This window comes from Pseudomonas sp. FP2335 (genome assembly GCF_030687535.1).
In the GTDB taxonomy this organism is placed as follows: Bacteria; Pseudomonadota; Gammaproteobacteria; order Pseudomonadales; family Pseudomonadaceae; genus Aquipseudomonas.
Genome location: NZ_CP117437.1, coordinates 1,571,228 through 1,681,449, shown reverse-complemented (window position 1 = coordinate 1,681,449; position 110,222 = coordinate 1,571,228). Strand labels below are relative to the sequence as shown.

Sequence of the window (110,222 nt, the reverse complement as noted above, 5' to 3'; positions counted from 1 at the left end):
GCGGGGGAACCGTTAGCCGTGGCCTTGGGCGCGACCGGCGGGGTGACCTGCGGATACAACGTCGGCGTGGGCGTGCCCGGTGCGCCTGGGGTTGGCGCCGGCGCAACCGGTACGGTTTGCAACTCCTGAGCCTGCGCCGCACCCAATGTGAGCGCGCTCAACACAATGACCGTTAGAATGCTGCACTTCATCGATGGCTCCATGGCCTGACCGGAATGTCGTAAGGCTACTCCCAACCGCGCAAGAATGCCCTTCCCAATGAGATTTCCATGAAACGTTTCGTTCTGCTGGACACCACCCCGATCCCCGACAACGGCGGTGCCTTGTGCCTGTTCGAATACGGCGAGGATTTTGTGATCAAGATCCAGGGCGGTGACGGCGGCCAACTGATGAACACGCGCATGCATGGCTCCGAAGACGCGCTGGCGGAGATTCCTTGCCGCAAGGTCGCCGGGCGCCCGGATTCACGGGTGCTGATCGGCGGCCTGGGCATGGGCTTTACCCTGGCCTCGGCGCTCAAGCATTTGGGCAAGACCGCCGAGGTGGTGGTCGCTGAATTGGTGCCCGGCGTGGTGGAGTGGAACCGTGGCCCACTGGGGGAGAAATCCGGCCGGCCGTTGCTGGACCCGCGCACGGTGATCCGCATGGAAGACGTGGCCAAGGTGCTGCAGGCCGAGCCGCAGGGCTTTGACGCGATCATGCTCGACGTCGACAACGGCCCCGAAGGCCTCACCCAACGCGCCAACAGCTGGCTGTACTCCGCCGGCGGCCTGGCGGCCTGCGCCAAGGCCCTGCGGCCCAAGGGCGTACTGGCGGTGTGGTCGGCAAGTGCCGACAAGCTGTTCAGCGATAAACTGCGCAAGGCCGGCTTCAAGGCCGAAGAGGTGCAGGTGTTCGCCCACGGCAACAAAGGCACGCGGCACACCATCTGGATCGCCGAAAAGCTCAAGGGCTAAACGCGCCGTGAACGGCTAGAATCAAGCCTTACCGTGACCACCAAAATATAGGAGCCATGATGAGCTCAACCAACCCGCCCTCCCACACCGCCAAGCTGGACCGCATCCTCGCCGATGCCCAGCGCGACCGGGAAATGGGCTATCGCGACAAAGCGTTGAAGATGTACCCCCACGTGTGCGGCCGCTGCGCCCGTGAATTCGCCGGCAAGCGCCTGAGCGAACTGACCGTGCATCACCGTAACCATAACCATGATGACAACCCCCAGGATGGCTCCAACTGGGAATTGCTGTGCCTGTATTGCCACGACAATGAACACTCGCGGTACACCGACCAGCAGTATTTCGGCGAAGGCTCCACCAGCAGCCCGACGATTGCCAAGGCGACGCACAACCCGTTTGCGGCGTTGGCGGGGCTGATGAAGAAGGACGACTGATAGTCCTGTGTTGTCGGTACTGGCCGCTTCGCGAGCAAGCCCGCTCCCACATTTGACTGTATTCACAGATAGACATCTGTGAACCCAATCCAATGTGGGAGCGGGCTTGCTCGCGAAAGCAATGGCCCAAGCACCACAGCCCTCAGCACCGTATAATCGCGTTTTTTTCCGCCAAGGCACCCTTCCCCGTGGGCAATAAACGCTACAGCTGCATCGGTCTGTATAACCCCAAATCCCCCGAAAACGTCGGCTCGGTCATGCGCGCCGCCGGCTGCTACGGCGTGGCCTCGGTGTTCTACACCGGCGTGCGTTACGAGCGCGCGCGGGACTTCATCACCGACACCAAGAAGGTCCACCACGACATTCCGCTGATCGGCATCGATGACCTGAAAAAGATCCTGCCCCTGGGCTGCATCCCGGTCGCCGTAGAGCTGGTGGACGGCGCCCGCCCGCTGCCCGAATACACCCACCCCGACCGTGCGCTGTACATCTTCGGCCCCGAGGACGGTTCTCTCGACAAAGAGATCCGCGACTGGTGTGAAGACGTGGTCTACATCCCGACCACCGGCTGCATGAACCTCGCCGCCACCGTCAATGTGGTGCTTTACGACCGCCTGGCCAAGGGCAACAACACCCGCTCGGGCCCCAAATACTGATTTTGCGGGAACATCCGGCGCCTGCCGGCAGTCAGCTACGTATCACTCGCCTTGTTGGAGACAGATCATGAACGACAGCAAAAACGTGCACGGCTTGGAACGCATCGGCTCCGTGGCCGGTGGCATGATGATGGTAGGCAAAGGCCTGCGCCGTGGCGGGATTTTTGGCCTGATCCAGGTGGCGATTGGCGGCGTTGTGCTGGCCCGTGGGGTAACTGGGCACAGTTCGCTCAAGGACAAGCTGGAGCAGGGCCGGCAGGAGATGAACACCATTCGTACAAAGATCGAACGCGTGGGAACCGAGTTGAAAAACCTCAAGACCCCGGCTGAAGTGGCTGCGGAAAAACCCACTGTCTGAACACGATCTATCAGATGTTGGAGATCCAATTGTGGGAGCGGGCTTGCCCGCGAAAGCGGTGGTTCAGCCAATACAACTGGCACAGATAGACCGCTATCGCAGGCAAGCCAGCTCCCACATTGATCGTTGCCACATTGGGTTCAGCGTCAACGCAGTAATTTGCTGTCCAGCACTACCGACCCTTCGCCGATCACGCTTTCAGCCAGCTGCACAAACTCCGCTGTGGTAATGCTGTTGGCCCGCATCACCGCCTGGGCCAGGTCATCCAGCGAGCGCTTGTTGTGGGTCTTCACCCGAATCTCGCGATCCAGCTCCTGCAACACCACCACCGCCCGCGACACCGTCGCCCCGCTGACATGCTCGCCGCGCAGCGACGTCACGTCCTTGCCCTCCTTCACCAACCGCGCCTGGATCGCCTGATAACGCTCATCGGTAATCCCCCCGGCACGCCGTACCAGTTCGATGGCGTAGTACTCCGCCAACCCTTCGCTGATCCAGTCGCTGGTGTCGTGATCATTGAAGCGCCCAATCGCCTGCACCACTTCGCGGATCAACGGGCTGCTGCCGCTCTCGCTGACCAGCGGCGTGCGGCTGTTGAGGTAGATCGAATCGCGCGCGGCAAACGCGCCGCGGCGCATCGGGTCGCTGGCGCCGACCACCAGCAGCTTGGCTGGATGGCGTGGGAACGCCGCTTCCACTTGCGGCCAGACGAACGTCAGCAACGTCAGCACATCCATGCGGCGCATGGCCTGGCCCTTGGGCGAAGCCACGGTGACCTCGGTTTCGCCCAGGCGCACGCGGCGGCTGCCAAGGGTGCCGGCAAGCATCCAGCCGGTGGGCCGGTCGAACAGGCGCGAGACGTTGTCGATGCGGAATTTGTTTTTGCCGATACGCGGCCAGGCGGTCTCGACGCTTTTCCAGCCGGCGGGCAATTCGAAGGTCAGGCGCGAGACCAACTCGACGCCGTCCTGCTGGTCGAGCCGCGCAGTGGGCACCAGGTCTTCGCCACGAAACAGCGCCCAGCCTGGGGTCATGCGCGCTTCGTAGATCCCGGCCTTGCGTGCATGGCTCAGGCGTACGCGGTAGGTCAGGCTGACTTTGTCGGCGCCGGGCTGCCACACACCCCGCTGGCCTTTGACGCGCCATTGGCCGTCGGCCTTGAAGTCGCTGTAGTCGCCGTCACGGCCCAGGTCAAAGTCCAGGCTGCGCACCGCCGAACCCTGGGACAGGCTCACCCGCACTTCGGCCTGATCGCTCTGGGGCAGCAACTTGACGTGATAATCCAGATCGACTTTCTTCGCGCACCACCCCGGCCCGCTCAGCGCCAGCAACACCAGGGTGGTGGCCAGCTTGGCTGCGATCGTCATAGCGACTCCTTTATCAGCCTGCGCGGAAGATCAGGTAATCCTCCCAGTCGTCTTCGGGCACGCTGCCTTCGGCGAGCATGCGCCCGGACTGGGAAATACGTTCGTGGTGCACCGCGTCACGGTCGCCGCAGACCAGGTGGTGCCACAGCGGCAGATCCTTGCGCTCGCTGACCAGGCGGTAGCCGCAGGTCGGCGGCAGCCATTTGAACTGGTCGGCCTGCCCGGGCGTGAGCTGGATGCAATCGGGCACCGAGTCGCGGCGGTTGGGGTAGTCGGTGCACTGGCAGGTTTTCAGGTCGAGCAGTTTGCAGGCGATGCGCGTGTAATAGACGCTGTTGTCGTCTTCGTCCTCAAGCTTTTGCAGGCAGCACAGGCCACAGCCGTCGCACAACGACTCCCACTCCTCCTGATCGAGGTGTTCAAGGGTTTTGCGTATCCAGAAAGGTTCGACTTTGGCGGCCATGGCTCTACATCAGTATCGGTAGGTGAAAAGGCCGCCAGTCTAGTGCCCAAGCCCTCGGGAACCAAGCGCTTACGACTGGCGGTGTAACAACACTTGTCAGTCTAGTGACCGCGCAGTAGCTTTGAACGCCGAATTGACCCTCAGGAACCGCCCATGACACGTGTTGCCGATTACCCGATCCACCCCCAGTTCACCGACCGCTGGTCGCCCCGCGCCTTTACCGGCGAGAGCATCCCACAGGAAACCCTGCTGAGCTTTTTCGAAGCTGCGCGCTGGGCGCCATCGGCCTATAACTCGCAGCCATGGCGTTTTCTCTACGCACGCCGCGATACGCCGGACTGGGAACGTTTCCTCGGCCTGCTGAATGAGTTCAACCGTGGTTGGGCGCAACACGCCTCGGCGCTGGTGATCATTGCCTCGAAGACCGACTTCACCGCCCCCGGCGCCAGCGAAGAAACCCCAGCGCTGTGGCACACCTTCGACACCGGTTCGGCCTGGGGCCACCTGGCGTTGCAAGCCAGCCTCAGCGGCTGGCACACCCACGGTATGGCCGGTTTCGATCAGGAGCTGACGCGCAAAGAGCTGAAGATTCCAGAAGGTTATGCGCTGCATGCCGCCGTGGCGGTGGGCAAGTTGGGCGACAAATCGACCTTGCCGGAATACCTGCAAGGCCGTGAAGTGCCGAGCCCACGTCGACCGTTGAGCGAGCTGGTTTCCGAAGGCGATTTCAGCCTCTGAAGCTGACGCAATAAGCAGGCTTGTGTGGGAGCGGGCTTGCTCGCGAAGGCGGTGGGTCAGCCAACTCATCAGGCGACTGACACACCGCATTCGCGAGCAAGCCCGCTCCCACATTTTTTACTGCGTGGTGTCAGTAGCCGCGGGCGAAATCCACTTCGCCGCGCAACGCTTGCTTGGCTTGATACGCCCGCACGTTCTGCAAGAACAACTCCACCATCAACTGCGGTGACGTCGGCGCCGAGCTGTGCCCGGTCAGCAACAGCCCCCAGGCGGTCCAGAACGGGTGGCGTTGCGGCAATGGTTCCTGGCGGCACACGTCGATCACCGCGCCAGCCAAGTGCCCTTCCTTCAGCGCTTCGACCAAGTCGGCATCGACCACGGCCACACCGCGCCCAACGTTGATAAACAAACCTGTCGGCTTGAATTGCTTGAACAGCGCCGCGTCGTACAAATCATGGGTGCTCGGCGTGTTCGGCAGCAGGTTGATCACATAGTCCACCTCGCCCACCAAGCGGCCCAACTGATCAAGACCGGCCACTTCGATAAACGGCGCCTGCTCGCGCGCAGTGCTGGCAATGCCGTACAGCTTGACGCCAAACGGCACCAGGAACTGCGCAACGCTCTGGCCGATGTCGCCGGTACCGACGATCAGCACCTTGCGCCCCGCCAGGCTCTGGCCCGTGCGACTGTCCCACTTGCGTTCCACTTGGCTGACCAAGCGCGCCAGTACTTCGCGCTCATGGCCGAGCATGTAGGTGAGGACAAACTCAGCCATGACCTGGCCATAAATGCCCACTGCGCGGGTCAGGCGATAGTCGCGGGTCAGGCCGTCGGCCAGCAGCGGCGTGATGCCGGCCCAGGTCGATTGCAGCCACTGCGGTTGATGGCCTTGGCGCAACAGGGTGGCCAGTAGATCGGGCTGGCCCAGCCATACCGGGCAATCGGCGGCCAGGCGGGACAATTCGGCCGAGTCGCCGCTGGTCAACACCTCAAGGTCCGGTGCCGCTTCGCCCAGCAATTGGGCGTAGAGCGGGTGATCCTGTTCAGCAATCAGAACACGCATGCTTAAAACCTTTCAAAAACAGTGCAGACGGCCGCCCGCATCCTTACGGCCACCGCCCACCAATACGATTGCATTGAAAAATGTGCCCGGAAGGGGGCACTGACCGATCACATCGGGTCGTTACGGCGCAGCAGTTCTTCGGGCAAGTGCTCGATGTACTCGTCCTCGGGCGGCGGCATTTGCAGGTGGTAGCCCTGCTTGTCGAGGTTTTCCAGGACCTGGGCGATGTCTTCCTGTTGCAGCTTGCGCTCGGGCGTCAGCACCAGGTTGAACGCGTGCACCGGCTTGCCGAACACCGCGAGCAGGCCTTCGGGCACACGTTCCAGCACATCGCTTTTAAGCACGTAAAGGTACATGCCGGCGCGTTTGGGGCTGCGGTAGATGGAGCAAATACGTTTCAAGGCTGTTCTCCGGCAGTGGCCAGGCTGTCGAGCAGCGCCTGGCCCATCAACTCGCGGCGCCAGCCACGCAGCGAGTCTGGCAATTGGTAAGGCCCATCGGGGTAGCCACTTTTGACCAGGGCTTCGAGGGTTTTCTTGCGCAGCATCAGTTCCGGCGCCATGTTCAGGCGTTCGGCTTCGGCCTGGCCCAGGGCACGCAGTTGCTTGATCAGCGCGGCGGCGTCCACCGGCAAGGGCTCGGCGACGGCGGGCGGCCACTGGTCAGCGGGCACACTGCCGGCACGTTTGATCAGGTCCAGCAGGAACTGGCCATCCTGACGCACGGTGCGCGGGTGCATGTCTTCGATCTTGCCCAGGGCGGCGAGGTTATCCGGCTGGGTCTTGGCCAGGGGCCACAGCGAGTGTTCGCGAATAATGCGGTTGCGCGGCAGGTCGCGGGCACGCGCCTGCTGTTCGCGCCAGGCGCACAGCTCACGTAATACCGCGAGTTGCGCGCGGGACAGTTTCCACGCCAGCTTGGCGTCGCGGTACACCTCGTAGGGGTCGACTTCGCGGCGCAGGTTGGCCACCAGCTCGGCGCCGTCGTCCAATACCCAGGCGTATTTGTCGTCGGACAGCTGCGGACGCAGGCGGATGTAGACCTGCGCCAAGTGCAACGCGTCTTCGGCGGCGTAGCTGATCTGCGTCTCGGACAACGGCCGCTGCAGCCAGTCCGAGCGGGTTTCGCCCTTGGGCAGCTCAATGTCCAGCACGGCCTGCACCAGGCGCGAATAGCCCATGGAGAAACCGAGGTTCAGGTAAGCGGCCGCCAATTGCGTATCGAACAACGGCACCGGCAGGCTGCCGGTCAGGCGCAGCAGCACTTCGAGGTCTTCGCTGCACGCGTGCACCACCTTGATCACCGCCGGGTTTTCCAGCAAGGCGGCCAAGGGTTGCCAGTTGTCGATGGTCAGGGGATCGATCAGGTAAGCGCGTACGCCATCACCAATCTGGATCAGCCCGGCGATGGGATAAAAGGTGTCGACCCGCATGAATTCGGTGTCGAGGGCGACGAATGGCAACTGCTGCCATTCGGCGCAATGCTGGCCGAGGCTATCGTTGTCGCAGATCCAGTGAATATCGATGGCCACACGGCTCTCCCTTGAAGAATGGCGCGCAGTATATATCGCGAAAGGGCATTGCGAGCATCCGCAGTGCGTGCGCCACACGAAAACTCCCACAAGAGATAAAGAATAGTCCGATGAACGGGAGTTATCCTGCCTTACGCAGCACGTAGACCCGCCACAGCTTGGAGCCCGGCACGAATTCCTGGTGGTTGAGCACCTCGAAACCGGCCTGGCGAAACTCCGGCTCCACCGCCACCGCCGAATTGACCGAAACAATCACCGTGTCGCGACTGACCCGGTAAAACTCGCGCAGCAGCGCCAGGCGCCCGTCACTGCCGGGGACATGCCGAAACAGCTCCAGGCAGAAAATGCAGTCCACCGCGTTCGCGGACAGGCCGATGGAAAACGCCGAGCCCTGGAACGTCTTGATCCGCTTGAGCAATGCCGGGTGATGACCGCGGGCGTGGTCGAGCATGTCCTGGGAATTATCCGAGGCCAGGATCACGCGGTTGACGTGCTCGGCCAACACCGGCCAGAAGCGCCCCGAACCACACGCCAGATCCAGAATCAGCCCCGGCTCGCCCGCCGCGTTCAGTGCATGGCGCACCAGCCGCTGCACACGCCAGGCCGCCAGGCGCTGCAGCAGCCCGGGCGGACGCGTATCGCCGCAGACCCGCGCGTGCTCACGGCCACAGCGCTCGGCGAATTCGATCTCGATGGAGGATGGAGGTTGTGGCGACATCGCGAGCTCATGTAAGTGAAACGGGAGTGAACGACCTTGATTCGCAGCTTAACCACTGCAACGTGAAAAAAAGGTTGAAACCATCACTACCGTCGACTTGTTCAGGCCTGATGCAGATACCAGCGCCAATCCTGCGCGCCGACCTCGCCCATGAACTGGCGGTATTCCGCACGTTTTACCGCCAGGTACACGCCGAGGAACTCACGGCCAAACGCTTCTCGCGCCCAGCTTGAGCCTTCCAGCGCACGCAGGGTGGTCAGCCAGTCAGTGGGCAGCAACTCCTTGGCCTGGGCATAGCCATTGCCTTCCACCGGCGCGCCGGGGTCGCGTTGTTCGCGGATACCTCGATGGATGCCGGCCAGGATCGCAGCAGCAGCCAGGTAGGGGTTGGCGTCGGCACCGCAGATGCGGTGTTCGATGTGCCGGGATGGGGCCGGGCCACCAGGTACACGCAGGCTGACGGTGCGGTTGTCGACCCCCCAGGTGGCGGCCAGTGGCGCATAGCTGTTGCTCTGGAAACGCCGGTAGGAGTTGGCGTTGGGGCAAAACAGCAGCAGCGAATCGAGCAAAGTACTGAGCATGCCGCCCACCGCCTGGCGCAGCAGCGGCGTGCCGTCGGCAGCCTCACTGGCGAACAGGTTGTTGCCCGCTGCGTCTGCCAGGCTGACGTGCATGTGCATGCCGGTGCCGGCGAGGTCGTCGAACGGCTTGGCCATGAAGCAGGCGGTCATCCCGTGCTTGTGCGCCACGCCCTTGACCAGGCGCTTGTAGCGCACCGCCTCATCCATCGCTTGCAGGGCGTCGGCGCGGTGCTCCAGGGTGATCTCGACTTGGCCCGGGGCGTATTCGGAGATCGCCGTACGTGCCGGGATGCCTTGCAATTTGCAGGCGCTATAGAGGTCGGCGAGAAACGGTTCGATCTGTTCCAGCTCGCGCAGGCCGTAGACATGGGTCGAACGTGGGCGGCCGCCGTCCATGTCCCGTGCCGGTTGCGGGCGGCCATGGCTGTCGGGTTGCTGGTCCAGCAGGTAGAACTCCAGCTCCGCCGCCATCACCGGGTAATAACCGTCGGCCTTGAGCCCGTCGATCACCCTGGCCAGCAAGTGCCGGGGATCGGCCACCGTGGCGGGCAGGCCTTCGCTTGGGTGCATGCTGACTTGCACCGCCGCCGTCGGGATCAACCGCCATGGCATGCGCTGCAGGCTGCCGCTGAGGGGGTAGGCGCGACAGTCAATATCGCCCACGTCCCAGACCAGCCCGGAGTCCTCTACGTCGTCGCCATTGATGGTCAGGCCGAGGATGGTGCTGGGCAGCGGCCGGCCGCTGGCGTACACCGCCAGCAGTTCATCGCGGTGCAGGAGCTTGCCACGTGGCACGCCATTGTTGTCGAGGATAAACAGTTCGAACATCTCGATGTCCGGGTGCTGGTCCAGAAAGGTCTGGGCTTCGTGCAGGCAGGCGAAATCGCTCATGGGCATTCTCATACGTTTGTGTCGGACAGGCGCGCAGGAGCACGCCCTACAGGGGGTGGATCAACGTAGAAGAAAGGCGTCTGGTGGGCGTGCGTGCCGGCAGTGGAACAGTGCCCAGAAAGCCAGCTCGGGGAGCGTATCGGCGGAACCGTCCATGGGCGATCACAGTGAGGTCGATGCCCGGCAGCGTCACACGCCGGCATAGGTGAATAAATTCAGGCTTGGCGGAGTTTGGGTGCAACTTGGCTAAACATTCGACGCCTTGGACTACAGCCGTCTACGCTCTTGGCACATCAACAAGAACGAGGAACGGACCATGAATGCACTGCGCCACATCACCTGGCTGCTGTTGTTGTGTTTCAGCCAGGTGCACGCTGCAACGACTCAGGACGAGGACGCTCAAGCCGCCAAGGCACTGCTGGAAAAAGCCTTGGCGTATTACCAGAGCAACGGTGACAAGGCCTTCGCCGCGTTCAGCCGCCAAGGCGAATTCATCGACAAGGACCGCTACGTGTTCGTGCTCGACACCAAAGGCGTGCTGCTGGCCAGCGGCGGCCCCTCCTCCGCCTTGATCGGCCGTGATGTCAGTGAGGTGCTTGGGCCCGAGCTGCGCCAATCGTTCAAGGACGCCCTCAACGTGCCCGAAAGCCAAGGCATCCAGCAGGCCGACTATCGCTGGCAGAACTGGAACGACGGCAAAGTGGAACACAAGCATGTGTTCTATCAGCGCGTCGGCGAGCGCATCCTCGCGGTCGGCTACTACCTGCCACGGGCCACTCCGGAACAGGCGCGTGCCCTGCGCAACAAGGCCGTGAACGCACTGGTCAAGGACGAAGCCGGCACACTGAAAGCGATCAATTCGTTGCAAGGCGGCTTCCTGCAGGATGACCTGTACGTGTTTGTGGTCGACCTCAATACCGAGCGCTACGTGGCCCACGGCACCACCCTGCGGTTGATCAACACCGACTTCGGCAAGATCAAGGACCCGGACGGCAAGCCGGTGGGCGAGCCGATCCTCAAGCTGATGGCCGAGCAGGACCAGGGTGAGTACAAGTACCGCTGGAAAAACCCGGTGACCGGCAAGGTCGAGAACAAGCATGCGTACTTGCGCAAGAGCGGGCATTACATGGTCGCAGTGGGTTACTACAGCCCCTGAAACCACCTACAGGCGTTGCAGGGGGGTTAGTCGATGGTTTCGTAGGGTAGGCCTACGTAGTTTTCGGCAATGGTCCTACGCCCCGCTTCGGAGTGGATGAAGTAATCAAGCTCACTCTCGGCAATCCGCTGGCTGAAGCCATCCGCCTCTGGAAACTGGTGCAGCATCGAGGTCATCCACCAGGAAAACCGCTCGGCCTTCCACACCCGGCGCAGGCAGATCGCCGAGTAGTTTTCCAATAGGTCCACACGTCCTTCGCGGTACACCTTGAGCAAGATCCGCAACAGCGTGTTCACATCGCTGGCCGCCAGGTTCAAGCCCTTGGCGCCGGTGGGCGGCACGATGTGCGCGGCATCGCCGAGCAGGAACAGGCGCCCGTATTGCATCGGCTCGACCACGAAGCTGCGCAGCGGCGCGATGCTTTTCTCGATGGACGGCCCGGTCACCAACTGCGCGGCCAGGTCGCCTGGCAGGCGGGTCTTCAGTTCATCCCAGAAGCGTGCGTCCGACCATTCATCCAACGGCTCTTGCACCGGCACTTGCAAGTAATAACGACTGCGCGTGGGCGAGCGCATGCTGCACAGGGCAAAGCCACGCGGGTGCTTGGCGTACACCAGCTCGGCGTGTACCGGCGGCGTGTCGGCGAGGATGCCGAGCCAGCCGAAGGGATACACACGTTCGAAGATTTTCAGCGACTCTTGCGGAATCGACTGACGGGCAACACCGTGGAATCCATCGCAACCGGCGATGTAGTCGCACTCCAGGCGATAGGGTTCGCCCTGGTGTTCGAAGGTCAGCCAGGGTTGATCACTTTTCAGCGCGTGCGGCTGCACATGGCTGGCTTCGTAGAAGGTGGTGGCGCCGGCAGCGACGCGGGCGGCCATGAGGTCGCGGGTCACTTCGGTCTGGCCGTAGACCATCACCGACTGGCCGCCGGTCAAACCCTTGAGGTCGATGTGGCTGAGCTTGCCGTTCAGCGCCAGTTCGAAGCCGTCATGCACCAACCCTTCGGCGTCCATGCGCTGGCTCACGCCCGCCTCGCGCAGCAGGTCGACCATGCCTTGTTCCAGCACCCCGGCACGGATGCGGCCACGCACATAGTCGGCGCTCTGGCGCTCTACGATCAGGGTCTGGATACCGGCGTTGTGCAACAGTTGGCCGAGCAACAGCCCGGAAGGTCCGGCGCCGATGATGGCGACTTGGGTTTTCAGGATTTTCATTATTTTTATCGCCTGCGTATTCCACTCGAACGGATAGAGTGAAAGAGTTGTCATTGATCTTGTTGCTGGCATTTTTAACTTGAGTGGCTGGCATAAGAAGGTGAAAACTGAGCCAAAACCTGCGTTTTTCGCCAATCGGGGCGATTACCGCACCACTGTCCTGAGTGTCGGATTGAAACCATGACCAAAACCGCGATTCCGGTCTTCAAGCTTTACGGGGAAAACCAGCAATGGCCGACCCCCGATTTGTTGCACTGCGAAACCATTTCCCGACGCAGCCGGGAATACCAGTGGGAAATCCAGCCCCACCGGCACGCGGATCTGTGCCAATTGCTGTACGTGCACAAAGGCCAGGCACAACTGGAAATCGAAGGCCTGCGCAGTACCCTCAACGAAGCGACATTGCAGGTGCTGCCGCCGCTGTGTGTGCACGGGTTCCGGTTTGCCGAGGATGTCGAGGGTTATGTGGTGACACTGGCGGCGCCACTGGTCAATCACTTGCAGACGCAACTGGGCGGCACGATGGACGGTTTGCAGGCGCTGGGCAGTTACCCGGCGGGCAAGGACAGTGGCTATCTCAACAGCCAGTTCGCCCGCCTGCAGGACGAATACGCCGACGAACAACCGTCACGGGACATGATGATGCACGCCCTGGTCAGCGTGCTGCTGGTGTGGATCAGCCGCCAGGCGATTCAGCGTCGCCATCCGCGCGCGCCGCGCGGGCGCGAGTACTTTCGGCGCTTTACCCAACTGGTCGAGCAGCATTACCGCGAACATCCAAAGATTGAGGACTTGGCCCACAAGTTGGGTATCTCGGTCTCACACCTGAATGGGACGTGTCGGGAACTGGGCGGGCAACCGGCATTGCAGATCATGCATGACCGCCAGTTGCTGGAGGCCAAACGCCTGCTGACCTACACCAGCATGACCATCAATGAAATGTCGGAAGTGCTGGGTTTTTCCGACCCGACCAACTTCTCCCGACTGTTTCGCCGACGGGTCGGGTTTTCACCCAAGGCGTTTCGCGAGCAGCTCAAGGCTGAGACAACACCGAACTAAACAGTGGGAACAGGTCTATGTGAGAGCGGGCTTGCCCGCTCCCACATGGAATCTCCAGCGGACGGGTTCTAGCGCAAGGCGCTGAAACTGCCGGTGTGGGGGACACATTGGTCCTGATGGCAACTGATCGCAAAGCTCGGTTGCATACGGGTTTGCTCGACGCGGTAGGCGGCAGTCCCGTACAGCGCGCTGGCCAATGCGCTAAGGGTGAAAATCATCAGGTACTTTCTGGTTTTGATGCTCATGGCACAGACCTCTGAGCGGATCTACACAGTGCTGTTTAAAGCATAGGCCAGCCCGGGCAAGTTGCCATTATTGGCGCCTATTCAGTCTGTTTATATCGACTCAGAGCCCCTCGTCCCAAACAGGTGTTTGGGGAAACCTCGACACCAGGAAATCCAACAGGCTGCGCAGCGCCGACGGCATGTGCTTGCGTGACGCGTATACCGCATAGATGTGCATTTGCCGGGGCTCGGCCGCGGGCAGCAGACGCACCAGTTCGCCACGGCGGATGTAATCGCCGGCCTGGTAGCTGGGCAACATGCCCACCCCCGCCCCGGCCAGGGTCACGCGCAATAAGGTACTGGCCTCGTTGGCCGTGATGTTGCCGTGCACCGGCACCGAAACGTGTTCGCCGCCCTCTTCGAAATGCCACAGGCTTTTGCCGAAATAGGAATGGGTGAGGCAGTTGTGCCGCGCCAGGTCCTCGACTTTCTGCGGCGCCGGATGCTCCAGCAGGTACGCCGGGGTGGCACACACCACCGAGCGGCAAACCGTCAGGCGTCGGGCGATCAGGTTGGGGTCCAGGTCGGTGCTGGTGCGGATGGCCAGGTCGATGCGCTCATCCACCAGGTTCACCGTGCGGTCGAGCATTTGCAGGTCCACCGTCACCAGCGGGTAGCGCTTGACGTACTCGGCGATCGCCTCGGCCAATTGCGCCTGGCCGAACGAGGTGCTCACGCTCAGGCGCAGCAGGCCACGGGGCGCATCATCGGGTTCACTGACGGCGGCTTGCATGTCGCAGCTCAGCTCCAGCAACTGCCGGCAACGGGGCAGGGTTTCGCTGCCGGCCGCCGTCAGGCTGAGTTTGCGCGTGGTGCGGTGCAGCAGGCGCGCGCCGACCCAATCTTCCAGCTCGGCCAGATAACGCGAGACCACCGGGCGTGACAGGTCCAGGTGGTCGGCGGCGGCAGACTGGCTACCCAGGTCCACCACCGTGACAAACACGCGCATTGCTTGAAGCCGATCCATGATTTGCCCGCTTTTAGAAACAAACTATGTCCCAGCATCGCATTTTTAGTTGGGTTTGGTGCAACTAAGCTCTGTGCATCCTTTGAATCGACTGCTGGAGCTGCCCGATGTTGTCCACCCTCAAACGCTTGACCCTGGCGACCGCCGCCCTGGCCTTCGCCGCGCACGCCGCCGCAGCCGACCTGACCCTTGAGGTGTACAACCCAGGCGAAGCCGCGATCTTCCCGGTCAGCTCGGTGCTGGTCAGCGGCGCCAAGGACGCGATCCTGGTGGACGCGCAATTCGGCAAGGCCCAGGCCGAGCAGCTTGTGCAGAAGATTCGCGCCAGCGGCAAGCACTTGACCACCATCTACATCAGCCACGGCGACCCGGACTACTACTTCGGCCTCGACACCCTCACCACTGCATTCCCCGATGCCAAGGTGCTCGCGCCGCAACCAGTGGTCGACCACATCAAGGCCACCGTGGCCGGCAAGCTGGAATTCTGGGGCCCGAAAATGGGCGCCGACAAGCCGGCTAAAACCATCGTGCCGGACGTGCTGCCAGGTCATAGCCTGAGCCTCGAAGGCCAGCAACTGGAAGTCATCGGCCTGGACGGCGCGCAGCCGGACCGCAGCTTTGTGTGGATCCCTTCAATCAAGGCCGTGGTCGGTGGCGTGGTGGTCGCCGAGAACATTCACCTGTGGATGGCCGACACCCAGAGTGCCCAGTCCCACAAAGACTGGCTGGCGACCCTGCAGCGCATCCAACAGCTCAAGCCACGCAGCGTGATCCCGGGCCACTACCTCGGTACACCGACCCTGAAATCGGTGGCGTTCACTGCCGACTACATCAAGGCCTTCGACATCGAAACCGCCAAGGCCAAAGACTCCGCCGCGCTGATCGCGGCCATGAAAAAGCGTTACCCGACCCTCGCCGACGAAAGCTCGCTGGAACTGAGCGCCAAAGTCGCCAAGGGCGAAATGAAGTGGTGAATGGTTTTAACCCCCTGACTGACTGGAGAAGATCATGAGCAAGATTGCAATCATTGGTGCTACCGGCCGTGCGGGTAGCCAACTGCTGGAAGAAGCGTTGCGTCGTGGGCACAGTGTCACCGCCATCGCGCGTAATACCGACAAGATCGCCGCGCGCCCTGGCGTCACGGTCAAGCAGGCCGATGCGCTGGACGCCCAGGCCCTGCAGGCAGCGGTCAGCGGCAACGATGTGGTGATCAGCGCGGCACACTTCGCCACCCTGCCCGCCAGTGCGGTGATCGGGCCGGTGAAAAAAGCCGGGGTCAAACGCCTGCTGGTGGTGGGCGGCGCGGGTTCGTTGTTGCTGCCGGATGGCAGCCGTGTGATTGACAGCCCGGGCTTTCCGGCCGAGTACAAGGCTGAGGCCAGTGCCGGCGCTGAATTTCTGGCGGCGCTGCGTCAGGAGCAGGAACTGGATTGGACCTTCCTGTCGCCGTCGGCGGAGTTCGTGGAGACCGAGCGCACCGGCCAGTTCCGTGTGGGTCAGGATGATTTGCTGGTGAGCAGTGAAGGTCGTAGCTGGATCAGTTTTGCGGACTATGCGATTGCGTTGATCGATGAAGTTGAATCGCCAAAACACTCGCGCCAACGTTTCACTGTGGGCTACTGACACAACGCGGTAAAACCTGTGGACGCTGGTTTATGTGGGAGCGGGCTTGCCCGCGATGGCGGTGGGTCAGCGACATCTGTGTTGACTGACAGGCCGCCTTCGCGGGCAAGCCCGCTCCCACAATTGGATCTGCGGTGTCAGGACGATTGTGCCTGGCTGACCAACCAATCCATTAACGCTTCAAGCCCTTGCGACGGCACCGTCCCAGGCGGATACACCAGGTAATACCCCATCCCCGTCGGCACCCTCAGCGCAAACGGCATCGCCAATCGTCCCGCCTTCACATCCTCGCCAATCAACGCGCTGTCGCCAATCGCCACGCCCGAGCCTTGGGACGCCACGGTCATCGCCAGATCCAGCGTTTCGAAATGATGCCCCTGGGCCAGGTTGCTCAAGCGGGTGTTTGCCGCGCTCAACCACAACGCCCAATCCCGTTCGTCCCGCGTGGGGTGCAGCAGCACCTGTCGCTGCAGATCCGCCGGGCTGTGCAAGTCGCCGAGCAGCGTGGGCGCGCAGACCGGGGTGAGTTGTTCATCGAACAAATGCCGCGCCTCGGCCGGCTGCTCGGCGATGGGCGCATAGATCAGCGCCGCGTCGAACTGCTCGCGGCGAAAGTCCACGGTGTAGGCCACGGTGGTGGTGAGCTCCACCGGAACCTGCGGGCGCTCCTTTTGCCATTGCATCAGGCGCGGCAGCAACCAACGCATCACACAGGTGGAGGCCTTGAGTTGCAGGGTCTGGCGACGGCCGCCGATCTGCTCCACCGCTTCACCGATCAGGCCGAATACCTGTTGCACCCGCAGTGACCATTCGCGGCCCTCGTCGGTAAGGCTCAAGCCACGCGCCTGGCGCTGGAACAGCGTGTAGCCCAGATGACTTTCCAGCCCGGCGATCTGTCGGCTGACAGCGCCTTGGGTGATGTGCAATTGCTCGGCGGCGCGGGTGAAGTTGCAGCACTGGGCGGTGACCCAGAAGGTGTGCAACGCGGGCAACGGCGGAAGGCGTTTCATTGGAGGCGCAGCCATGACGTGGAGACATGGCTAGTATGACTTTTTATCGATTGTTGCCGCTACCGGCCAGCCGCTCCAATACCGCCTCGAATCCATAACAAGAGCGACCTCAATGGCGACCTGCGGCGAAGTATTGGTCAACCTCCTCGAAGGCTATGGCGTGGACCAGGTGTTCGGCATCCCCGGCGTGCACACCGTGGAGTTGTATCGCGGCCTGGCCCGTTCCAGCATCCGCCACGTCACCCCGCGCCATGAACAGGGCGCCGGTTTCATGGCCGACGGCTATGCACGCACCAGCGGCAAGCCCGGCGTGTGTTTCATCATCACCGGCCCCGGCATGACCAACATCACCACTGCGATGGGCCAGGCGTATGCCGACTCGATCCCGATGCTGGTGATTTCCAGCGTGCAATCGCGCAGCCAGCTGGGCGGCGGGCGCGGCAAGTTGCACGAGTTGCCGAACCAGGGCGCGATGATGGCCGGCGTGGCGGCGTTCTCCCATACCTTGATGTCGGCAGCCGAGTTGCCCGGCGTATTGGCGCGGGCGTTCGCGCTGTTCCAGGCCGGGCGACCGCGGCCGGTACACATCGAGATTCCGCTGGATGTGTTGGTGGAAAACGCCGACGCCCTGCTCGGCAGCGAGCCGGTCAGCGTGGCGCGTGCCGGGGCGGCGCCGGCGGCGGTCAAGCAGATGAGCCAGTTGCTGGCGGCGGCCAAGCGCCCGTTGATCCTGGCCGGTGGCGGTGCCATCGATGCGGCCCCCGAACTGACCCGGTTGGCAGACGCGCTGGGCGCGCCGGTGGCCTTGACCATCAACGCCAAAGGCATGCTGCCTTCGACTCACCCACTGCTGATCGGCTCGACCCAGACCCTGCTCGCCACCCGCGCCCTGGTCGCCGAAGCGGATGTGGTGCTGGCCATCGGCACCGAGCTGGCCGAGACCGACTACGACGTCACCTTCGCCGGCGGTTTCAAGATTCCCGGCGCCCTGCTGCGCATCGACATCGACGCCGACCAGACGGTGCGCAACTACCCGCCGCAAGTGGCGCTGGTGGCCGACGCACAGATCGCCGCCGAGGCGCTGCTGAGCGAGCTGAACCGCCAACCACTGCCCCCACGCGAGGCCCACTGGGGCGCACCACGCGTTGCCCGGTTGCGGGCCGAACTGGCGCCCACCTGGGACGCCGCCACCCGCGCGCAAACCCTATTCCTCGACACCGTCCTGCAAGAACTGCCCGATGCCGTCATCGTCGGCGACTCCACCCAACCGGTGTACAGCGCCAACCTCACCTTGAACCTCGACTACCCGCGCCGTTGGTTCAATTCGTCCACCGGCTACGGCACCCTGGGCTACGCCCTGCCCGCCGCGATCGGCGCCTGGCTGGGACGTGGCACCGGGCAACCGGTGGTGTGCCTGATCGGTGACGGCGGCGTGCAATTCACCCTGCCGGAACTGGCCAGTGCGGTGGAGGCACGCACGCCGATCATCGTGCTGCTGTGGAATAACCAGGGCTACGAAGAGATCAAGAAATACATGCTCAACCGCGCCATCGAACCCGTCGGCGTAGACATCTACACCCCCGACTTCATCGGCGTGGCCAAGGCACTGGGCTGCGCCGCCGAGAGCATCCAGGGCATCACGCAATTGCGCGCCGCCTTGCGCGCGGCCGTTGATCGCCAGGGGCCGACGCTGATTGAAATCGACCAGGGACTTTGGATGCAGGAGGTGGCGGTATGAACGGCGTGTTTATCAATGGTGAATGGCTGGCCGGTGGCGAGATGCTGGAGGTGATCAACCCGGCCACCGAGGCGGTGTTGGCGCACGTCAGCGTGGGCAATGCCGCGGCGGTAACGCGGGCGGTGGACGCGGCCAGTGCGGCATTCGGCGACTGGTCGAAAAGCACTGGCAGGGATCGCGGCGCACTGTTGCGCAAGGTCGCCAAAGGCGTGGCCGAGCAGCGCGAACCGCTGATGCAGTTGCAATCGAGCAACAACGGCAAACCGCTGTTTGAGGCGGGTATCGATGTGGACGACGTGATCGCCACCTTCGAGTACTACGCCACGATTGCCGAGGACATGGACGCCGGGCAGGACCGTCCGGTCGAGTTGCCCACCACGGATTTCAGCGCACGCTTGCGCCGCGAACCGTGCGGCGTGGTGGGGCTGATAGTGCCGTGGAATTTTCCGATGGTGACCACCGCCTGGAAACTCGCGCCGGCCCTAGCCGCCGGCTGCTGCGTGGTGCTCAAACCGTCGGAGGTCACGCCGTTGGCCGAGCTGCAACTGGCGCGGATCATCGCCGCTGCGGGCTTCCCGGCGGGCGTGTTCAACCTGGTCTGCGGCACCGGCCTGGCGGTGGGTGCGCCACTGGCAGCGGACCGGCGCGTGGCGAAGATTTCCTTCACCGGCAGCAATGCCGTGGGGGTGCAGGTGATGCAGCGCGCGGCCGAAACCATCAAGGGCGTAAGCCTGGAATTGGGCGGCAAATCTTCGCTGCTGGTACTGGCCGATGCCGACCTCGACCTCGCCGTGGAGTTGGCGTGCGGCGGTGGCTTTTTCAACGCGGGACAGATCTGTTCGGCGACCAGCCGCGTGCTGGTGGCCGACAATTTGGCCGACGAATTCCTACGCCGTTTGCAGCTGCGCGCTGAAGGCATCCGCGTGGCAGATCCGTTTGCCGACGAGGTGGAAATGGGTGCGCTGATCAACCGTGCGCAATACCAGCGCGTACTCGGGCACATCAGACGCGGTATCGAGGACGGCGCGCGGTTAGTGTGCGGCGGTGAGCGTCCGGCGCAACTGACCCAGGGCTTTTTCATCCGGCCGACGGTGTTTACCGATGTGCCCTTGGATAGCGCGTTGTGGAACGAAGAGATCTTCGGCCCGGTGCTGTGTGTCAGACGCTTTGCCACTGAAGCCGAGGCAATCGCCTTGGCCAACGACAGCGATTTCGGGCTGGTGGCCAGTGTGGTCAGCAGTGATGCCGAAGCCGCCGCGCGCGTGGCCAATGCGTTGCAGGCTGGGCTGGTGTGGATCAATGCACCGCAGGTGATCTTCCCGCAGACGGCGTGGGGCGGTTACAAGCAGAGCAGCATCGGCCGCGAGCTGGGGCCGTGGGGGTTGGCGGCGTTTCAGGAGATCAAGCATGTGATCAGGCCCACCTGACACTGAAGTTCGCCTGTCGGCGCGAGATTGTGTGGGAGCGGGCTTGCTCGCGAATGCAGTGTGTCAGTCGCTGAAGGTATTGACTGATACACCGCTTTCGCGAGCAAGCCCGCTCCCACACAAGCCAGTTTCCGCATTTAGAGAGGTGGTGTGTCAGCGACCTGCATTTTTTCAATAGCGCCTGCGACTTTCTGATTTGCCCCCCTGCCCCGCCCGTGGCCTGATTCGCCCTTGTTCACTCAAGGCAGGCCCATGGAAAACGTTCACGCAAAACCCACCACCGCCGTTTGGCTGATGATCAGCGTGGTGCTGGTCGCCCTTAACCTGCGCCCCTCAATGGCGGCGGTCGGCCCGTTGTTGTCGTCGATACGCGGCGAGGTGCCGTTGAGTTTCAGCAGTGCCGCCTTGCTGACCATGTTGCCGGTGATGGCCATGGGGCTGGCGATGTTTTTTGGCATGGGCGTGGCCAAGCGCATTGGCGAGCACCGCAGCATTGTGTGGTCGCTGCTGGTGATTGGGGTGGCGACGCTGTCGCGGTTGTTTTTGGACTCGGCGCTGGAGTTGATCGTCAGCGCGATTGCCGCCGGGGTCGGGATCGCCTTGATCCAGGCGCTGATGCCGGCGCTGATCAAGTCGCGCTTCAGCGATAACGTCTCGCTGTTCATGGGCTTATACGTCACTGCGATCATGGGCGGCGCGGCATTGGCGGCGTCGTTCGCGCCGTTCGTGCAGGTGCAGACCGGCAGTTGGCGCATCGGCCTGGCCGTGTGGGCGCTGCTCTCGCTGCTGGCCCTGGTGTGCTGGTACAAACAGCACGCAGCATTGCCGCCGTTACCCCACGCCGCTGCCGGCTCGCAGGAGTCGTTTTTCGGCAACCGCCGCGCCTGGCTGCTGGCGGTATTTTTTGGGCTCGGTACAGCGTCCTACACCTGTGTACTGGCGTGGCTGGCGCCGTACTACGTGGAGCAAGGCTGGAGTGAACAGAACGCCGGTTTGCTCCTGGGTTTTCTGACGGCGATGGAAGTGGTTTCCGGCTTGGTCACCCCGGCTATCGCCAACCGTCGCCAGGATAAACGCGGTGTGGTCGCCGTGTTGCTGGTGCTGATCATCCTGGGTTTCTGCGGCCTGATCCTCAGCCCCCAACACCTGAGCCTGCTGTGGCCGTGCCTGCTCGGCCTGGGCATCGGCGGGCTGTTCCCGATGAGCCTGATCCTGTCGCTAGACCATCTGCACAACCCGCGCCGCGCCGGCGGCCTGACTGCGTTTGTGCAAGGCGTGGGCTACCTGATTGCGGGCTTGTCGCCGCTGATCGCCGGGATGATCCGCGACCAGTTGGGCAGCTTCGAATGGGCTTGGTGGTCGCTGACAGCGGTAGTGGTGGTGATGCTGCTGATCGTCACGCGCTTCGACCCCAGGCATTACGCCCGCCATATCCGCTGACGTCGTGTTGCCAACAGTATTTGTCTCACGCCAAACATAGAAACGCCCTACAGAGCTTTCTAATGGTACGGCCGTTCCGTTAAGCTTTTGCGCTGTCTTGTACTGAGTTCGGTACAACGGGTTTACGGACGAAACCGATGTTAAACAGTAACTTGCTCAGAAAGCTCGATATGCAGGACTTGATGGTGTTTATCGCCGTCTACGACCAGAGCAGCGTTACCGACGTGTCCGAAACACTGTTCGTCAGCCAGTCCACCGTGAGCTACAGCCTGAAGAAACTGCGCACCAGTTTTGAAGATGAGCTGTTTATCAACACGCGGGCGGGCATGCGTCCGACGTACAAGGCCACCAGCATGTATGGCCATGTGCAGAAGATCCTTGAAAGCATCAACCTGTGCCACGCCGGTGGCCAGGCGTTTGATCCGACGCAAAAGGCGGTGACCTTCAATGTGTGCGCTCCGGAGTATTTCGAGCAGTTGATCCTGCCGCGCCTGCTGAAGAACTTCGACCGCGCCGACCTGCCGGTGATCGTCAATGTGCAGAAACTGGAAACCGACATCCCGGCCGACGACCTGCGCGAAGGCCGCCTGGATCTGGTGATCTGCTTCGGCCCGCACTTTCACCGCGCCCACAAAGACTTCAAGACCCAGATGCTGCTGGAAGACGACCTGGTGTGCGTATTCGACAAGCGCTCGGCGCCGAAAGAGCCGGCGTTCAGCCTGCAATCCTTCATCGAACGGCGCCATGTGTTCCCCACGCCGTGGACCTCCGACACCAACATGATCGACGGCTGGCTCGCGCGCCAGGCCCACAAGCGCCAAGTGATTGCCCGCGCCAACAGCTATAGCGCCGCGCTGAAGATGATCACCGGCACTGACTTTATCGTCACCCTGCCGCGCCGCGTGCAGAAACTGCTGGCCCCCGCCACTGTGTTTGGCCACTGCGAGGCGCCCAACGGGTTGCCGGGGTTCACCCTGGATATGCAATGGAACGAAACCAGTGAGCAGGACAGTGCCAATACGTGGTTTCGTGAGCAGGTGGTGAAAGTCTGCGCTGACCAGGGCTTGCTATAACGCTTTGCGGTGAGGGAGCTTGCTCCCTCGCCACAAGGGGTTGTGGGTCAGCCGATGGCGACTTTGCTGTAGGAATCGCGATCTATATCCAGCAGTTCGACGCTCAATTGAACCTGCACGCCTTCAGGCCACACGCTGAGCTCCTGCAACACAGCCAGCAGGCTTTCCGAGAGTTGCTTCTTGGCCTGCGGCGAACGCCCACTGAGCAATGCCAGGCGCACCGCAACAAACCCACGCTCGTTCAGGCCGGTGCCGACACGGAAATTCTCGACCTTGCATGCACGGCTTTTGATGTCGAACTCAGCGCCGAACTGACCGGAGGCCACCAACGCATGGTTCAGGCGCAACAAGGCCTTGTCGGTGTCCAGTTGCGTCAGGTTGGCGGTGTATTCCAGGTGCAGGTGCGGCATGGGTGTCTCCGAGGCTAACGTAGGAAGATTTCTAGATATATCACGGATAAACGCCTCAGGCTTGGGTTGCCAGGCCGCGGTCACTCATAAACGCTTCCAGTCGTGAACGCACCCAGCGCTCGGCCGGGTCGGTGTCCACGTGGCTGAGCCAGACCATGGACAAATCCAGGGTTGGCGTCTCGAACGGAAACGGCTCGCAGAACAGGTTGCCCGACACGGCCATGGCCTCGGCGGTGTAGTCCGGCAGGCTGGCGATCAGGTCGGTGCCGGCCAGCAGCGCCGGCAATGCGCTGTATTGCGGCACCGATAACACCACCTGGCGCTTGCGGCCGATCTCTGCCAGCCACTCATCGGCAAACCCGGAGACATTGGCGGTGTGGGACACCAGCACATGGGGCCGTGAGCAATATTCATCGAGGGTCAGCGGTGTGTCGGACGCGTCGGCGCGCAGGATACGCGGGCGGATATGGCGCAGCAGTTTGCGCTTGGCATTGGCCGGCAGGCCACGGGTCTGGGTGATGCCCACGGTGATATCGCCAGACGCGAGCAGATCGGGGATGCGCCAGTAGTCGACGTGCTGCACCACGAACACCACCTTCGGCGCTTCGCTGCGCAGGCTGCGTAGCAAAGGCGGCAGCAGGCCGAACTCGACATCGTCGGACAGGCCGATACGAAAGGTCATGGAACTGATCGAGGGGTCGAAATCGTGGGTCAGGCTCAAGGCTGACGACAGCGAATCCAACGCCGGCGACAAGTGCTGGATGATTTCCTCGGCGCGCGCGGTGGGCTCCATGCGATGACCGACGCGAATGAACAGCGGATCGTTGAACAATGTGCGCAGACGGTTGAGCGCCGAACTGATGGTGGGCTGGCCAAGAAACAACTTCTCCGCGACCCGCGTGACGTTGCGCTCCAGCATCAGTGCTTCGAAGACCACCATCAGGTTGATGTCGGCCTTGCGTAATTCATTGCGATTCATCGGCGCCTGCCCTTTCCCCACGACAAGCCGCAGTGTAGGAAGCCCGCGGGGCTGCGTCTATGTGCACACTGTTCATCCGGCGGCTTTGGGACTATAAATCAGCGTTTGAAGGTCGCGGGAACACCATCGTGTGGGTCATTATCGCCTTGGCCATTGTCGTGGCCGGGCTCTGTATCTGGGTTGTTCAGTTCATCGCCTCCCCCACCGTGAGGACGCTACTGCGCGTGTTCATCGGTTTGTGCCTGGCGGCGGTGATCGCCTTTGTGGTGCTGGCGGCGGGGTTTCCGACGTCGTTGCTGGTGTAGTGCCCTTTTTGTCTGCTTGTGGAATGGATGCCCTGCTGTGATAAAACCAACCCTCTGCCTCGCCTCACTGCTGTTGATCGCCAGCTACCGCCCAGGGCTGCTACCTCTGCCCACTACCGACAAGGACCGCCAACCATGAAATTTGCCTACACCATCATCTACGTGCCCGACGTGGCCGCCTCCCTGGAATTTTTCGAAAAAGCCTTCGGCTTCAGTCGCCGTTTCCTGCATGAATCCGGCACGTATGGCGAGCTGGAAACTGGCGAGACCACGCTCTCGTTCGCTGCCCATGAACTGGGGGAGATGAATTTCCCGGGCGGCCATGTGCAGGCGCATGCCTCCAAGCAGCCCTTGGGCATGGAGGTGGGGTTTGTGACTGAAGACGTGCTCGTCGCCCATGCCAAGGCCCTTGAACACGGCGCGACCGAACTGTCGGGGCCGAGCGCCAAGCCGTGGGGGCAAGTGGTGTCGTATGTGCGTTGTCCGGATGGGACGCTAGTGGAGTTGTGCACACCTATCCAAGGCTGAACATAGAAACCCTGTGGGAGCGGGCTTGCTCGCGAAGGCGGTGGGTCAGTTGAAGTATCTGTAACTGACACACCGCCTTCGCGAGCAAGCCCGCTCCCACACAAGCCCGCTCCCACATTTGATCTTCACCGCCGAGGGATCAGGGTTTGAGCGGACGCTCCTGATCCCGTTCGGAAAGCTCTGTACCGTCGTCTGGATGCTTCCAGGTCTGTGGCTTTTCTTCCTCACGTCGCCGGGGTTGCTCACCCTGTGGCACTTCCCGTGGTTTCTGTTTGTCAGTCATGTCCATCTCCGGTCCTTAAAAATGGGTCGCACCTTCAAGCATAGAACAGCGTCGGCATTTGCGGCGGGGCCGGCCATTGACAACCAACGCGCATCAATCCATCCAAATTTGTCACTTTTCATTTCTAAATGTGTCAGCCACTATTCTAGGTCTTAAGCGAAACAAGCACTTTTAAAAGAACGCTGGAGACACAAAACCATGACTAGTCCGACCCGGCCCGACGCTGCCCACTCTAAAGTTGGCGCGGTATTTCGCGTGACTTCGGGTAACTTCCTTGAACAGTTCGACTTTTTTCTGTTCGGTTTCTACGCCACCTACATTGCTGCCGCGTTCTTCCCCGCCGCTAATGAGTTTGCATCATTAATGATGACCTTCGCCGTGTTCGGCGCAGGGTTCCTGATGCGTCCGTTGGGCGCGATCATCTTGGGCGCCTACATCGATGACGTCGGCCGCCGCAAAGGGTTGATCGTGACCCTGTCGATCATGGCAAGCGGCACGCTGTTGATCGTGCTGGTGCCGGGTTATCACAGCATTGGCCTCTGGGCGCCGTTGCTGGTGCTGCTGGGGCGCCTGCTGCAAGGCTTCTCGGCCGGCGCAGAGCTGGGCGGTGTGTCGGTGTACCTGGCCGAAATGGCCACCCCGGGCCGCAAAGGCTTCTACACCAGCTGGCAGTCGGGCAGCCAACAGATCTCCATCGTGGTCGCCGCCGCACTCGGTTACGGCCTGAACGTGTGGATGGAGCCCTCCGTGGTCGCCGATTGGGGCTGGCGCATTCCGTTTGCCGTCGGTTGCGTGATCATTCCGTTCATCTTTGTGCTGCGGCGCAACCTGCAGGAAACCGAAGAGTTCGCCAACCGCAAGCATCGCCCGACCATGCGCGAAGTGCTGGCCACCCTGGTGAAGAACTGGAGCGTGGTCATCGGCGGCATGCTGATGGTGGCGATGACCACCACCGCGTTCTACCTGATCACCGTGTACGCGCCGACCTTCGGCAAGACCGTGCTGCAACTGAGCACGTCCGACGCGCTGCTGGTGACCTTGCTGGTGGCCGTGTCGAATTTTGTCTGGCTGCCCATCGGTGGCACCTTGAGCGACCGTTTCGGGCGCAAGCCGGTGCTGATCGCCATGACGACGCTGACCGTTCTCACGGCTTACCCAGCACTGTCCTACGTGGTGAACGCCCCTAGCTTTGCCCATATGCTGGAAACCCTGCTGTGGTTCTCCTTCCTGTATGGCATGTACAACGGCGCAATGATCCCGGCCCTCACCGAGATCATGCCGGTGGAAGTGCGCGTGGCCGGTTTCTCCCTGGCCTATAGCCTGGCAACCGCGATCTTCGGCGGTTTCACCCCGGCGATCTCCACCTGGTTCATCCACATCACTGAGGACAAGGCTTCGCCGGCCTACTGGATGATGTTCGCCGCAGCCTGCGCGCTGTGCTCGACCCTGGCCCTGTATCGCCGCGCCAACAGTCGCGGCCAGGTGATGCAGGGGGCGGCATGATGAAGCCGCTGCTCAATACCCTGACGGCCCTGGCCCTCGGCGCGCTGGCGCTGGCGGCCCAGGCCGAGGAGCTCAAGGTGATGACCTCCGGAGGTTTCACCGCCGCCTATAAACTACTGGGCCCGCAATACGCCCAGCAGAGCGGCGACACCCTGGACACCATTCTCGGCCCGTCGATGGGCAAGGCGCCGGAAGCGATTCCCAACCGCCTGGCCCGTGGCGAACACGCGGACGTGGTGATCATGGTCGGCTACGCCCTGGATGACCTGATCAAGCAGGGCAAGGTCGTCAAGGCCTCCCGCGTGGAACTCGCGGACTCGCGCATCGGCCTGGTGGTGAAGGAAGGCGCGCCCAAACCGGCGATCGGCACCGATGCCGAGCTCAAGGCAGTGCTGAGCAAGGCCAAGTCCGTGGCGTATTCGGACAGTGCCAGCGGTGTGTATGTCGAGAAGGAGTTGTTCCACAAACTCGGCATGCCGGCCAAGGGCAATATGATCGAACGCATCCCGGTGGCCTCGGTGGTCGCGAAGGGGGACTACGAAGTCGGTCTACAGCAGGTCGCGGAATTGTTACCAGTGCCAGGGGTGACTTACGTCGGAAAAATCCCGGAGGACGTGCAGTCTGTGACGCGTTTTGCGGCGGGTATTCCCGTCAATGCCGAACACCCGGCGCAGGCCAAGGCGCTGCTGCAATTCCTCGCCTCGCCCGCAGCGCAACCGGTGGTGCAATCCACCGGCCTGGACTCGGTGTCACGCTGACCGAAACGGCATCTCACGCACCAATCGCTCCAACTCCAGCGCCGCCGGCGGCAACGTCCGTCCGCGGCGCTTGATCAAGCCCACGTTGCGCATCACCTGCGGTTCCACCAACGGCACGCTGACCAGCAGCGGGTGTTCGTTTGCCGGCATGGCAATCGAAGGCACCATCGCCACCCCCAACCCCGCCTCTACCAGCCCGATCATCGTGGTCACGTGGTGCGTCTCGCAGATGCTCGACTTTTTCACCCGCACGCCTCGCAGCGCCTGATCCAGCAGGGAGCGGTTGCCTGAAGTTTTATCCACGGTGATGTAGTCATGTTCATAGGCCTCGGCCCAAGGCACGCTCTCACGCCCGGCCAACGGATGATCACGGCGACACGCCAGCACATAGCGCTCCTGCAGCAGCAACTCGAACTCCACTTCATCAGCCAGGCTGCCGCTGAAACTCACGCCAAAGTCCGCCTCGCCACTTTCCACGGCGTTGCACACTTCACCGGCGCTCGCGTCCAGCACGCGCAGGCGAATTTTCGGATACAGCTTGTGGAATTCGGAGATCACGTGGGGCATGAAGTAATACGCGGTCGACGGAACGCAGGCGATGGTGACATTGCCCATGCGCGTGGAAGCAACGTTGCTGATGCCCATCAGCGCGATGTCGAGGTCGTCGAGCATGCGCTCCACCTGCGGCAGGAAAGCGCGGCCGACCATGGTCAGGCTGACCCGCCGTGTGGTGCGCTCGAACAGCTTGACGTCGAGGGCGGACTCGAGCTTTTCGATACGTCGGCTGAGCGCCGGCTGCGAGATCCGGATCGCCTCGGCAGCGCCGCGAAAGCTGCCCTTGTCTACCACGGCGCGGAAGGCTTGGAGGTCGTTGAGGTCGAAGTTGATGATCACGAAGAAGGGCCAATGAGGTCGATTTGTCGGCCATTATCGTACGAATGCAGCGGCAACAGGCCTGCGCGCATTTAAAAAACTCCCTCACCTGCGTAGTCTGCATGCCGAATCCTATCGACCGAGCGATCAATGACCTCCCGATTCCATAACAAAAACCCATTGCGTCTCTGGCGACTCGGGGCGTGCCTCGTCGGCGCTCCGGTTATCGCCGCCCTCGGTTTCTTCGCCTGGCAGAGCTTCTACCCCGTGAGTGCGGCGAGCGGTTGGAGCGTTCAGGTGGTACACCGCGATGTGGCGAAAGCGGCATCGCTGATGCCGTTGCCGAACGGCTCACTGATGGTCAGCCAGGAACTCGACAAGGGTCAGGGCAGCATCGTGCGCATCCACCCCGACGGATCGCGCGAGGTGGTGGTGGCCAACCTGTCAAAACCCGACGGCATTGTGCCAACCCGCGGCGGCTGGGTGTTCAGCCAGGAGTCCGCCGACCTGCCCGTCAGTTTCTACAAGGACGGCGTGGTCACCGAACTGTTCAAGGGTGACAGCGTGCAAGGCGTGTGGGTTGAGGGCGACGACCTCTACGCCATCGAAGATCGCAAGCCGGCCGGGCGCCTGCTGCGTTACCGCTGGAGCGACCAGTCTCTGACCGTGTTGCGCGACCAGGTGCAGGAAGGCGAAGCCATCGTGCGCTGCACGGACGGCCGCCTGCTCTACAACGAGAAGAAAAAGGGCGTGGTGCGCGAGCTGACCGCCGACGGCAGTGACCCGGTGGTGCTGGGCAATTTGAACCAGCCGACCTTCCTGATGTGCGACGAGCGCGGGCTGTGGATCAATGAAGATGCCACGCACCGGGCGCGATTGCTGCTGATTGATAAGCAGGGGCGCCAGCAGACCATTCTGTCGTTCCTCAAAGCCCCGCAGTCGATTGTGCCTACCGGGCGCGGGACTTATCTGGTGGCCGAGGGCGGGAGAAACCGCGTGCTGGAGCTGACGCCTGAGTAACATCTCCCGCGACGTAGATCACGGCCGCTGAAATCGCGATACCCGCGAACGACAATATTGAGAACGTCGAAAACTCCCCCCGAGTCGGTTTGAAATGGAAAAAACTCTAATCGCCTGCGTGCTGATCACTTGCCTGACCGGCTGTGTCGGTGCGCAACTTTCACTTCCCGAGCCAAAAAACGCAGCCGCTCCAGATCAGCGGGAATCATCCACGAAAGAAACCGAACGCCAATGGTGCGGCATGACGCTTTGGGTTGGGTTGCCACTGCCGCTGCAACTTCCCGTTTGCCAGTCGCGCCCTCCTCCGTCCTACCTATACGCATGCGGCCCTTTCATGTTCCTGGGACCGATCATGCACAGCTACGAAGGGAATGCCTTGTGTGGAAAGTTTCTTTGAGAGCCATCGGCATACACGCACGCGGGGCACACCCCGGTGCCTGCCAGCGCGCCTGCCAGACGCTTCGCATCGATAGCACTGATGATTACTATCGAAACGAGCGCCTGCTCGATATTCGCAACCGATTCCTATAATCCCCTCCCTGACTCCCTCCCCTCGCCTGGCTTCAGGCGACATTCACCTCGGAACCCACCATCATGCCAAGCGCCAGCCAGGCCCCTAGCGGCCTTCCCGAACATAATCAGCAAAGCGTCAAACAGCAGTGGCTGGCCATTCTCTCAGTGGCCGTTGGCGCCTTCGCCCTGGTGACCAGCGAGTTTCTCCCGGTAGGCGTACTCAACGACGTCGCCAGCGACTTGGGTATCAGTGCCGGGCATGCCGGGCTGATGGTAACCCTGCCCGGCATCATGGCCGCCCTCGCCGCGCCTTTGCTGTCGGTGTTCATTGGCGCCATGGACCGTCGCTACCTGCTGATCAGCCTGACGCTGATCATGATCATCGCCAACTCGGTCGTGGCCTTTGCCAGCGACTTCAACCTGCTGCTGTTCGGTCGCGTACTGCTGGGCATCAGCATTGGCGGGTTCTGGGCCACAGCCATCGCCCTCAGCGGCCGCCTGGCGCCCAAAGGCGTGGGCGTGGCGAAGGCCACCTCGATCATCATGATGGGCGTCACACTGGCCACCGTGTTGGGCGTGCCCGTAGGCACCTGGCTCAGCGGCTTGATGGGCTGGCGCATGACTTTTCTGGTGACTGCACTGGTTGGCGTGCCGGTGTTGCTGGCGCAGGTCTTCCTGCTCCCACGGCTGACTCCGGAAAAAGCCATCCGCGTGAGTGACCTGCCGGCCTTGTTTATCAACCCACAAGCCCGGGTCGGATTGATCGCCGTATTGCTGATCGGTCTGGCGCACTTTGCCGCCTATACCTACGTCGCCCCTTTCTTCAAACAGAGTGCCGGTTTCGATGGGCCGACGATCGGCTCGCTGCTACTGCTCTATGGCGTGGCCGGCGTGCTAGGCAACATCTTTGCCGGTTTCGCCGCCAACCGCAGCGTGCGCAACACCCTGCTGCTGGTCGCACTGATGATCGGCACCAGCACCGCCCTGTTCCCCCACTTCGCCACCGGCATGACCGGCGCAGCGATGCTGATTGCACTCTGGGGCTTCGCCTTCGGCGCCTTCCCGGCCTGCGCCAGCATCTGGATGTTTGTCGTGGCACCCAAGGACGTCGAACGCGGCATGCCGCTCTTCGTCGCCTTGTTCCAGGTGATCATCGCCCTGGGCTCGTTCTTCGGCGGACGGATCGTCGATCAGATGGGCAGCTCGGTGTTGTTGAGCCTGGCCACGGCGTTGGTCGGGGCGGGTTTTGTGACGGTGCTGGTGCTGGGTCGCAAGGTGAGCAATAGCCTGGTGGCTCAACCGGCCTAAACGGAAAGTCGTTGACTAAAAAGCCTGCTGAGCATTGAGCCCAGCAGGCTTTTTTGTTTCAGGTCAACAGCACCGCTTTTCGGGTGCCGCTTCGGTAGATGATTCGTAGCGCAGAAATCAATGCTGACAAGCTGGTGACGTAGATGACTGGGACATGTTGAGCCAGCCATGCGAAGGCAACGGCCCAAGCGGTGGGGTCTTTACTGGATGGCATATCGACAGTCCTCCGATACATCGAGACTTGCTAAAAAACCAGTTACAACTCATCGAATGCACGCTGACGTATACGGGATTAGCACTGCCGAAAACTAAGCCAATGGCGTACATTAGCTATGATTTTCATCGAGACTTCAGGTTTCACCCGTCGCGTCAAAGAACTAATCGACGACGATGCCAATATGGCGTTTCAGAATGTGCTGACCGTGAATCCATCAGCCGGTGATGTAATTGAAGGCACAGGCGGAGTGCGCAAGATTCGAATTGCGGCCAAGGGCCACGGCAAACGAGGTGGAGCGCGAGTGATTTACTACCACTTCGTCTCGGCATCAAAGATCGTTTTTTTGATGATCTACCCCAAGAACGAACAGCAAGACCTCACCGCTGACGAGCGTAAATCGTTGAAGGCTGCAATCGAACACTGGAGATAACCATGAGCAAATTTTTTGATGAACTGATGGAAAGCGTTGAGGAAATGAACGAGATCCTACGCGGCGAACGTGAGCCTTCCCGCGAGTTTCACGTTGACGCAATGCGGGTCAAAGAAATTCGTAAGGCGACCGGGCTGACCCAAGCTAAATTCGCAGCGTTGATTGATGTTCAACTGGGTACGCTGCGTAACTGGGAGCAAGGGCGTCGAGACCCAACGGGGCCAGCTAAGGCGTTGCTGAAGGCGATCCATAATGACCCTGTGCATGTGCTGAACGCATTGGCCGGTTGAGCGACGCCTCTGACGCAGAGCGTACAACCTAGCAACGTTCTACGCCCCAGCGGAAAACCAGCAAAGCTTATCAAAACCAGTTCTTCAAATAGGCTTTTAGTATCCCAATCGCCTGCATATGGATTAAAATCGTACCTTGATAATGGCCCATTGCTAGTTGAAGAATTTGCTATTGTAGAAAGTTGCATGGCAGCCATTAAATTAAATTGACTTTAAACGCGAGCATACTTTGTCTCTAAAATACTACTTTCAGAACTTTATAATCTCGGCAGGCATTTTCATTTTATTCTTTACCGATTGGTTTGGAGGGGAGGCATTCGTAGAAAGGACAAACCCCATTTTTCTAACGCTGGGTTTATGTAGTACTTTTTTATTCCCTATTTCGAGGATGATAATCGAAAAAACGGCGCTTCGCTTCACTACGCGAGAATTCTGGACTACTGGCTTATTTACTGAGTCACCAGGAAAAAATGGTCTGTATGCAATCTTTTATGTTGCCTGTACGATCCTAGCAATCCCAATTTTTTGTATATATTTAATTTTTATGGCATTAAAAAAAGTGGCCTAAAAAGGCCACTTTTCCCTTCTCTTTTAAGGCAGAATTGCATCAAGTGCGTCGTTGAATTGCTTCACGTGCGCTTCATCAATATAAGCACTGACAAGTGCCATAATCAGAGCAAAAGCTACGATACCAACTGGTGTGGAGACGGTCACTCCGAAAGCAAAAGCAATCAGACCTGTAGCTGCACTGCCAGCAAAAAGTGTTTCCACTTTCAGCACGGTATTGTTCCAGTCACCCGATGCGTAGCTTTTCTTCACCTCTTGAACCAAGTCATACGCATCAAATGCTTTGCTTGTATAGCCAAAACCTTTTGCGAAGAGGTTGAGGTTTTTTGCCAACTCAGCTCGATCAAGTGAATCCAGAGCATTCACGATGGCGGCACGATCAGCAGCACTAAATTTCTTATCCAGATGATCCTTGTATTGATCAAAAGCCTTCAAAGCCTCTTCCGCACTGCGAAGCGTTTTGCCCTTGGCGTTTTCAGCCAAATCTGTGGCTAACGCTGACATCTGGGTGCCGTATTTTTCACCGATTTCTTTGTAGAAGTCAGCTGTGAATTTGATAGCGCCCTTTAATTCCTCTTCTTTTTTCGCTTTTTCTTCCTCCAATCGCTTCGCTTCAGCTTCAGCAGCGATACGTGCATCTTCTTCGGCTTTAGCAACACCAACAAGGGCACTAAGTGCGCTAGATTTATCAGTGAGAATCCGAATTTCTTCAGCGACAATCAAAGAATTATAAGCAGCGGTTGCAGCCGCATTAAAAGAATCGAAATATACGTCGGGATCTCCGGCTTTTCTTAGCCTGTCCCCAAAATCTACACCATTAGCTACTGGCTTCTTATCCAAGAAATTTCGCCCAAAGAAGGCATTTGCCTTATTAACGTCTTTTTCAAGCTCTACCATTTTAATCTGAAGAAGGTTATCTATTAGAGCTTTTTCAGCATTCAATCCTCCCAGAGACAAATCACCTCCCTGTACAATGGATTCGTTAATTTCAGCATCAAGTTGAGCGGGCAAATTAGGCACGTACGCTGTGTATGCATCTTTGATTCTTTGTTCCGACTCCGTTGCTATAATAATAATAGGAACTATAGAACTTTCTTGATAAAGATTAATCCCGAGATCGGTCAATTTAGTGCCCGGTACATAATCCTTATTCCATGTACCTGGTCTCGGTACATACCCTCCGCCGGGCGAAATTGGCGGAACCACAGGAGGTGGAAGCGGATCTGGTGTGACGATGATAGGGGGTAGCTCAACTCCATTTGTAGACATATGAATCTCCTTGTGATTTGGCATAAATCAGAAATGCTCAAATCTTAAATTTCAGCAGCCCAAAAGCAGGCTATGTCCTGTTTATTCTAAATACGATCCTAGACGCCAGGCAGAACAACTGTACATAATTACAGTATCATGCGCAATTGAAAATATGCATTTATGCATTTGTACATATTATTTATTTTTAAATCAGAATGTTATGAGCTTCACAGTATGCTCATATGCATTTTCCATCGCTTTGACGTGCCCCAGGCTCATCAGGAAGGCCAACACGTCATCACCGCTGTAATGCTCTGCAAATGCTTGTCTAGCCACTCTCCTATCGATCACATCATCGATCACGGCATCACCAAGAAGCCTAGATTTGTACACCAGCGTTTCACGTAACGCATTTAGGTAGAAAGCGGTGTCATCAGGGCTGCCAGCTCCAACAGCAGGCGCTGTGAGCTTCATTCCCCTTACCTTCTGTATCTGACCCACACATTCAGTGCAGGAACGCTTTAGCGAGCGATTACAGGTCACGAATGAACAGGTGCCATGATGCTTGAAGCCCGCAGCGTGGACAGATGCTTCAAGGCTTTTTGGACGAGGTACGCGCAAGGTGCTGACACTCTTGTTCAGAGCCCACACAAACATCTGTGCGTTGAATGCGTACTGGTCATCGTCCTTATGCTTGCCGATCCTGCAAACGAGGTCATAAAGCTTGCTGTGAAGGCTTCCCTTGATGGTTGTTACCAGAGTGGGGGGCAAAGCCAAGGCTAGCCAGGTCTTTGAGCTTTACTGACGTGACAGAGCTAATTTCCCAGCACAGGTGTCCTAGGACGGAACAACCGTGGGTGACGAAAGGAAAGCGAGGGTTAAAGCCTTACCAGCTCCGTAGGCACAGCAATTGAACAAATTTAGGTCAAAAAAAAGCCCCAATCCGAAGATCAGGGCTATTTTTTTGGTACAAAGCGTTGGTACAAAACGCTTTATGTGACCTCTCGTAAGTACTTGATTTACAAGAGCGTCAATAAAATGGCGGAGAGATAGGGATTCGAACCCTAGGTACCGGTGAAGGTACAACGGATTTCGAATCCGTCCCATTCGGCCACTCTGGCATCTCTCCAACGGCGCGCATCATAACAGCGTGGTTCAGGAAAGCAAAGCTCGAAGCGAGATTTTTTTCCGTGCTATCAGATGCTTGCGTCGATTAAAGCGGTACGCCAAGACGATTGGCGACTTCTTCGTAGGCTTCGATAACGTCACCGAGGCCCTGGCGGAAGCGGTCTTTGTCCATCTTCTTCTTGGTGTCCTTGTCCCACAGGCGGCAGCCGTCCGGGCTGAATTCGTCGCCCAGGACGATGGAGCCGTCGTGGAACACACCGAATTCGAGCTTGAAGTCCACCAGCAGCAGGCCGGCGTCGTCGAACAGCTTGCTCAGCACGTCGTTGACCTTGAGGGACAACTCCTTCATGCGCGCCAGTTGTTCAGCGGTTCCCCAGCCGAACGCCACGACGTGGGATTCGTTGATGAACGGGTCGCCCTTGGCGTCGTCCTTCAGGAACAGCTCGAACGTGTAAGGGTTGAGCTTGAGGCCCTCTTCCACGCCCAGGCGCTTGACCAGGCTGCCGGCAGCGTAGTTACGCACGACGCATTCGACCGGGATCATGTCGAGCTTCTTGACCAGGCACTCGTTGTCGCCCAGCAGTTTGTCGAATTGGGTCGGAATGCCGGCCTCTTCGAGCTTCTGCATGATGAAGGCGTTGAACTTGTTGTTCACCATGCCTTTGCGATCAAGTTGTTCGATGCGCTTGCCGTCGAACGCCGAGGTGTCGTTGCGAAACAGCAGGATCAGGCGGTTGGCGTCGTCGGTCTTGTACACCGACTTGGCTTTGCCGCGGTAGAGTTCTTCACGTTTTTCCATGATGGGCTCCGCTTTGAGTGAGGTGGGCTAGGCGATGTGTCGCCAGTCGAGCCCTGAATCTTGATCGGCCAATTGCAGCCAGTCCGGGTCGCACCCGAGGGTGTCGACAAAACATTGCCGGGCAAGCGTCGGCAGGTTGTTCTTGCTGCTCAAGTGGGCCAGGACCAGGTGTTGCAGGTCTTGCCAGCCCAACTCATACACCAGGTATGCCGCCTGGTGGTTGTTCAAATGTCCCAGTTCGCCGCCGACCCGCTGCTTGAGAAAGTACGGGTAATGACCACGAGCCAGCAGGTCCCGACAGTGGTTGGCCTCGATCATCAACGCATCGAGGTCGCGGTAGCCGTCCAGCACCTTGGAGCAGTAGGACCCCAGGTCAGTGAGCACGCCGAAACGCCGCTCACCGCCACTGAAGACATACTGCGTCGGTTCCTGGGCGTCATGTGCGACGGCAATCACATCAATGCTCAACGCACCGATCTGCAGTTGCTCGCCACCGGCCAGGAAACCTCTAGGCTCGATAGGTTTGCGCATCCCGCGCAGGGTGCCGCGACTGAGGTACACCGGAAGATTGTAGCGCCGAGACAGCAAACCCACGCCATGCACGTGGTCGGCATGTTCGTGGGTTACCAGAATCGCGCTCAGCTGCGCGGGGTGTACCCCCAGGCGCAGCAGGCGCCGCTCGGTTTCTTTTAACGAGAAACCACAATCCACCAGCACATACGTGTCGTCATGTGCGACCAGCGTGCCGTTCCCTTGGCTACCGCTGCCGAGAACGGCAAAACGCATCGGATCAGCCCAGGTTGTCCTGAATCACGCCCAACACTTTGCGCGCTGTTTCAGCCGGCGCAACGGTGTTGATGTTCTTCTCGACGGTGACTTGCACGCTTTCGCCAACCTTGCTCAAACGAACCTGGTAACGCTCGGCGCGGGTCTCGATTTCTTCCTTGGTCGGTTTGCTGCCGAACAGCTTGCCGAAGAAACCTGGCTCGTCGTCTTTACGCTCGGCTTTTTCAGCCACGTTGATGTAGTACAGGCCCAGGCTGCGGTTGATGTCTTCAACACGCCAAGGGCCCTGCTCCAGGGCGCGACCAACACTGGCCCACGCACGGTCGAGGTCTTCGCCGAGGTTCAGCACTACGTTGCCGCTGCCGTCCTCGGTGAGGCTGACACGGCTCGGAGTATCGTAATCACGTGCGGCGAGCAGGGAGACCGAACCGCCCTTCTCGGAAATACGGCTCATGCTGGCCAGCATTTCGTCGACCAGTGCCGAATCAACACCGGTGTTGACCGAACGGTTGGTGAAATCAACGTTGGCGGTGCTGCCGGCAGGACGCTCGGCGCTGACCACATAGACTTCACTGGTATTACGCTGTACACCCGGCTCGATGCGCACACGCACACGGGTTTCGCTGTCGGAGGCTACGCCACCGGCCTGCAGGCGCTTGGCCATGGTGGCGGACAGTTCGTTGCCCTGCTGCCATGCCGTGGTGAATTCACCGGTCTGTGGACGCTGCTGGTCGATACGGAAACCGTTGTCCTGGAAGAACTGCACTGCCACTGGCCAGACTTCGGCGGGTGGACGCTGAGCGACGATCCAACGCGAATCACCGCTCTTCTGCAGGCTGTAGTCGCTGGCATCGGCCACGGCCGAGATCGGCTGTGGACGTGGCACGACGTACTCACCCTTGGTGGTGTCGTCGGCGACGTTGCGCGGGATCGGCAGCAACGGGTCAAGGCGCTTGGCGACGTTGACGTCCGGTGGCAGTTGCATCGGTTTGGTTGCTTGTGCTTCCAGGTAATCGCTGCCGCGGTCACGGAAGTAGCCTTCCGGGCCCCAGATCCAACCGCAGCCACTGGTGCTGGAGATAATCAAGGCAAGTGCGGAAAGTCCGGCCAATCGCTTCATGCGTAGTGCTTCCTCAATTAAACCAGGACGCCGGACTGGCGCAGGGCCTGTCGCAGCGGTTCATGACAGGCTTCGCTCAGACGGGTGAGCGGCAGACGGATACCGTCCGGCATCATGCCCATTTCAGTCAGCGCCCACTTCACGGGAATAGGGTTGGATTCGATAAACAGTGTCTTGTTGAGCGGCATCAGCTTCTCGTGGATCGCGCGGGCGGTCACGGCGTCACCGGCGATGGCGGCGGCGCACATTTCGCTCATGGCACGCGGGGCCACGTTGGCGGTCACGGAGATGTTGCCTTTGCCGCCCAGCAGCATCAGTTCGACCGCGGTGGCGTCGTCACCGGAATACACCAGGAAATCGCTGCTCACGCCGGCCAGGATGTCCTTGGCGCGTTGCAGGTCGCCGGTGGCTTCCTTGATACCGATGATGTTCGGTACGGTGGACAGGCGGATCACCGTCTCGGCCTTCATATCACACGCGGTACGACCCGGTACGTTATAGAGGATCTGCGGGATGTCGACCGCTTCGGCAATGGCGCGGAAATGCTGGTACAGGCCTTCCTGGGTCGGCTTGTTGTAGTACGGCGTCACCAGCAGGCAGGCATCGGCGCCGGCCTTCTTGGCGTTTTTGGTCAGCTCGATCGCTTCGCGCGTCGAGTTGGCGCCCGTACCGGCGATCACGGCAATGCGGCCCGCCACACGCTTGACCACGAATTCGATGACCTGGATGTGTTCTTCCACATCGAGGGTGGCCGACTCACCTGTGGTGCCGACCGCCACAATGGCGTTGGTGCCTTCTTGCAGGTGGAAGTCCACCAGTTTGCCCAGGCTGTCCCAGTCGAGATGACCTTGTGCATCCATGGGTGTGACCAGTGCCACCATACTGCCCGCAATCATGCAACCGCTCCTGCCGGAAAAAGAGAGCCGTAATGGTACTGGCGCCAAGATGCTTGCACAAGCAAAGTACCGCCTGAGGATGCGTTCTGGCGCAACTAAACGACAGGCAATGCCATCATTGGGCCAAAGGCTGCCTCCAAGCGCGTCGAAATCCGGCCGTTCACGTAATGAAAACGCCACCTCCTAGCCCTTGGCGACGGTTTTCGCTACCCTTCATCCTTTGATCGATACAGCCCACGCGGTATCGACCGCTCATCGCTTTAGGAAGGCTGCATGTCCACCCCCACAGTTCGCGAACAATTCCTTGTTATCAGTGCCCTCGGCGCCAACCCCATGGAGCTGACCAACGTCCTGTGCCGCGCCAGCCATGAGAACCGCTGCGCCGTCGTGACCTCCCGCCTGACCCGCCACGGCGAGTGCAGCGCGCTGGTCCTGCAGATTTCCGGCTCCTGGGACGCCCTGGCGCGCCTGGAAACCGGCCTGCCCGGCCTGGCCAAGAAACACAACTTCACCGTCAACGTGGTGCGCAGCGCCGCCCTGGAAAACCGTCCGCAGGCCTTGCCCTATGTGGCGTATGTCAGCTCGGCGTACCGTTCGGACATCGTCAACGAGCTGTGCCAGTTCTTTATCGACCACAACGTCGAGCTGGAGAACCTGACCTGCGACACCTACCAGGCGCCACAAACCGGCGGCACCATGCTCAACGCCACGTTTACCGTGACCTTGCCGGCTGGTGTACAGATCAGCTGGTTGCGCGACCAGTTCCTGGACTTCGCCGATGCCCTGAACCTCGACGCATTGATCGAGCCATGGCGCCCACAGAACCCTATGTAAGGAACGCCCCATGCCGGTTGTCATCGACACACCCGTAGCCGATTTCGAAGCTCAGGCCACCAGCGGCCAGACCTTCAGCCTCGCCGCCCTCAAGGGCAAGCAAGTGGTGATCTACTTCTACCCCAAGGACAGCACCCCCGGCTGCACCACCGAAGGCCAAGGGTTCCGTGACCACTACGCAGCGTTCAAGGCGGCCAACACCGAAGTGTTCGGGGTGTCGCGCGACAGCGTGAAGTCCCACGAGAACTTCAAGGCCAAGCAGGAATTCCCCTTCGAGCTGATCAGCGACAAGGACGAAGCGGTCTGCCAGCTGTTTGATGTGATCAAGCTGAAGAAGCTGTATGGCAAGGAATACCTGGGCGTGGATCGCAGCACGTTCCTTATCGACAAGGATGGCGTACTGCGCCAGGAATGGCGTGGAGTGAAGGTGCCTGGGCATGTGGATGCCGTGTTGGCCGCAGCACAATCCTTGAACGAAGCATGACTGTAGTGAGCGGGCTTGCCCCGCGCTGGGGGGCGAAGCCGCCCCAAATCCAGGCACCGCGGTCTTCCTGAAACACCGCGGCGTACCGTTTAGGGCGGCTTCGCCACCCAGCGCGGGGCAAGCCCGCTCACTACAGCAGCCCGTTACAACAGTGGCGCTACCACGGGTTCTTGCCGAGGCCAGGCATCCAGCACCGCCTTGAACAGCGTCGCCAGGGGAATCGCAAAAAACACTCCCCAGAATCCCCACAACCCTCCGAACAACAGCACCGCGCAGATGATCGCCACCGGGTGCAGGTTGACCGCCTCCGAAAACAGCAGCGGCACAAGCACGTTGCCATCCAGGGTCTGGATGATCCCGTAGACCGCCATCAGGTAGATGAACTGATCACTCCAACCCCATTGGAACAGCGCGATCAGCGTCACCGGCACCGTCACCACCACGGCGCCGACATAAGGGACAACCACCGAGACCCCCACCAACAATGCCAGCAGCGCCGCGTAGTTCAGGTCCAGGGCGATAAAGGCGATGTAGGTCACGCCGCCGCAAATAATGATCTCGATGACCTTGCCACGGATGTAGTTGGCGATCTGTCGGTTCATCTCCTCGGCCACCCGCGTGATCAGCGCCCGCTCGCGCGGCAGGTAACCGCGCACCCAGCGGCCGATCATGGCGCGGTCCTTGAGGAAGAAAAACACCAGGATCGGCACAAGAACCAGGTAGATCATGATGTTGACCAACAACGGCAAGCTGGACAGGGAAAACGTCAGCGCCCACTGGCCGAACTTTCCGATCTCGCCGCGCGCCACTTCGATGGCCTGCAACACCTGCTCGTCCGACACCAGATGGGGATAACGCTCCGGCAACAGCAGCAACAACGACTGCCATTTGGCAAGCATGCCCGGCAGCTCGTTGAACAGGGTGATCAACTGATGCCACAGCAACGGCAACACCACCACGATAAACAGCACCAGCAGCCCCATGAACAAGGCAAATACTAACCCCACCGCCACACCGCCCGGCAAGCGCAACCGCTCAAGGGTTGTGACCAGGCCCTGCATCAGGTAGGCCAGCACCATCCCCGCCAGGACCGGCGCCAGCATGCCACCCAAAGTGAGCACCGCCGTAAAGGCCAGGAACAGCAGGACGGCCAGCACTACCGCTTCCTCATCGGAGAAGTAGCGCTGAATCCAGTCTCGTAACACTTTGAACATCAATAGACCTCAGGTGGTGGGGGCGAACGGTTCAGGCCTTGCGCAACCAGTAACGGTACACACCGGCGGCGTCCTCTTCGTGCAGCAGGGTGTGACCGGCCAGTTTGGCAAACGTCCGGAAATCACGCTGGGAGCCTGCATCCGTGGCGATTACCTTGAGCACCGCGCCGCTGGCCAATCGATTGAGCTCCAGCTTGGCCTTGAGCAAAGGCAGCGGGCAATTGAGGCCGCTGGCATCGAGTTCGGCATCAAAGGCTACAGCGTCGGTCATGGTTTTACTCCGGGCACGGGTTTGAGCTGCTTAGAATATCTGGTCCGAAGCTCAGTGTCCGGCTACAGTAAGCTCTTTGTCGAAAGGCTCTGTGCATGACTTTTTTGCGCCCCACCCTGCTGACGCTGGCTTGCCTGCTGGCCTCCCCAGGCTTCGCTGACGAACTGCCGTCACTTGGCGACGCCAGTTCTGCCATTGTCTCGCCACAACAGGAATACCAGCTGGGCCGTGCCTGGCTGGCCTACTTGCGGGGCCAGGTCTCGCAACTGAATGATCCGCAACTCAAGGATTATGTCGAAACCAGCGTGTACAAACTGGTGGAGACCAGCCAGGTCAATGACCGGCGCCTGGAGTTCATCCTGATCAACAGCCCGCAACTCAACGCCTTTGCCGCACCTGGCGGGATCGTCGGGGTCAACGGCGGCCTGTTCCTCAATGCGCAGACCGAGGGGGAATACGCCTCGGTACTGGCCCACGAATTGGCTCACCTGTCCCAACGCCACTTCGCACGCGGCGTGGAAGCGCAGCAGCGCATGCAGATCCCGATGATGGCCGCCCTGCTCGGCGGCATCATTGCCGCTGCCGCAGGTGCAGGTGACGCCGGCATTGCCGCGATTGCCGGCACCCAGGCCGCTGCCATCCAGGAACAGCGCCGCTTCTCGCGCCAGAACGAGCAAGAAGCCGATCGCATCGGCATCCTCAACCTGGAAAAAGCCGGGTACGACCCGCGCTCCATGCCGACCATGTTCGAACGCCTGATGCGCCAATACCGCTTCGACGCCAAGCCACCGGAATTCTTGCTGACGCACCCGGTGACCGAATCGCGGATCGCCGACACCCGCAACCGCGCCGAGCAAGCCAAATCCGGCGGCAAGGAAGACAGCCTGCGCTATCAACTGATTCGCGCACGGGTGCAGTTGCAATACGAAGACACACCTGGTCTTGCGGCCAAGCGTTTCCAGGCGCAATTGGACGAGAACCCGAAAAACGATGTGGCGCGTTATGGCTTGGCCATCGCGCAGATCAAAGGCTCCCAGTTCAAGGAAGCGCGGGAGAACCTCGCCCCCTTGCTGGCCAAGGCGCCCAACGACATCACCTACAACCTGGCTCAAGTCCAACTGGACATCGACAACAACCGCCTGCCGGATGCGCAACAGCGTACGGATCGGATGCTCACGCAATATCCCGGCAACTATCCGTTGAATCAGGTGCGCGTGGACCTTCTGCTGAAACAGAACCGTACCGCCGATGCAGAGAAAGCCTTAGACGGTTTGCTCAAGTCCCGCCCCGACGATCCCGATGTCTGGTATCAGGTCGCCGAAACGCGCGGCTTGTCTGGCAACATCATTGGCCTGCACCAGGCACGCGCCGAGTACTTTGCGCTGGTGGGCGACTTCCAGCAGGCCATCCAGCAGTTGGACTTCGCCAAGCGCAGGGCGGGCAGCAATTTCCCGTTATCGTCACGCATCGATGCACGCCAGCGTGAACTGATCGAACAGGAACGCCTGGTGAAGGGGATGATGAGCTAACCCACCCATCGCCCACAAAAAAGCCCCGCCCTCGTCAACCGAGGGCGGGGCTTTTTATTGAGCTAGCGGATTATTCGGCCAGCTTGAAGGTAATGAAGCTGGCACGCCCCTGGCGCAACACACGCATGGACACCGAACGATTCTTCGGCAACGCCTTGGCGATGTCGGTGAATTGCTTGGTGGTTTCAATGGCCTGGTTGTTCAGGTGAGTAATGACGTCGCCCGGTTGCAGGCCGATCAGTGCCGCAGGACCGTCCTGTACTTCCTTGATCACCACGCCGCTCTTGAGGTCGAAGCTTTTCTTCTGCTCGTCGGTCATCTCGACCACAGCAATACCCAGGCGGTTGCTGCTGCGCTCGGCACCAGGCTTGGCGTTGCCCAGGGCATCGAGGGTGGCGCCCTCTTCGGGGATGGCACCGACGGTCAGTTCAACGGTCTGGCGCTTGCCTTCACGAATCACTTCCAGCTTGGCCTTGGCGCCGGCCTTGAGCGCGCCGACCAGATGCGGCAGGTCGGCCGACATGACAATTGGCTGGCCATTCATGCTCAGAATCACGTCGCCGACTTGCAGGCCGCCCTTGGCTGCCGGGCCACCGTCCTGAATCTGCGCGACCAGGGCACCGGCCGGCTTGTCGAGGCCGAAGGACTCAGCCAGATCCTTGTTCACTTCCTGGATCACCACGCCCAACCAGCCACGGCTGACCTTGCCACCGCTCTTGAGCTGATTGGAAACGTCCATGGCCACGTCGATCGGGATGGCGAACGATACGCCCATGAAACCACCGGAACGGGTGTAGATCTGCGAGTTGATCCCCACCACTTCGCCGGCCAGGTTGAACAGCGGACCACCGGAGTTGCCCGGGTTGATCGGCACGTCGGTCTGGATGAACGGCACATAGTTCTCGTTCGGCAGGCTACGCCCAATGGCGCTGACGATGCCTTGGGTCACGGTGTGGTCAAAGCCGAACGGCGAACCGATGGCGACAACCCACTGCCCGGCTTTCAAGTCCTGGGATTTACCCAGCTTGAGAACCGGCAGGTCCTTGCCATCGATCTTCAGCAAGGCCACGTCGGAGCGCGGGTCAGTACCCACCAGCTTGGCTTTCAGCTCACTGCGATCCGCCAGGCGCACGAGGATCTCGTCGGCATCGGCAATCACGTGGTTGTTGGTGAGGATGTAACCATCCGGCGAGATGATGAAGCCCGAGCCCAGGGACTGCGCCTCACGCTGGCCACCGCCACCGCGGGGCGAACGCTGTTGCGGCATGCCGCGCTCGAAGAACTCGCGCAGCATCGGCGGCAGGCCTTCCAGGTCCGGCATCTGCTGATTGGAGACTTTGCGGTCCGGCAGTTTCTGCGTGGTACTGATGTTCACCACCGCAGGCGAGGCCTGCTCAACCAGTTGGGTGAAGTCAGGCAACTCGGCCGCTTGCGCAGGCAAGGCCTGACCCAGCACCAATACCGTGGCGACTATGGATAGATAAGACTTCAAACGTGGTATCGACATACAGCTCCCGTTACGACGAGCAGGGTTGAGCGACAGGGTTCAAGAAACGCCGAAAACTGCGACCGACATTTTTGTTCCGCGAACAAAGCAAGGCCAGAGCCGACAAGCCCTGACCTATAAAAAACATGGGGGATTTTTGCAAGTGAAAATGCTGATCCATTCATTTCATGCTCTCGGCAACCGACCCGGCATGGGCTTAACATTGAAAGCTCAGGATGAACATAGGATTAACAACTCACGGCTGGGCGGCGGTCTTTTTTTCGCCGCGCACCGACAGTGCGATGCGCTCAGCAGTACCGATCGGAATTTCGCCGACAACCGTCACCATCATCTCGCCGTCCACCGTGTTCAGGCGCCGCGAGACGGCGACTGTAGGCCCCAATTGGGTGCGGGTTTCAGTGACGCTTGCATCGTTGATCGGCTCAAGAAATACCGAGAAGCGCGCCAGCCCGTCTTCATACATCAGGCTATCGACCGTTGCTTTCGTCTGGGTATCGGTGCGCGCTGCGCTATTGGTCAGTTGAAACCCCGGCGGCAACCATTCCATATGCCAGTTCTCGGTGGTCGGGACTTGCGGCGCGCTAGCGCCAGCTGCGGCGATAGGCGTGCATTCGCTGCTGGGTTGCAAATCACGATCACCCGGCACGGTCGACGTATTTAAACGCGTGAACTGAAAACGCTCCAGCAACTGCCCCTGGTCATTGAGCAGCAGGGACTTGAGTGGCAAGGCGGTATCACGGTCCAGGTGCAGCTCGAAGCCGTAACGATATTGGTCACGGGGCGTGATCGAGACGATCACTGCATTACGACCGGCCACGCGGGACTTGCCGATGACGGCCAGCTCATAGAATTCATTGAGTTTTTGCGGATCAAGCGCACGTGACGGTGCATCACGCGAATTGCCAAGGCCCGCGACAAGAGTGCCGCTGACACACTGAGTACGGCCGTCCAACCGCACGACTTCCTGGGCAGAGCCATCGAGCTGCAAGAGCCGCTCACGGACCTGGCCATCCTGGACACGATGCCAGATGTCATGGGTGGAAAAACTGCCGTTACGCTCGTAGACGAACGTACCTTGAAAGCTTTGCTGCTGCTCTGCACGCCCAAGTCGAGTCAGCCAGTCTTGGGCTTCATCGGCGTGGGCGGGGAGTGCAAACCAACTGCTGAGCAAAAGCGTAAGGAGCGGTATGGCGCGCATAGAGCTCCTTACGAATCAGCGGTTTTCCAGGCTTGCGGCGCGAGCATAAGGCAGCGCGCTTTCAGTGCCTTTCAGAGCCGATTCCTGTGCGTGTTGGCGCAGGTAGCCTGGAAGACGCTGGTCCTGCCAGCCGGATTGGCCTTGCAGTACACCGTTGGCCATCGGACCGGTGGTGTCAGAGCTTTCCTTGTAGCCGGCCAATACCGCTGGGCCTTTGACTTGCGGACCGGCCATGACCGGCTGCTGGGTCTGCTGAGCCAGTTCGGCACCGGCGATTTCGTCCTGGTTGTACAGGCGAACACCCGCCAGCACTGCAACAGTCACCGAGGCAGCGACTGCCAGGCGACCCAGGCTACGCCATGGACCACGAGCAGCTTTTGCCGGAACGGCTTCATCAGCCAGAGCGGCAGAAACGGCCGCAGCAATATCCAGACGAGGGATTAGAAGATCCTTGTGCATCACCGCCCGAGCGACTTGGTAACGAGACCAGGTATCACGGGTTTCGGCGTCATCAAATGCGTTGAGCACTCGACGAAGTTCCAGTTCATCCGCTTCGTTATCCATCACTGCGGACAGCGATTCCTGCAGGGCATCACGACTCATGGCGGTTCCTCTCTTGGCTGTCGCCGCTGTCTTTAGTTCTCTTGCAACAACGGTTGCAAGGCTTTATCGATGGCTTCCCGGGCCCGGAAAATCCGTGACCTTACAGTCCCCACCGGACACTGCATGACGCTCGCAATGTCTTCGTAACTCAGACCATCGAATTCACGTAAAGTTAACGCCGTACGCAAATCTTCTGGCAGTTGCTGAATGGTGCGATGAACGGTGCCTTCGATCTCGTCGCGCAGCAATGCACGCTCCGGCGACTCGAGATCTTTGAGGCCGTGATCACCATCATAAAATTCAGCATCTTCTGAACTAACATCACTATCCGGTGGGCGGCGTCCGCGAGAGACCAGATAGTTCTTCGCCGTGTTGATGGCGATGCGGTACAGCCACGTGTAAAACGCACTGTCGCCGCGGAAATTGCCTAGTGCACGGTACGCCTTGATAAAGGCTTCCTGTGCAACGTCCTGCGCTTCATGGGTGTCGTGCACAAACCGCACGATCAACCCGAGAATTTTGTGCTGGTATTTCAGCACTAGCAGATCAAAAGCTCGCTTGTCGCCGCGTTGAACGCGCTCGACCAGCTGCTGATCCTCTTCCTGGGTTAGCATGAACACTCCTCGTTGTACTTGAAGGAGGCTTGCATAACTAAACGATCAGGCTTGCAAACATAGACTCGGTCTTTTCGCAAAAGTTCTCCCCCTTCAAGCAAGTTTCCGGCACGCACTGATTTGGCACACACGAAAAACGCAGCACGGGCAACGCCGGCTGCGCGAATAATCTTGTCGCCGGTTTTCTGACGCGTCCAATGCTCCCGACGGGCCAATAAACTCAACGTTTTCCCAGCTTTCGGGCAACCTGCTATTGAGTCGAGGCTTATGCAAAAAGTTCCCGCTTCAATAACCAGCTGATTCTACCCGAGCCGTGCACCGTAATCTCACATTGCCACGAATGCCCGGCTATTGTGCCGCTCCCCCCCTCTATATACTAGTAGCCCGTGTGCCCCTTTGATTCGCCGATCCAGGCGTCCTGTCTGCGCCTGCCCCTTGGATCGCTTTTTGCGGAATCCTTCTAATGAGCCAACAGTTTCAACACGATGTCCTGGTGATCGGTAGCGGCGCGGCCGGCTTGAGTCTGGCGCTGACCCTCCCCAGCCATCTGCGCATTGCGGTCCTGAGCAAGGGCGACCTGGCCAACGGCTCGACATTCTGGGCCCAGGGCGGCGTCGCTGCCGTGCTGGATGACACCGACACGGTGCAATCCCACGTCGAAGACACCCTCAACGCCGGCGGCGGCCTGTGTCATGAAGACGCGGTGCGCTTCACCGTGGAGCACAGCCGCGAGGCGATCCAATGGCTGATCGACCAGGGCGTGCCGTTCACCCGCGATGAACACGCAGGCAGCGATGACGGCGGTTTCGAATTCCACCTGACCCGCGAAGGCGGCCACAGCCACCGTCGCATCATCCACGCCGCCGACGCCACCGGCGCCGCGATCTTCAAGACCCTGCTCGACCAAGCCCGCCAGCGCCCCAACATCGAATTGCTGGAGCAACGCGTCGCCGTCGACCTGATCACCGAAAAACGCCTGGGCCTGGAAGGCGATCGCTGCCTCGGCGCCTACGTGCTCAACCGTGGCAGCGGCGAAGTCGACACCTACGGTGCGCGCTTCACCATTCTCGCTTCGGGCGGCGCGGCCAAGGTCTACCTCTACACCAGTAACCCTGACGGTGCCTGCGGCGACGGCATCGCCATGGCCTGGCGTTCGGGCTGTAGGGTGGCGAACCTGGAATTCAACCAGTTCCACCCCACCTGCCTGTACCACCCGCAGGCCAAGAGCTTCCTGATCACCGAAGCCCTGCGCGGCGAAGGTGCACACCTGAAACTGCCGAACGGCGAACGCTTCATGCAACGCTTCGACCCGCGCGCCGAACTGGCCCCACGGGACATCGTCGCCCGCGCCATCGACCATGAAATGAAGCGCCTGGGTATCGACTGCGTGTACCTGGACATCAGCCACAAACCCGAAGCTTTCATCAAGACCCACTTCCCCACCGTCTATGAACGCTGCCTGGCCTTCAACATCGACATCACCAAAGGCCCGATCCCGGTCGTCCCGGCCGCGCACTACACCTGCGGCGGCGTAATGGTCGACCAAAATGGCCGCACCGACGTGCCCGGCCTGTACGCGATTGGCGAAACCAGCTTCACCGGCCTGCACGGCGCCAATCGCATGGCCAGCAACTCGCTGCTCGAATGCTTCGTCTACGCCCGCTCGGCGGCGGCGGACATCCTCGAACAACTGCCACGCATCCCCGTGCCGGATGCCCTGCCCCGCTGGGACGCAAGCCAGGTCACCGATTCGGACGAAGACGTGATCATCGCCCACAACTGGGACGAGCTGCGGCGCTTCATGTGGGACTACGTGGGGATCGTGCGTACCAACAAGCGCCTGCAACGCGCGCAGCACCGGGTCCGGCTGTTGCTGGATGAGATCGACGAGTTCTACAGCAACTACAAAGTCAGCCGCGACCTGATCGAGTTGCGCAACCTGGCCCAAGTCGCGGAGCTGATGATCCGCTCAGCCATGGAACGCAAGGAAAGCCGCGGCCTGCACTACACCCTCGACTACCCCGAGATGCTGCCCGAAGCCCGCGACACTATCCTGGTGCCAACCACCTACGGCGACTGAACTTCAAGCGCACCCGCAGGCGCCGATGCACATCGGCTGCCTGCGAATCACCCGGCACACAGATCGAACGCACCCACCACTGCCCCGGCACGCGATAGCGCAGCACCACGATCAGCGGCAACGCCAGGCTGTCGGGGCGCAACTGCACGCTATGCCAACCCCGCTCGGCGCTGAACAGGTGCCAACCGTCTGCGTCGCGGCGCAGGCCACGAATCGACGAACGGTGAGTCAGCAGGATATGACGCGGCAAGACCCAGGCGGCATGCGCCAGGCACACCAACAGACCAAGGCTGGAATAGGACAGATCAAGCAACAAAAGCGCACCCAGCGCGAACAGCTGGGCAAGGAGATACGCCGCCAGCAACAGCCGTGAGGCCTGCCAGCGGCATTCAAAGGCGTGATTACTTGGGCTGGACACGATCCAGAATCATCCGAACCATGCGCTGCAGCTCCGGATCTTCAGATTCGGCGCGCTCCATGAACCAGCCGAACATGTCCTGATCTTCGCACGTCAACAGCCGCACATAGAGGTCGCGGTCCACTTGATTGAGCGTCGCGTAAACCTCTTTGGTAAAAGGCACCAACAACACGTCCAATTCCAGCATGCCACGACGGCTGTGCCAGTAGAGGCGATTGATTTCAACATCTTCGACCATGGAACGCTCCTCAAATAGGCGGCAAGTATACAGGCCCGGCCGCACCCGAACAGTCGGCTTTGGTCGCCCCATACGGAAACTATCCATTTGCCGGGCGCCCCTCTATGATGCACCCATGACTTTTTGACCTGCGATGACCCATGGCTGACTCCGCTTTCTTCTGCCCCCTGTCCCACGAAGGCGTTCTCGCCGTCCGCGGCTCCGACGCTGCCAAGTTCCTGCAAGGGCAACTGACCTGCAACCTCAACTACCTGAGCGATACCCAGGCCAGCCTCGGCGCGCGCTGCACGCAAAAAGGGCGCATGCAATCGAGCTTTCGCATCCTGCTGCAAGGTGACGGCGTGTTGCTGGCCATGGCCACCGAGCTGCTGGAGCCGCAACTGGCCGACTTGAAGAAATACGCCGTCTTCTCCAAATCCAAACTCACCGACGAAAGCGCCGCCTGGGTGCGTTTCGGCCTGATGGGTGCGGATCCGGCACTGGCCGCCCTCGGCCTTGAACTGCCAGCCGAGACCGACAGCGTTGCACGCACCGAGCACTTGATCGCCATTCGGGTTTCGCCCGAGCGCGCCGAGCTCTGGGTGCCCGTCGAGCACGCCGACACCGTGCGCGCCCAATTGGCTGCGCAAGCGCAAGAAACCGACCTGAACGAATGGCTGCTGGGCCAGATCCGCGCCGGCATCGGCCAGGTCATGGCGCAAACCCGCGAACTGTTCATCCCGCAGATGCTCAACCTGCAAGCCATCGGCGGCGTCAGCTTCAAGAAAGGCTGCTACACCGGCCAGGAAATCGTCGCGCGCATGCAGTACCTGGGCAAACTCAAACGCCGCCTGTACCGTTTGCGCCTGGATACGCCTGAAACACCCGAGCCAGGCACCCCGCTGTTTTCGCCCAGCCATAACAGCTCGATCGGCGAAGTGGTGATTGCAGCAAAAGCTGACCAGACGATTGAACTTCTGGCCGTATTGCAAGCCGAAGCTGCCGATAGTGGCGATGTGCATCTAGGCAGCCTTGAAGGCCCCGCCCTGCACCTGCTTGACCTGCCGTACACACTCGACCGCGATCGAGAGATCCAGCGTTAATCGCCGTACCTTTTGGCAACACCCTAGAGATTCTGAATGAACAAGCTGGCGGAAAAAGTCCAACAGGCTTTGATTACGGCCATCGGCAACGATGATCTGGTTCTGCCGACATTACCCGAAGTGGCGCTGCAAATTCGCCAGGCCGCTGAAGACCCGGAAATCAGCATCAGCCACTTGAGCAAAGTGATCGGGCGCGACACCGCGCTGTCGGCGCGCCTGATCAAAGTGGTCAACAGCCCGCTGTTGCGTGCGACCCAGGAAGTCACCGACCTGCACACCGCCATCACTCGGCTGGGCACCAACTACAGCAGCAACCTGGCCATCGGCCTGGTGATGGAACAGATCTTCCACGCCCGCTCCGAAACGGTCGAACAAAAGATGCGCGATGTCTGGCGCCGCAGCCTCGAAGTGGCAGGCGTCAGCTATGCATTGTGCCGCAGCCACAGCCAGCTCAAGCCGGACCAGGCAGCCCTTGGCGGCCTGGTGCATCAGATCGGTGTGCTGCCGATCCTGACCTACGCCGAAGACCACTACGAACTGCTATCGGACCCGATCGCCCTCAACCACGTGATCGACAGCATCCACCCACTGCTCGGCGACAAGCTGCTGCACGGCTGGGATTTCCCGGAGATGCTGGCCAGCCTGCCGGGGCAATACCTGAACCTTGAACGTGACTCCGCCAGCCTCGACTACATCGATCTGGTGCAAATCGCCATGCTGTATTGCCATCGCGGCACCGACCACCCCTTGGCGGATGTGGTGGTTTCCACACTCCCCGCGCTCAAGAAGCTGCGCGTCGATCCGTACAGCGAAGCCCTGCGCGTCGAGCTGGATGAAGCACGCTCGATGTTCTACTGATCAACCGGCGATAAAGCTCACCCGCACCTTCAATCCCGCCAGTTCGCCATCGTGCAGGCTGATCTGCGCCAGGTGCGCGCGGCAGATCTCGCCGACAATCGCCAGCCCCAGGCCAGAGCCCAAGCCCTGCTGGCTGCGGCGGTAGAAGCGCTCGAAGACCCGGTCGCGCTCATCCAGCGGGATGCCCGGGCCATCGTCCTCCACTTCCAGCACCGCCGGCGACGTGACCCGCAAGATCACATTGCCACCCGGTGGTGTATGGGCCAGGGCGTTGTCCACCAGGTTGCTCAACAACTCGTTCAACAGCGTCGGCTCGCCGCGCAGCCACACCGGCTCATCGGCCTCCAACGCCAACGCCACACCGCGTGCATGGGCCAGCGGCGCCATGGCCATGCCCAGCTCCCGGGCCAATTGGCTGAGATCGAGCAGTTGCGCACCGCCCTCGGCAATCGCCCGTGCACCGTTTTCGATACGCGCCAACGACAACAGCTGATTAGCCAGATGGGTCAGGCGATCCGTGCCCTGGGCCGCGCTTTCCAGGGTGCTGCGCCAGGTCGATGGGTCTTCGGCACGCAGGCCCAACTCCAAGCGCGCCTTGAGCGCCGCCAGCGGTGTGCGCAGCTCATGGGCCGCGTCGGCAATAAACTGTGCCTGGCGCTCGAACTGGCCACGCAGGCGTTCGGTGAAGTGATTGAGCGAACGCACCAACGGGCCGAATTCATGCTGCACTTCCACCAACGGCAGCGGCCGCAGGTCATCGGGTTGGCGCTCTTCCACGGCGGTGCGCAAACGCTCCAGCGGGCGCAACGCGGCGCTCACGGCAAACCACACCAACAGCAAGGCACCGACGGCAAGCATGCCCAAGCGCAGCAAGGTATCAGCCATCAGGCTGCGCGCCATGCTCACACGGGCTTCGTCGGTCTCGGCCACGCGGATCTCCGCCATGCCGTTCATGTTTGGCTCGGAGACCGCCTTGAGCAGGCTCACCACACGCACCGGCTGGCCCAGGTAGGTGGCGTCGTAGAACCGCGCCAATGCTGGGTAATCATCGGTGCGCGGCGTGCCGGGTGGCGGGCCGGGAAGGTTTTCGTAGCCGGAAATCAGCTTCTGATCAATATCATTGACCTGATAGTAAATACGCCCGGCGCTGTCGTAGGCAAACGTGTCCAGGGCCACATACGGCACGTTGGCACTGAGGGTGCCGTCGACCTGGGTCAGGCCGGCGGCGATGGTCCGCGCCGAGGCGAGCAAGGTGCGGTCGTAGGCGGTGTCGGCGGCCTCGCGCCCGTTCCAGTAGGCACTCATGCCGCTGGCGAGCATCAACAACACCAGCAACAGCGCCAGGTTCCACAACAGGCGCCAGCGCAAACTGCTGGGTTTATGCATCGCGCGCTTCCAGCAGGTAACCGAGGCCACGAAAGGTCACGATGGCGATGGGCTGGCCATCGAGTTTTTTGCGCAGACGGTGCACGTAGATTTCGATGGCATCGGGGCTGGCTTCTTCGTCCAGGCCGAACACCTGGGACGCCAGCTGCTCTTTACTCATGACCCGCCCCGGACGTGCAATCAGCGCCTCAAGCACCGCCTGCTCGCGGGACGTCAACGTCATCAGTTCGCCACCCACCGTAAAGCGCCGGGTATCCAGGTCATAGACCAACACACCACACGCCTGCTGGCGCTCGCCGCCCAACACACTGCGCCGCAGCAACGCCTTGACCCGCGCTTCCAGTTCCGTCAGTTCAAAAGGCTTGGCCAGGTAATCGTCGGCGCCGAGGTTCAGGCCGTGCACGCGGTCCTTCACATCACTGCGCGCGGTCAGCATCAACACCGGCAGGTTTTTCCCACGCGCCCGCAAGCGTGCGAGCACCTCGAAACCGTCCATGCGCGGCAGCCCCACATCGAGGATCGCCGCCGCGTATTCCTCGCTGCTCAAGGCCAGGTCCGCGGCCACGCCATCGTGCAACACGTCGACGGTCAACCCCGTGCTCTTGAGCGCCTGGGCAACACTTTCGGCGAGTTGCAGGTGGTCTTCAACCAACAGGACACGCATGGATTTGTACCTCGTTCAGGGGTGGTCGACGCCACGCTTTGGCGGGCAGTTTACAGGCGCAACCTGCCCTGTGAAGCCCGAAAACATTGAAAGGTGGTTGAAAGGTTAGTGAAAGCTTCGCCCTTTAGCATCCAGACACGGTGGTCTTTGCCCACTGAGCTGCCTGAGCCGCAGCGCCCGAAAAACGCCTCGAAGCGTTTTCGCCAAAATAAGAACAATAACGGAGTACACCACGATGCTGTCGACACAGCCCCAGGCATTCTCGCCTGTGCGTTTTTCCCGCCTGACCCAGACCGCCCTTGCCAGCGCCGCTGCCCTTGCCGGCTTTTCGCCGCTTAGCCAGGCTGCCTTCTTCGAAGACAGTAGCGGTACCCTGGAAACCCGCAACATGTACTTCAACCGCGACTTCCGCGACGGCACCAGTGCACAGCAATCCAAACGCGACGAATGGGCCCAGGGGTTCATGCTCAACCTGCAATCGGGCTACACCGACGGCACCGTCGGCTTTGGCGTGGACGCGTTGGGTATGCTCGGCGTCAAGCTCGACTCCAGCCCCGACCGTACCGGCACCGGCCTGCTACCCACCCATGATGACGGCCGCGCCGCCAACGAATACGCCAAGCTGGGCCTGACCGGTAAAGTGAAGATCTCTGCCACCGAGCTGAAGATCGGCTCATTGGCCCCCGAACTGCCGATCCTCAAGCCCAACGACGGACGCATCCTGCCGCAAACCTTCAACGGCGGCCTGGTCACCTCCAAGGAGTTCAAGAACCTGGTGTTCACCGGCGGCCGCCTGGACAAAGCCAAGGACCGCGACGACACCAATTACGAAGACATCGCCCTCAACAACAAAAACAGCCGCTTCGTCAGTGGCGCCACCGGCAAGCACTTCAACTTCGGTGGCGTGGACTACAAGTTCGCCGACAAGATCACCGGCAGCTACCACTTCGCCCAGCTCGATGACGTGTACCGCCAGCACTTCCTCGGCCTGGTAGCCGCCCGCCCGATGGGCCCCGGCACCTTCTCCACCGACCTGCGCCTGGCCATCAGTGATGACACCGGTAGCGCCCGTGGCGGCAAGATCGACAACAAATCCCTCAACGGCCTGTTCAGCTATGCCCTCAATGGCCATAAGCTCAGCGCCGGCTACCAGCACATGTCCGGTGACAATGCGTTTCCGTATGTGGATGGCAGCGACCCGTACCTGGTCAACTTCGTGCAGATCAACGACTTTGCCGGCGCCGAAGAACGCTCCTGGCAAGCGCGCTACGACTACGACTTCGCCAAACTGGGGATTCCCGGCCTGAGCTTCATGAGTCGCTACATCTCGGGTGACAACATCCAGCTCAAGAACGGCGACACCGGCAAAGAGTGGGAACGCAACAGCGAGATCAAATACGTCGTACAGAGCGGCACGCTCAAGGATGTGGCCGTGCGCCTGCGTAACGCCACGTACCGCTCCAACTATTCAGCCCGTGATGCGGATGAAATGCGCGTGCTGGTCAGCTACAGCATTGCGCTTTGGTAACAGCCACTCATAACAACAATGACGGAGATAGAAAATGACCCCTTCACTGCGTAAATTGGCCCTCGCCGCCGGCTGCATGCTGTTCGCCGGCCAACTGCTGGCCGCCGAAGAACCCAAGCGCCCGGAATGCATCGCCCCGGCCTCCCCCGGCGGTGGTTTCGACCTGACCTGCAAACTGGCGCAAAGCGCGCTGGTCAACGAGAAGTTGCTGAGCAAGCCGATGCGCGTGACCTACATGCCCGGCGGCGTCGGCGCGGTGGCCTACAACGCGGTGGTCGCGCAGCGCCCTGCGGATGCCGGCACCCTGGTGGCCTGGTCCAGCGGTTCGCTGCTGAACCTGGCGCAGGGCAAGTTCGGCCGTTTCGATGAAAGCGCCGTACGTTGGCTGGCAGCGGTCGGCACCAGCTACGGTGCCATCGCAGTGAAAAACGATTCGCCCTACAAGACCCTCGACGATCTGGTCAAAGCCCTGAAGAAAGATCCGGGCAGCGTCGTCATCGGTTCCGGCGGCACCGTCGGCAGCCAGGACTGGATGCAAACCGCCCTGATCGCCAAGGCCGCCGGGATCAACCCGCGTGAGCTGCGCTACGTGGCCCTCGAAGGCGGCGGTGAAATCGCCACCGCCCTGCTCGGCGGTCACATCCAGGTGGGCAGTACCGACATCTCCGACTCCATGCCACACATCCTCAGCGGTGACATGCGCCTGCTGGCGGTGTTCTCCGAAGAGCGCCTGGACGAGCCGGAAATGAAGAACATTCCGACGGCCAAAGAGCAAGGCTACGACATCGTCTGGCCAGTGGTGCGCGGTTTCTACCTCGGGCCAAAAGTCAGCGATGCCGACTACGCCTGGTGGAAAGATGCGTTCGACAAACTGCTGGCCTCCGACGAGTTCGCCAAGCTGCGTGACCAGCGCGAGCTGTTCCCGTTCGCCATGACCGGCCCGGAGCTGGACACCTACGTGAAGAAACAGGTGGCTGACTACAAAGTGCTGGCCAAAGAGTTTGGCTTGATCCAGTAAATGCCCTCTGTGGGAGCGCGCTTGCCCGCGAAAAACGTCAACGATGACGCGTGCGGCCTGGATACACGCGGCGCCCTTGCATTCTTCGCGAGCCACTGCGCTCCCACAAAAGCGGCCTAGGAGTTTCCTATGCTTTTACAACGCATTTTCGCCAGCGTGATGCTGCTGGTCTGTGCCGGTCTTGCGCTGATGGCGTGGCCGTACCAGGCCGCATTTTCCTACGAGCCGGTCGGGCCGCGTGCCTACCCGCTGCTGATGCTCGGGCTGATGAGCCTGGGCCTGATCTACATGATCATCCGCCCACAGCCGACCAAACACACGGAAGAAGAACCGGCGCTGGACCGCGAGACCCTGATCAAGATCGGCATCTGCGTGGCGCTGCTCATCGTGTTCGCCGCCACCTTCGAGCCCCTGGGTTTCATCCTCAGCAGCATGCTGATCGGCATCCCCATGGCGCGCCTGTATGGCGGCCGCTGGTTGCCGAGCGTGGTGATCGTCAGCCTGATGGCCGTGGGCCTCTATCTGCTGTTCGATAAAGCCATGGATGTTCCGCTGCCCCTCGGCCTGCTCGACGTTCTGGAGAACTGATATGGATACTTTCAGCTATTTGGGCCAGGGCTTCGGCGTTGCACTGTCCCCGTACAACCTGGTGACCGCGCTGTGCGGCACCTTGATCGGCACCGTAGTCGGCCTGTTGCCGGGCCTGGGTCCGATCAACGGCGTGGCCTTGCTGATCCCGATTGCATTCGCCCTGGGCTTGCCGCCGGAGTCGGCGTTGATCCTGCTGGCGGCCGTGTACCTGGGCTGCGAATACGGCGGCCGGATCAGTTCGATCCTGCTGAACATTCCGGGCGAAGCCTCCACCGTAATGACCACCCTCGACGGTTACCCGATGGCCCGCAAAGGCCTGGCCGGTGTAGCGCTGTCGTTGTCGGCGTGGAGTTCGTTCATCGGCGCGTTCATCGCCACCTGCGGCATGGTGCTGTTTGCACCGTTGCTGGCCAAATGGGCGATTGCCTTCGGTCCGGCGGAATATTTCGTACTGATGGTGTTCGCGATTGTCTGCCTCGGCGGCATGGCCGGTGACAAACCGTTGAAGACCTTTGTTGCAGCGCTGATCGGCCTGTTCCTGTCGGCGGTGGGCATCGACGCCAACAGCGGTGTGTACCGCTTTACCGGCGACAACATCCACCTCACCGACGGCATCCAGTTTGTGGTGTTGGTGCTGGGTCTGTTCTCCATCAGCGAGATCCTGTTGCTGCTGGAAAAAACCCACCGTGGCCAGGAAGCCGTGAAAGCCACCGGACGGATGATGTTCAACCTGAAGGAAGCATCCGCTGTCTTCTTGGTGAATATCCGTTGTGGCCTGCTGGGCTTCATCATGGGCGTGCTGCCTGGCGCTGGCGCAACATTGGCCTCGGCGGTTGCCTACATGACCGAGAAACGCATGGCCGGTGCCAGCGGCAAATTCGGCCAGGGCGACATGCGCGGCCTCGCCGCCCCGGAAACCGCGATCGGCGCATCCGCCTGCGGTGCCCTGGTGCCGATGCTGACCCTCGGCGTACCCGGTTCGGGCACCACGGCGGTGATGATCGGCGCATTGTCGCTGTACAACATCACGCCCGGCCCGCTGCTGTTCCAACAGCAACCGGACATCGTCTGGGGCCTGATCGCCTCGTTGTTTATCGCCAACATCATGCTGGTGATCCTCAACATCCCAATGATCCGCATCTTCACGCGCATCCTCGCCGTGCCGAACTGGGCGCTGGTACCGGTGATCGCGATCATCACCGCGATCGGTGTGTACGCCGTTCACGCCACCACCTTCGACCTGTTCCTGATGGTCGGCATCGGCATCTTCGGCTACATCCTGCGCAAGCTCGACTTCCCGCTGTCGCCAGTCCTGCTGGGCTTTATCCTCGGCGGCTTGATGGAGCAGAACCTGCGCCGGGCGCTGTCGATTTCCAACGGTGCGCTGGACATCCTCTGGTCGAGCCCGATCACCTTTGGTGTGTGGGTGCTGACCGCGCTGATGCTGGCTTTACCGCTGGTACGGATCTATCGCAAACGTGCCCTGCAGCGTCGTGCCGTGGCCGATGTCTGAAGTCACCTTTAAACATTGGTGGGGAACACCGCTGGTCGGCCTGGCCGGCGGTTACCTGGCCAGCCTTGTCGGCTGGCCCTTGCCGTATATGGTCGGCTCGTTGCTGGCGATCATCCTGGTGCGCTGCCTCACGCCGTGGCAGTTGGCGGAGATTCCCGGCGGGCGCAAATGCGGCCAATGGGTGGTAGGGATTGGCATCGGGCTGCACTTCACGCCGTTGGTGATTGAGCAGGTGCTGAGCCATTTCGGGCTGATCTTCTTCGGCGCGCTGATCACCAGCCTTTCCAGCGTTGTCGGCGTCTGGTTGATGCGGCGCAGCGGTGAAGACCGCGCCACCGCATTTTTCTCCAGCATGCCGGGCGGTTCCGGGGAGATGGTCAACCTCGGCGCACGCAATGGTGCGGTGCTCAGCCGGGTCGCGGCGGGGCAAAGCCTGCGGGTGCTGGTGGTGGTGCTGTGCGTGCCGGCGATCTTCAAGTATGTGCTGGAAGGCGGCGCGCCACAGTTTCATCCGGCGCCGGTGAGTTGGCCGTGGCTGTTCGCGTTGTTTGCGCTTGGCGCATTGGTGGCCTGGGGTTGGCAGCGTTTGCGTCAGCCAAACCCATGGTTGTTCGGGCCGTTGCTGGTGAGTGCGACCGCCAGCGTCGTATGGGATCTGCATATCGGCCTGCCCGATGGCGGCAGCCAGATCGGCCAGTGGTTGATCGGCAGCGGTTTGGGTTGCCACTTCAATCGTCAGTTCTTTCGCCGGGCGCCGTCGTTCATGGGCCGTACCCTTATTGGTACGGCGTTGACCATGGCCTTGGCGACGTTGGCTGCGGTGGGATTGAGTGCGTTGACCCATCTGGATCTACGCTCGCTGACCTTGGGCATGATGCCCGGCGGCATTGCCGAGATGAGCCTCACGGCCGAGACCCTGCAACTGTCGGTGCCGTTGGTGACGGCGATGCAGGTAATGCGCTTGTTGTTCGTGTTGTTTTTGGCAGAGCCGCTGTTTCGTCACTGGAACCGCCAAACCTGATCTGCCATCGAACAGTGGCCTCTCAGGGGCCACTGCCATTCATCTGAACTGTCAATTTTCACAGCTAGCCGAACGCTCTCGTAACGAAGATCAATGGTGTGTACCTGACCATTGAGAATTGTGATCATGCATACCTCGTCCGAAGATCAAAAAAACGATAACGAACCGGCTGCAATCATCAGAACGGTCCCCGTTCCAGGCTCTCCCAATCGCCTTGTGCTCAATAGTGATGGATCGCGCCTCTACGTCGCCAGTGCAACACTTCCACACGGCATCACTGTTATCGATACCGCAAGCTTGAGCATTATCACCACGATCACCAATATAGGATCGCCCATCTGGCTCGCCATGAACCCAACGGCCCCTCGCCTTTATGCCAGCGACAACAGTCAGGCAAGCGATACGCCTATCACTGTGATCGACACCTCGACCAACACGCTCATCAATCAAATCAGGGGGTTCACCACCGTCCGGGGCATTGCATTGAATTCGACCGGTGCGCGCCTGTACGTCGCGGACCAAGGCGCTTCGCAAGTGGTGGCGATCGATACCAGCACCCATCAGCGAATCGCTGCGACTGCCGTGCGCCATCCCAGAGACATTTGTGTGGCGCCCGGCAACGCGCGCTCACATGTCGCCTCGACCCTCGATGACTGGACCAGCATCAACCTGGGAACCAACCGGGTCGTGTTCCAAACCAGCACGATTGCTGGAGAGCCCACCAGCATTGTGCATGCACGCTTCGCCGCTCGCGTGTACATCACCTACCGGGATCGTGGCGAGGTGTATATCGGGGATACCACCACCGCTCAGGCAAGCTCGACTCTCAGCGGGTTGCTCGGCCCTTTCCAGATCGCTTTTCACACGATGCTGGAGCGAGCCTACCTCACCGAAACCGATGGCAACCGAGTCAGTATCATCAATACCCTTACCCAAACCGTGATTGGCACGATCCCTGGCTTCGACAAGCCGCGCGGCATCGTTGTAGCGCCCAGCGGCCGATTGGCATACGTCGCCAATATCGGCAGTTCAACAGTGGCAGAAGTCCGCTTGTAAGGCACAGCTGCCGACATTAAAGCGACGGCAACCGCCACTCAATCGGCGTTTCGCCATTCTGCTCAAGAAACTTGTTGGTGCGGCTGAAATGCCCGCACCCCAAAAACCCGCGATACGCCGACAACGGCGACGGATGCACTGACGTCAGTACCAGGTGCTTGGTCGCATCAATCAACTTCTGCTTGCCCTGGGCATGGGCGCCCCACAGTAAAAACACCAAGTGCGGCTGATGCGCGCTGACCACTTCGATAATCCGATCAGTAAAAAACTGCCAGCCCTTGCCCGCATGCGCGTTGGCGTTGGCACGCTCCACGGTCATGGTGGTGTTGAGCAGCAGCACACCCTGATCCGCCCAGCTTTGCAGGCAACCGTGGTTGGGGATGTCGATGTTCAGGTCGCGCTTGAGCTCTTTGTAGATATTGAGCAGCGACGGCGGCGTGGGTATGCCCGGTTGCACCGAGAAGCACAGGCCGTGGGCCTGGCCGGGGCCGTGGTACGGGTCCTGGCCGAGGATCACCACCTTGACCTTGTCCAGCGGCGTCGAGTTGAGCGCGTTGAAGATCAGCGGGCCTGGCGGGTAGATCTCTTTGCCGGCCGCATGTTCCTCGCGCAGGAACTCGCGCAACTGGCTCATATATGGTTGCTCGAACTCATCACGCAGGGCGTGCTTCCAGGTGGGTTCGAGTTTGATACGGTCGCCTTCGGTCATGATGCAATGGTCTTGTAAAAAAGAATGAGGCGAACCCTAGGAAAGCCGACCCCGCTTGTCAATTGATCTGACACACCACCGGCACTTTCCTACGAAACGATCATACTAATCCTCTATCTTCCTGAATGAGGTCACGATGAACCTGCACTTCGAAGAGCTGACCGGCAGCGACGGTGCCCGCATCGGTATCGCCAGCCTGGACGCCGAAAAATCCCTCAACGCCCTCTCCCTGCCGATGATCCTGGCCCTGGGCGAACGCCTGGACAGTTGGGCGAAAGACCCGAATATCGTGTGCGTGCTACTGCGCGGCAATGGGCCCAAGGCATTTTGCGCCGGTGGCGAAGTGCGCAGCCTCGCGATGGAGTGCCGCGAACAACCCGGCGTGGTGCCGGCGCTGGCCGCGCAGTTTTTTGCCGCGGAGTATCGCCTCGACTATCACCTGCACACGTACCCGAAACCGCTGATCTGCTGGGGCCACGGCTATGTGCTGGGTGGCGGCATGGGCCTGCTGCAAAGTGCGTCGGTGCGCATCGTTACGCCAAGCAGCCGCCTGGCAATGCCGGAGATCAGTATCGGCCTGTACCCGGATGTGGGCGCCAGTTGGTTCTTGTCGCGCATGCCGGGCAAACTCGGCCTGTTCCTCGGCCTGACCGGCGCGCATATCAACGGTCGCGATGCCTTGGACCTGGGCCTGGCCGACCGCTTCCTGCGCGACGACCAGCAGGACGAATTGATCGAAGGCCTGCTGCAACTGAACTGGCAGGAACAAACGTCGATACAACTCAACAGCCTGCTCAGGGCGCTGGCCCAGGAAGCCGTCAGCCAGCAACCCGAAGCGCAGTGGTTGCCGCGCCGGACGCAGATCGACGCCTGGCTGGACGTGGGTGATGTACGCGGAGCCTGGCGCGCCTTGAACCAGTTGCGCGAGCACGACGACCCGCTGTTCAGCCGTGCCGGCAAGACCTTGAGCGAAGGCTGCCCACTCACGGCGCACCTGGTGTGGGAACAACTGCGCCGAGCCCGTCACCTGTCCCTGGCCCAGGTGTTTCAGATGGAATACACCTTGAGCCTCAACTGCTGCCGTCACCCGGAGTTCAGCGAAGGCGTGCGTGCGCGCTTGATCGACAAGGATCAGACGCCGCACTGGCATTGGCCGGACATCAACAGCCTGCCGGACGCGGTCGTACAGGCTCACTTCCACAAGGTGTGGGAAGGTCGCCACCCGCTGGCGGATTTGTCCGAATACTGAGTATTTCGCGCAAAAAAAAGCGGCGCTTCCTGCGCCGCTTGCCTTCAAGTCCTGTCAGCGGTGACCGCCGCGGCCGCCGCCATGGTCGGAACCGCGACCACGTCCATCATGCCCGCCATGATCGCCACGATCACCCCAGCCCTGGTTCGGATAGGGCCGGTAACCGGCACGCGGGCCGTAGTAACGCGGGGCCGGCTGGTAATAGCGCGGCGCCGGGTAGTAGCGCGGTTGCGGCGCGTAATAACGCGGTGCGGGGTAGTAATCACGGCGGTATTGGTAAGCGGTGCCACCCCCGTAGTAATACGCCGGCGCCGGTGACGTATAGACCTCGGATCGATAGTAACTCTGGCCTCCATCGTAGTAGGGCACACAGGCTGAAAGGGTCAGACCGAGTAAAGCGCTGAGCAGCAGTCGTCGATACATGGCGGCCTCCTGGACCGCGAAGGAGCTCCTCCAGCGACGCTGGGGGGCGGCACTCAGCTTTCACCGAATGACGAAATATCTGACAACAAAAACCGAATCTGGTGCGTTTTGGTTACAACTAGACACAACTACACAGGTTGCCGATACACGCCCTTCGCAGCGTACTCACGCATAAGGTTTATCCATCATTGGGCTGTATCGATTCAGTAAATTTATCTGGCCCGAAACTTTGTGGATTGCGATGATGTCACTATGACATCGCACCAGGCCAGGGAGGCTCTAGCGTGCGTCATTCGCCAACTCCCTCGGATTCGAGCCATGAAAATTTCAACCAAGCTTCTCCTTTCATTTCTACTCTGTGCACTGGTCACTCTTGGGGTCGGTACCCTGGGCATCAAAGGCGTGGTCCGACTCGCCACCGCGCTGGAACTGACGTTCTCCAACAATCTGGTTTCGGTCAGCACCACCGCCGCCACCCTCAATGGCCTGGTCGCGCACAACCGCGGTTTGTACCGGCTGATGGATGCCAGCAAAGGCGACGTCTCCCAGCAAGACCGCGACCGCGTGCGCCAGGACATTGCCGCCGAACTCAAGCGCAGCCAGGCCGCCTACGCCACCTACCGCGCGACGCCGCTGGAAGACGACGAACGGGCGGCGGGCGACAAGCTTGACCAGATCTGGCCCACCTATATCAGCAACTCCGAACGCATCATGGCCATGCTCGACAGCGGCCAGCTCGAGCAGGCTCGGGCTCAGCTCAACAGCACCAACAACGAACTGTTCCGCCAGGCACGCGAGCTGATCCGCGTGATCATCGAGTCGAATAACCGCCAGATCAAGGAAGGCGCCGTGGCCGCCGAAGAACTGCGCAGCAGCGCCATGGCCTGGATGATCGGCGGCATCGTGATGGCCTTCCTGATCGCGATCATCATTGGCGTGCTGATCACCCGCCTGATCACCCGCCCTATCGCACAAGCGGTGCAGAGTGCGCAGCGCATTGCTCGTGGCGACCTGACCCACGCCATCCTCACCGAACGCACCGACGAAGCCGGGCAACTGCTGATGGCGCTGTCGGACATGCAAGGTGGCCTGAAAAGCACCCTGCTGGAAATCGCCAATGCCTCCGACCAGTTGGCCTCCGCCGCCGAAGAACTGAGCGCGGTCACCGAAGAAAGCAGCCGTGGGCTGACCCGCCAGAATGACGAAATCCAGCAAGCCGCCACCGCCGTGAACCAGATGACCGCCGCCGTGGACGAAGTGGCCAGCAACGCCGTGTCCACCTCGCAAGCCTCGCGCAAGGCCACCGACGAAGCTGAAGACGGCCGCCAGCAGGTGGCGCAGGCGGTGTCCGGCATGAGCGCGATGGTGGTCGAGATCAACGATTCAACGCAGTCGGTCGCAGACCTCGCCGGCCAGGTGCGGGAAATCGGCAAGGTGATCGACGTGATCCGCGGCATCGCCGACCAGACCAACCTGCTGGCGCTCAATGCGGCCATCGAAGCGGCCCGCGCAGGCGAGCAAGGCCGTGGTTTTGCGGTGGTGGCCGATGAAGTGCGTGCGTTGGCTCATCGCACCCAAACCTCCACGGTCGACATCGAAAAAATGATTGGGGAAGTGCAGGTGGGCGCCGACGACGCGGTGGCCGCGATGAACAAAAGCCTGACCTGGGCCAACAACACCCAGACCCTGGCGCAAAATGCCGGCGAAGCGCTGCAGCGCATCACCGACAGCGTGGCGCTGATCAATGAGCGCAACCTGGTGATCGCCTCCGCCTCCGAGGAGCAAGCCCAGGTCGCCCGTGAAGTCGACCGCAACCTGCTCAACATCCAGGACCTGTCCACCCAGACCGCCGCTGGCGCCCATCAGACCAACGCCTCCAGCCAGGACCTGTCGCGCCTGGCCACATCGTTCAACGTACTGGTCAGCAAGTTCCAGCTGTAAGTAGCCTGCGTCGGGGCAGCGCTGTATCGTGCAAGGCACACCGGGACTCACCGGGACCTTGCACCCTTTCAGCCTGAACCGACCGATGACCACGCCAACCCTCTGCCCCGCCTGCGGCGCCCGCAACGACTGCGCCCTGGCCGACCCTCGCACCGTCGACCAGGCCTGCTGGTGCTACAGCGTCACCATCGACCCGGCGGTGCTCGAAGCGCTGCCCGATGATCTGCGCAACAAAGCCTGCCTGTGCCCGCGCTGTGCCCAGGTGGATGCGCAGCTACGCGGACTTGAGCAGCCGTAATGCGCGTCGATCGTTTCCTCAGCAACCTGCCACGTTTCAATCGCAAGCAAGTGCGTCTGCTGCTGGTTGAACGGCGCGTGACCGTCGACGGCGTTGCAGTCAGCGATCCGCACCATGAAGTGCGCGAATTCAGTCGTGTATGTGTTGATGATGAGGTTCTGCAGGCGGGCAAACCGGCGCGGTATTTCATGCTGCACAAGCCGCAGGGGTGCGTGAGCGCTACAACAGACCCGCAACACCCGACCGTGCTCGACTGGCTCGATGAACCGGACAAGGACGAGCTGCATATCGCCGGGCGCCTGGACTTCAACACCACCGGCCTGATGCTGATCACCAACGACGGCCAGTGGTCACGGCGCCTGACACAACCGCAGACCAAGCTGCCCAAGGTCTACCTTGTCGACACCGAACAGGACATCGGCCCGCAATACGCGCCGACGTTTGCCGCAGGCCTGTACTTTGCGTTCGAAGACCTCACCACCCAACCGGCCGCACTTGAGTTGCTGGGGCCGAGAACGGCGCGGCTGAGCATCGTTGAAGGGCGCTATCACCAGGTGAAACGTATGTTCGGGCATTTCGATAACAAGGTCATCGGCCTGCATCGCGAGCGGATGGGCCCCTTGGTGCTGGATGCAGCCCTGGCGCCGGGCGAGTACCGGGCGCTGACCGACGACGAAATCCGACAGGTTTGACGACCGTTCGGCCGGTGATGGCAAAAAACCGTTTTATAACCTTGCGAGGTGGCAGGTCTGCTGCTTGAATCCAAATCACCAGCCAAATTATGACTGGCGAGTCGCCTATAACTTCCAAGAAACACCTTGCCCCCGCCCGCGCTTGATCTACGGGCCTTCCAGGCAAAACTGCCCGCCATAACAACACCCGTCGGCCAGCCGTCAGCGGATCGACATGGGCGCTCATTTTCCAGGCGTATGCCTACCTGTCACAAAGCTCGTGCAGAGTTACCTGCGCGCCCTACCCGCTTGCCAGGAGTCTTACGACATGAGGCCAGAAATCGCTGTGTTGGATATACAGGGTCAGTATCGGGTTTACACGGAGTTCTATCGCGCGGACGCTGCTGCAAAGACCATCATCATGGTCAATGGCTCCATGGCCACCACGGCATCCTTCGCTCAAACCGTCAAAAGCCTGCACCCGCAATTCAATGTGGTTTTGTACGATCAGCCCTACGCTGGCCATTCCAAAATCCATAACCGTCATGAGCAAATGCTGACAAAGGACGTCGAAGGCCAGATCCTCCTGGAACTCATCGACCACTTCGCCGCCGAACACGTGCTGTCATTCTCCTGGGGCGGCGCCGCCACCCTGGTCGCCCTCGCCCACCGGCCGCGCCGTGTGGAGAAGGCAGTGATCAGCTCGTTCTCACCCGTGATCAACGCGCCCATGCGCGACTACCTTGAACGCGGCGTTGACTACCTCGGCAACCTCGACCGCGACCGCGTCGGCCACCTCGTCAACAACACCATCGGCAAACACCTGCCATCGTTGTTCAAGCGCTTCAACTACAAGCACGTGAGCAGCCTGGCCGAGCATGAATACGGGCAGATGCACTTTCACATCAGCCAGGTGCTCAACAGCGACCGGCTGTGCTACCTCAAGGCAGCCAAGCAGATCGACATTCCAGTGCTGTTCCTGAACGGCGAATGGGACGAATACACCAGCGCCCACGACGCCAAGCTGTTCGGCCAACACGTGGCCAACAGCAGCTTCAGCACCATCCAGGCCACCGGGCACTTCCTGGATATGGAGCACAAGGCAGCGTGCCGGGACAGCCGGGACGCGGTCGTCGGGTTCTTGAAATCAGAGCGGCCAGCCAGCCGATTGCGGTACCACCAAGGCCAGACACAGCATGCATTTGCAATCTGAAATGCGACCCTGTGCAGGAGAACGTCAGTGATTGAACGCAGACTTGCTCCTGCACAGGCTCCGTCCATCGGTTTATCCGACGCACGCAACCTGCACATTTTCCAAAGAAAAACTTCAAATCCCGATGAACATCTGGTACAAAGTCAGCCGCTCTGAGCGGGTATAGTTTAATGGTAGAACAGTAGCTTCCCAAGCTTCCGACGAGGGTTCGATTCCCTCTACCCGCTCCACTTAATTGTTGGTCCAACGTCAGGATGGTTTTGACGGGGGATGCATGAAAAAACCGGCCCTGGTGGCCGGTTTTTTTGTGCCTGAAATAAGGTGATTCGATAAGGGTGGCAGCTGCGCGCGGATAAATGCACCGGGTAGCTTTCGGGATACCGGCGCACTCGAGTGATACCGCGCACAGCTGCCGTCGAACGCCGAGGCTGACGATGCCGCCGTTGGAAAACCATAAATAGCTCACACAGCGAGTACAACCCGCGCCGTTCCGATGGGGGTGTAGGCAACGTCGCAAGATGAACAATCACATCACCGCTCGTCTACCATCCCCCTCTCCACCCACCACGCCAACGGCAACGTCAGCAACAACACTGCCGCCAACACCATCGCCGCCACCGGCGCGCCCAGCGCATCCCCAACGCTGCCAAACACCACGGGCGCCAGCGCCCCGCCGCCGATCGTGCCAGTGTAGAACAGCGCAAACGCCTGCTCCCGCCTGCCCGCACCGGCCAGGTCCGGCACGGCGCCGTACAACACCGAAGATGTGCCGTTGAGCACCAGGCCAAGCAGCGGCAACGTCAGCATCAAACCATTCAGCGGCAGGTACACCGCCGCCATGATCAGCAGCGCGGTGGTGGTTTCCGTCAGCCACACGGTCTTCATCATGCCAATGCGTGCTCCGAGATAACCGCAGAGCAATTTGCCGAACGCGCCACCGACAAACAGCAGGCTCAGGGCTAGGCCGACACCCGCCGTACCTGCGCCTTTGGCTTGCAGCAGGAACGGCAGGAACGTGAGAAAGCCCATGCGTACGGCGCTATCGAGGGTGCCGGTGCAGATCAGTGCGCGCAAGCCGCTGGCGGAGCCGATTCCACTGGAGGGTCTGGCCGTTTTCGTGGTGGCAGGTGCTCGCGACGGCGTAGGAATCAGCCACCACAACAGTCCCGCCGCCACCAAACCCAATAGCCCCAACAAGGTGGCACTGGCGCGCCAGCTGATGACGGTGAGCAGCAGGCCAACCAAGCCGGGGATCAGGGTTTTGCCGATGTCCCCGGAGAAATTGTACTGAGACAGCGCCTGCTTGATCCCACCCCCCTCCTCATAGGCATCGCTGATCATCGACGACGCCAGCGGGTGCTGCGTACTCGCGCCCAGGCCGCCCAATAACAAGGCCAGCAGCAACAGCACCAGCCCGGTGGCTTGCCCAACCATCAAGTAAGCGATACCCGCCAGCGCAGTCCCCCCCACCAGCAATGGTGTGCGCCCCCAGCGTTTGGCGGTACGACTCGCCAGCAGTTGGAACACAGCCATCATCCCGGAATAGGCGCCGCGCAGAAGCCCGATCTGCGCGTAGGACAAGGCGAACTGCGCCTGCCAGATGGGTAGCAGCACATAGATAACGTCGGTCAAGCCATCGTGTACGGCATGGGCGCTGCACCCGGCGATCAACGAACGACGGCGGGCAGAGCATTGGGAAGCGGGTATAACGACGGTGTCGGTCATGGCGTAGGAATCTGCTCAGGCTCAAGGCGCTTGCAGCCGGTCAAGACAGGCGCGACGTCATGAAACCTCTCGTTTTATGTTGTGAGGTCTTTATAGAATGCCCGGCAGGTCTTGAACCAATACCGAATTCACACCGATCAATACCCGAGGGCCAGGATGCTCGACCTACGCAAGCTGCGATACTTTCTGACGGTCGCCGAAGAATTGCACTTCGGTCGAGCCGCCATTCGCCTGCACCTGGCCCAGCCACCGCTGACCCGGCAGATTTCGGCGCTGGAGGCCGAGTTGGGCTTCAAACTGTTCGATCGCACCAGCCGCACCGTGACACTTACCGCTCAAGGCCGGTCGTTCTTGCCCTATGCGCGGGGTGTGCTGGAACAGGTGGAGCTGGCACAGGTGATCGCCGGCAAACTGGCCGCAGGCACCGCTGGGCAACTGGCACTGGGGTATGTCAGTTCGATTGCCTTGTCGGACCTGTTCAGCCAAGTGATCCATGCCTTTGCCCAACGCTTTCCCGACGTGCAGCTGACCCTGGTGGAATGCGCCTCCGGCAGCCTCGGCGCGCAGGTGGCGGACGGGCGCCTGGACATTGGCTTGAGCCGCCGGTTGCCGCAAAGCAGCGAAGTGCAGGCTCTGTCGCTGGGCCAGGAACCCTTGGTGGCCGCGTTGGCCAGCGACAGCCCGTTGGCGCGCCAGGCGCAGGTGAGCTTGGCGCAGCTCAGTGCTTATCCGCTGATCCTGTTTCCGGCGGATCATGGATCGGGACTGAACCAGTCCATCGAACAGCTGTACCGCGAGCATGGGCAGCCCCTGCGCGCGGGGCCGACCGGCCGACAGATCACCTCGATCATTGCCCTGGTGGCGGCAGGGCAAGGCGTGGCGTTGGTGCCGCAATGCGCGCAAAGCTTGATGCACAAGGGCGTGACGTACAGGCCTTTGGTGGAAGTGGATGCGTGTGCACAGTTGTTGGTGCTGACTCGTGATGTAGAAAAAAAACTATCTGTCCAAGCCTTTATGAGGGTGATAGGTGAAGTGGCAGACGCTCGATAGCAAGCAGAATGTTTACGAAGGATGCTTCGAGATCATTGCCGAAGAAGCCGCGGCGGCGGCGGCGGCGGCGCTGACGTTTCTGCAACAAGACCGCCAGCGCCACTTCAGCAAAGTCCGACTGTGGTGACGAGTTGATCTCTAAATGATGTCAGCTCCTCCCCCCTGACACCGAGATCACGCCCATGCTTGAACCCCAGCAACACACGCCAAAGGCCATACGACGCCAGGTGGTCGGCTGGGTACTGGTCTTGCCGCTGCTACTGTCGTTTATGAGGCTGCCGTTTTTCATCGGACCGGTCATCGCGGCAGGATCGATCGTCGCGTCGGCTTATGGCATACGGTTGGCCAGGCAACATGCCAACCGACGCTTGACCGTGTTCGCCTCCATCATCACCGCGTTCAATGTCATTTCACTGTTACTGACGGGAACAGCCTCATTTCTTAAGGCTTTGTATTCCATTTCCTGGATTTACTGGTATCCGCTCTACGCCAACTGGGTGTACTGGAACTTCTAGGCCCAGGAAAATTCAATCGCAAGAAACGTAGTTTCCAACCGGGCGGATACAATTACAGTGGCGCCATGACGTTCGCCCACAGGAGCCCACCCATGCCCTACGAATACAAACTCATGCCCTCCCCGGTCGGCCAGCTCACCCTGGTGGCGCGCGACGGCAAGCTCAGCGCAATCCTGTGGGAAAAAGAGCGCGCCAACCGCGTACGCCTGGGGCAATTGCAGGAGGCCAACAGCAGCCCGGTGCTGTTGGAAACCGAGCGCCAGTTGCAGGAATATTTCGCCGGCACCCGTAGTCAATTCACCCTGGAGCTGGACTTCAGCGGCACCGACTTTCAGAAACAGGTCTGGCAGGCACTCCTGACCATCCCCTTCGGCGAAACCCGCAGCTACAGCCAGATCGCCCGGCAGATCGGCAACCCCAAGGCCGTGCGCGCCGTGGGCGCGGCCAACGGGCGCAACCCGATCTCGATCATCGCACCGTGCCATCGGGTGATTGGCGCCTCGGGTGAACTGACCGGGTTCGCCGGTGGCCTGCAAGCCAAGCAATACCTGCTTGCGCTGGAAGGCACCGGCCAGGCGGAAATGGCGTTCTAGAGCGAATAAAAAACGGCGGTTGGAGAGGCTCCAACCGCCGTTTTTCAGTTCCGGCCAGACACTCAACCGTCGCCTTGATGGCCTTTACCGTAGGTCGACGCCAGGGCACGGGCCTTTTGCAGACGCTCCTCCAACTTGGGCAACGTCTCATCCACCAGCGCCTTGATTTCCGGCACATCCGACGCCGCACCTTCCTGTTTGAACAGGGCGATGGCGTCTTCGTTTTCCTTGACCTGTTGCGCGGTGTAGGCGGCGTCGAAGGAGTCGCCGTCCTTGAGCTCGGGCATCAAGGTTTCAGCTTTGTCGACGATCTTTTCCCGCGGCGCCACAGGCAGCTCCAGCTTCTTGGCGATGGCCGCCAGGTGCTGGTTGGCCAGGGTGCGTTCGTTGATCACCTCGATGGTGTAATCCTTGATCTCCTGGGACGAGGTCTTGGCGTGGGCCATGCGACTGGTTTCGATATCGGCCATCCCTTTGGCCGAGGCCTGCTCGATGAATTCAGCAGGCGACTGGGCGAAAGCATTGCTGGCGCCGAGGCCCAGCAGCATCGCGAAACTGGCGGTGCGTAACCGGATAGCCATGCGGCTCATGATGGGTTCCTCCAGGGCAAAATTAGGCGAGGGGGAATACACCCCGCCCTGAATTCGAATTTTCAGGGCGGCAAAGGTTTAGAAAAAACTTGCCAGTGCGACGAACGGTCGTGATTGCGTCACGCCGGCTTACTGGCAAACAGACCCGGCAGCGCATGGGCCAACGCATTGATGGCAAAGCCGATAAACATCACCCCACAAAGCCTGGTGATGAGGATTTCATGCCGCTGATACACCGTGCGCACCCGCTGGGCGCCGACCACGCCAATCAGGATCGCGTAGGCCAGCACGCCACCGACGAAGCTGAGGAAGATCAGCGCAGGCAACATCGACCACGTCAGCAACTCGGCACGACTGGACAACAACGCCGTAAAGGTTGCAACCGCCACCGGGTACGCCTTGGGATTGGTCAGGCCGAACAGGATGCCGTGCCAGAACGGATGCCGCGCAGCGCCTTGGGGTGCATCGCTGCTGCGGCGCTGGGTGCGGATCGCACGCCAGCCGAGCCAGAACAGATACAGGCCGCTGAGCACGCCCAGCACATCAAATGCACCGCTGCCCACCTCCCGCGCACCAACGATGGCGATCAGCGCCGTGCTGCACCACACCACATCGCCCAACAAGTGCCCGCACAGAAAACCCGCCCCGGCGCGACGGCCACGGGCGGCGCCGATGCCGAATACGGCGAGGACGCCTGGGCCCGGGGTGATACCGTAGATAAAACCTGAAGCGAGGACGGCGAGCAGCAAGGAGGGGGTCATGGGCGCGACTCTGACGGACGGTTAAGGGTGGAAAGATTCTGCATGTTCTACCTCGCAGCGCAATGCTGAACACACTTCTATATCAGTCAATACACCCCGCATCCGCCCCAGCAACCACTGCAACCCCGAATCCCCACCCCGCCGCACATGCCACGCCAGCTCAAACGCGAACGACGGAATATGAAACGGCGGCGCCACGGCCACCAAATGCCGGTGATCGATGTTCAGCAAGCCCCGCGACGACACCGTCAAAATCAGATCCGTGCCCTGGATCAACTGCGGCGCCACGCCCCAGTGCGGCAGGCTGATCGCCACATGCCGGCGCTCACGAATTGCCGTCAATGCGCGCTCGATTTCCGGCGTGCCGCTGCCTCGCATTTCCAGCAACACATGGGGGCGCGAGAGGTAGGTGGGCAGGTCCAGTGTGCCACCCTCCGGCAAGCTGTTGCGGTCCACCAGGCAGGTGTAGTGCTCTTCAAACAGCGGTGTAGTCCGCAGTTCCGCCGGCATGTCAGGAAAGACCCCGGCAGCCAGGTCGAGATCGCCATTAAGCACCCCATCCACCATGCCCTCGCGGCTGGCCTGAATAATTTGCAGGTCAATACCCGGCGCTTCACGGCGCAGCATGCGCACCAAATCAGGTAGGAAAATCGCCGCACTGTAGTCCGACATCGCCAGGCGAAACCGCCGCTTGGCCGACGCCGGATCAAATTGATTGGGCGCCAGCAACGCCTGTACCTGGGCCAAGGCTTCGGCCAGTGGCGCCGCCAACTCCAAGGCGCGCGCGGTGGGTACCAAGCCGCCACCCTGGCGTACCAGCAACGGATCGCCGAGCACATCGCGCAAGCGCGCCAGCGCATGACTGACCGCCGGCTGGCTCAGGTGCAAACGCTCGGCGGCGCGGGTGACGTGTTGCTCGCTGAGCAAGGCGTCGAGGATCACCAGCAGGTTGAGATCGATGCGGCGCAGATCATTCATCAGCTGCATGCTCGGCATAAGAACTTGGAATTTAAATTTGCGCGACGAATACCTTAGAGTCCAGCAAAACCTTTGGGAGATTCATGATGACCACGTTGCATTGGCTGGGTTTATTGGCGCTGGCAGTGATCGCCGGGGCAGTGGTGCCGTTTCAGAGTGCGATCAACGCCAACCTCGGGCGCGGGCTCGGGCACCCGTTGTGGGCCACCCTGGCGTCGCTGCTGGTAAGCATTGTCGTGTTGCTGCCGGTGATTGTGGCGCTGCGCTTGCCCCTGCCGAGCCTGGGTTTTATCAGCAAGGCGCCGTTGTGGATGTGGGCCGGTGGCGCATTTGGCGTGTGTTTTATTTCCCTGGCGTTGATGCTGTTGCCCAAGCTCGGTGCGTCAGGATTTATTGCACTGGCCATGGCCGGGCAGATGCTCGCCTCGTTGCTGCTCGATCACTTTGGCCTGTTTGGGCTGGCGGAGCGGCAACTGACAACGCCCCGGGTGCTGGGGGCGTTGTTGTTGATTGGCGGGGTGGCGTTGATTCAGTTTAGCGCCACGCCAGCCAAGGCCTTGGCCGCAGCGTGATAATTCGTCAACGCTTGTCGGACGTACGCAGCTTTTGTGGCAGCCCCCACAACAACAGCGCAGCGGCGATCAACGCACACACACCAATCACGTAGAGCGCCGGGGTGGTGCTGCCGCTGATGTCCTTGATCCGCCCAACCATCACCGGGCTGACAATACCGCCCAGTTGTCCCAGGGTGTTGATCAAGGCAATCCCGCCCGCCGCACCGGCACCCGCGCCGGCCAGCAGTTTGGGCGGCAAGGTCCAGAAGGTCGGGATGGCAGCGATGATCCCCGCACCCAACAGGCCCAGCGCCACGATCAGGAACGTGGTGTGGTCGTCAAAGATACCGGCACAGAAAAACCCTACCGCGCCCAATACCACCAACCCACTGACAAACTTGCGGCGTTCACCGGTGGCATCCGACCAGCGTCCTACCAGCACCATGGTGATCGCACCACAGATATAGGGGATGGCGGTCAGCAAGCCGATCACCACCGAGCTTTCGATACCGGTGCTGCGGATCAATTGCGGCGCCCAGAAGTTAAGGCCGTAGGACGCTACCTGGATCAGGAAGTAGATCAGCCCCAGCATCAGGAAACCGGGAATTCGCAAGGCCTGGAGCAGCGAGCCCTTCTTGTGGACCTCATGCACGGCGATGCGGCTGGAGAGCAAGGTTTTTTCTTCGGCGCTGAGCCACGGCGCATCTTCAATACGGTCCTTGAACTGCGTCAGCACCATCCACGCCAAGACCACGCACGGCATACCACCGAGCAGGAACAGCCAGTGCCAGCCGCGCATCTGCAGCACACCGTCCATGTGCTCCAGCACCAGCCCGGAGAACGGCGCCCCCACCAGCCCGGCAAACGCCGAAGCTAGGAACAGCATCGAGGTAATACGCCCACGGAAGTCCTGGGGAAACCACAGCGTCAGGTAATACAGCACGCCCGGCGCAAAGCCTGCCTCCATGGCGCCAATCAGAAAGCGCAGCACGTAGAACTGCCACTCAGCCGTGACAAACACCATAGCCGCCGTCGCCAGCCCCCAGGACACCATGATCCGCGCGATCCACCGACGAGCCCCGACCTTGTAGAGCATCATGTTGCTCGGCACTTCGAAAATCACATAGCCAACCACAAACAGCCCAGCCCCCAAGCCGTATGCGGTGTTGCTCAGGCCAAGGTCGGCCTGCAGCTGGAACTTGGCGAAGCTGATGTTGATACGGTCAAAAAAGGCGAACAGGTAGCAGACCATGATCAATGGCATCAGACGCCAGGCGACCTTGTTGACCACGGCTTTGATCGGATCGACTTCACCTGCCGGGCGCGCGCCGGCCTCTAACGGATTAGTGCTCATGTTTTCTCTCCAGCGGGCTGCTCACGGGCGCCCGATTGTTTTTGTTGTCTGGTGCGGGGTTACAGCGTGGCGATGTACGCCGGTGGTGGATGCAGGTCGCAATTGCGCCCGGCCTTGGCCACCTGGCCGGGCAGTTCGTGCCCCAGCAAGGCCGGCAATTGGCGGGACAGGTGCAGCAGGTGCGGCAAGTCGATCCCGGTGTGAATGCCCACTTCTTCGCACAGGTTGACCAGGTCTTCGGTGCAGATATTGCCCGACGCCCCCGGCGCAAACGGGCAGCCGCCAAGGCCGCCGAGGGCCGCGTCAAACCGCCGGGCCCCAGCCTCGTAGGCCGCCAGCACGTTGCACAACCCCAGGCCGCGGGTGTTGTGGAAATGCAGGGTCAGGTCATTGGCGGGCACACGCTCCAGCACACGCTTGACCAGGCGCTCGACCTGACGCGGGTTGGCCATTCCGGTGGTATCGGCAAGGCTGATGCCCTGAATGCCCAGCTCGCGATAAGCATCGACAATCTGCAGCACGCGATCCTCATCGATCGCTCCTTCGAACGGGCAACCAAAGGTGGTGGCGATACTGGCGTTGAGGCGCACGGGATGGTCGGCGGCAAAGCTGACAATATCGCCGAACGCCGCCAACGACGCCTCGCATCGCATGCGCATATTGGCCAGGTTATGGGTCTGGCTGGCAGACATCACCAGATTCAACTCATCGGCGCGGGACTCGATGGCGCGTTGGGCGCCCTTGAGGTTGGGGATCAACGCCACGTAGATCACACCGGCCTTGCGCTGGATGCCCTGGAACACCTGCTCGCCATCGCGCAATGCGGGAATGGCCTTCGGTGACACGAACGAACCGGCTTCGATCCGCGAAAAACCGGCCAGTGAAAGCTGGTCGATCAGGGCGATCTTGTCGGCGGTCTCGACCCAGGTCGGCTCGATTTGCAGGCCGTCCCGCGGGGAGACTTCCTGCACGATCAGCGGGTCTGAATAGTCGTGAATCATTGCACCACTCCGGACGTTTTCAGGCGTTGAATATCGGCGCCGGTAAGACCCAGGCTGCCAAGAATGTCATCCGTATGTTGGCCCAGGGCCGGACCCGACCAGTTCACCCCGCCAGGCGTTTGCGAGAGCTTGGGCACGATGCCGGGCATCTTCACCGACACGCCGCCGGGCAGCTCGGCGCTGAGCAACATGTCCCGCGCCTGATAGTGCGGATCGCTGACGATGTCCGCCACGGAATAGATGCGTCCGGCCGGCACTTCGGCGGCTTCCAGCGCGCTGAGTACCTGGTCGATGGGCAGGCTGCTGGTCCAGTGGGTGATCGCCGCATCGAGCAGCCCGCTCTTGGCGGCGCGGCCATCGTTATGGGCGAACTCCGGCGCTTCGCCCAGGTCGGCGCGACCGATGGCGCTCATCAGGCGCTTGTAGATCGGGTCGCTGTTGCCGGCAATCACCACGTAGGCGCCATCGGCGGTCAGGTAGGTGTTGGACGGCGCGATGCCGGGCAAGGCGCCGCCGCTGCGTTCACGCACATGGCCGAGCATGTCGTATTCGGGCACCAGGCTTTCCATCAGATTGAACACGCTTTCGGCCAGCGACACATCGACGATCTGCCCATCGCCCTGCCCGGTCTTGACCCGCAACAGCGACATCAGCGCGCCGATCACACCGTGCAGGGACGCGAGGGAATCCCCCAGGCTCACCCCGACCCGCGCCGGAGGCGAGTCCGGGTTGCCGGTGGTGTAGCGGATACCGCCCATGGCCTCGCCAATGGCACCGAAGCCAGGACGGTCGCGATACGGGCCGGTCTGGCCATAGCCAGAGATGCGCACCAGGGTCAGCTTGGGGTTGAGGGCGTGCAACACGTCCCAGCCCAGGCCGAGTTTTTCCAGGCCACCGGGACGCAGGTTTTCGATCAGCACGTCGGCATCGCCGAGCAGTTGCTTGATCAGGTCCAGGCCTTCGCCGGACTTGAGGTCCAACGCCAGGGACTTCTTGTTGCGCGATTGCAGGTACCACCACAGCGACGTACCTTCATGCAGCTTTCGCCATTTGCGAAGTGGATCGCCCTGGCCAATGGCTTCGATCTTGATCACCTCGGCGCCAAACTCGGCCATCAGCCGGGCGGCGAACGGCGCGGCAATCAGCGTGCCGATCTCGATCACCTTGATACCGCTCAGGGGACCCGTCATGGTGTGGACCTCTTATTCTTGGAATATGGCGCCAAGACTAGAGGGCCAATACAGGAGAAATCCAACCGTCAGTTGGCAAGTAGCGTTCGCGAAAGGCGAACGATCGAAGAATTATCTGTAGGACTCAGACGTATTGCTCAGGTAATCAAAGAGCAAACGACTCACTGGCGACAGTTGCGCCTCATCACGTACCACCAGGATCAGGCTGCGATCCGACCAGGCATCCGTCAGCGGCACGGCATGCAAACCCAGGGCGCGGCCGAACAATTCGTACGCCTTGCGCGGCAGAATGCCGATGCCCATGTTCGCCTGGACCATCCGGCACATCGCATCAAACCCCGGCACATGAATACGCAGGCGCAGCATCTTGCCCGCCTCCCGTGCGGCGGCGTGGGTACGCATATTGATCGAGCTGGCGGCGTGCAGGCCGACATAGTCGCTGTCCAGGGTTTCGGCGAAGGCCAGGCTATCGCGGGCTGCCAAGGCGTGATCCGCGGGCATCAGCACCACCAGTTTGTCGAGGCGATAAATCACGCTGGGCAGGCCTTTGATGTCGGTGTCGCTGGAGCAGATGCCCAGGTCCGCCACGCCATCCAGCACACCCTGGACCACGCCGTTGCTGGGGCGCTCCTCCAGGTCGGTTTTGACCTGAGGGTGCAGTGCGGAAAAATCCCGCAGGTCTTCGGGAAGGAACTCAATGATCGCCGAGAGATTGGCCAGCATCCGCACATAGCCGCGCACACCATGGCTGTGTTCGCCGAGTTCCAGGCCCATTTTCTCGACGTTGAACAGCATCTGCCGTGCATGGTGCAACAGGGTTTCACCGGCGGCCGTCAGGTCCATGCCCTTGGCCCGCCGCACAAACAGGCTGACGCCCAGCACCTGCTCCAACTCCATCAGCCGCTTGCTGGCAGCCGACACCGCAATGGCTTCGCGCGAAGCGGCACGGGTCAGCGTGCCCTCTTCAAACACCGCGACAAACAGTTGCAAGGTGATCAAATCCAGGCGGCGCACCAGGCTCTTGTGCAACATCAGCGGCGCTCGCCGGCCAGTCGATTGATCTCGGCCTGCTCCACCACCGGTTGTGGCGCGCCCTGGCTCGCCGCCTGCAACATCGCCCGGCCAACAGTCTCGGTGCTGACAACCCAACTTGGCTTGACCTGGCGTACAAGCGACAGCAACGGCCCGAGCACGGCATAAAACCCTTGGTACAACGGCGTCTTCGACCGCACCCCGTGCAGCGGCTGGATCACCCCTGGCCGGAACAGATACACCGCCTTGAACGGCAAGCGCAGCAAGGCATTCTCGGTCTTGCCCTTGACCCGCGCCCACATCGACTTACCCGCCTCGGAACTGTCCGTACCGGCGCCGGACACATAGATAAACGTCATCTGCGGATTGAGCCGCGCCAACGTGCTGGCCGCGACCAACGTCAGGTCGTAGGTGAGGTGGGTGTACCGGGGTTCACTCATGCCCGCCGACGAAACGCCGAGGCAGAAGAAGCACGCATCAAAACCTTGCAGCAGGTTTTCCAGGGGTTGGAAATCCAGCATGTCGCTGTGCAACACCTGATGCAGCTTGCCGTGTTCCTGGGTCAGGGGCGTGCGGCCAACCGCGACCACTTCCTGCACGTCAGCGGCCAGCAGGCATTCACGTAGAACACCTTGGCCGACCATGCCGGTGGCGCCGAATAACAGAACTCTCATAGGGGGACCTCAGCGGCAAGCCGCAAGCTCAAGCTTCAAGTTGAATGCGATTTCACTTGTAGCTTAACGCTTGCGGCTCGTCACTGCCCCGCTAGAAAGCGCTGCGAAAGATCTCTTCTATCTGCCTTTGATCCGCGCGCCGTGGGTTGGTCAGCCCGCACGCATCCTTCAAGGCGTTGGTGGCGAGCAGCGGGATGTCCTGCAACTTGGCGCCCAGTTCACGCAGGCCAGCGGGGATGTCGACGTCCTGGGACAAACTGCGAATCGCCGCGATGGCCGCCTGGGCGCCCTCTTCCACGGTGATGCCCTTGACGTCGGCGCCCAGGGCGCGGCCCACGTCGCACAAGCGTTTGGCGCTGACGCTGGCGTTGAAGCTCTGCACATGGGGCAGTAGGACAGCGTTGCACACGCCGTGGGGCAAATCGTACAAGCCGCCCAGTTGGTGGGCCATGGCGTGTACAAAGCCCAGCGACGCGTTGTTGAACGCCATGCCGGCGAGGAACTGCGCATACGCCATGTTTTCCCGCGCGGCCTTGTCGCTGCCGTCGCGCACGGCCAGGCGCAGGTTGGCACTGATCAGTTCGATGGCCTTGATCGCGCAAGCATCAGTGATCGGCGTGGCGGCAGTGGACACGTAGGCTTCGATGGCGTGGGTCAAGGCGTCCATGCCGGTGGCGGCGGTGAGGCCCTTGGGCATGCCGACCATCAATGCCGGGTCGTTGACCGACAGCAGCGGCGTGACGTTACGGTCGACGATGGCCATTTTCACGTGGCGGGTTTCGTCGGTAATGATGCAGAAACGGGTCATCTCGCTGGCGGTGCCGGCGGTGGTGTTGATGGCCACCAGCGGCAGTTGCGGCTTGCTCGATTGGTCGACCCCCTCGTAGTCGCCGATATGCCCGCCATTGGTGGCGCACAGGGCGATGCCCTTGGCGCAGTCGTGCGGCGAACCGCCGCCCAGGGACACCACAAAATCGCAGGCGCTCGCCTGCAAGAGCGCCAGGCCGTTCTCGACGTTTTCCACGTTGGGGTTGGGTTTGGCGCCGTCGTAGATCACCGAGTCGATGTCCTGCATCGCCAGTTTCTCGGCGATCATGTGGGCCACGCCCGCCTTGGCCAAGCCGGCGTCGGTGACGATCAGCGCCTTGCGAAAGCCGTAGTTGCGAATGGCAGTCATGGCTTCGTCGAGGCAATCAGTGCCCATGATGTTGACGGCGGGAATAAAGAAGGTGCTGCTCATGGCGAATCCTCAGAGGCTTTATGCCTACAGAATCAACCCGTGGCGCGCAGCGCATCTTGATCAGGATCAACGCCCGCTCGTGATAAAGTCACCGCCCAGCCGATTTCGAGTAGACCCGCCGCAATGAAGGATTTCCAGGATATTGACGCCCACCTTGAAGACTGGAGCGCCCTGCGCAGCGCGATCGACTTCAGCGGCATTCTGATCGGCAACGGCGCCAGCCGTACGATTTGGGAAGACTTTGCCTACGACTCGCTGTTCGAAAACGCCCGCACCGTCGAAGAAAAGCCCCTGAGCCAATCCGAGCTCAGCGTGTTCGATGCCCTGCAAACCCGCAGTTTCGAGCAAGCCCTGGGTGCCCTGAAAACCACCAGCCGGGTCAACAAGGCGCTGGCAGTCAGCTCGGCGGCGCCGCGCAATCGCTACTACGCGATCAAGGAAGCGCTGATCAATACCATCCACGCCGTGCATATCCCGTGGCGTCTGGTGCAACCGTCGACATTGGCGACGATCAACCGCGAACTGGCAAGCTACTCCACGGTATTCACGAGCAACTACGACTTGCTCAACTACTGGGCGATCCTGCACGCGCCGGGCATTGACGACCTGTTCCGCAGCGCCGACGCCAGCTTCGACCTGCGCAACACCCGCACCGACGCCACGCGCATCCTCTACCTGCACGGCGGTCTGCACCTGGTGCGCAACCTCGACGGCACCGCACGCAAGCTGCCGACCACCGACAGCACCTTGCTCAGCAGTTTTGCGATCAACAACACGATCAAGACCCTCGACGATGTGCCACTGTTTGTCAGCGAGGGCAAGGTTGAAGAGAAGCTCAAGACCATCCGCAGTTCGGATTACCTGTCGTTCTGCTATGAGCAATTGCTGACCCATGAAGGGGCGTTGTGCATCTTCGGCCACGAATTGGGGGCACAGGACAAACACTTGGTGGATGCGATTCGCCAGGCGGGATTGACCACCTTGGCGATTTCGGTGTCGGGACGCAGTGATGGGTTTATTCGTCAGCAGAAGCGGCGGTATTCGCAGCTGTTCGAGGGAACCGATGTGGAACTGAGGTTCTTTGCCGCGCGTACCCATGCGTTGGGCAATCCTGCGCTGTCCGTGCCCGTCGAACGCTGAGAAAAATGTGGGAGGGGCGTGGCCCCGATGCCGGAGTGTCAGCCACTGCATGCGTTGGCTGAACCAGGGTCATCGAGGGCAAGGCCTCTCCCACTTTTTTAGAGACAAATAGCAATGGTTCTCGATACCATTCGCGACTTTCCTACGTCGCGCTTCGTCAAGAAGGATATTCATGTCTCGCCCCAAGCCCGACCCGCTGTCGGCCGATGCCTTTCGCGGGTTCTATACAGATATTCTGTATTTCCTGCGCAAACGCACGGACAACGCCAGCGACGCTGCGGACATGACCCAGGACGTCTTCACCCAATGGCTGGACTACCGCGACCGCGCCAAGGTCGAGCAGCCGCGGGCGTTTCTGTTCCAGATGGCACGCAACCTGCTGCGTGATCACTGGCGCAAACAGAAGGTGCGCCATACCGTCCACAGCGATCAGGCCGAACGGGATGCCGAGCCGGTCACCGACGAGCACAACGAGCCCATGGCCGCCGTGCAGCGCTTGCAACGCCTGGAACAGTTGAAAGAAGTCCTCGCCGAGCTCTCGCCCCGCCGCCGAGAAGCCCTTATGCTGCACCGCTTCGAAGGCCTGAGCCAGGCGCAGATCGCCGAACGCATGGGGATTTCCACCAGCATGGTGGAAAAACACATCGCCTTCGCCCTGCTGCATTGCAAGCGACGCCTTCAACACGAACCCGGCACGGAGCAGCCAGAATGAACCGCCTGAGCGACACAGACGCAATGGACATCGAAGAGATCGACTCTATCGACGCCCAAGCCGCCAGTTGGTTTACCCGCAACCGCAACGACCCCGACCGTACCGAGCGCAAGGCCTTTGCCGCCTGGCAGGCCGAGCCTGCGCATGCCCGCGCCTATGCCGAGTTCGAGCAACTGTGGGCCGACCTGGCCCAATTGCAGCAACTGAACAAACCCGTGGCGCTGCCCAAGCGCAAAGCGCCGATGTGGCGCCCGGCTCTGGCGGTGGCCGCCGCGTTGGTCTGCGCCGTGCTGGCCAACAGGATCGACACGCCACGCGAGCTTTTTCACACCCAGGTTGCCGCCCACGCCAAGGGCATGCGCACCTTGAACCTGCCCGATGGCAGCACCTTGTATGTAAACGCCAACACCCGCGTGCGCGTGGATTTCAGCGCCTACCAGCGCATTCTTCACCTGGACAAGGGCCAGTTGTACATAGAGGTCGCGCCTGACAAGGAACGCCCACTGTTCGTACAAGCCGGCGCAGCGAATGTACGGGTGGTTGGCACCGGTTTTGACGTGCGCCGCAGCCAGCAGCAACTGGTGGTCAGCGTCGCCCATGGCCAGGTCGCCTTCGCACCCGATGCCAAAAGCCCCGTCGCACTGCTCGGAGCCCAACAACGCGCCACCTTCAACTACGCCAAGGGCACCCTGCAGCAGCAAAGCCTCACCGGCGAAGAAGTCGCCGACTGGCGCAGCGGGCACCTGGCATTTCGCAATCGCGAGCTGGCCAGCCTGATCGACGAACTGGGCCTTTACCGCCCGCAAGCCCCGATGCAGGTCAGCCATGCCGTGGCGCAACTGAAGGTCTCGGGCAACCTCGACGTAAACGATCCGGACGCCCTGCTCAGCGCCCTCCCCGCCCTGCTGCCGGTAAAAACCGTGACCTCAGCCGATGGCATCATCAGGATCGAAGCAAGCAAATAATATCTATTTGAGAATATTTTGCATTCGCAGGTGTGGATTTATTTACCTGCCCCGTCTCCCTCCGGTCTGCATTTGATACGTACACCTTTTGGCTAGTTAGCCGCACCGGGGGATTTCATGTTTCGCGCGCCTTGCCACGCTTCGCACCTGTTTCTTCGACCGACCCTCATCGCCAGTTGCCTGGCGTTCAGCCTCAGCGCCCAGGCGGATTCGCTCAAGCTGCAACTGCCCGCCCAGGCGCTGGCCACGTCTCTGAGCCAAGTGGCGCAGCAGGCTAAAATCCAGCTGCTGTTCGATGAAACGCTGCTCAAGAACGTGCAGGCGCCAGCGCTCGACGGCGACTTCACCCCGGAAGTGGCCATTCGCACCCTGCTCAAGAACGGTGAATTTACCCTGATCAGGGTCGGCAGCACCTACGTGGTCAAGCCCGAAGACCCCAAGACCACCAACAGCGGCGCCGTGCAACTGGATGCCCTGAGCGTGATCGGCACCGGCAACAAGGTCGACTCCACCACCGTCGGCCGCTCAACCCTGCGCCAGGCCGACATCGACCGCTACCAGCCCAACAACATCCCATCGCTGTTGCAGACCCTGCCAGGCGTGTTCATGGGCGGCTCGTCCAAGCCGGGCGGGCAGACCATCAACATCCGTGGCTTCGGCGAGGCCGAAGACGTACCGATGTCGGTGGATGGCGCGACCAAGAGCGGTTTTGAGCGCTACCAGCAAGGCACGGTGTTTATCGAGCCCGAGCTGATCAAGAGCGTCGAAGTGGAGAAAGGCCCCTACTCGGCCTTCACCGGCAACGGCGGCTTTGGCGGCTCGATCATCATGGAAACCAAAGACGCCCCCGACCTGCTGGAAGACGGCCGCAACGCCGGCGCCATGCTCAAGTACGGCTACGCCAGCAACGACCACGAGCAGGTCTATAGCTCAGCCGTCTACGGCCGCACCGACGACGGCCGCTTCGATGCGCTCGCCTACCTGACCCAGCGCGACGGCGGCGACATGAAACTGGCCGGCACCCCGCCCGATCCCGACAACAAGTTCCCGATCAACCCCAAGCGCCTGCCCAACAGCGCCCAGGATGTGGACGGCAAGCTGTTCAAGGTCAACGCGCACTTCACCGATGAACACAGCATGGGGTTGTCGTACTCGCGCGCGAGCAGCGAGCGCTGGACGCCGTTCTCGGCCAAAAGCTATCCCACACCGCCGCTGCAATCGGCCATCGACCGCTATGGCTACGAGGGCGCACTAAAGCGCTTCCTGGCCAACCGCACCACCGTCGACACCACCTACTCCGGCAAGTACGTCTACCAGCCGCTGGACAACCCGCTGATCGACTTGAAGCTCAGCTACTCGGTGTCCCGCACAGACCAGACCGACGAGCGCAACGAGGACGCCTCGTTCAGCCTGGCCACCGGCGGGCGCAAGATGGACACGGCCTATGGCGACAAGATCCTGGAGTTGCGCAACACCAGCCTGTTCAACACCGGGCCGCTGGAACACGCGCTGACCACCGGGGTGCAGATCCGCAAGCACAAGCGTGAAACCGAAAGCTGGATGCCGGGCGCCACCTACAACACCGCCAAGTACAACTACGGGCATTTCCAGCCGTACTTCATGCCCCACGGCAAAGTCGACACCCATTCGTTCTACGTGCAGGACGCGGTGACGATCGGCGACGTGACCATCACCCCGTCCCTGCGCTATGACCATGTGCGCAACCGCGGCGAAGCCAACGACGCGCCTTACTACAGCAACCCCGATCCCAGCATCGGCCACGACTACAGCGACAAAACCTACACCGGTTGGTCGCCGCGCCTGGCCGCCTACTGGGCCATCACCCCGGATGTGGCGATGTTCGCCAGCTGGAACAAAACCTGGCGCGCCCCGGTGATCGACGAACAATACGAAGTGCAAGGCCTCGGCAGCCGCACGTCCACCAGCCTCAACCTCAAGCCGGAGCGCATCACGGCGATCACGGCGGGTAACGTCACCAACTTCTCCAACCTCATCGGCCATGGCGACAACCTGCAACTGCGCACCACGCTGTTCCATAACCGCATCGAAGACGAAATCTTCAAGGCCACGGGCATCGGCTGCGACCGGCAAAACAGCGTGTCCGGCACCATCGACAACGTCTGCACCAGCGCCGACATGGCGGCCAAGACCAACTACCGCAACGTCGGTGGCATGACCATCAAGGGCTTCGAGCTGGAAGCCTATTACGACTCGACTTACGTGTTCGGCTCGGTGACCTACTCCTGGGCTACCGGCAAACGCGACAACCCCTACACCAACCCGTGGGCCACCAGCACCCACGTGTACGCGCGAGATATTCCACCGGCCAAATGGGTGCTGATGATGGGCAACAAGATCCCGGCGTGGAACGCGCAGGTCGGCTGGACCGCGCAGTTCGTGCGCAAGACCGACCGCCTGCCCAGCGACAAATACTCCAGCGGCTTCAACAGCAGCGTGGGCGACACGTTCTACGACCAATACGCCAACGACGACTACGCCAGCATGGGCCTGTTCGCCAACTGGAAGCCGCAGCAAGCCGGCCTGAAAGGCACCGAGGTCAACTTCACCGTCGATAACCTGCTCAACAACAACTACCGCCCGGCACTCAGCGGCGACCGCGCCTACAGCGAAGGGCGCAACGCGAAGATCAGCGTTACGCGGTTCTTCTAACCGAGCGAGCCGGTCGAGTGGGAGCTGGCTTTTGTGGGAGCTGGCTTGCCTGCGATAGCATCACCTCGGTGCAACAGGCATACCGAGGTGCCTGCATCGCGGGCAAGCCCAGCTCCCTACACACACCCGGTTCCTCCAGCATGCAACTGTACGGATAAATCCGCACCCAGCTGTAGGCCCTTGATCGGCGGGGGTTGTGGCTAGATGGGCTTCCCTTGAAGCCCTATCGATTTCGGTCCCACTCCATGAGCTCGCGCGAAAACACCGGTATGGCCCTTGGCCTGCTGGGCGTCATCATCTTCAGCCTGACCCTGCCCTTCACCCGCATCGTGGTGCAGGAAATCCACCCGTTGCTCAACGGCCTCGGCCGTGCGTTGTTCGCGGCGATCCCGGCGGCAGCCTTGTTGCTGTGGCGCCGTGAACAGTGGCCGAGCTGGCGCCAGGTGCGCGGGCTGTGCCTGGTGATTGCCGGGGTGATCCTGGGCTTTCCGGTGCTGTCGGCGTGGGCCATGCAAACCCTGCCGGCGTCCCACGGCGCGCTGGTCAACGGCCTGCAACCGCTGTGTGTGGCGCTGTATGCGGCGTGGCTGTCCCACGAGCGGCCGTCAAAAGCCTTCTGGGCCTGCGCGGCGCTGGGCAGTGGGCTGGTGTTGAGTTATGCCTTGATCACCGGCGCGGGCAGTATCCAGGCGGGCGACTTGCTGATGCTCGGCGCCATCGCCGTGGGCGGCCTCGGGTATGCCGAAGGTGGCCGCCTGGCCAAGGAGATGGGCGGCTGGCAGGTGATCTGCTGGGCGCTGGTGCTGTCGACGCCGCTGTTGATCGGCCCGGTGTGGTACTTGGCGGCGCAGCATCAAGGCGCGGTGTCGATGCGTACGTGGTGGGCGTTTGGGTATGTGTCGCTGTTCTCGCAGTTCCTGGGGTTCTTCGCCTGGTACGCCGGGTTGGCCATGGGCGGCATTGCGCGGGTCAGCCAGATCCAGCTGTTGCAGATCTTCTTCACCATCGCGTTTTCGGCATTGTTCTTTGGCGAACACATTGAGCCGATTACCTGGGTGTTTGCCTGTGGGGTGATTGTGACGGTGATGCTGGGGCGCAAGACTTCGGTGCAGCCTGCGCCTGCTCTCAAGCCAGACACGGTCTAAATGTGGGAGCGGGCTTGCTCGCGAATGCGGTGTGTCAGTCACACATTTTTCAACTGATCCACCGCGTTCGCGAGCAAGCCCGCTCCCACAGGGGATAGCTGTTCAGTTCAGGTAGCCATCCGCACGCAGCAGGGTTTCCAGGCAGTGTTCGGTGATGTGGTAGAACGCCTTCAGCTCCTGGATTTTTTCCAGCAACTGCGCGTTATCCAGCGGCTGCTCACGCTTGACCGCCAGAATCATCTTGTTTTTGTTGGTGTGATCCAACGAGATGAATTCAAACACCTTGGTTTCATATCCGCACGCTTCGAGGAACAACGCACGCAAGCTGTCGGTCACCATCTCGGCCTGCTGCCCCAGGTGCAAGCCGTATTGCAGCATCGGCTTCAACAGCGCCGGGCTCTGGATCTGCAGGCGGATCTGCTTGTGGCAGCACGGCGAGCACATGATGATCGACGCGCCGGAACGGATACCGGTGTGGATCGCATAGTCGGTGGCGATGTCGCAGGCGTGCAGGGCGATCATCACGTCCAGTTCGCTCGGCGCCACGCTGCGCACATCGCCACATTTGAACACCAGCCCCGGATGTTCCAGGCGCGCGGCGGCGCTGTTGCACAACGTCACCATGTCTTCGCGCAACTCGACGCCCGTCACCTCGCCCTCGGCCTTGAGGGTGTTGCGCAGGTAATCGTGGATGGCGAAGGTCAGGTAACCCTTGCCCGAGCCGAAATCGGCGACGCGCACCGGGCGGTCCAGTTTGAGCGGTGAGCTGGTCAGCGCATGGCTGAACACTTCGATGAACTTGTTGATCTGCTTCCACTTGCGCGACATCGACGGGATCAGCGCCTGCTTGGCGTCGGTCACGCCCAGGTCAGCGAGGAATGGCCGGCTGAGGTCGAGGAAGCGATTCTTCTCACGGTTGTGCTCGGCGCTCGGCGCCTCGCGCAGTTGCTGCGGCTTGCTTTTGAACAGCGAGCTTTTGTTCTTCTTGCTGTATTCCAGCTGGGCTTCGTCGGTCAACGACAATAAGTGCGCGTTCTTGAACTGCGCCGGCAGCAGCGCGGCAATCGTCGCCACGCCCTCGGCCACGGGGAAGTTCTTGGTGATGTCGCGGGTTTTATAGCGATAGACGAAGGACAGGCACGCCTGCTCCTTGACCGTCACCGCCTTGATGATCAGGCGCTGCAACTCGGCTTCGTCACCGACGTACTTGGCCAGCACCAGCTTGATAAAGGCGTTCTGCGCGAGGCTTGTGCCGAGCAGTTCGATGAACTGGGCGTGGTGGTCGCTGACAGGTTGAGCGGTGACAGACATGAACAAAAACGCCTCGGGCTGGGAATGCCGGGCATTTTAGGGGGGACGGGGCTTCAGGGCACGGGGTTATTTGACTAACGGTAATTGTATTGCCGACACAACACCCAATGTGGGAGCGGGCTTGCTCGCGAATGCGGTGGATCAGACAATGAATCTGTTGACTGACACACCGCATTCGCGAGCAAGCCCGCTCCCACATTTTTAGTTGAGTACGATCAGGCGATTGGGCAATTCATTGCGGGTTTGCGTCACCGGCACATGCACCTTCAACAACTCGCCACACGCTTCGATGCAGTCGATAAACCCCGCCAGCGTCTGCCCCTGCTTCACCTGTTGGGTAAACGCCTGCACGATGGCATCCCAACTGCTGTCATCCAGGCGCTTGGAAATCCCGTCATCCACCAGGATCTCCACATACCGCTCCGCCTCGCTGACAAAAATCAGCACGCCGGTGCTACCCAGGGTGTGGTGCAGGTTCTGCTCCAGGAACTGCCGGCGGGCCAGGTTGGATGCGCGCCAATGGCGCACCGAACGCGGGATCAAGCGCGTGGTGACCTTGGGCAAGCGGAACACCAGGCACAACACGATGAATGTCGCCCACTGCGCCAGCAGCAAGGTGTACATGGTCATGTAGCCCGACAGGTAATGCACCACGCCGGGCACCACCAGCGCGATCAGACTGGCCCACAACAGCGGGATGTAGGCGTAATCGTCGGCGCGGGCTGCCAGTACCGTCACCAACTCCGCGTCGGTGGTTTTCTCCACGCGGGCGATGGCTTCGGCGACTTGGCGCTGCTCGTGTTCAGTCAGTAATGCCATGGTTATCGTTGCTCTCTCATTATTATCATCACCAGCCGCCCGAAGCCCCACCGCCGCCGAAACCACCGCCGCCGCCACGGAAACCGCCGCCGCCACCGCCGCCACCACCACGGCCGCTGCTGCTGAGAATCGCCAGCAGGATCGCGCCCACCGGCAGGCCCAGGCGATTGCACAACCACAACACGCCGATCAGCAGGATAAACAAGCCAATGGAAAACCCGGGATTATCCTTGGCAAAGTTGGCATCCGCCACATGCGCCGGCACGGCCAGCGGTTCGCCGCCCACCACCTGCAGCATCGCCGCCACGCCGTCGCTGATGCCCTGGCTGAAGTTACCAGCCTTGAACTTCGGTGCGATCACCTGGTTGATGATCACCCACGCTTGCGCATCGGTGAGCACACCTTCCAGGCCGTAGCCGACTTCGATGCGCAATTTGCGCTCATCGCGGGCGACGATCAGCAGTGCGCCGTTGTCCTTGCCCTTCTGGCCGATGCCCCAGTGGCGGCCCAATTGGTAACCGAAGTCTTCAATGGGCACGCCTTGCAGGTCGGGCACGGTGACCACCACGATCTGGTCGCCCGAGGTCTGCTCCAGCGCCTGCAATTGCTGGGTCAGCCGCTCGCGCGTGGGCGCGTCGAGCATCTGGGCGTTATCGACCACCCGCCCGGTCAGCGCCGGGAATGTCAGCGCCGCCTGGGCCACGCCCACGCAAGCCAACAGCCACAGCGCCAGGCCTATCCTTAGTAAACGCATCGACACCTCAGTGCAGCTTTACTTGAACTTCACTTGCGGCGCTTTATCGGCGTCGGCGCTGGTGGCTTCAAACGAGGCGCGGATCGGCAAGTCGCTGTACATCACGCTGTGCCACAGCCGGCCCGGCAAGGTGCGGATCTCGGTGTTGTAGGCCTGCACCGCCTGGATAAAGTCGCGGCGCGCCACGGCGATGCGGTTTTCGGTGCCTTCAAGCTGGGATTGCAGGGCCAGGAAGTTCTGGTTGGCCTTGAGGTCCGGATAGCGCTCGGACACCACCATCAGGCGGCTGAGGGCGCCGCTCAAACCGTCCTGGGCTTGCTGGAACTGCTTGAGTTTTTCCGGGTTGTCGAGGGTGCTGGCATCCACCTGGATCGAGGTGGCCTTGGCCCGTGCTTCGATCACCGCGGTAAGGGTGTCCTGCTCATGGGCGGCGTAGCCCTTGACCACTTCCACCAGGTTGGGGATCAGGTCGGCACGCCGTTGGTACTGGTTCTGCACCTGGCCCCAGGCGGCTTTGGCCTGTTCGTCCAGTGTCGGAATATTGTTGATGCCGCAACCGCTGAGCACGCTGCTGATCAATAACAATGCCGCGGCTTTCAAGCCCCAGCGGTAACCCTGTGCTGCTTGCATGGTGTTTCTCCTGGCGAACTTTGATGGAATTTGGCAACCGTGAGGCATAATCCGCTACCACGACTGGATTGCATCGAATCAATCAGCTAAAAAGATGCCCACCGCAAACAAGAGTTCCGAAGTGTGCGGCATTTGTCGGTATAACACTCGAACAACAACGTACGCTCCCCACATTTTGGCAGAACAGCGCATTTTCGCTGTGCAGTGAGCCGAAAAAGGATATTCATGAAAAAGCTGTGTTTGCTCGGCCTTGTTGCCACTCTGGCCAGTCACCCCGTATGGGCAGAAACAAAGCCTGCTGCGCTTAAGGACAAGGACGCCTTCGTCAGCGACCTGCTCAAGCAGATGACCCTCGATGAGAAGATCGGCCAATTGCGCCTGATCAGCATCGGCCCCGAAATGCCCCGCGAGCTGATCCGCAAGGAAATCGCCGCCGGTCGCATCGGTGGCACCTTCAACTCGATCACCCGCCCGGAAAACCGTCCGATGCAGGACGCGGCGATGCGCAGCCGCCTGAAGATCCCGATGTTCTTCGCCTATGACGTGATCCACGGCCACCGCACTATCTTCCCGATCAGCCTGGCACTGGCCTCCAGCTGGGACATGGACGCGATCCACCGCTCCGGGCGCATCGCCGCCCAGGAAGCCGCCGCCGATAGCCTCGACATTACCTTCGCGCCGATGGTCGACATCTCCCGCGACCCACGCTGGGGCCGTACCTCCGAAGGTTTCGGCGAAGACACCTACCTGGTTTCGCGGATTGCCGAAGTGATGGTCAAGGCGTTCCAGGGCACCAGCCCCGCGAATGCCGACAGCCTCATGGCCAGCGTCAAGCACTTCGCCCTGTACGGCGCGGTGGAAGGCGGGCGCGACTACAACGTGGTCGACATGAGCCCGGTCAAGATGTACCAGGACTACCTGCCGCCGTACCACGCGGCGATCAAGGCCGGTTCCGGCGGTGTGATGGTGGCGCTGAACTCGATCAACGGCGTGCCCGCCACCGCCAACACCTGGCTGATGAACGACCTGCTGCGCAAGGACTGGGGCTTCAAGGGCCTGGCCGTGAGCGACCACGGCGCGATCTTCGAACTGATCAAGCACGGCGTGGCCAAGGACGGGCGTGAAGCCGCCAAGCTGGCAATCAAGGCCGGTATCGACATGAGCATGAACGACTCGCTGTACGGCAAGGAATTGCCAGGGCTGCTCAAGTCCGGCGAGATCGAACAGAGCGACATCGACAACGCCGTGCGCGAAGTACTCGGCGCCAAGTACGACATGGGCCTGTTCAAGGACCCGTACCTGCGCATCGGCAAGGCCGAGGACGACCCGGCCGACACCTATGCCGACAGCCGCCTGCACCGCGCCGAAGCGCGTGATATTGCCCGGCGCAGCCTGGTCTTGCTGAAAAACCAGAACAACACCCTGCCACTGAAAAAATCCGCGACCATCGCCCTGGTCGGCCCGCTGGCCAAGGCCCCGATCGACATGATGGGCAGTTGGGCCGCCGCCGGGCGCCCGGCGCAATCGGTGACCCTGCTGGACGGTCTGAACGCGGTGATCGGCGAAAAAGGCAAAGTGATCTATGCCCGCGGCGCCAACATCACCAACGACAAGGCCGTGGTCGACTACCTCAACTTCCTCAACTTCGATGCCCCGGAAGTGGTGGACGACAAACGCGCACCGCAAGTGTTGATCGACGAAGCGGTGAAAGCCGCCAAGAGTGCCGATGTGATCGTGGCAGCGGTGGGTGAGTCCCGTGGTATGTCCCACGAATCCTCCAGCCGCACCGACCTGAACATCCCGCAGAGCCAGCGCGACCTGATCAAGGCGCTGAAAGCCACCGGCAAGCCGCTGGTACTGGTGCTGATGAACGGCCGCCCGTTGTCGATTCTCGAAGAGAACCAGCAGGCCGACGCGATCCTGGAAACCTGGTTCGCCGGCACCGAGGGTGGCAACGCCATCGCCGACGTGCTGTTTGGTGACTACAACCCATCGGGCAAGCTGCCGATTACGTTCCCACGTTCGGTGGGGCAGATTCCGACCTACTACAACCACCTGACCATCGGCCGGCCGTTCACGCCGGGCAAGCCAGGCAACTACACCTCGCAGTACTTCGATGACACCACCGGGCCCTTGTTCCCGTTTGGGTATGGCCTGAGCTACACCACGTTCAGCCTGTCGGACATGGCATTGTCGTCCACCACCTTGAACAAGACCGGCAAGCTCGACGCCAGCGTCACCGTGAAGAACACCGGCAAGGTCGACGGCGAAACCGTGGTGCAGCTGTATATCCAGGACGTGGCCGGTTCGATGATCCGCCCGATCAAGGAGCTGAAGAACTTCCAGAAGGTGCTGCTCAAGGCTGGCGAAGAACGCACGCTGCACTTCAGCATCACCGAGGACGACTTGAAGTTCTACAACACCCAGCTCAAGTTCGCGGCGGAACCGGGTGAGTTCAATGTGCAGATCGGGTTGGATTCCCAGGATGTGCAGCAGCAGACGTTCGAACTGCTCTAAAACCGTACGCGGTCAAAAAAAAATGTGGGAGCGGCGGTGCGACGATTCGACTTGCTCGCGAAGGCGTCGTGTCAGCCACTGAAGAGTTGGCTGATCCACTGCATTCGCGAGCACCGCCGCTCCCACATTTTGCTCTCAGCGGTCTGGTTAACCGCGTCGGTTGAGCACGTTGACCACCAACCGATCAATCCACCCCCACACCCGCTGCTTCACTCGCCGCCACAACGGCCGCGACTTCCACGCCTCCAGGCTGACCGCCAGGCTCTGGGCAAAATCCCGCTCGAAACTGCCCGCCACCGCTTGCGTCAACTCTGGGTCCAACGCTTCCAGGTTGGCATCGAGGTTGAAGCGCAGGTTCCAGTGATCGAAGTTGCACGAGCCGACACTGACCCAATCGTCCACCAGCACCATCTTCAGGTGCAAAAAGCATGGCTGGTATTCAAAGATCTGCACCCCCGAGCGCAGCAGGCGCGGGTAATACCGGTGCCCGGCATAGCGCACGGACGGATGGTCGGTGCGCGGGCCGGTCAGCAGCAAGCGCACATCCACCCCGCGCCCTGCCGCCCGGCGCAATGCGCGGCGCACGCCCCAGGTCGGCAGGAAGTACGGGGTCGCCAGCCAGATACGTTGCTGGCCGCCGTTCAAGGCGCGGATCAGCGATTGCAGAATATCCCGATGCTGGCGGGCGTCGGCGTATGCAACACGTCCCAGCCCCGGCCCGGTGGCGGGCATTCTTGGCAAGCGCGGCAAGCCGAAACGGGTCGCGGGTTTCCATTCGCGGCGGGCGGCGTTGGCGTGCCATTGGCGGTCGAACAGCGCCTGCCAGTCCTGCACCAGCGGGCCGCTGATCTGCACCATCACTTCGTGCCAGTCGGCCGTGTCGTGGCCCGGGTTCCAGAATTCATCGGTAACACCGGTGCCGCCGACGAAGGCGCAGCCCTGGTCGACCAGCAACAGTTTGCGGTGGTCGCGGTACAGGTTGCGCATCCAGCGCCGCCAGTTCAGGCGATTGTAGAAACGCAGTTCCACACCGGCATCGGTCAGGCGTTTGAGCAGCCCGAGGGTAAACGCCAGGCTGCCGTAGTCATCAAACAGGCAGCGCACCCGCACACCCCGTTCAGCGGCAAGCACCAACGCCTGCACCATGGCCTCGGCACAGGCGCCGGCTTCCACCAGGTACAACTCCAGTTCAACCTGCCGCTCGGCACGGGCAATCTCCACCAGCATCTGCGGGAAGAAATTCGGCCCGTCGATCAACAACTCGAAGCGGTTGGCGCTGCGCCACGGGAACACTGCGCCGCCCACGGTCAGCGCGCCGTAAAGATCAGCACCGCACCCACCGGCACCGACAAGCTGATCGACGCCAAACCGGCCGCCTTGCGCAACGCTGCCACGCCGGGCATCAAATCGAAGTCCTCGGCATGCATCACCACCGGCTCCAGGGTCACGACCTGGAAGCGCCGGTCATCCAGGCGCGTGGCGAGCAGTTCGGCGTTGTAGGTCTGGGTCTTGCCGTGCAAGGTGACGCGCAGCGGCAAGCGCAGTTCCAATTGCGCGCCGGGGGCCAGGTCATTGATGGGTTGCAGGTTGATCTGCGCGTTGATCAGCGCGTCGGGAAAGGTCTTGATTTCGAACAGGTCATTGCGCATACGCTCATCGCGCAACGGAATGCCGCTGTTGATCGACTCCAGCTCCACTTCGACCTGCGCCGCGCCGTTGCCGTCGACTTTGCCATGCAACACCAGAAAGCGCTGCACTTCGGCGATGTCAGTGTTTTTGCTGGTGACGAAGGACAGGCGTGAGGATTCGTTATCCAGATACCAGTCGGCATGGGCAGGCACGGCAGCGGCGGCCAACAGAGCGAAGGCCAGGGGTTTGATCAGCATTAAAGACTCGTAGGGAGAAAAACCTGCACGAACCTTAAGCGCAATGTCCCAAGCGGCGCAAATCCAATCTGGGCACGGGTTTGAGTGGAGTGGCGCTTGTGTGGGAGCGGGCTTGCTCGCGAAAGCGGTGGGTCAGTCAACTATTCAGTGGCTGACATGACGCTTTCGCGAGCAAGCCCGCTCCCACAAGGGATATGAGGCGTATCAGGGATTGAGGCGGCAGCCCTGGCGGTCGCCAAGCCAGCGCGCCGTGTGGGTACGCCCCATCCCGCTGGCGGTAACTTCGCTGCGCTCGGGGTTATCGCTCAACGCACTGGTGGGCACGTATTGCTTCACGTAACCACGGCAATACTCGGCGGGGTTGTTCGCCACATAACGGCACGAACAATATTCCTTGGCGGTATACGCCGCGATGATGTCGGGAAAGGCTTGCAGGTTGACGCGCTCGTGCCAGGCCCAGCCCAACAGGGCGAGCAACAGCACGATCAGCAGGCTTGTAAACGGCCGACCACGGATCATGGCTGCACCGCCGCGAGCACGCGCTTGAGCAGTTCGTTGTGGCGGTAACTGCCGTCGCGATCATCGCCGTAGCGCACGATCACCAAGTGTTCGTCGGGCATCACATACAACGCCTGTCCCCAATGGCCCAGGGCGGCGAAGGTATCGGCGGGCGCATCCGGCCACGGCCTTTGGGCGCCTTGATTGAGCCACCAGTGCCCGCCCGGCACGGCTTCATCCTGGCCGGCCTGGTAGTGGGCAAACGCCTGGCGATTGAAGGCAATCCATTCCTTGGGCAGCAACTGCTGCTCGCCCCAGCGACCGTCCCGCGCCATCAACAGGCCGACGCGCGCGAGGTCGCGGGCAGTGAGGTAGGCGTAGGACGAGGCGACATAGGTTTCATCGGCATCGGTTTCCCAGGTCGCGTTGTGAATGCCCAGCGGCTTGAACAGCGCATCCCACGGGTAACTCATGTAAGCCTTGTGGCCAAGCATGCCCTTGAGGGCGGCGGACAGGATGTTGCTGTCGCCGCTGGAATAACGAAACACCTGGCCCGGCGCGTGGGCGGCGTCGGTGTCGGCGGCGAACTCAGCCATATCGCGATGTCCACGGGTGTAGAGCATCGCCACCACCGAGGATTTCAGCGGGGCGTATTCGTAGTCCTCCTGCCAGTCCAGACCCGAGGCCCAGTGCAACAGGTCGGCCATCGTCACCGTGGGGTGCTGCTTCATCGGCGGATAAAACCGCGCAGCCGGGTCGGTCAGTTTGAAGCGGTTTTCACCGTAGGCCACGCCCAACACCGTCGCCATCAGGCTTTTACTGACAGACCAAGTGAGGTGCGCAGTGCTGGCCGTGGTCGGCGCGGCGTAGCGTTCGTAGATGACCACGCCATCATGGACCACCAGCAGCGCATCGGTGCGAATGCCTTGGCGGGTGGCATCGTCGCGCGGGGGAAATGCGTAGGCGTTCAAGGCATCGAGCGCGGGGCCTTCGATTTGCGAGCCCCTGGCCCACTCCTTGGCAGGCCAGGTTTCGGCGTGGGCGGTAACGGTGACTGACAGCAGGGCAACACACAACAGGCCTCTGACCATGGACGCGGACTCAAGGGGGGCATTCAAGCCCGCGAGGCTAGCGCAGGGCAATGACAGATTTGCGACAGAGCAGCCTGTCATCCAAGCGTCACCATAACTTCATGGAGATGACACCGGGCCTCCATAGCCTGAGTTTGGACAACAAAGTCGACCGGCCGAAATCGTGGCCGGCACTCGGAGACTCGCCATGACTCAGATCGCCCGCATCAGCGACACCGGCAATGAACGCCGTCTGCAAGCCGAACGCCTGGTTGGCGCGCAGGCATTGCAGGAAGCCCAGGCCTTGCGGTTCAACGTGTTCAGCGGCGAATTCAACGCCAAGCTGAAAGGCGCGGAACTGGGTCTGGACATGGATGACTATGATGTTCACTGCAGCCACATCGGCGTGCGGGACTTGAACAGCGGTCGTTTGGTGGCCACCACCCGCTTGCTCGACCACGCGGCCGCCAGCACCCTGGGTCGGTTCTACAGCGAAGAAGAATTCAGCTTGCATGGCTTGCTCCACCTGCAAGGCCCGATCCTGGAAATCGGCCGCACCTGCGTCGACCCGGCCTACCGCAACGGCGGCACCATCGCCGTATTGTGGGGCGAGTTGGCCGAAGTGCTGAACCAGGGCGGCTACAGCTACCTGATGGGCTGCGCGAGCATCCCGATGCACGATGGCGGCATCCAGGCCCACGCGATCATGCAGCGCCTGCGCGAACGCTACCTGTGCAACGAACACCTGCGTGCCGAACCGAAAAAACCACTGCCGGCGCTGGACCTACCGTCCAACGTCATCGCGGAGATGCCGCCGCTGCTCAAGGCCTACATGCGCCTGGGTGCGAAGATCTGCGGCGAGCCGTGCTGGGACGAGGATTTCCAGGTGGCCGACGTGTTCATCCTGCTCAAGCGCGATAACTTGTGCCCGCGCTACGCCCGCCACTTCAAGGCGGCCATGTGATGAGCCGCCTGCGGGTGTACGGGCGCATTGCCCGCGTGCTGGTGGTGGTGGCGCTGGGCTTGAGCATGGCCAGTGTGTTTGGCCTGTTCGAGCGTTTGGGTATCGCCAATTCGATGCCGCGGCGCCAGCGTTGGTCGCGGTTTTTCATGGCGCGGCTGACCAACGCCCTGCCCTTTCGCGTCACGGTACACGGTGAGCTGCCGACCCAGCCGATGCTGTGGGTGAGCAATCACGTGTCGTGGACCGACATTCCATTGCTGGGCGCCGTGGCGCCGATGTCGTTCCTGTCCAAGGCCGAAGTGCGCACCTGGCCGGTGGCCGGTTGGTTGGCGGCGAAGGCCGGTAGCTTGTTCATTCGCCGTGGTTCGGGCGACAGCCAGTTGATCCGCAAGCAGATGACCCGCCATCTGGAGCAACAGCACCCGCTGCTGATGTTCCCCGAAGGCACCACCACCGACGGGCGCAGCCTGCGCACCTTTCACGGGCGCTTGCTGGCCAGTGCGATTGATGCGGATGTGGCGCTACAACCTGTCGCGATCCGCTATCTGCGCGAGGGTCAGGTGGACGCATTGGCGCCGTTTATTGGCGATGATGATTTGCTCTCGCACCTGATGCGCTTGTTTGCCAATGATCAGGGCGATGTAGAAATTCATCTGCTCAAGCCGATTGCGTGCGCCGGGCAGGAGCGTGCGGCGCTGGCGTATCAGGCGCAGCAGGCGGTGCAGAAGGCGTTGTTCGGGCCGGTGCCAGAGGCTGAAGAGGTAGAGGCTCGACCTGCATTTGCAGCATGAACACAGTTCAAAATGTGGGAGCTGGCTTGCCTGCTCCCACATTTAGATCTCAGTGTTCAGTTGGGCTTGTGCAAAAGCCTGTAGCTGTGGATAGAACACTCGGAAGTCGTCACTCAGCGGTTCATACAACACCCGCAATTCCTGCATGGCATGTCCGAGCTCCTCAGGCTGCGTCAACCGCCGCGAAATCCCCCGCAGCACCTGCTCCATCACTGCAAACTCACGATACGAACCCAACCAGTCATCGGCCGCCATATACGGCGCAATCTGCGCCAGCCGCCCCGGCAGTTGTGGCTCGGCCGCCAGCACGCGGTACACCTGCGAGGTGAAGCGCTCCAGCGGCTGGTCGGCATACAGCGCCCAATCCCGCGCCAAGCAGTGGTCGAAAAACACATCGAGGACGATCCCGGCATAACGCCGGCGGGTCAGGCTGAAGCGCGACAACGCCTGCCCCACCAACGGATGACTGTCGGTAAAACGGTCGATGGAACGATGCAGCTGGATCGCCGCCTCGATTGACGGGCTGAACTGGCCTTGCAGGCGGCCTTTGACGAAGTCGCCATAGAGGCTGCCCAGCAGTTGCGCAGGAAGTTGGCCGCCCAGGTGCAGATGTGCGAGATAATTCATGGCGCGCAGTTTAGCACTGCCGCCAACGTATCGTTATAACCCGATATACCGATTTGGCCTGTTCTCAGAGCAAAATCATATTGGTATATCGGGATATAACGATTTAAGGTTCGCCTCATCGCGATATAACGCTTCAAGACACCGAGCACCTGCCATGTCCATCGACCTCGACGAAATAATAAAAGCCCTGGCGCACCCAGTACGGCGAGACATCCTCAACTGGCTGAAAGACCCGAAAGTGCAATTCCCCGAGCAACTGCACAACCACGAATACGGCATTTGCGCCGGGCAGATCGACCAACGCTGCGGCTTGTCCCAGTCGACCGTGTCGGCCCACCTGGCGACCTTGCAACGCGCGGGTTTGATCAGCAGCCAGAAGGCCGGGCAGTGGCACTTTTTCAAACGCAACGAGGACACCATCCAGGCGTTCCTCGATGCGCTCACTACAGAACTCAGCGCACCGCTGTAAAGGAACCCCAATGCCCCTCTCGCTACTCATACTGGCCCTGAGCGCCTTCGCCATCGGCACCACCGAGTTCGTCATCATGGGCCTGTTGCCCGATGTGGCGGCGGACCTCGGTGTGTCGATCCCCGGCGCCGGTTGGCTGGTCACCGGCTACGCCCTGGGCGTGGCCATTGGCGCGCCGTTCATGGCACTGGCCACCGCCAAGCTGCCGCGCAAGGCCGCCCTGGTAGCGTTGATGGGCATCTTTATTGTCGGCAACCTGCTCTGCGCCCTGGCAAGCGACTACAACGTGCTGATGTTTGCCCGTGTGGTCACCGCGCTGTGCCACGGCGCGTTCTTCGGGATCGGTTCGGTGGTGGCCGCCAACCTGGTGCCGGCCAACAAGCGCGCATCGGCCGTGGCATTGATGTTCACCGGCTTGACCCTGGCCAACGTGCTGGGCGTACCGTTGGGTACGGCGTTGGGCCAGGCCGCCGGCTGGCGTTCGACGTTCTGGGCGGTGACCGTGATTGGTGTGGTCGCGCTGATCGGCCTGATCCGCTTCCTGCCGGCCAAGCGTGACGAAGAAAAACTCGACATGCGTGCCGAACTGGCGGCCCTTAAAGGTGCTGGTATCTGGTTGTCGCTGACCATGACTGCGCTGTTCTCCGCGTCGATGTTCACCCTCTTCACCTACATCGCGCCGCTGTTGGGCGACGTCACCGGCATCTCGCCCCAAGGCGTGACCTGGACCCTGCTGTTGATCGGCCTGGGCCTGACCCTGGGCAACATCGTCGGCGGCAAGCTGGCGGACAAGCGCCTGGCCGCGACCCTGATCGGCGTGTTCATCAGCATGGCGGTGGTGTCCACCGCGCTGAGCTGGACCAGCATCGCCGTGATCCCGACGGAAATCACCTTGTTCCTGTGGGCCACCGCCGCGTTCGCCGCCGTGCCTGCGTTGCAGATCAACGTCGTGACCTTCGGCAAAGCCGCGCCGAACCTGGTGTCCACCTTGAACATCGGTGCCTTCAACATCGGCAACGCCCTTGGCGCCTGGGTCGGCGGCAGCGTGATTGCCCACGGTTTCGGCCTCACCAGCGTGCCATTGGCCGCCGGTGCCCTGGCGATCCTGGCGCTGCTGGTGACCCTGATTACTTTCCGTCAGAACGGCGATGCCGACCTGGCCCCTGTGACCAACTGATCAACTTCAAAGAGAAGGTGTTTTCCCATGACGACTATTTTCGATCCGATCAAACTGGGCGACCTGGAACTGTCCAACCGCATCATCATGGCGCCGCTGACCCGCTGCCGTGCCGATGAAGGTCGCGTGCCCAACGCGCTGATGGCCGAGTACTACGTGCAACGTGCTTCCGCCGGGCTGATCCTCAGCGAAGCCACCTCCGTGACGCCGCTGGGCGTGGGTTACCCGGACACCCCGGGCATCTGGTCCAACGACCAGGTACGTGGCTGGGCCAACGTCACCAAGGCCGTGCACGCCGCGGGCGGCAAGATCTTCCTGCAACTGTGGCATGTGGGGCGCATCTCCCACCCGTCGTACCTGAACGGCGAAACCCCGGTGGCCCCGAGCGCAATCCAGCCTAAAGGCCACGTCAGCCTGGTGCGCCCACTGGCCGACTACCCGACCCCACGTGCCCTGGAAACCGCGGAAATCGCCGACATCGTCGACGCCTACCGTACCGGCGCCGAGAACGCCAAGGCCGCCGGCTTCGACGGCGTGGAAATCCATGGTGCCAACGGCTACCTGCTCGACCAGTTCCTGCAAAGCAGCACCAACCAGCGCACCGACAACTACGGCGGCTCCCTGGAAAACCGTGCACGCCTGCTGCTGGAAGTGACCGACGCCGCCATTGAGGTCTGGGGCGCAGGACGTGTGGGTGTGCATTTGGCACCACGTGCCGATTCCCACGACATGGGTGACGACAATCTGGCAGAGACCTTCACCTACGTCGCCAGCGAACTGGGCAAGCGTGGCATTGCGTTCATCTGCTCCCGTGAAAAAGAAGGCGCGGACAGCCTCGGCCCACAACTGAAGAAAGCGTTCGGCGGCACCTATATCGCCAACGAACGCTTTACCAAGGACAGCGCCAACGCCTGGCTGGCCTCGGGCAAGGCGGATGCGGTGGCCTTTGGTGTGCCGTTCATTGCCAACCCGGACCTACCGGCGCGCTTGAAGGCTGATGCGCCGCTGAACGAAGCGAATCCGCAAACCTTCTATGGCAAAGGCCCGGTCGGCTACATCGACTACCCGACCCTCGCGCTGTGATGTAACAAGCTGAAACGAAAAAGCCCCGGCTCGCAGGAACCGGGGCTTTTTCATGGGGGCCAGGAAACATTCCTTCACACCCCTGCAACAAAATCCCTACAAAATACTTAGCCGGCTACCTATCAACCCCCGGCCAGCGCGTATATAAAGTCACCCCACAAATACGGCACAAGGACGATTGACCATCCTTAGGCTTTACTGTTGACACAACCGGATGCAATTACGCATTTTGTCTCAATTGCGCAGGTTGGGGCTCAAGCGCAGCATGTCGAGCCCTATATCAACCCAGCGCTCAGCGTCCTGATGCAGTTGGAAGCTGTCGGGGACCAGCAACCATTGGCCGATCAACCCGTTGATATAGGCATGAATGCACACTGCACCACGGGTGGTGTCGAGGTTTTCCGGCAGTTGACCACGATGCACTGCATTGCGCAGGGTCAAGCCGATACGCAGATTGCACTCCAGGCTGTGAGTCTGGCGTTGACGGCGCATGTCGCACATTTCATCGGTGAATTCGCACTTATGGAACAAGATCTCATTGATGCGCCGGGTTTTCGGGTCAAGGGCCACCTGATGGTACAAGTGAATCAACAGCTTGCGCATGCAGCCCAGCGGGTCGAGTTCATCCTCGCTTTCACTGGCCCGGGCCAGTTCGTCCAGGGGTTCGTGCAGGGTGTCGAGCAACGCCTGGAGCAAATCGGATTTGTTACTGAAATGCCAATAGATGGCACCCCGCGTCACGCCGGCCAGCGCAGCGATATCCGCCAGAGTGGTGCGTGCCACACCGCGCTCATAAAAGGCCTGCTCGGCGGCTTGGAGAATCTGGCTGCGCGTTTCCTGAGCTTCCTCTTTGGTGCGACGAACCATGGCAGTAAAACCTCAATCAGGACACTTGAGACTATCGTTAACGCAGAATTAATAGCCGTTGACGATCATCTGAATATTTGTGGGACGGCACCATCGTGGGTGCCGAACGTAATGAAATCGAGGCTTTGGGCACTGCTTTGTCAACATTACGCGAAGCCTGTCAAGAGTTTACAAACAACCGTGAACGTAAGTATATTGCGTAGCAAGCTACTTATCTACTCACAGCTTGTTTTTCACCCTTCCACATTTCTTGTGCGCATCCTGCGCGCCTGACCCGAGGATCTTCATGCAACTTAAGCCAGCTGTTACCGCTCTGGTCACTGCCGTCGCCCTGGCATCGCTGCTCAGCGGATGTAAAAAGGAAGAAGCGGCTCCGCCCGCCCAAACCCCTCAGGTCGGCGTGGTCACCATTCAACCGCAAGCCTATACCCTGACTTCCGAGCTGCCAGGCCGCACCACCGCCTACCGCATTGCGGAAGTTCGCCCACAGGTCAACGGCATCATTCTCAAGCGCCTGTTCAAGGAAGGCGGCGACGTGAAGGAAGGGCAACAGCTCTACCAGATCGACCCGTCGGTGTATGACGCCACCCTGAAAAGCGCGCAGGCCAGCCTGACCCAGACCAAGTCCATCTCCGATCGCTACAAGCAGTTGGTCGATGAGCAGGCCGTCAGCCGCCAGGAATACGACACCGCCGTCGCCAACCGCATGACCGCGGAAGCCAACGTGCAAACCGCCCAGATCAACGTGCGTTACACCAAAGTATTCGCGCCGATCTCCGGGCGTATCGGCCGTTCTTCGGTGACCGAAGGCGCGCTGGTCAGCAATGGCCAGACCGATGCCATGGCGGTGATCCAGCAACTGGACCCGATCTACGTCGACGTCACCCAGTCCTCGGCTGAAATGCTGAAACTGCGCCGCGACCTGGAAAGCGGCCAACTGGAAAAAGCCGGTGCCAATGCCGCCAAGGTCAAGCTGACCCTGGAAGACGGTAGCGCGTACGGCCAGGACGGCAAGCTGGAATTCTCCGAAGTGTCGGTTGACCAGACCACCGGTTCGGTAACCCTGCGCGCCGTGTTCCCCAACCCTGACCACACCCTGCTGCCCGGCATGTTCGTTCATGCCCAGTTGCAAGCCGGTGTGAACAGCAAGGCCATCCTGGCGCCACAGCAAGGCGTGACCCGCGACATCAAGGGCATCCCGACGGCATTGGTGGTGAACAAGGACAACAAGGTCGAGCAACGCACCCTGGTTGCCAACCGCACGTCCGGCGCCTACTGGCTGGTGGAAAAAGGCCTCGACGCCGGTGACCGCGTGATCACCGAAGGCTTGCAATTCATCAAGCCGGGCATCGAAGTCAAGGTCAAGGACGCCGACAACGCCAAGCCTGCCGGTTCAGCTCCCGCTCCTGCCGCCGCTGCTGGCCAGGGGGAGTAACCCATGTCGAAATTTTTTATCGACCGTCCCATTTTTGCCTGGGTAATTGCCCTGGTGATCATGCTGGTCGGGGCACTGTCGATCCTGAAGTTGCCCATCAACCAATACCCGGCCATCGCGCCAACCGCCATCGACATCCAGGTGACCTACCCAGGCGCGTCCGCACAAACCGTGCAGGACACCGTGGTGCAGGTCATCGAGCAACAGCTCAACGGTATCGACAACCTGCGTTATGTCGCCTCGGACAGTAACTCCGACGGCAGCATGACCATCACCGCGACGTTCAACCAGGGTACCAACCCGGACATCGCCCAGGTTCAGGTGCAGAACAAGCTGAACCTGGCGACCCCACTGCTGCCGCAAGAAGTGCAGCAGCAGGGTATCCGCGTGACCAAGTCGGTGAAGAACTTCCTGATGGTGATCGGTCTGGTGTCGGAAGACGGCAGCATGACCAAGGACGACCTGTCCAACTACATCGTGTCCAACATCCAGGACCCGATTTCCCGGACGGCGGGTGTCGGTGACTTCCAGGTCTTCGGTTCGCAGTACGCCATGCGTATCTGGCTCGACCCGGCCAAGCTGAACAACTACCAGCTGACCCCGGTAGACGTCAGCAGCGCCATCGCCGCGCAGAACGTACAGGTGGCCACCGGCCAACTGGGCGGCCTGCCTGCCCTGCCCGGCACCCAGCTGAACGCAACCATCATCGGCAAGACCCGCCTGCAAACCGCCGAAGAGTTCGGCAAGATCCTGATGAAGGTCAATGCCGATGGCTCGCAGGTTCGTCTGCGCGACGTTGCGCGTATCGAACTGGGCGGCCAGAACTACAGCATCAGTGCACAGTTCAACGGCAAGCCGGCGTCCGGTATGGCGATCAAGCTCGCCTCGGGTGCCAACGCCCTGGACACCGCCAAGGCCATCCGCGCCACGGTTGCGTCCCTGGAACCGTTCTTCCCGCCAGGCATGAAGGCGGTGGTGCCGTATGACACCACCCCGGTTGTGACCGAATCGATCTCCGGTGTCGTTCACACCCTGGTCGAAGCGATCGTGCTGGTGTTCCTGGTGATGTTCCTGTTCCTGCAGAACTTCCGCGCCACCATCATCACCACCATGACCGTACCGGTGGTATTGCTGGGTACGTTCGGCATCCTCGCGGCGTTCGGCTTCACCATCAACACCCTGACCATGTTCGGCATGATCCTGGCCATCGGCTTGCTGGTGGACGACGCCATCGTCGTAGTGGAGAACGTCGAGCGGGTGATGGCCGAGGAACACTTGTCGCCCAAAGAAGCGACGGTCAAGTCCATGAGCCAGATCCAGGGCGCCCTGGTGGGTATTGCCCTGGTACTCTCGGCGGTACTGCTGCCGATGGCGTTCTTCGGCGGCTCCACAGGAGTGATCTACAAACAGTTCTCCATCACTATCGTTTCGGCGATGGCGTTGTCGGTACTGGTTGCCCTGATCTTCACCCCGGCCTTGTGCGCCACCATGCTCAAGCCGATCGACCCGGAAAAGCACGGCCAACCCAAGCGTGGTTTCTTCGGCTGGTTCAACCGCACCTTCGACCGTGGCGTACTGAGCTACGAGCGCGGCGTGGGCAACATGATCAAGCACAAATTCCCGGCGTTTTTCGTGTACCTGGTCATCGTCCTCGGCATGGTCTGGTTGTTCACCCGCATTCCAAGCGCATTCCTCCCGGAAGAAGACCAGGGCGTGATTTTCGCCCAGGTGCAGACCCCGGTCGGCTCGTCGGCTGAACGCACGCAGAAAGTCATCGACGACATGCGCGCCTTCCTGCTGCACGACAAGGAAGGCGAGCCAGGCGAAGGCAAAGCCGTCAAATCGGTATTTACCGTAAACGGCTTCAACTTCGCCGGCCGTGGCCAGAGCTCGGGCCTCGCGTTCGTGATGCTCAAGCCGTGGGATGAGCGTGATGCTTCGACGTCGGTGTTCGAAGTGGCCAAGCGTGCCCAGGGCTACTTCTTCGGCGCCTTCAAGGACGCCATGGTGTTCGCCATCGTGCCGCCTTCGGTACTCGAATTGGGTAACGCCACCGGTTTCGACGTGTTCCTGCAAGACCAGGGCGGCGTTGGCCACGAAAAACTGATGGAAGCGCGCAACCAGTTCCTTGGCATGGCAGCGCAGAGCAAGATCCTTGCTGGCGTGCGTCCCAACGGCGTGAACGATGAGCCGCAGTACGAGCTGACCGTTGACGACGAGAAGGCCAGTGCCCAGGGCATCACGCTGTCGAGCATCAACCAGACCCTGGCGATTGCCCTGGGTGGCAGCTACGTCAACGACTTCATCGACCGTGGTCGGGTGAAGAAGGTGTACGTGCAGGGCGAGGCCGCTGGCCGGATGTCGCCTGAAGACCTGGACAAATGGTTCGTGCGCAGTGACTCCGGGAAGATGGTGCCGATGTCGGCCATTTCCTCGGGCAAGTGGATCTACGGTTCGCCGAAACTCTCGCGCTACAACGGTGTAGCGGCGATGGAAATCCTCGGGACCCCGGCACCGGGCTACAGCACCGGCGATGCCATGGCTGAAGTCGAGCGCATCGCCAAGCAATTGCCGGCGGGTGTCGGCTACGCGTGGACCGGTCTGTCGTACGAAGAGCGTCTGTCCGGCTCCCAGGCGCCGGCGCTGTACGCACTGTCGCTGCTGGTGGTCTTCCTCTGCCTCGCGGCACTGTACGAAAGCTGGTCGATCCCGATTGCGGTGGTGCTGGTCGTACCGCTGGGTGTGGTCGGTGCGTTGATCGCCACGAGCATGCGCGGCTTGTCCAACGACGTGTTCTTCCAGGTGGGCTTGTTGGTGACGGTGGGCCTGGCGGCGAAAAACGCCATCCTGATCGTCGAGTTCGCCAAAGAGTTGCACGAGCAGGGCAAAGGCATTGTCGAGGCTGCCATCGAGGCGTCCCGCATGCGTCTGCGGCCGATCATCATGACCTCCATGGCGTTCATCCTTGGCGTATTGCCGCTGGCGATCTCCTCGGGCGCCGGCTCGGGCAGCCAGCACGCGATTGGTACAGGCGTGATCGGCGGCATGATCACCGCGACTGTTCTGGCGATCTTCTGGGTACCGCTGTTCTTCGCAACCGTGTCCGCCGCGGGCGAGCGTAAAAAGACTGAACCTACTGACATCCATAAAGAGGCTGGCCAATGAGCAAGTCGCTCCTTTCCTTAGCTGTCACGGCATTCGTGCTCAGTGGCTGCTCGCTGATACCTGACTATCAGCGCCCCGAAGCGCCGGTAGCCGCACAGTTCCCGCAGGGGCCGGCGTATTCGTCGGCCCAGGCGCCGAGCCAGGCCGCTGCCGAACAGGGCTGGAAGCAGTTTTTCCATGACCCTGCCCTGCAACAGCTGATCCAGGTTGCCCTGGAGAACAACCGCGACCTGCGTGTCGCGGCCCTGAACATCGACGCCTACGCCGCGCAGTACCGCATCCAGCGTGCCGACCTGTTCCCGGCCGTCTCGGCCACGGGCAGCGGCAGCCGCCAGCGCGTACCGGCACGTGCCTCGCAAACCGGCGAGTCGAGCATCAACAGCTCGTACTCGGCCACCCTCGGGATCAGCGCCTACGAGCTGGACCTGTTCGGCCGTGTGCGCAGCCTGAGCGAAGAAGCCCTGCAGAAGTACTTCGCCACCGAAGAAGCCCGCCGCAGCACGCAGATCAGCCTGGTCGCCAACGTGGCCACGGCCTACGTGACCTGGCAGGCCGATAAAGAGCTGCTCAAGCTGACCCAGGACACCCTCGGTGCCTACGAGCAGAGCTTCAAGCTGACCTCGCGCAGCAACGAAGTCGGTGTGGCCTCGGCCCTCGACCTCAGCCAGGCGCGCACCTCGGTGGAAAACGCCCGGGTTGCCCTGGCGCGTTACACCCGCCAGGTGGCTCAGGACGAAAACAGCCTGACCCTGCTGCTGGGCACGGGCCTGCCGGCGAATCTGGTCAGTAAGCCGCTGTCGGATGACCTGCTCAGCGACGTACCGGCTGGCTTGCCGTCGGACCTGCTGCAACGGCGTCCCGACATCCTGCAAGCCGAGTACAACCTCAAGGCTGCCAACGCCAACATCGGCGCGGCCCGTGCGGCGTTCTTCCCGAGCATCAGCCTGACGGCCAACGCCGGCACCCTGAGCCCGGACTTGGGCGGCCTGTTCAAGGGCGGCTCGGGCACCTGGTCGTTCGCCCCGCAGATCAACATCCCGATCTTCAACGCTGGCAGCCTGCGCGCAAGCCTGGACTACGCGAAGATCCAGAAAGAGATCAACGTGGCGACCTACGAGAAGGCGATCCAGACCGGCTTCCAGGAAGTCTCCGACGGCCTCGCCGCACGTGAGACCTACAAGCAGCAACTGGAGGCCCAGCGTGGTTTCGTCGCCGCCAACCAGGACTACTACCGCCTGGCCGAGCGTCGCTACCGCATTGGTGTCGACAGCAACCTGACCTTCCTCGACGCCCAGCGCCAACTGTTCAGTGCCCAGCAATCGCTGATCACCGACCGCCTGGCGCAGCTCACCAGCGAGGTCAACCTGTACAAGGCCCTCGGCGGTGGCTGGAATGCGCAGACTGCGAAAACCGAGGCGTTGAAAGAAGAAGCACCGGCGCTGAAGCTGTTCTGATCGCACCGCTGTGAACAAACCGCTTCCCTCACCGGAAGCGGTTTTTTTATGCCCTGAATGTGGCGCATCTAGGCGCTGGCTTGTGGAGCCTCGCTTTTGTGGGAGCTGGCTTGCCTGCGATAGCATCGCCGCGGTGCAACTGACACACCGAGGTGCCTGCATCGCAGGCAAGCCAGCGCCCACATTGGTCTAGCGGCGCTTGGTCAAACCCCATCAGCCCCCCCTAAACCCGCCGCCTTGCATTTCGCTTAACCTTTCAGGATAAAATTGGTCACAGATTCTTACAGACCACAGAGGGAGCTTGTCGTAATGATCGTAGGAATCGACCTGGGGACCACCAACAGTCTCGCCGCTGTCTGGCGCGGTGATGCCGCCGAAATGGTGCCCAACGCCCTTGGCGAGTTGCTGACCCCAAGCGTGGTCGGCCTGGATGACCAAGGCCGCATCCTGGTAGGCCAGGCCGCCAAGGAACGCCTGCACACCCACCCGCACCTGACGACCTCGCTGTTCAAGCGCTACATGGGCAGCGCCACCGAAGTGCGCCTGGGCGACCGTTCGTTCCGTCCCGAAGAACTCTCGGCACTGGTGCTCAAAAGCCTCAAGGAAGACATCGAACGCACCTACGGCCACACCGTCACCGACGCCGTGATCAGCGTGCCCGCGTATTTCAGCGACGGCCAGCGCAAAGCCACGCGTATCGCCGGTGAACTGGCCGGGCTCAACGTCGACAAACTGATCAACGAACCGACTGCCGCGGCCCTCGCCTACGGCCTGCACCAGCGCGACAAGGAAACCTCGTTCCTGGTCTTCGACCTCGGCGGCGGCACCTTCGATGTGTCGATCATCGAGCTGTTCGACGGGGTCATGGAAGTGCGCGCCAGCGCCGGCGACAACTTCCTCGGCGGCGAAGACTTCGACACCCTGCTGCTCGAACACTTCGTCGACAGCCAGCGCAACGCCGCCGACTTCCCGCCCACCAGCAGCGTGTTGCACGCCCTGCGCCGCGAAGCCGAGCGCGTGCGCAAAGCCCTGGGCCAGGACGACAGCGCCGAGTTCGCCCTGCGCGTCGACGGCCGCCAATGGGTCAAAACCATCACCCAGCAGGAGCTCGCCAAGCTCTACACGCCGCTGCTCGAACGCCTGCGGGCGCCAATCGAACGGGCCCTGCGCGATGCGCGGATCCGCGTGGGCGACCTCGATGAAATCCTGCTGGTGGGCGGCACCACGCGCATGCCGCTGGTGCGTAAACTCGCCGCCGGTTTGTTCGGGCGCTTCCCCTCCATCAGTCTCGACCCGGACCAGGTGGTCGCCCACGGCGCCGCGATCCAGGCGGCACTCAAGGCACGTTCGGCGGCGCTGGAAGAAGTGGTGCTGACCGACGTCTGCCCCTACACCCTCGGCATCGAAACCTCGCACCAATACGGTGGCCATATCGAAAGCGGCCACTACCTGCCGCTGATCGAACGCAACAGCAGCGTGCCGGTGAGCCGGGTCAAGACCGTCGTGACCCTGCACGACAACCAGAGCCAGGTGCTGCTGAAGATCTACCAGGGCGAAAGCCGGCTGGTCAAAGACAACATCGAACTGGGCCAACTGGACATTGCCGTGCCCAAGCGCAAAGCCGGTGAAGTGTCCCTGGACGTGCGCTTCACCTACGACAACAACGGCCTGCTCGAAGCCCAGGTGAAGATCCCGCTGACCGGCGAGCAGCACTCGCTGGTGATCGAGAACAACCCTGGCGTGTTGAGCCCGGACGAGATCCAGCAACGCCTGCAAGCCTTGGCGCTGCTCAAGGTCCACCCGCGCGACCAGCAGGTCAACACCGTACTCAGCGCCCGCCTCGAACGCCTTTACCAGGAAAACCTCG

Annotated in this window: 114 protein-coding genes and 2 tRNA genes (2 of these 116 running past the window's edge); 60 read left to right on the top strand and 56 right to left on the bottom strand. The window is 61.2% G+C overall.

The annotated features are described in order from the left end of the window. A protein-coding gene (locus PSH81_RS07465; RefSeq protein ID WP_305392256.1) for a hypothetical protein crosses the window boundary here: on the bottom strand, positions 1 to 191 show its 5' portion. It extends 94 nt beyond the left edge of the window; 191 of the gene's 285 nt are visible here — the first part of the coding sequence; the start codon lies at positions 189 to 191; its stop codon lies beyond the left edge, outside the window. A gap of 78 nt (positions 192 to 269) precedes the next feature. Here PSH81_RS07465 and PSH81_RS07460 point away from each other — a divergent pair, with 78 nt between their 5' ends. From PSH81_RS07460 to PSH81_RS07445, 4 genes are all read left to right on the top strand, one after another. Continuing rightward, positions 270 to 956 carry a spermidine synthase gene (locus tag PSH81_RS07460; protein WP_305392255.1) on the top strand — a complete coding sequence of 229 codons (687 nt, stop codon included), beginning with the start codon at positions 270 to 272 and terminating at the stop codon, positions 954 to 956. A gap of 59 nt (positions 957 to 1,015) precedes the next feature. Next, positions 1,016 to 1,390, top strand: a complete 375-nt coding sequence (locus tag PSH81_RS07455) for a YajD family HNH nuclease (protein ID WP_003210675.1) — start codon at positions 1,016 to 1,018, stop codon at positions 1,388 to 1,390. Positions 1,391 to 1,578: 188 nt separating this feature from the next. Then, positions 1,579 to 2,046 carry an RNA methyltransferase gene (locus tag PSH81_RS07450; RefSeq protein WP_014717486.1) on the top strand — a complete coding sequence of 156 codons (468 nt, stop codon included), beginning with the start codon at positions 1,579 to 1,581 and terminating at the stop codon, positions 2,044 to 2,046. 67 nt (positions 2,047 to 2,113) lie between these two features. After that, on the top strand, positions 2,114 to 2,404 hold the full coding sequence (locus PSH81_RS07445; protein ID WP_226455296.1) for a DUF2892 domain-containing protein: 291 nt from the start codon (positions 2,114 to 2,116) through the stop codon (positions 2,402 to 2,404). Between the two features lie 146 nt (positions 2,405 to 2,550). On the opposite strand, the gene PSH81_RS07440 is transcribed toward PSH81_RS07445, so the two are convergent. Both PSH81_RS07440 and PSH81_RS07435 read right to left on the bottom strand, forming a co-directional pair. Continuing rightward, positions 2,551 to 3,771, bottom strand: a complete 1,221-nt coding sequence (locus PSH81_RS07440) for a hypothetical protein (protein WP_305392254.1) — start codon at positions 3,769 to 3,771, stop codon at positions 2,551 to 2,553. A gap of 13 nt (positions 3,772 to 3,784) precedes the next feature. Next, complete coding sequence (locus PSH81_RS07435; RefSeq protein WP_207044615.1) at positions 3,785 to 4,234, bottom strand: YcgN family cysteine cluster protein; 450 nt, start codon at positions 4,232 to 4,234, stop codon at positions 3,785 to 3,787. Between the two features lie 153 nt (positions 4,235 to 4,387). On the opposite strand from PSH81_RS07435, the gene PSH81_RS07430 reads away from it, so the two are divergent. Next, a complete protein-coding gene (locus tag PSH81_RS07430; protein WP_226455294.1) occupies positions 4,388 to 4,972 on the top strand; it encodes a nitroreductase family protein in 585 nt (194 codons plus the stop codon). Positions 4,973 to 5,102: 130 nt separating this feature from the next. Here the strand turns inward: PSH81_RS07430 and PSH81_RS07425 are convergent, their stop codons facing one another. The 5 genes from PSH81_RS07425 to PSH81_RS07405 form a co-directional block, all read right to left on the bottom strand. Beyond that, on the bottom strand, positions 5,103 to 6,035 hold the full coding sequence (locus tag PSH81_RS07425; protein ID WP_305392253.1) for a D-2-hydroxyacid dehydrogenase: 933 nt from the start codon (positions 6,033 to 6,035) through the stop codon (positions 5,103 to 5,105). Positions 6,036 to 6,142: 107 nt separating this feature from the next. Next, the gene (locus PSH81_RS07420) at positions 6,143 to 6,436 is read right to left on the bottom strand and encodes a YcgL domain-containing protein (RefSeq protein ID WP_159962113.1); all 294 of its coding nucleotides are present in this window, start codon (positions 6,434 to 6,436) and stop codon (positions 6,143 to 6,145) included. Beyond that, positions 6,433 to 7,566, bottom strand: a complete 1,134-nt coding sequence (gene rnd / locus PSH81_RS07415; protein WP_192299130.1) for a ribonuclease D — start codon at positions 7,564 to 7,566, stop codon at positions 6,433 to 6,435. The genes PSH81_RS07420 and rnd overlap by 4 nt, the downstream gene beginning before the upstream one ends. Before the next feature lie 121 nt (positions 7,567 to 7,687). After that, on the bottom strand, positions 7,688 to 8,284 hold the full coding sequence (locus tag PSH81_RS07410; protein ID WP_226455292.1) for a class I SAM-dependent methyltransferase: 597 nt from the start codon (positions 8,282 to 8,284) through the stop codon (positions 7,688 to 7,690). Between the two features lie 101 nt (positions 8,285 to 8,385). Next, positions 8,386 to 9,756 (bottom strand): glutamine synthetase family protein, encoded by a 1,371-nt coding sequence (locus PSH81_RS07405; protein WP_305392252.1) that lies wholly within the window; start codon positions 9,754 to 9,756, stop codon positions 8,386 to 8,388. Positions 9,757 to 10,072: 316 nt separating this feature from the next. Here PSH81_RS07405 and PSH81_RS07400 point away from each other — a divergent pair, with 316 nt between their 5' ends. After that, positions 10,073 to 10,912, top strand: coding sequence for a cache domain-containing protein (locus tag PSH81_RS07400; RefSeq protein ID WP_305392251.1), 840 nt, complete (start codon positions 10,073 to 10,075; stop codon positions 10,910 to 10,912). A gap of 26 nt (positions 10,913 to 10,938) precedes the next feature. Here the strand turns inward: PSH81_RS07400 and pobA are convergent, their stop codons facing one another. Beyond that, a complete protein-coding gene (gene pobA, locus PSH81_RS07395) occupies positions 10,939 to 12,132 on the bottom strand; it encodes a 4-hydroxybenzoate 3-monooxygenase (protein ID WP_226455289.1) in 1,194 nt (397 codons plus the stop codon). Between the two features lie 180 nt (positions 12,133 to 12,312). On the opposite strand from pobA, the gene PSH81_RS07390 reads away from it, so the two are divergent. Further along, a complete protein-coding gene (locus PSH81_RS07390; protein WP_305392250.1) occupies positions 12,313 to 13,191 on the top strand; it encodes a helix-turn-helix domain-containing protein in 879 nt (292 codons plus the stop codon). Between the two features lie 68 nt (positions 13,192 to 13,259). Here the strand turns inward: PSH81_RS07390 and PSH81_RS07385 are convergent, their stop codons facing one another. Continuing rightward, entirely contained in the window at positions 13,260 to 13,436 is a 177-nt protein-coding gene (locus PSH81_RS07385) for a hypothetical protein (RefSeq protein WP_192299136.1), read from the bottom strand. Between the two features lie 100 nt (positions 13,437 to 13,536). Then, entirely contained in the window at positions 13,537 to 14,442 is a 906-nt protein-coding gene (locus PSH81_RS07380) for a LysR family transcriptional regulator (RefSeq protein WP_226455287.1), read from the bottom strand. Positions 14,443 to 14,549: 107 nt separating this feature from the next. Here PSH81_RS07380 and PSH81_RS07375 point away from each other — a divergent pair, with 107 nt between their 5' ends. Further along, positions 14,550 to 15,416, top strand: a complete 867-nt coding sequence (locus PSH81_RS07375) for an MBL fold metallo-hydrolase (RefSeq protein WP_226455286.1) — start codon at positions 14,550 to 14,552, stop codon at positions 15,414 to 15,416. A 34-nt stretch (positions 15,417 to 15,450) separates the two neighbouring features. After that, the gene (locus PSH81_RS07370) at positions 15,451 to 16,065 is read left to right on the top strand and encodes an NAD(P)-dependent oxidoreductase (RefSeq protein WP_192299139.1); all 615 of its coding nucleotides are present in this window, start codon (positions 15,451 to 15,453) and stop codon (positions 16,063 to 16,065) included. A gap of 137 nt (positions 16,066 to 16,202) precedes the next feature. Here the strand turns inward: PSH81_RS07370 and PSH81_RS07365 are convergent, their stop codons facing one another. Then, positions 16,203 to 17,075 (bottom strand): LysR substrate-binding domain-containing protein, encoded by an 873-nt coding sequence (locus PSH81_RS07365; protein WP_226455285.1) that lies wholly within the window; start codon positions 17,073 to 17,075, stop codon positions 16,203 to 16,205. Between the two features lie 112 nt (positions 17,076 to 17,187). Between PSH81_RS07365 and PSH81_RS07360 the strand changes: the two genes are divergently transcribed. From PSH81_RS07360 to PSH81_RS07345, 4 genes are all read left to right on the top strand, one after another. After that, positions 17,188 to 18,813, top strand: a complete 1,626-nt coding sequence (locus tag PSH81_RS07360; RefSeq protein ID WP_305392249.1) for a 5-guanidino-2-oxopentanoate decarboxylase — start codon at positions 17,188 to 17,190, stop codon at positions 18,811 to 18,813. Next, positions 18,810 to 20,240, top strand: coding sequence for an aldehyde dehydrogenase family protein (locus tag PSH81_RS07355; protein ID WP_305392248.1), 1,431 nt, complete (start codon positions 18,810 to 18,812; stop codon positions 20,238 to 20,240). The genes PSH81_RS07360 and PSH81_RS07355 overlap by 4 nt, the downstream gene beginning before the upstream one ends. Positions 20,241 to 20,492: 252 nt before the next feature. Next, the gene (locus PSH81_RS07350; RefSeq protein WP_305392247.1) at positions 20,493 to 21,680 is read left to right on the top strand and encodes a cyanate transporter; all 1,188 of its coding nucleotides are present in this window, start codon (positions 20,493 to 20,495) and stop codon (positions 21,678 to 21,680) included. Positions 21,681 to 21,817: 137 nt separating this feature from the next. Continuing rightward, positions 21,818 to 22,753 (top strand): LysR family transcriptional regulator, encoded by a 936-nt coding sequence (locus PSH81_RS07345; RefSeq protein ID WP_192299144.1) that lies wholly within the window; start codon positions 21,818 to 21,820, stop codon positions 22,751 to 22,753. A 47-nt stretch (positions 22,754 to 22,800) separates the two neighbouring features. On the opposite strand, the gene PSH81_RS07340 is transcribed toward PSH81_RS07345, so the two are convergent. Together PSH81_RS07340 and PSH81_RS07335 are read right to left on the bottom strand one after the other, a co-directional pair. Continuing rightward, on the bottom strand, positions 22,801 to 23,163 hold the full coding sequence (locus tag PSH81_RS07340) for a 5-carboxymethyl-2-hydroxymuconate Delta-isomerase (RefSeq protein WP_226455281.1): 363 nt from the start codon (positions 23,161 to 23,163) through the stop codon (positions 22,801 to 22,803). 55 nt (positions 23,164 to 23,218) lie between these two features. After that, positions 23,219 to 24,142 (bottom strand): LysR substrate-binding domain-containing protein, encoded by a 924-nt coding sequence (locus PSH81_RS07335; RefSeq protein ID WP_192299146.1) that lies wholly within the window; start codon positions 24,140 to 24,142, stop codon positions 23,219 to 23,221. Between the two features lie 128 nt (positions 24,143 to 24,270). On the opposite strand from PSH81_RS07335, the gene PSH81_RS07330 reads away from it, so the two are divergent. Further along, complete coding sequence (locus PSH81_RS07330; RefSeq protein ID WP_226455280.1) at positions 24,271 to 24,447, top strand: hypothetical protein; 177 nt, start codon at positions 24,271 to 24,273, stop codon at positions 24,445 to 24,447. A 135-nt stretch (positions 24,448 to 24,582) separates the two neighbouring features. After that, positions 24,583 to 24,975, top strand: coding sequence for a VOC family protein (locus tag PSH81_RS07325; protein WP_305392246.1), 393 nt, complete (start codon positions 24,583 to 24,585; stop codon positions 24,973 to 24,975). A gap of 139 nt (positions 24,976 to 25,114) precedes the next feature. Here PSH81_RS07325 and PSH81_RS07320 read toward each other — a convergent pair whose 3' ends face one another. Continuing rightward, the gene (locus PSH81_RS07320; protein ID WP_192299149.1) at positions 25,115 to 25,258 is read right to left on the bottom strand and encodes a hypothetical protein; all 144 of its coding nucleotides are present in this window, start codon (positions 25,256 to 25,258) and stop codon (positions 25,115 to 25,117) included. A 198-nt stretch (positions 25,259 to 25,456) separates the two neighbouring features. Here PSH81_RS07320 and PSH81_RS07315 point away from each other — a divergent pair, with 198 nt between their 5' ends. Beyond that, positions 25,457 to 26,761, top strand: a complete 1,305-nt coding sequence (locus PSH81_RS07315) for an MFS transporter (protein WP_226455278.1) — start codon at positions 25,457 to 25,459, stop codon at positions 26,759 to 26,761. Continuing rightward, positions 26,761 to 27,519, top strand: coding sequence for a substrate-binding domain-containing protein (locus PSH81_RS07310; protein WP_305392754.1), 759 nt, complete (start codon positions 26,761 to 26,763; stop codon positions 27,517 to 27,519). Before PSH81_RS07315 ends, PSH81_RS07310 begins: the two co-directional genes overlap by 1 nt. Here PSH81_RS07310 and PSH81_RS07305 read toward each other — a convergent pair. Beyond that, positions 27,511 to 28,413 carry a LysR family transcriptional regulator gene (locus PSH81_RS07305; RefSeq protein WP_305392245.1) on the bottom strand — a complete coding sequence of 301 codons (903 nt, stop codon included), beginning with the start codon at positions 28,411 to 28,413 and terminating at the stop codon, positions 27,511 to 27,513. The genes PSH81_RS07310 and PSH81_RS07305 overlap by 9 nt on opposite strands. A gap of 129 nt (positions 28,414 to 28,542) precedes the next feature. Here PSH81_RS07305 and PSH81_RS07300 point away from each other — a divergent pair, with 129 nt between their 5' ends. Both PSH81_RS07300 and PSH81_RS07295 read left to right on the top strand, forming a co-directional pair. Beyond that, positions 28,543 to 29,412, top strand: a complete 870-nt coding sequence (locus PSH81_RS07300) for a hypothetical protein (RefSeq protein ID WP_226455276.1) — start codon at positions 28,543 to 28,545, stop codon at positions 29,410 to 29,412. Between the two features lie 594 nt (positions 29,413 to 30,006). Further along, positions 30,007 to 31,233: an MFS transporter gene (locus PSH81_RS07295; RefSeq protein WP_192299152.1), complete on the top strand. Its 1,227-nt coding sequence runs from the start codon at positions 30,007 to 30,009 to the stop codon at positions 31,231 to 31,233. Positions 31,234 to 31,291: 58 nt separating this feature from the next. On the opposite strand, the gene PSH81_RS27460 is transcribed toward PSH81_RS07295, so the two are convergent. Next, entirely contained in the window at positions 31,292 to 31,447 is a 156-nt protein-coding gene (locus PSH81_RS27460) for a phage holin family protein (RefSeq protein ID WP_370694890.1), read from the bottom strand. 118 nt (positions 31,448 to 31,565) lie between these two features. Here PSH81_RS27460 and PSH81_RS07290 point away from each other — a divergent pair, with 118 nt between their 5' ends. The 3 genes from PSH81_RS07290 to PSH81_RS27455 all read left to right on the top strand — a co-directional run bounded on the left by PSH81_RS07290 (position 31,566) and on the right by PSH81_RS27455 (position 32,738). Beyond that, the gene (locus PSH81_RS07290; protein WP_305392244.1) at positions 31,566 to 31,880 is read left to right on the top strand and encodes a type II toxin-antitoxin system RelE/ParE family toxin; all 315 of its coding nucleotides are present in this window, start codon (positions 31,566 to 31,568) and stop codon (positions 31,878 to 31,880) included. A 2-nt stretch (positions 31,881 to 31,882) separates the two neighbouring features. After that, positions 31,883 to 32,170, top strand: a complete 288-nt coding sequence (gene nadS, locus PSH81_RS07285) for a NadS family protein (RefSeq protein WP_016975178.1) — start codon at positions 31,883 to 31,885, stop codon at positions 32,168 to 32,170. Between the two features lie 388 nt (positions 32,171 to 32,558). Beyond that, the gene (locus tag PSH81_RS27455) at positions 32,559 to 32,738 is read left to right on the top strand and encodes a hypothetical protein (RefSeq protein WP_370694909.1); all 180 of its coding nucleotides are present in this window, start codon (positions 32,559 to 32,561) and stop codon (positions 32,736 to 32,738) included. 23 nt (positions 32,739 to 32,761) lie between these two features. On the opposite strand, the gene PSH81_RS07280 is transcribed toward PSH81_RS27455, so the two are convergent. From PSH81_RS07280 to dapA, 7 genes are all read right to left on the bottom strand, one after another. Continuing rightward, positions 32,762 to 34,006 carry a colicin-like pore-forming protein gene (locus tag PSH81_RS07280; RefSeq protein ID WP_305392243.1) on the bottom strand — a complete coding sequence of 415 codons (1,245 nt, stop codon included), beginning with the start codon at positions 34,004 to 34,006 and terminating at the stop codon, positions 32,762 to 32,764. Positions 34,007 to 34,198: 192 nt separating this feature from the next. Continuing rightward, positions 34,199 to 34,765, bottom strand: coding sequence for a hypothetical protein (locus tag PSH81_RS07275; RefSeq protein WP_305392242.1), 567 nt, complete (start codon positions 34,763 to 34,765; stop codon positions 34,199 to 34,201). A 262-nt stretch (positions 34,766 to 35,027) separates the two neighbouring features. Beyond that, positions 35,028 to 35,117, bottom strand: a tRNA-Ser gene (locus PSH81_RS07270). 84 nt (positions 35,118 to 35,201) lie between these two features. Then, entirely contained in the window at positions 35,202 to 35,915 is a 714-nt protein-coding gene (purC, locus tag PSH81_RS07265) for a phosphoribosylaminoimidazolesuccinocarboxamide synthase (RefSeq protein ID WP_003172493.1), read from the bottom strand. Between the two features lie 27 nt (positions 35,916 to 35,942). After that, complete coding sequence (locus PSH81_RS07260; RefSeq protein WP_192299153.1) at positions 35,943 to 36,701, bottom strand: MBL fold metallo-hydrolase; 759 nt, start codon at positions 36,699 to 36,701, stop codon at positions 35,943 to 35,945. A gap of 4 nt (positions 36,702 to 36,705) precedes the next feature. Beyond that, positions 36,706 to 37,821 carry an outer membrane protein assembly factor BamC gene (bamC, locus tag PSH81_RS07255; RefSeq protein ID WP_192299154.1) on the bottom strand — a complete coding sequence of 372 codons (1,116 nt, stop codon included), beginning with the start codon at positions 37,819 to 37,821 and terminating at the stop codon, positions 36,706 to 36,708. A gap of 17 nt (positions 37,822 to 37,838) precedes the next feature. Beyond that, entirely contained in the window at positions 37,839 to 38,717 is an 879-nt protein-coding gene (dapA, locus tag PSH81_RS07250) for a 4-hydroxy-tetrahydrodipicolinate synthase (protein ID WP_192299155.1), read from the bottom strand. 273 nt (positions 38,718 to 38,990) lie between these two features. Between dapA and PSH81_RS07245 the strand changes: the two genes are divergently transcribed. Both PSH81_RS07245 and PSH81_RS07240 read left to right on the top strand, forming a co-directional pair. After that, the gene (locus PSH81_RS07245) at positions 38,991 to 39,551 is read left to right on the top strand and encodes a glycine cleavage system protein R (RefSeq protein WP_017137336.1); all 561 of its coding nucleotides are present in this window, start codon (positions 38,991 to 38,993) and stop codon (positions 39,549 to 39,551) included. Between the two features lie 10 nt (positions 39,552 to 39,561). After that, positions 39,562 to 40,035 (top strand): peroxiredoxin, encoded by a 474-nt coding sequence (locus PSH81_RS07240; protein ID WP_305392241.1) that lies wholly within the window; start codon positions 39,562 to 39,564, stop codon positions 40,033 to 40,035. Between the two features lie 143 nt (positions 40,036 to 40,178). Here the strand turns inward: PSH81_RS07240 and PSH81_RS07235 are convergent, their stop codons facing one another. Both PSH81_RS07235 and PSH81_RS07230 read right to left on the bottom strand, forming a co-directional pair. Beyond that, positions 40,179 to 41,249, bottom strand: a complete 1,071-nt coding sequence (locus PSH81_RS07235) for an AI-2E family transporter (protein WP_192299157.1) — start codon at positions 41,247 to 41,249, stop codon at positions 40,179 to 40,181. 31 nt (positions 41,250 to 41,280) lie between these two features. Then, positions 41,281 to 41,520, bottom strand: coding sequence for a sulfurtransferase TusA family protein (locus PSH81_RS07230; RefSeq protein WP_010212198.1), 240 nt, complete (start codon positions 41,518 to 41,520; stop codon positions 41,281 to 41,283). Between the two features lie 95 nt (positions 41,521 to 41,615). Between PSH81_RS07230 and PSH81_RS07225 the strand changes: the two genes are divergently transcribed. Further along, a complete protein-coding gene (locus PSH81_RS07225) occupies positions 41,616 to 43,049 on the top strand; it encodes a M48 family metalloprotease (RefSeq protein WP_305392240.1) in 1,434 nt (477 codons plus the stop codon). Positions 43,050 to 43,119: 70 nt separating this feature from the next. On the opposite strand, the gene PSH81_RS07220 is transcribed toward PSH81_RS07225, so the two are convergent. The 4 genes from PSH81_RS07220 to rpoE all read right to left on the bottom strand — a co-directional run bounded on the left by PSH81_RS07220 (position 43,120) and on the right by rpoE (position 46,971). Then, positions 43,120 to 44,556, bottom strand: coding sequence for a DegQ family serine endoprotease (locus tag PSH81_RS07220; protein WP_192299159.1), 1,437 nt, complete (start codon positions 44,554 to 44,556; stop codon positions 43,120 to 43,122). Between the two features lie 235 nt (positions 44,557 to 44,791). Next, positions 44,792 to 45,754 (bottom strand): MucB/RseB C-terminal domain-containing protein, encoded by a 963-nt coding sequence (locus tag PSH81_RS07215; protein WP_192299160.1) that lies wholly within the window; start codon positions 45,752 to 45,754, stop codon positions 44,792 to 44,794. A gap of 15 nt (positions 45,755 to 45,769) precedes the next feature. Further along, entirely contained in the window at positions 45,770 to 46,357 is a 588-nt protein-coding gene (locus PSH81_RS07210; protein WP_003172479.1) for a sigma-E factor negative regulatory protein, read from the bottom strand. Between the two features lie 32 nt (positions 46,358 to 46,389). After that, the gene (gene rpoE, locus PSH81_RS07205) at positions 46,390 to 46,971 is read right to left on the bottom strand and encodes an RNA polymerase sigma factor RpoE (protein ID WP_003172477.1); all 582 of its coding nucleotides are present in this window, start codon (positions 46,969 to 46,971) and stop codon (positions 46,390 to 46,392) included. A gap of 463 nt (positions 46,972 to 47,434) precedes the next feature. On the opposite strand from rpoE, the gene nadB reads away from it, so the two are divergent. Further along, a complete protein-coding gene (nadB, locus tag PSH81_RS07200) occupies positions 47,435 to 49,051 on the top strand; it encodes an L-aspartate oxidase (RefSeq protein WP_226455274.1) in 1,617 nt (538 codons plus the stop codon). Here the strand turns inward: nadB and PSH81_RS07195 are convergent. Then, positions 49,020 to 49,469, bottom strand: coding sequence for a hypothetical protein (locus PSH81_RS07195; RefSeq protein WP_192299166.1), 450 nt, complete (start codon positions 49,467 to 49,469; stop codon positions 49,020 to 49,022). The genes nadB and PSH81_RS07195 overlap by 32 nt on opposite strands. Next, on the bottom strand, positions 49,453 to 49,707 hold the full coding sequence (locus PSH81_RS07190) for a succinate dehydrogenase assembly factor 2 (RefSeq protein ID WP_014717362.1): 255 nt from the start codon (positions 49,705 to 49,707) through the stop codon (positions 49,453 to 49,455). The genes PSH81_RS07195 and PSH81_RS07190 overlap by 17 nt, the downstream gene beginning before the upstream one ends. A 140-nt stretch (positions 49,708 to 49,847) precedes the next feature. Between PSH81_RS07190 and PSH81_RS07185 the strand changes: the two genes are divergently transcribed. Together PSH81_RS07185 and PSH81_RS07180 are read left to right on the top strand one after the other, a co-directional pair. Continuing rightward, on the top strand, positions 49,848 to 50,789 hold the full coding sequence (locus PSH81_RS07185) for a folate-binding protein YgfZ (protein WP_226455272.1): 942 nt from the start codon (positions 49,848 to 49,850) through the stop codon (positions 50,787 to 50,789). A gap of 36 nt (positions 50,790 to 50,825) precedes the next feature. Continuing rightward, positions 50,826 to 51,647 carry an HDOD domain-containing protein gene (locus PSH81_RS07180; protein WP_226455271.1) on the top strand — a complete coding sequence of 274 codons (822 nt, stop codon included), beginning with the start codon at positions 50,826 to 50,828 and terminating at the stop codon, positions 51,645 to 51,647. Here PSH81_RS07180 and PSH81_RS07175 read toward each other — a convergent pair whose 3' ends face one another. Continuing rightward, complete coding sequence (locus PSH81_RS07175) at positions 51,648 to 53,033, bottom strand: sensor histidine kinase (protein ID WP_305392239.1); 1,386 nt, start codon at positions 53,031 to 53,033, stop codon at positions 51,648 to 51,650. Next, positions 53,026 to 53,697 carry a response regulator gene (locus PSH81_RS07170; RefSeq protein WP_010212220.1) on the bottom strand — a complete coding sequence of 224 codons (672 nt, stop codon included), beginning with the start codon at positions 53,695 to 53,697 and terminating at the stop codon, positions 53,026 to 53,028. The genes PSH81_RS07175 and PSH81_RS07170 overlap by 8 nt, the downstream gene beginning before the upstream one ends. 235 nt (positions 53,698 to 53,932) lie before the next feature. Here PSH81_RS07170 and PSH81_RS07165 point away from each other — a divergent pair, with 235 nt between their 5' ends. The 6 genes from PSH81_RS07165 to PSH81_RS07140 all read left to right on the top strand — a co-directional run bounded on the left by PSH81_RS07165 (position 53,933) and on the right by PSH81_RS07140 (position 60,424). Next, a complete protein-coding gene (locus tag PSH81_RS07165) occupies positions 53,933 to 55,225 on the top strand; it encodes an OprD family porin (protein WP_192299170.1) in 1,293 nt (430 codons plus the stop codon). A 34-nt stretch (positions 55,226 to 55,259) separates the two neighbouring features. Then, on the top strand, positions 55,260 to 56,243 hold the full coding sequence (locus tag PSH81_RS07160) for a tripartite tricarboxylate transporter substrate binding protein (protein WP_192299171.1): 984 nt from the start codon (positions 55,260 to 55,262) through the stop codon (positions 56,241 to 56,243). A gap of 129 nt (positions 56,244 to 56,372) precedes the next feature. Further along, on the top strand, positions 56,373 to 56,831 hold the full coding sequence (locus tag PSH81_RS07155; RefSeq protein ID WP_192299172.1) for a tripartite tricarboxylate transporter TctB family protein: 459 nt from the start codon (positions 56,373 to 56,375) through the stop codon (positions 56,829 to 56,831). A 1-nt stretch (position 56,832) separates the two neighbouring features. Then, complete coding sequence (locus PSH81_RS07150; RefSeq protein ID WP_192299173.1) at positions 56,833 to 58,347, top strand: tripartite tricarboxylate transporter permease; 1,515 nt, start codon at positions 56,833 to 56,835, stop codon at positions 58,345 to 58,347. Beyond that, complete coding sequence (locus PSH81_RS07145) at positions 58,340 to 59,368, top strand: AbrB family transcriptional regulator (protein ID WP_226455268.1); 1,029 nt, start codon at positions 58,340 to 58,342, stop codon at positions 59,366 to 59,368. Before PSH81_RS07150 ends, PSH81_RS07145 begins: the two co-directional genes overlap by 8 nt. Positions 59,369 to 59,494: 126 nt before the next feature. Then, positions 59,495 to 60,424: a YncE family protein gene (locus PSH81_RS07140; RefSeq protein ID WP_305392238.1), complete on the top strand. Its 930-nt coding sequence runs from the start codon at positions 59,495 to 59,497 to the stop codon at positions 60,422 to 60,424. A gap of 16 nt (positions 60,425 to 60,440) precedes the next feature. Here the strand turns inward: PSH81_RS07140 and ung are convergent, their stop codons facing one another. Then, positions 60,441 to 61,133 (bottom strand): uracil-DNA glycosylase, encoded by a 693-nt coding sequence (gene ung / locus PSH81_RS07135; protein WP_192299176.1) that lies wholly within the window; start codon positions 61,131 to 61,133, stop codon positions 60,441 to 60,443. Between the two features lie 136 nt (positions 61,134 to 61,269). On the opposite strand from ung, the gene PSH81_RS07130 reads away from it, so the two are divergent. Then, on the top strand, positions 61,270 to 62,382 hold the full coding sequence (locus PSH81_RS07130) for an enoyl-CoA hydratase/isomerase family protein (protein WP_305392237.1): 1,113 nt from the start codon (positions 61,270 to 61,272) through the stop codon (positions 62,380 to 62,382). Between the two features lie 54 nt (positions 62,383 to 62,436). Here PSH81_RS07130 and PSH81_RS07125 read toward each other — a convergent pair whose 3' ends face one another. Then, on the bottom strand, positions 62,437 to 62,805 hold the full coding sequence (locus PSH81_RS07125; protein ID WP_226455265.1) for a hypothetical protein: 369 nt from the start codon (positions 62,803 to 62,805) through the stop codon (positions 62,437 to 62,439). A gap of 318 nt (positions 62,806 to 63,123) precedes the next feature. Between PSH81_RS07125 and PSH81_RS07120 the strand changes: the two genes are divergently transcribed. From PSH81_RS07120 to PSH81_RS07100, 5 genes are all read left to right on the top strand, one after another. Next, positions 63,124 to 64,746, top strand: a complete 1,623-nt coding sequence (locus PSH81_RS07120; protein ID WP_305392236.1) for a methyl-accepting chemotaxis protein — start codon at positions 63,124 to 63,126, stop codon at positions 64,744 to 64,746. An 85-nt stretch (positions 64,747 to 64,831) separates the two neighbouring features. Further along, entirely contained in the window at positions 64,832 to 65,044 is a 213-nt protein-coding gene (locus PSH81_RS07115; protein ID WP_226455263.1) for a cysteine-rich CWC family protein, read from the top strand. Next, positions 65,044 to 65,736 (top strand): 16S rRNA pseudouridine(516) synthase, encoded by a 693-nt coding sequence (locus PSH81_RS07110; RefSeq protein WP_226455262.1) that lies wholly within the window; start codon positions 65,044 to 65,046, stop codon positions 65,734 to 65,736. The genes PSH81_RS07115 and PSH81_RS07110 overlap by 1 nt, the downstream gene beginning before the upstream one ends. 307 nt (positions 65,737 to 66,043) lie before the next feature. Next, positions 66,044 to 66,928 carry an alpha/beta fold hydrolase gene (locus PSH81_RS07105; protein WP_305392235.1) on the top strand — a complete coding sequence of 295 codons (885 nt, stop codon included), beginning with the start codon at positions 66,044 to 66,046 and terminating at the stop codon, positions 66,926 to 66,928. A 156-nt stretch (positions 66,929 to 67,084) separates the two neighbouring features. Then, positions 67,085 to 67,158 (top strand) — tRNA-Gly (locus tag PSH81_RS07100). A gap of 301 nt (positions 67,159 to 67,459) precedes the next feature. Here PSH81_RS07100 and PSH81_RS07095 read toward each other — a convergent pair. Then, positions 67,460 to 68,653: an MFS transporter gene (locus PSH81_RS07095; RefSeq protein WP_305392234.1), complete on the bottom strand. Its 1,194-nt coding sequence runs from the start codon at positions 68,651 to 68,653 to the stop codon at positions 67,460 to 67,462. A 156-nt stretch (positions 68,654 to 68,809) separates the two neighbouring features. Between PSH81_RS07095 and PSH81_RS07090 the strand changes: the two genes are divergently transcribed. The 4 genes from PSH81_RS07090 (at position 68,810) to PSH81_RS07075 (ending at position 70,811) form a co-directional block, all read left to right on the top strand. Further along, the gene (locus PSH81_RS07090) at positions 68,810 to 69,703 is read left to right on the top strand and encodes a LysR family transcriptional regulator (RefSeq protein WP_305392233.1); all 894 of its coding nucleotides are present in this window, start codon (positions 68,810 to 68,812) and stop codon (positions 69,701 to 69,703) included. After that, positions 69,681 to 69,830, top strand: coding sequence for a hypothetical protein (locus PSH81_RS07085; protein WP_305392232.1), 150 nt, complete (start codon positions 69,681 to 69,683; stop codon positions 69,828 to 69,830). The genes PSH81_RS07090 and PSH81_RS07085 overlap by 23 nt, the downstream gene beginning before the upstream one ends. Positions 69,831 to 69,885: 55 nt before the next feature. Continuing rightward, the gene (locus PSH81_RS07080; RefSeq protein WP_226455257.1) at positions 69,886 to 70,218 is read left to right on the top strand and encodes a hypothetical protein; all 333 of its coding nucleotides are present in this window, start codon (positions 69,886 to 69,888) and stop codon (positions 70,216 to 70,218) included. Between the two features lie 92 nt (positions 70,219 to 70,310). Continuing rightward, positions 70,311 to 70,811 (top strand): methylated-DNA--[protein]-cysteine S-methyltransferase, encoded by a 501-nt coding sequence (locus PSH81_RS07075; RefSeq protein ID WP_192299239.1) that lies wholly within the window; start codon positions 70,311 to 70,313, stop codon positions 70,809 to 70,811. Between the two features lie 62 nt (positions 70,812 to 70,873). On the opposite strand, the gene PSH81_RS07070 is transcribed toward PSH81_RS07075, so the two are convergent. The 3 genes from PSH81_RS07070 to PSH81_RS07060 form a co-directional block, all read right to left on the bottom strand. Continuing rightward, entirely contained in the window at positions 70,874 to 71,401 is a 528-nt protein-coding gene (locus PSH81_RS07070) for a DUF4142 domain-containing protein (protein WP_305392231.1), read from the bottom strand. Positions 71,402 to 71,520: 119 nt separating this feature from the next. After that, positions 71,521 to 72,162 (bottom strand): LysE family translocator, encoded by a 642-nt coding sequence (locus PSH81_RS07065; protein ID WP_226455256.1) that lies wholly within the window; start codon positions 72,160 to 72,162, stop codon positions 71,521 to 71,523. Positions 72,163 to 72,183: 21 nt separating this feature from the next. After that, positions 72,184 to 73,158: a LysR family transcriptional regulator gene (locus PSH81_RS07060; protein WP_226455255.1), complete on the bottom strand. Its 975-nt coding sequence runs from the start codon at positions 73,156 to 73,158 to the stop codon at positions 72,184 to 72,186. A 68-nt stretch (positions 73,159 to 73,226) separates the two neighbouring features. Here PSH81_RS07060 and PSH81_RS07055 point away from each other — a divergent pair, with 68 nt between their 5' ends. Beyond that, the gene (locus PSH81_RS07055; protein ID WP_192299243.1) at positions 73,227 to 73,712 is read left to right on the top strand and encodes a DMT family transporter; all 486 of its coding nucleotides are present in this window, start codon (positions 73,227 to 73,229) and stop codon (positions 73,710 to 73,712) included. Positions 73,713 to 73,719: 7 nt separating this feature from the next. On the opposite strand, the gene PSH81_RS07050 is transcribed toward PSH81_RS07055, so the two are convergent. The 6 genes from PSH81_RS07050 to yiaY form a co-directional block, all read right to left on the bottom strand. Beyond that, positions 73,720 to 75,048 carry an MFS transporter gene (locus PSH81_RS07050; protein ID WP_305392230.1) on the bottom strand — a complete coding sequence of 443 codons (1,329 nt, stop codon included), beginning with the start codon at positions 75,046 to 75,048 and terminating at the stop codon, positions 73,720 to 73,722. Positions 75,049 to 75,107: 59 nt separating this feature from the next. Then, positions 75,108 to 76,049 (bottom strand): hydroxymethylglutaryl-CoA lyase, encoded by a 942-nt coding sequence (locus tag PSH81_RS07045; protein ID WP_226455253.1) that lies wholly within the window; start codon positions 76,047 to 76,049, stop codon positions 75,108 to 75,110. After that, on the bottom strand, positions 76,046 to 77,239 hold the full coding sequence (locus tag PSH81_RS07040; protein ID WP_226455252.1) for a CaiB/BaiF CoA-transferase family protein: 1,194 nt from the start codon (positions 77,237 to 77,239) through the stop codon (positions 76,046 to 76,048). Before PSH81_RS07040 ends, PSH81_RS07045 begins: the two co-directional genes overlap by 4 nt. A gap of 111 nt (positions 77,240 to 77,350) precedes the next feature. Next, a complete protein-coding gene (locus PSH81_RS07035; protein WP_226455251.1) occupies positions 77,351 to 78,271 on the bottom strand; it encodes a LysR family transcriptional regulator in 921 nt (306 codons plus the stop codon). Beyond that, the gene (locus tag PSH81_RS07030; RefSeq protein ID WP_226455250.1) at positions 78,271 to 78,945 is read right to left on the bottom strand and encodes an NAD(P)H-binding protein; all 675 of its coding nucleotides are present in this window, start codon (positions 78,943 to 78,945) and stop codon (positions 78,271 to 78,273) included. Before PSH81_RS07030 ends, PSH81_RS07035 begins: the two co-directional genes overlap by 1 nt. Positions 78,946 to 79,036: 91 nt before the next feature. After that, on the bottom strand, positions 79,037 to 80,185 hold the full coding sequence (gene yiaY, locus PSH81_RS07025) for an L-threonine dehydrogenase (protein ID WP_192299249.1): 1,149 nt from the start codon (positions 80,183 to 80,185) through the stop codon (positions 79,037 to 79,039). A 123-nt stretch (positions 80,186 to 80,308) separates the two neighbouring features. Here yiaY and PSH81_RS07020 point away from each other — a divergent pair, with 123 nt between their 5' ends. The 5 genes from PSH81_RS07020 to PSH81_RS07000 all read left to right on the top strand — a co-directional run bounded on the left by PSH81_RS07020 (position 80,309) and on the right by PSH81_RS07000 (position 86,838). After that, positions 80,309 to 81,325: a DUF4917 family protein gene (locus PSH81_RS07020; RefSeq protein WP_192299250.1), complete on the top strand. Its 1,017-nt coding sequence runs from the start codon at positions 80,309 to 80,311 to the stop codon at positions 81,323 to 81,325. A gap of 172 nt (positions 81,326 to 81,497) precedes the next feature. Then, complete coding sequence (locus PSH81_RS07015; RefSeq protein ID WP_305392229.1) at positions 81,498 to 82,037, top strand: RNA polymerase sigma factor; 540 nt, start codon at positions 81,498 to 81,500, stop codon at positions 82,035 to 82,037. After that, complete coding sequence (locus PSH81_RS07010) at positions 82,034 to 83,002, top strand: FecR domain-containing protein (protein ID WP_305392228.1); 969 nt, start codon at positions 82,034 to 82,036, stop codon at positions 83,000 to 83,002. Before PSH81_RS07015 ends, PSH81_RS07010 begins: the two co-directional genes overlap by 4 nt. A gap of 117 nt (positions 83,003 to 83,119) precedes the next feature. Then, a complete protein-coding gene (locus tag PSH81_RS07005; protein WP_305392227.1) occupies positions 83,120 to 85,693 on the top strand; it encodes a TonB-dependent receptor in 2,574 nt (857 codons plus the stop codon). A gap of 245 nt (positions 85,694 to 85,938) precedes the next feature. Next, complete coding sequence (locus tag PSH81_RS07000) at positions 85,939 to 86,838, top strand: DMT family transporter (RefSeq protein WP_305392226.1); 900 nt, start codon at positions 85,939 to 85,941, stop codon at positions 86,836 to 86,838. Between the two features lie 102 nt (positions 86,839 to 86,940). On the opposite strand, the gene PSH81_RS06995 is transcribed toward PSH81_RS07000, so the two are convergent. From PSH81_RS06995 to PSH81_RS06980, 4 genes are all read right to left on the bottom strand, one after another. Then, entirely contained in the window at positions 86,941 to 88,149 is a 1,209-nt protein-coding gene (locus tag PSH81_RS06995; RefSeq protein WP_226455245.1) for an SAM-dependent methyltransferase, read from the bottom strand. Positions 88,150 to 88,350: 201 nt separating this feature from the next. After that, complete coding sequence (locus PSH81_RS06990) at positions 88,351 to 88,968, bottom strand: TPM domain-containing protein (protein ID WP_226455244.1); 618 nt, start codon at positions 88,966 to 88,968, stop codon at positions 88,351 to 88,353. A gap of 28 nt (positions 88,969 to 88,996) precedes the next feature. Further along, positions 88,997 to 89,722, bottom strand: coding sequence for a YgcG family protein (locus PSH81_RS06985; RefSeq protein ID WP_305392225.1), 726 nt, complete (start codon positions 89,720 to 89,722; stop codon positions 88,997 to 88,999). 18 nt (positions 89,723 to 89,740) lie between these two features. After that, positions 89,741 to 90,352: a LemA family protein gene (locus PSH81_RS06980; protein ID WP_305392224.1), complete on the bottom strand. Its 612-nt coding sequence runs from the start codon at positions 90,350 to 90,352 to the stop codon at positions 89,741 to 89,743. 225 nt (positions 90,353 to 90,577) lie between these two features. Here PSH81_RS06980 and bglX point away from each other — a divergent pair, with 225 nt between their 5' ends. Continuing rightward, complete coding sequence (gene bglX / locus PSH81_RS06975) at positions 90,578 to 92,869, top strand: beta-glucosidase BglX (protein WP_226455242.1); 2,292 nt, start codon at positions 90,578 to 90,580, stop codon at positions 92,867 to 92,869. Between the two features lie 147 nt (positions 92,870 to 93,016). On the opposite strand, the gene PSH81_RS06970 is transcribed toward bglX, so the two are convergent. The 4 genes from PSH81_RS06970 to PSH81_RS06955 form a co-directional block, all read right to left on the bottom strand. Next, on the bottom strand, positions 93,017 to 94,174 hold the full coding sequence (locus tag PSH81_RS06970) for a phosphatidylserine/phosphatidylglycerophosphate/cardiolipin synthase family protein (RefSeq protein WP_305392223.1): 1,158 nt from the start codon (positions 94,172 to 94,174) through the stop codon (positions 93,017 to 93,019). Positions 94,175 to 94,176: 2 nt separating this feature from the next. After that, positions 94,177 to 94,755, bottom strand: a complete 579-nt coding sequence (locus PSH81_RS06965) for a YceI family protein (protein ID WP_226455240.1) — start codon at positions 94,753 to 94,755, stop codon at positions 94,177 to 94,179. A gap of 204 nt (positions 94,756 to 94,959) precedes the next feature. Further along, positions 94,960 to 95,274, bottom strand: coding sequence for an amidase (locus PSH81_RS06960; RefSeq protein WP_305392222.1), 315 nt, complete (start codon positions 95,272 to 95,274; stop codon positions 94,960 to 94,962). Continuing rightward, positions 95,271 to 96,344, bottom strand: coding sequence for a serine hydrolase (locus PSH81_RS06955; RefSeq protein WP_305392221.1), 1,074 nt, complete (start codon positions 96,342 to 96,344; stop codon positions 95,271 to 95,273). The genes PSH81_RS06960 and PSH81_RS06955 overlap by 4 nt, the downstream gene beginning before the upstream one ends. A 187-nt stretch (positions 96,345 to 96,531) precedes the next feature. Between PSH81_RS06955 and olsB the strand changes: the two genes are divergently transcribed. Beyond that, the gene (gene olsB / locus PSH81_RS06950; protein WP_105525131.1) at positions 96,532 to 97,287 is read left to right on the top strand and encodes an L-ornithine N(alpha)-acyltransferase; all 756 of its coding nucleotides are present in this window, start codon (positions 96,532 to 96,534) and stop codon (positions 97,285 to 97,287) included. After that, positions 97,287 to 98,078 carry a 1-acyl-sn-glycerol-3-phosphate acyltransferase gene (locus PSH81_RS06945; protein WP_305392220.1) on the top strand — a complete coding sequence of 264 codons (792 nt, stop codon included), beginning with the start codon at positions 97,287 to 97,289 and terminating at the stop codon, positions 98,076 to 98,078. The genes olsB and PSH81_RS06945 overlap by 1 nt, the downstream gene beginning before the upstream one ends. 42 nt (positions 98,079 to 98,120) lie before the next feature. Here the strand turns inward: PSH81_RS06945 and PSH81_RS06940 are convergent, their stop codons facing one another. Continuing rightward, positions 98,121 to 98,705, bottom strand: coding sequence for an ACP phosphodiesterase (locus tag PSH81_RS06940; RefSeq protein ID WP_192299265.1), 585 nt, complete (start codon positions 98,703 to 98,705; stop codon positions 98,121 to 98,123). A gap of 154 nt (positions 98,706 to 98,859) precedes the next feature. Between PSH81_RS06940 and PSH81_RS06935 the strand changes: the two genes are divergently transcribed. The 3 genes from PSH81_RS06935 to PSH81_RS06925 are packed head-to-tail and all read left to right on the top strand — an operon-like array spanning position 98,860 to position 101,434. Then, the gene (locus tag PSH81_RS06935; protein WP_192299266.1) at positions 98,860 to 99,174 is read left to right on the top strand and encodes a helix-turn-helix transcriptional regulator; all 315 of its coding nucleotides are present in this window, start codon (positions 98,860 to 98,862) and stop codon (positions 99,172 to 99,174) included. A gap of 10 nt (positions 99,175 to 99,184) precedes the next feature. Next, entirely contained in the window at positions 99,185 to 100,351 is a 1,167-nt protein-coding gene (locus PSH81_RS06930) for an MFS transporter (protein ID WP_305392219.1), read from the top strand. Between the two features lie 27 nt (positions 100,352 to 100,378). Next, positions 100,379 to 101,434 carry an alkene reductase gene (locus tag PSH81_RS06925; protein WP_192299268.1) on the top strand — a complete coding sequence of 352 codons (1,056 nt, stop codon included), beginning with the start codon at positions 100,379 to 100,381 and terminating at the stop codon, positions 101,432 to 101,434. A 234-nt stretch (positions 101,435 to 101,668) separates the two neighbouring features. Here the strand turns inward: PSH81_RS06925 and PSH81_RS06920 are convergent, their stop codons facing one another. Continuing rightward, positions 101,669 to 102,301, bottom strand: a complete 633-nt coding sequence (locus tag PSH81_RS06920; protein WP_192299269.1) for a TetR family transcriptional regulator — start codon at positions 102,299 to 102,301, stop codon at positions 101,669 to 101,671. Positions 102,302 to 102,587: 286 nt separating this feature from the next. On the opposite strand from PSH81_RS06920, the gene PSH81_RS06915 reads away from it, so the two are divergent. The 4 genes from PSH81_RS06915 to PSH81_RS06900 all read left to right on the top strand — a co-directional run. After that, positions 102,588 to 103,736, top strand: a complete 1,149-nt coding sequence (locus PSH81_RS06915) for an efflux RND transporter periplasmic adaptor subunit (RefSeq protein WP_192299270.1) — start codon at positions 102,588 to 102,590, stop codon at positions 103,734 to 103,736. A 3-nt stretch (positions 103,737 to 103,739) separates the two neighbouring features. After that, positions 103,740 to 106,901, top strand: a complete 3,162-nt coding sequence (locus PSH81_RS06910; RefSeq protein ID WP_305392218.1) for an efflux RND transporter permease subunit — start codon at positions 103,740 to 103,742, stop codon at positions 106,899 to 106,901. Then, a complete protein-coding gene (gene adeC / locus PSH81_RS06905; RefSeq protein WP_305392217.1) occupies positions 106,898 to 108,355 on the top strand; it encodes an AdeC/AdeK/OprM family multidrug efflux complex outer membrane factor in 1,458 nt (485 codons plus the stop codon). Before PSH81_RS06910 ends, adeC begins: the two co-directional genes overlap by 4 nt. A gap of 309 nt (positions 108,356 to 108,664) precedes the next feature. Continuing rightward, on the top strand, positions 108,665 to 110,222 hold the 5' portion of the coding sequence (locus PSH81_RS06900; protein ID WP_192299273.1) for a molecular chaperone HscC. The gene runs 140 nt beyond the window's last position; 1,558 of the gene's 1,698 nt are visible here — the first part of the coding sequence; it begins with the start codon at positions 108,665 to 108,667; its stop codon lies beyond the right edge, outside the window.

Excerpts from the sequence above, each read along its gene's own strand:
- PSH81_RS07050 (WP_305392230.1), bottom strand. The coding sequence starts at position 75,048 with ATGAGCACTAATCCGTTAGAGGCCGGCGCGCGCCCGGCAGGTGAAGTC.
- bamC (WP_192299154.1), bottom strand. The coding sequence starts at position 37,821 with ATGAAGCGATTGGCCGGACTTTCCGCACTTGCCTTGATTATCTCCAGC.
- PSH81_RS07065 (WP_226455256.1), bottom strand. The coding sequence starts at position 72,162 with ATGACCCCCTCCTTGCTGCTCGCCGTCCTCGCTTCAGGTTTTATCTAC.
- PSH81_RS07170 (WP_010212220.1), bottom strand. The coding sequence starts at position 53,697 with ATGCGTGTCCTGTTGGTTGAAGACCACCTGCAACTCGCCGAAAGTGTT.
- PSH81_RS07225 (WP_305392240.1), top strand. The coding sequence starts at position 41,616 with ATGACTTTTTTGCGCCCCACCCTGCTGACGCTGGCTTGCCTGCTGGCC.
- PSH81_RS07315 (WP_226455278.1), top strand. The coding sequence starts at position 25,457 with ATGACTAGTCCGACCCGGCCCGACGCTGCCCACTCTAAAGTTGGCGCG.
- yiaY (WP_192299249.1), bottom strand. The coding sequence starts at position 80,185 with ATGAGCAGCACCTTCTTTATTCCCGCCGTCAACATCATGGGCACTGAT.
- PSH81_RS07280 (WP_305392243.1), bottom strand. The coding sequence starts at position 34,006 with ATGTCTACAAATGGAGTTGAGCTACCCCCTATCATCGTCACACCAGAT.
- PSH81_RS07410 (WP_226455292.1), bottom strand. The coding sequence starts at position 8,284 with ATGTCGCCACAACCTCCATCCTCCATCGAGATCGAATTCGCCGAGCGC.
- PSH81_RS07145 (WP_226455268.1), top strand. The coding sequence starts at position 58,340 with ATGTCTGAAGTCACCTTTAAACATTGGTGGGGAACACCGCTGGTCGGC.
- PSH81_RS07070 (WP_305392231.1), bottom strand. The coding sequence starts at position 71,401 with ATGAGCCGCATGGCTATCCGGTTACGCACCGCCAGTTTCGCGATGCTG.
- PSH81_RS07445 (WP_226455296.1), top strand. The coding sequence starts at position 2,114 with ATGAACGACAGCAAAAACGTGCACGGCTTGGAACGCATCGGCTCCGTG.
- olsB (WP_105525131.1), top strand. The coding sequence starts at position 96,532 with ATGACTCAGATCGCCCGCATCAGCGACACCGGCAATGAACGCCGTCTG.
- PSH81_RS06995 (WP_226455245.1), bottom strand. The coding sequence starts at position 88,149 with ATGTCTGTCACCGCTCAACCTGTCAGCGACCACCACGCCCAGTTCATC.
- PSH81_RS07235 (WP_192299157.1), bottom strand. The coding sequence starts at position 41,249 with ATGTTCAAAGTGTTACGAGACTGGATTCAGCGCTACTTCTCCGATGAG.
- PSH81_RS27460 (WP_370694890.1), bottom strand. The coding sequence starts at position 31,447 with ATGCCATCCAGTAAAGACCCCACCGCTTGGGCCGTTGCCTTCGCATGG.
- PSH81_RS07440 (WP_305392254.1), bottom strand. The coding sequence starts at position 3,771 with ATGACGATCGCAGCCAAGCTGGCCACCACCCTGGTGTTGCTGGCGCTG.
- PSH81_RS07185 (WP_226455272.1), top strand. The coding sequence starts at position 49,848 with ATGGCTGACTCCGCTTTCTTCTGCCCCCTGTCCCACGAAGGCGTTCTC.
- PSH81_RS07360 (WP_305392249.1), top strand. The coding sequence starts at position 17,188 with ATGGCGACCTGCGGCGAAGTATTGGTCAACCTCCTCGAAGGCTATGGC.
- PSH81_RS07005 (WP_305392227.1), top strand. The coding sequence starts at position 83,120 with ATGTTTCGCGCGCCTTGCCACGCTTCGCACCTGTTTCTTCGACCGACC.
- PSH81_RS07385 (WP_192299136.1), bottom strand. The coding sequence starts at position 13,436 with ATGAGCATCAAAACCAGAAAGTACCTGATGATTTTCACCCTTAGCGCA.
- PSH81_RS07425 (WP_305392253.1), bottom strand. The coding sequence starts at position 6,035 with ATGCGTGTTCTGATTGCTGAACAGGATCACCCGCTCTACGCCCAATTG.
- PSH81_RS07325 (WP_305392246.1), top strand. The coding sequence starts at position 24,583 with ATGAAATTTGCCTACACCATCATCTACGTGCCCGACGTGGCCGCCTCC.
- PSH81_RS07240 (WP_305392241.1), top strand. The coding sequence starts at position 39,562 with ATGCCGGTTGTCATCGACACACCCGTAGCCGATTTCGAAGCTCAGGCC.
- PSH81_RS07095 (WP_305392234.1), bottom strand. The coding sequence starts at position 68,653 with ATGACCGACACCGTCGTTATACCCGCTTCCCAATGCTCTGCCCGCCGT.
- PSH81_RS07455 (WP_003210675.1), top strand. The coding sequence starts at position 1,016 with ATGAGCTCAACCAACCCGCCCTCCCACACCGCCAAGCTGGACCGCATC.
- PSH81_RS07155 (WP_192299172.1), top strand. The coding sequence starts at position 56,373 with ATGCTTTTACAACGCATTTTCGCCAGCGTGATGCTGCTGGTCTGTGCC.
- PSH81_RS06955 (WP_305392221.1), bottom strand. The coding sequence starts at position 96,344 with ATGGTCAGAGGCCTGTTGTGTGTTGCCCTGCTGTCAGTCACCGTTACC.
- PSH81_RS07245 (WP_017137336.1), top strand. The coding sequence starts at position 38,991 with ATGTCCACCCCCACAGTTCGCGAACAATTCCTTGTTATCAGTGCCCTC.
- purC (WP_003172493.1), bottom strand. The coding sequence starts at position 35,915 with ATGGAAAAACGTGAAGAACTCTACCGCGGCAAAGCCAAGTCGGTGTAC.
- PSH81_RS07400 (WP_305392251.1), top strand. The coding sequence starts at position 10,073 with ATGAATGCACTGCGCCACATCACCTGGCTGCTGTTGTTGTGTTTCAGC.
- PSH81_RS07365 (WP_226455285.1), bottom strand. The coding sequence starts at position 17,075 with ATGAAACGCCTTCCGCCGTTGCCCGCGTTGCACACCTTCTGGGTCACC.
- PSH81_RS07090 (WP_305392233.1), top strand. The coding sequence starts at position 68,810 with ATGCTCGACCTACGCAAGCTGCGATACTTTCTGACGGTCGCCGAAGAA.
- PSH81_RS07120 (WP_305392236.1), top strand. The coding sequence starts at position 63,124 with ATGAAAATTTCAACCAAGCTTCTCCTTTCATTTCTACTCTGTGCACTG.
- PSH81_RS27455 (WP_370694909.1), top strand. The coding sequence starts at position 32,559 with ATGATAATCGAAAAAACGGCGCTTCGCTTCACTACGCGAGAATTCTGG.
- PSH81_RS07350 (WP_305392247.1), top strand. The coding sequence starts at position 20,493 with ATGGAAAACGTTCACGCAAAACCCACCACCGCCGTTTGGCTGATGATC.
- PSH81_RS06925 (WP_192299268.1), top strand. The coding sequence starts at position 100,379 with ATGACGACTATTTTCGATCCGATCAAACTGGGCGACCTGGAACTGTCC.
- PSH81_RS07210 (WP_003172479.1), bottom strand. The coding sequence starts at position 46,357 with ATGAGTCGTGATGCCCTGCAGGAATCGCTGTCCGCAGTGATGGATAAC.
- PSH81_RS07370 (WP_192299139.1), top strand. The coding sequence starts at position 15,451 with ATGAGCAAGATTGCAATCATTGGTGCTACCGGCCGTGCGGGTAGCCAA.
- PSH81_RS07435 (WP_207044615.1), bottom strand. The coding sequence starts at position 4,234 with ATGGCCGCCAAAGTCGAACCTTTCTGGATACGCAAAACCCTTGAACAC.
- PSH81_RS07300 (WP_226455276.1), top strand. The coding sequence starts at position 28,543 with ATGACCTCCCGATTCCATAACAAAAACCCATTGCGTCTCTGGCGACTC.
- PSH81_RS07175 (WP_305392239.1), bottom strand. The coding sequence starts at position 53,033 with ATGCATAAACCCAGCAGTTTGCGCTGGCGCCTGTTGTGGAACCTGGCG.
- PSH81_RS07140 (WP_305392238.1), top strand. The coding sequence starts at position 59,495 with ATGCATACCTCGTCCGAAGATCAAAAAAACGATAACGAACCGGCTGCA.
- PSH81_RS07060 (WP_226455255.1), bottom strand. The coding sequence starts at position 73,158 with ATGCCGAGCATGCAGCTGATGAATGATCTGCGCCGCATCGATCTCAAC.
- PSH81_RS07015 (WP_305392229.1), top strand. The coding sequence starts at position 81,498 with ATGTCTCGCCCCAAGCCCGACCCGCTGTCGGCCGATGCCTTTCGCGGG.
- PSH81_RS06965 (WP_226455240.1), bottom strand. The coding sequence starts at position 94,755 with ATGCTGATCAAACCCCTGGCCTTCGCTCTGTTGGCCGCCGCTGCCGTG.
- PSH81_RS07190 (WP_014717362.1), bottom strand. The coding sequence starts at position 49,707 with ATGGTCGAAGATGTTGAAATCAATCGCCTCTACTGGCACAGCCGTCGT.
- PSH81_RS06940 (WP_192299265.1), bottom strand. The coding sequence starts at position 98,705 with ATGAATTATCTCGCACATCTGCACCTGGGCGGCCAACTTCCTGCGCAA.
- PSH81_RS07345 (WP_192299144.1), top strand. The coding sequence starts at position 21,818 with ATGTTAAACAGTAACTTGCTCAGAAAGCTCGATATGCAGGACTTGATG.
- PSH81_RS07010 (WP_305392228.1), top strand. The coding sequence starts at position 82,034 with ATGAACCGCCTGAGCGACACAGACGCAATGGACATCGAAGAGATCGAC.
- PSH81_RS07045 (WP_226455253.1), bottom strand. The coding sequence starts at position 76,049 with ATGATTCACGACTATTCAGACCCGCTGATCGTGCAGGAAGTCTCCCCG.
- PSH81_RS07180 (WP_226455271.1), top strand. The coding sequence starts at position 50,826 with ATGAACAAGCTGGCGGAAAAAGTCCAACAGGCTTTGATTACGGCCATC.
- PSH81_RS07320 (WP_192299149.1), bottom strand. The coding sequence starts at position 25,258 with ATGACTGACAAACAGAAACCACGGGAAGTGCCACAGGGTGAGCAACCC.
- PSH81_RS07165 (WP_192299170.1), top strand. The coding sequence starts at position 53,933 with ATGCTGTCGACACAGCCCCAGGCATTCTCGCCTGTGCGTTTTTCCCGC.
- pobA (WP_226455289.1), bottom strand. The coding sequence starts at position 12,132 with ATGAAAATCCTGAAAACCCAAGTCGCCATCATCGGCGCCGGACCTTCC.
- PSH81_RS07335 (WP_192299146.1), bottom strand. The coding sequence starts at position 24,142 with ATGAATCGCAATGAATTACGCAAGGCCGACATCAACCTGATGGTGGTC.
- PSH81_RS07055 (WP_192299243.1), top strand. The coding sequence starts at position 73,227 with ATGACCACGTTGCATTGGCTGGGTTTATTGGCGCTGGCAGTGATCGCC.
- PSH81_RS07215 (WP_192299160.1), bottom strand. The coding sequence starts at position 45,754 with ATGCGCGCCATACCGCTCCTTACGCTTTTGCTCAGCAGTTGGTTTGCA.
- PSH81_RS07380 (WP_226455287.1), bottom strand. The coding sequence starts at position 14,442 with ATGGATCGGCTTCAAGCAATGCGCGTGTTTGTCACGGTGGTGGACCTG.
- PSH81_RS07260 (WP_192299153.1), bottom strand. The coding sequence starts at position 36,701 with ATGCGTTTTGCCGTTCTCGGCAGCGGTAGCCAAGGGAACGGCACGCTG.
- PSH81_RS07150 (WP_192299173.1), top strand. The coding sequence starts at position 56,833 with ATGGATACTTTCAGCTATTTGGGCCAGGGCTTCGGCGTTGCACTGTCC.
- bglX (WP_226455242.1), top strand. The coding sequence starts at position 90,578 with ATGAAAAAGCTGTGTTTGCTCGGCCTTGTTGCCACTCTGGCCAGTCAC.
- PSH81_RS07020 (WP_192299250.1), top strand. The coding sequence starts at position 80,309 with ATGAAGGATTTCCAGGATATTGACGCCCACCTTGAAGACTGGAGCGCC.
- PSH81_RS06980 (WP_305392224.1), bottom strand. The coding sequence starts at position 90,352 with ATGCAAGCAGCACAGGGTTACCGCTGGGGCTTGAAAGCCGCGGCATTG.
- PSH81_RS06935 (WP_192299266.1), top strand. The coding sequence starts at position 98,860 with ATGTCCATCGACCTCGACGAAATAATAAAAGCCCTGGCGCACCCAGTA.
- PSH81_RS07160 (WP_192299171.1), top strand. The coding sequence starts at position 55,260 with ATGACCCCTTCACTGCGTAAATTGGCCCTCGCCGCCGGCTGCATGCTG.
- PSH81_RS07430 (WP_226455294.1), top strand. The coding sequence starts at position 4,388 with ATGACACGTGTTGCCGATTACCCGATCCACCCCCAGTTCACCGACCGC.
- PSH81_RS07030 (WP_226455250.1), bottom strand. The coding sequence starts at position 78,945 with ATGAGAGTTCTGTTATTCGGCGCCACCGGCATGGTCGGCCAAGGTGTT.
- PSH81_RS07125 (WP_226455265.1), bottom strand. The coding sequence starts at position 62,805 with ATGTATCGACGACTGCTGCTCAGCGCTTTACTCGGTCTGACCCTTTCA.
- nadB (WP_226455274.1), top strand. The coding sequence starts at position 47,435 with ATGAGCCAACAGTTTCAACACGATGTCCTGGTGATCGGTAGCGGCGCG.
- PSH81_RS07130 (WP_305392237.1), top strand. The coding sequence starts at position 61,270 with ATGAACCTGCACTTCGAAGAGCTGACCGGCAGCGACGGTGCCCGCATC.
- PSH81_RS07110 (WP_226455262.1), top strand. The coding sequence starts at position 65,044 with ATGCGCGTCGATCGTTTCCTCAGCAACCTGCCACGTTTCAATCGCAAG.
- PSH81_RS07000 (WP_305392226.1), top strand. The coding sequence starts at position 85,939 with ATGAGCTCGCGCGAAAACACCGGTATGGCCCTTGGCCTGCTGGGCGTC.
- PSH81_RS06920 (WP_192299269.1), bottom strand. The coding sequence starts at position 102,301 with ATGGTTCGTCGCACCAAAGAGGAAGCTCAGGAAACGCGCAGCCAGATT.
- PSH81_RS07105 (WP_305392235.1), top strand. The coding sequence starts at position 66,044 with ATGAGGCCAGAAATCGCTGTGTTGGATATACAGGGTCAGTATCGGGTT.
- PSH81_RS07355 (WP_305392248.1), top strand. The coding sequence starts at position 18,810 with ATGAACGGCGTGTTTATCAATGGTGAATGGCTGGCCGGTGGCGAGATG.
- PSH81_RS07040 (WP_226455252.1), bottom strand. The coding sequence starts at position 77,239 with ATGACGGGTCCCCTGAGCGGTATCAAGGTGATCGAGATCGGCACGCTG.
- dapA (WP_192299155.1), bottom strand. The coding sequence starts at position 38,717 with ATGATTGCGGGCAGTATGGTGGCACTGGTCACACCCATGGATGCACAA.
- PSH81_RS07375 (WP_226455286.1), top strand. The coding sequence starts at position 14,550 with ATGTTGTCCACCCTCAAACGCTTGACCCTGGCGACCGCCGCCCTGGCC.
- PSH81_RS07340 (WP_226455281.1), bottom strand. The coding sequence starts at position 23,163 with ATGCCGCACCTGCACCTGGAATACACCGCCAACCTGACGCAACTGGAC.
- nadS (WP_016975178.1), top strand. The coding sequence starts at position 31,883 with ATGAGCAAATTTTTTGATGAACTGATGGAAAGCGTTGAGGAAATGAAC.
- PSH81_RS07075 (WP_192299239.1), top strand. The coding sequence starts at position 70,311 with ATGCCCTACGAATACAAACTCATGCCCTCCCCGGTCGGCCAGCTCACC.
- PSH81_RS07460 (WP_305392255.1), top strand. The coding sequence starts at position 270 with ATGAAACGTTTCGTTCTGCTGGACACCACCCCGATCCCCGACAACGGC.
- PSH81_RS07080 (WP_226455257.1), top strand. The coding sequence starts at position 69,886 with ATGCTTGAACCCCAGCAACACACGCCAAAGGCCATACGACGCCAGGTG.
- PSH81_RS06930 (WP_305392219.1), top strand. The coding sequence starts at position 99,185 with ATGCCCCTCTCGCTACTCATACTGGCCCTGAGCGCCTTCGCCATCGGC.
- PSH81_RS06915 (WP_192299270.1), top strand. The coding sequence starts at position 102,588 with ATGCAACTTAAGCCAGCTGTTACCGCTCTGGTCACTGCCGTCGCCCTG.
- PSH81_RS07230 (WP_010212198.1), bottom strand. The coding sequence starts at position 41,520 with ATGACCGACGCTGTAGCCTTTGATGCCGAACTCGATGCCAGCGGCCTC.
- PSH81_RS07290 (WP_305392244.1), top strand. The coding sequence starts at position 31,566 with ATGATTTTCATCGAGACTTCAGGTTTCACCCGTCGCGTCAAAGAACTA.
- PSH81_RS07310 (WP_305392754.1), top strand. The coding sequence starts at position 26,761 with ATGAAGCCGCTGCTCAATACCCTGACGGCCCTGGCCCTCGGCGCGCTG.
- PSH81_RS07390 (WP_305392250.1), top strand. The coding sequence starts at position 12,313 with ATGACCAAAACCGCGATTCCGGTCTTCAAGCTTTACGGGGAAAACCAG.
- rpoE (WP_003172477.1), bottom strand. The coding sequence starts at position 46,971 with ATGCTAACCCAGGAAGAGGATCAGCAGCTGGTCGAGCGCGTTCAACGC.
- PSH81_RS07035 (WP_226455251.1), bottom strand. The coding sequence starts at position 78,271 with ATGTTGCACAAGAGCCTGGTGCGCCGCCTGGATTTGATCACCTTGCAA.
- PSH81_RS07115 (WP_226455263.1), top strand. The coding sequence starts at position 64,832 with ATGACCACGCCAACCCTCTGCCCCGCCTGCGGCGCCCGCAACGACTGC.
- adeC (WP_305392217.1), top strand. The coding sequence starts at position 106,898 with ATGAGCAAGTCGCTCCTTTCCTTAGCTGTCACGGCATTCGTGCTCAGT.
- PSH81_RS06910 (WP_305392218.1), top strand. The coding sequence starts at position 103,740 with ATGTCGAAATTTTTTATCGACCGTCCCATTTTTGCCTGGGTAATTGCC.
- PSH81_RS06990 (WP_226455244.1), bottom strand. The coding sequence starts at position 88,968 with ATGGCATTACTGACTGAACACGAGCAGCGCCAAGTCGCCGAAGCCATC.
- ung (WP_192299176.1), bottom strand. The coding sequence starts at position 61,133 with ATGACCGAAGGCGACCGTATCAAACTCGAACCCACCTGGAAGCACGCC.
- PSH81_RS06985 (WP_305392225.1), bottom strand. The coding sequence starts at position 89,722 with ATGCGTTTACTAAGGATAGGCCTGGCGCTGTGGCTGTTGGCTTGCGTG.
- PSH81_RS06960 (WP_305392222.1), bottom strand. The coding sequence starts at position 95,274 with ATGATCCGTGGTCGGCCGTTTACAAGCCTGCTGATCGTGCTGTTGCTC.
- PSH81_RS07220 (WP_192299159.1), bottom strand. The coding sequence starts at position 44,556 with ATGTCGATACCACGTTTGAAGTCTTATCTATCCATAGTCGCCACGGTA.
- PSH81_RS07295 (WP_192299152.1), top strand. The coding sequence starts at position 30,007 with ATGCCAAGCGCCAGCCAGGCCCCTAGCGGCCTTCCCGAACATAATCAG.
- PSH81_RS07405 (WP_305392252.1), bottom strand. The coding sequence starts at position 9,756 with ATGAGCGATTTCGCCTGCCTGCACGAAGCCCAGACCTTTCTGGACCAG.
- PSH81_RS06945 (WP_305392220.1), top strand. The coding sequence starts at position 97,287 with ATGAGCCGCCTGCGGGTGTACGGGCGCATTGCCCGCGTGCTGGTGGTG.